Annotated in this window: 52 protein-coding genes (1 of these 52 only partly in view); 28 read left to right on the top strand and 24 right to left on the bottom strand. The window is 67.6% G+C overall.

Translation table 11 applies throughout. The annotated features are described in order from the left end of the window. Positions 1 to 309: 309 nt before the first annotated feature. On the bottom strand, positions 310 to 2,190 hold the full coding sequence (locus CRT60_RS19535) for a right-handed parallel beta-helix repeat-containing protein (protein ID WP_098738207.1): 1,881 nt from the start codon (positions 2,188 to 2,190) through the stop codon (positions 310 to 312). Between the two features lie 413 nt (positions 2,191 to 2,603). Between CRT60_RS19535 and CRT60_RS19530 the strand changes: the two genes are divergently transcribed. After that, positions 2,604 to 3,263 carry a cold-shock protein gene (locus tag CRT60_RS19530; protein WP_244592630.1) on the top strand — a complete coding sequence of 220 codons (660 nt, stop codon included), beginning with the start codon at positions 2,604 to 2,606 and terminating at the stop codon, positions 3,261 to 3,263. Positions 3,264 to 3,373: 110 nt separating this feature from the next. Here CRT60_RS19530 and CRT60_RS19525 read toward each other — a convergent pair whose 3' ends face one another. From CRT60_RS19525 to CRT60_RS19515, 3 genes are read right to left on the bottom strand one after another with little or no spacing between them, the layout of a single operon-like run. Continuing rightward, the gene (locus CRT60_RS19525; protein WP_098738206.1) at positions 3,374 to 5,086 is read right to left on the bottom strand and encodes a ShlB/FhaC/HecB family hemolysin secretion/activation protein; all 1,713 of its coding nucleotides are present in this window, start codon (positions 5,084 to 5,086) and stop codon (positions 3,374 to 3,376) included. A 41-nt stretch (positions 5,087 to 5,127) separates the two neighbouring features. Beyond that, the gene (locus CRT60_RS19520; RefSeq protein WP_098738205.1) at positions 5,128 to 7,266 is read right to left on the bottom strand and encodes an adenylate/guanylate cyclase domain-containing protein; all 2,139 of its coding nucleotides are present in this window, start codon (positions 7,264 to 7,266) and stop codon (positions 5,128 to 5,130) included. Positions 7,267 to 7,291: 25 nt separating this feature from the next. Next, a complete protein-coding gene (locus CRT60_RS19515; protein ID WP_244592629.1) occupies positions 7,292 to 8,011 on the bottom strand; it encodes a hypothetical protein in 720 nt (239 codons plus the stop codon). 301 nt (positions 8,012 to 8,312) lie between these two features. Here CRT60_RS19515 and phoU point away from each other — a divergent pair, with 301 nt between their 5' ends. The 3 genes from phoU to CRT60_RS19490 all read left to right on the top strand — a co-directional run bounded on the left by phoU (position 8,313) and on the right by CRT60_RS19490 (position 12,107). Then, a complete protein-coding gene (gene phoU, locus CRT60_RS19510; RefSeq protein WP_244592628.1) occupies positions 8,313 to 9,107 on the top strand; it encodes a phosphate signaling complex protein PhoU in 795 nt (264 codons plus the stop codon). A 393-nt stretch (positions 9,108 to 9,500) separates the two neighbouring features. After that, positions 9,501 to 10,667 carry an ATP phosphoribosyltransferase regulatory subunit gene (locus tag CRT60_RS19495; protein WP_098738203.1) on the top strand — a complete coding sequence of 389 codons (1,167 nt, stop codon included), beginning with the start codon at positions 9,501 to 9,503 and terminating at the stop codon, positions 10,665 to 10,667. A gap of 147 nt (positions 10,668 to 10,814) precedes the next feature. Beyond that, positions 10,815 to 12,107 (top strand): adenylosuccinate synthase, encoded by a 1,293-nt coding sequence (locus CRT60_RS19490; protein ID WP_098738202.1) that lies wholly within the window; start codon positions 10,815 to 10,817, stop codon positions 12,105 to 12,107. 100 nt (positions 12,108 to 12,207) lie between these two features. Here CRT60_RS19490 and CRT60_RS19485 read toward each other — a convergent pair whose 3' ends face one another. Both CRT60_RS19485 and CRT60_RS19480 read right to left on the bottom strand, forming a co-directional pair. Continuing rightward, on the bottom strand, positions 12,208 to 12,912 hold the full coding sequence (locus tag CRT60_RS19485) for an SDR family oxidoreductase (protein ID WP_098738742.1): 705 nt from the start codon (positions 12,910 to 12,912) through the stop codon (positions 12,208 to 12,210). A gap of 228 nt (positions 12,913 to 13,140) precedes the next feature. Next, complete coding sequence (locus tag CRT60_RS19480) at positions 13,141 to 13,593, bottom strand: RrF2 family transcriptional regulator (protein WP_098738201.1); 453 nt, start codon at positions 13,591 to 13,593, stop codon at positions 13,141 to 13,143. A gap of 261 nt (positions 13,594 to 13,854) precedes the next feature. Between CRT60_RS19480 and CRT60_RS19475 the strand changes: the two genes are divergently transcribed. Continuing rightward, the gene (locus CRT60_RS19475) at positions 13,855 to 14,487 is read left to right on the top strand and encodes an MBL fold metallo-hydrolase (protein ID WP_098738200.1); all 633 of its coding nucleotides are present in this window, start codon (positions 13,855 to 13,857) and stop codon (positions 14,485 to 14,487) included. A 33-nt stretch (positions 14,488 to 14,520) separates the two neighbouring features. Here CRT60_RS19475 and CRT60_RS19470 read toward each other — a convergent pair whose 3' ends face one another. Further along, positions 14,521 to 15,342 (bottom strand): ParB/RepB/Spo0J family partition protein, encoded by an 822-nt coding sequence (locus tag CRT60_RS19470; RefSeq protein ID WP_098738199.1) that lies wholly within the window; start codon positions 15,340 to 15,342, stop codon positions 14,521 to 14,523. A gap of 398 nt (positions 15,343 to 15,740) precedes the next feature. On the opposite strand from CRT60_RS19470, the gene CRT60_RS19465 reads away from it, so the two are divergent. Further along, positions 15,741 to 16,217, top strand: a complete 477-nt coding sequence (locus CRT60_RS19465; RefSeq protein ID WP_098738198.1) for a class I SAM-dependent methyltransferase — start codon at positions 15,741 to 15,743, stop codon at positions 16,215 to 16,217. A 12-nt stretch (positions 16,218 to 16,229) separates the two neighbouring features. Then, positions 16,230 to 17,561: a class I SAM-dependent methyltransferase gene (locus CRT60_RS19460; protein WP_244592627.1), complete on the top strand. Its 1,332-nt coding sequence runs from the start codon at positions 16,230 to 16,232 to the stop codon at positions 17,559 to 17,561. 40 nt (positions 17,562 to 17,601) lie between these two features. Here the strand turns inward: CRT60_RS19460 and CRT60_RS19455 are convergent, their stop codons facing one another. Both CRT60_RS19455 and CRT60_RS19450 read right to left on the bottom strand, forming a co-directional pair. After that, the gene (locus tag CRT60_RS19455; RefSeq protein WP_098738196.1) at positions 17,602 to 19,761 is read right to left on the bottom strand and encodes a malate synthase G; all 2,160 of its coding nucleotides are present in this window, start codon (positions 19,759 to 19,761) and stop codon (positions 17,602 to 17,604) included. 159 nt (positions 19,762 to 19,920) lie between these two features. After that, a complete protein-coding gene (locus CRT60_RS19450) occupies positions 19,921 to 21,180 on the bottom strand; it encodes a hypothetical protein (protein WP_098738195.1) in 1,260 nt (419 codons plus the stop codon). A 207-nt stretch (positions 21,181 to 21,387) separates the two neighbouring features. Here CRT60_RS19450 and CRT60_RS19445 point away from each other — a divergent pair, with 207 nt between their 5' ends. From CRT60_RS19445 to CRT60_RS19395, 11 genes are all read left to right on the top strand, one after another. Continuing rightward, the gene (locus CRT60_RS19445) at positions 21,388 to 22,458 is read left to right on the top strand and encodes a hypothetical protein (RefSeq protein ID WP_098738194.1); all 1,071 of its coding nucleotides are present in this window, start codon (positions 21,388 to 21,390) and stop codon (positions 22,456 to 22,458) included. Next, complete coding sequence (locus CRT60_RS19440) at positions 22,455 to 22,880, top strand: phage holin family protein (protein WP_098738193.1); 426 nt, start codon at positions 22,455 to 22,457, stop codon at positions 22,878 to 22,880. The genes CRT60_RS19445 and CRT60_RS19440 overlap by 4 nt, the downstream gene beginning before the upstream one ends. Positions 22,881 to 22,891: 11 nt before the next feature. Beyond that, a complete protein-coding gene (locus CRT60_RS19435) occupies positions 22,892 to 23,950 on the top strand; it encodes a hypothetical protein (protein ID WP_098738192.1) in 1,059 nt (352 codons plus the stop codon). Between the two features lie 313 nt (positions 23,951 to 24,263). Continuing rightward, positions 24,264 to 24,734 carry an SUF system Fe-S cluster assembly regulator gene (locus tag CRT60_RS19430; RefSeq protein WP_098738191.1) on the top strand — a complete coding sequence of 157 codons (471 nt, stop codon included), beginning with the start codon at positions 24,264 to 24,266 and terminating at the stop codon, positions 24,732 to 24,734. Positions 24,735 to 24,779: 45 nt separating this feature from the next. Then, positions 24,780 to 26,264 carry a Fe-S cluster assembly protein SufB gene (gene sufB, locus CRT60_RS19425; protein ID WP_098738190.1) on the top strand — a complete coding sequence of 495 codons (1,485 nt, stop codon included), beginning with the start codon at positions 24,780 to 24,782 and terminating at the stop codon, positions 26,262 to 26,264. Positions 26,265 to 26,334: 70 nt separating this feature from the next. Beyond that, positions 26,335 to 27,087: a Fe-S cluster assembly ATPase SufC gene (gene sufC, locus CRT60_RS19420; protein ID WP_098738189.1), complete on the top strand. Its 753-nt coding sequence runs from the start codon at positions 26,335 to 26,337 to the stop codon at positions 27,085 to 27,087. Further along, positions 27,087 to 28,454: a Fe-S cluster assembly protein SufD gene (gene sufD, locus CRT60_RS19415; RefSeq protein ID WP_244592626.1), complete on the top strand. Its 1,368-nt coding sequence runs from the start codon at positions 27,087 to 27,089 to the stop codon at positions 28,452 to 28,454. The genes sufC and sufD overlap by 1 nt, the downstream gene beginning before the upstream one ends. Positions 28,455 to 28,456: 2 nt before the next feature. Further along, the gene (locus CRT60_RS19410) at positions 28,457 to 29,719 is read left to right on the top strand and encodes an aminotransferase class V-fold PLP-dependent enzyme (protein ID WP_098738188.1); all 1,263 of its coding nucleotides are present in this window, start codon (positions 28,457 to 28,459) and stop codon (positions 29,717 to 29,719) included. Continuing rightward, positions 29,716 to 30,183: a Fe-S cluster assembly sulfur transfer protein SufU gene (sufU, locus tag CRT60_RS19405; RefSeq protein WP_098738187.1), complete on the top strand. Its 468-nt coding sequence runs from the start codon at positions 29,716 to 29,718 to the stop codon at positions 30,181 to 30,183. The genes CRT60_RS19410 and sufU overlap by 4 nt, the downstream gene beginning before the upstream one ends. Before the next feature lie 15 nt (positions 30,184 to 30,198). Further along, on the top strand, positions 30,199 to 30,660 hold the full coding sequence (locus CRT60_RS19400; RefSeq protein WP_098738186.1) for an iron-sulfur cluster assembly protein: 462 nt from the start codon (positions 30,199 to 30,201) through the stop codon (positions 30,658 to 30,660). 22 nt (positions 30,661 to 30,682) lie between these two features. Continuing rightward, positions 30,683 to 31,027 carry a HesB/IscA family protein gene (locus tag CRT60_RS19395; RefSeq protein WP_098738185.1) on the top strand — a complete coding sequence of 115 codons (345 nt, stop codon included), beginning with the start codon at positions 30,683 to 30,685 and terminating at the stop codon, positions 31,025 to 31,027. 212 nt (positions 31,028 to 31,239) lie between these two features. On the opposite strand, the gene CRT60_RS19390 is transcribed toward CRT60_RS19395, so the two are convergent. Continuing rightward, positions 31,240 to 32,133, bottom strand: a complete 894-nt coding sequence (locus tag CRT60_RS19390; RefSeq protein WP_098738184.1) for a pirin family protein — start codon at positions 32,131 to 32,133, stop codon at positions 31,240 to 31,242. Positions 32,134 to 32,182: 49 nt separating this feature from the next. Then, positions 32,183 to 32,509 carry a heme-degrading protein HmuQ gene (gene hmuQ / locus CRT60_RS19385; RefSeq protein ID WP_098738183.1) on the bottom strand — a complete coding sequence of 109 codons (327 nt, stop codon included), beginning with the start codon at positions 32,507 to 32,509 and terminating at the stop codon, positions 32,183 to 32,185. A gap of 457 nt (positions 32,510 to 32,966) precedes the next feature. Here hmuQ and CRT60_RS19380 point away from each other — a divergent pair, with 457 nt between their 5' ends. Next, positions 32,967 to 35,990 carry an MASE3 domain-containing protein gene (locus CRT60_RS19380; protein WP_098738182.1) on the top strand — a complete coding sequence of 1,008 codons (3,024 nt, stop codon included), beginning with the start codon at positions 32,967 to 32,969 and terminating at the stop codon, positions 35,988 to 35,990. Positions 35,991 to 36,014: 24 nt separating this feature from the next. Here the strand turns inward: CRT60_RS19380 and CRT60_RS19375 are convergent, their stop codons facing one another. The 3 genes from CRT60_RS19375 to rraA form a co-directional block, all read right to left on the bottom strand. Beyond that, positions 36,015 to 37,124 (bottom strand): branched-chain amino acid ABC transporter substrate-binding protein, encoded by a 1,110-nt coding sequence (locus CRT60_RS19375; RefSeq protein ID WP_098738740.1) that lies wholly within the window; start codon positions 37,122 to 37,124, stop codon positions 36,015 to 36,017. A 236-nt stretch (positions 37,125 to 37,360) separates the two neighbouring features. Continuing rightward, complete coding sequence (gene acnB / locus CRT60_RS19370) at positions 37,361 to 39,952, bottom strand: bifunctional aconitate hydratase 2/2-methylisocitrate dehydratase (protein WP_098738181.1); 2,592 nt, start codon at positions 39,950 to 39,952, stop codon at positions 37,361 to 37,363. A gap of 202 nt (positions 39,953 to 40,154) precedes the next feature. After that, the gene (gene rraA, locus CRT60_RS19365) at positions 40,155 to 40,685 is read right to left on the bottom strand and encodes a ribonuclease E activity regulator RraA (protein ID WP_098738180.1); all 531 of its coding nucleotides are present in this window, start codon (positions 40,683 to 40,685) and stop codon (positions 40,155 to 40,157) included. 208 nt (positions 40,686 to 40,893) lie between these two features. Between rraA and CRT60_RS19360 the strand changes: the two genes are divergently transcribed. The 4 genes from CRT60_RS19360 (at position 40,894) to CRT60_RS19345 (ending at position 44,994) form a co-directional block, all read left to right on the top strand. Then, positions 40,894 to 41,271 carry a hypothetical protein gene (locus CRT60_RS19360; RefSeq protein WP_098738179.1) on the top strand — a complete coding sequence of 126 codons (378 nt, stop codon included), beginning with the start codon at positions 40,894 to 40,896 and terminating at the stop codon, positions 41,269 to 41,271. A gap of 473 nt (positions 41,272 to 41,744) precedes the next feature. Next, positions 41,745 to 42,686 carry an EamA family transporter gene (locus tag CRT60_RS19355; protein ID WP_098738178.1) on the top strand — a complete coding sequence of 314 codons (942 nt, stop codon included), beginning with the start codon at positions 41,745 to 41,747 and terminating at the stop codon, positions 42,684 to 42,686. After that, on the top strand, positions 42,679 to 43,905 hold the full coding sequence (locus CRT60_RS19350) for a radical SAM protein (RefSeq protein ID WP_098738177.1): 1,227 nt from the start codon (positions 42,679 to 42,681) through the stop codon (positions 43,903 to 43,905). The genes CRT60_RS19355 and CRT60_RS19350 overlap by 8 nt, the downstream gene beginning before the upstream one ends. Before the next feature lie 117 nt (positions 43,906 to 44,022). After that, on the top strand, positions 44,023 to 44,994 hold the full coding sequence (locus CRT60_RS19345; protein WP_098738176.1) for an agmatinase family protein: 972 nt from the start codon (positions 44,023 to 44,025) through the stop codon (positions 44,992 to 44,994). Here the strand turns inward: CRT60_RS19345 and CRT60_RS19340 are convergent. Beyond that, the gene (locus tag CRT60_RS19340) at positions 44,991 to 45,851 is read right to left on the bottom strand and encodes a MurR/RpiR family transcriptional regulator (RefSeq protein WP_098738175.1); all 861 of its coding nucleotides are present in this window, start codon (positions 45,849 to 45,851) and stop codon (positions 44,991 to 44,993) included. The genes CRT60_RS19345 and CRT60_RS19340 overlap by 4 nt on opposite strands. Positions 45,852 to 46,247: 396 nt before the next feature. Between CRT60_RS19340 and pflB the strand changes: the two genes are divergently transcribed. The 3 genes from pflB to CRT60_RS19325 all read left to right on the top strand — a co-directional run bounded on the left by pflB (position 46,248) and on the right by CRT60_RS19325 (position 52,077). Next, a complete protein-coding gene (gene pflB, locus CRT60_RS19335) occupies positions 46,248 to 48,533 on the top strand; it encodes a formate C-acetyltransferase (RefSeq protein ID WP_098738174.1) in 2,286 nt (761 codons plus the stop codon). A gap of 126 nt (positions 48,534 to 48,659) precedes the next feature. Next, positions 48,660 to 49,433 carry a pyruvate formate-lyase-activating protein gene (pflA, locus tag CRT60_RS19330; protein WP_244592625.1) on the top strand — a complete coding sequence of 258 codons (774 nt, stop codon included), beginning with the start codon at positions 48,660 to 48,662 and terminating at the stop codon, positions 49,431 to 49,433. A 115-nt stretch (positions 49,434 to 49,548) separates the two neighbouring features. After that, the gene (locus CRT60_RS19325) at positions 49,549 to 52,077 is read left to right on the top strand and encodes an esterase-like activity of phytase family protein (RefSeq protein ID WP_098738172.1); all 2,529 of its coding nucleotides are present in this window, start codon (positions 49,549 to 49,551) and stop codon (positions 52,075 to 52,077) included. Positions 52,078 to 52,139: 62 nt separating this feature from the next. Here CRT60_RS19325 and CRT60_RS19320 read toward each other — a convergent pair whose 3' ends face one another. From CRT60_RS19320 to nifJ, 6 genes are all read right to left on the bottom strand, one after another. Next, complete coding sequence (locus CRT60_RS19320) at positions 52,140 to 53,666, bottom strand: FAD-binding oxidoreductase (protein ID WP_244592624.1); 1,527 nt, start codon at positions 53,664 to 53,666, stop codon at positions 52,140 to 52,142. An 83-nt stretch (positions 53,667 to 53,749) separates the two neighbouring features. Further along, the gene (locus CRT60_RS19315; protein ID WP_244592623.1) at positions 53,750 to 54,868 is read right to left on the bottom strand and encodes a serine hydrolase domain-containing protein; all 1,119 of its coding nucleotides are present in this window, start codon (positions 54,866 to 54,868) and stop codon (positions 53,750 to 53,752) included. 103 nt (positions 54,869 to 54,971) lie between these two features. Next, complete coding sequence (locus CRT60_RS19310; protein WP_098738170.1) at positions 54,972 to 56,051, bottom strand: LacI family DNA-binding transcriptional regulator; 1,080 nt, start codon at positions 56,049 to 56,051, stop codon at positions 54,972 to 54,974. Between the two features lie 33 nt (positions 56,052 to 56,084). Beyond that, complete coding sequence (locus CRT60_RS19305) at positions 56,085 to 56,411, bottom strand: hypothetical protein (protein WP_098738738.1); 327 nt, start codon at positions 56,409 to 56,411, stop codon at positions 56,085 to 56,087. Positions 56,412 to 56,477: 66 nt separating this feature from the next. Next, complete coding sequence (locus CRT60_RS19300; protein WP_098738169.1) at positions 56,478 to 57,983, bottom strand: tagaturonate reductase; 1,506 nt, start codon at positions 57,981 to 57,983, stop codon at positions 56,478 to 56,480. A gap of 183 nt (positions 57,984 to 58,166) precedes the next feature. Then, positions 58,167 to 61,766, bottom strand: coding sequence for a pyruvate:ferredoxin (flavodoxin) oxidoreductase (gene nifJ / locus CRT60_RS19295; RefSeq protein ID WP_425290412.1), 3,600 nt, complete (start codon positions 61,764 to 61,766; stop codon positions 58,167 to 58,169). Positions 61,767 to 62,553: 787 nt separating this feature from the next. Between nifJ and CRT60_RS19290 the strand changes: the two genes are divergently transcribed. Then, on the top strand, positions 62,554 to 63,837 hold the full coding sequence (locus tag CRT60_RS19290) for an MFS transporter (protein ID WP_098738167.1): 1,284 nt from the start codon (positions 62,554 to 62,556) through the stop codon (positions 63,835 to 63,837). A 290-nt stretch (positions 63,838 to 64,127) separates the two neighbouring features. On the opposite strand, the gene CRT60_RS36225 is transcribed toward CRT60_RS19290, so the two are convergent. Next, positions 64,128 to 64,298 (bottom strand): hypothetical protein, encoded by a 171-nt coding sequence (locus CRT60_RS36225; RefSeq protein ID WP_161958093.1) that lies wholly within the window; start codon positions 64,296 to 64,298, stop codon positions 64,128 to 64,130. A 236-nt stretch (positions 64,299 to 64,534) separates the two neighbouring features. Continuing rightward, positions 64,535 to 65,233, bottom strand: a complete 699-nt coding sequence (locus tag CRT60_RS19285; RefSeq protein WP_098738166.1) for an HAD family hydrolase — start codon at positions 65,231 to 65,233, stop codon at positions 64,535 to 64,537. A 240-nt stretch (positions 65,234 to 65,473) separates the two neighbouring features. Between CRT60_RS19285 and CRT60_RS19280 the strand changes: the two genes are divergently transcribed. Continuing rightward, positions 65,474 to 65,968: a MarR family transcriptional regulator gene (locus CRT60_RS19280; RefSeq protein WP_098738165.1), complete on the top strand. Its 495-nt coding sequence runs from the start codon at positions 65,474 to 65,476 to the stop codon at positions 65,966 to 65,968. A 50-nt stretch (positions 65,969 to 66,018) separates the two neighbouring features. Here the strand turns inward: CRT60_RS19280 and CRT60_RS37130 are convergent, their stop codons facing one another. Continuing rightward, positions 66,019 to 81,080 carry the 3' portion of a beta strand repeat-containing protein gene (locus CRT60_RS37130; protein WP_244592622.1) on the bottom strand. Its footprint extends 4,297 nt past the window's final position, so 15,062 of the gene's 19,359 nt are visible here — the last part of the coding sequence; its start codon lies off the right edge, out of view; the stop codon is at positions 66,019 to 66,021.

Below are 81,080 nucleotides of genomic sequence, written 5' to 3'. Positions count from 1 at the left end.
GCCGCCGCCTGCGCATCCCTTCTCACAACACGGTATTAACTTGTCAATGAACCCGCCCGATGCAGAAACCGTTGCTTCGCCGAACCCCTGGGGTTCGACTGTCAAGCGCCGGTTTGTCGGGCTTCCCTTCCGCGTGTCGATCGCTGCCGTTTCGGCGGCGCCGGCGTCGTTCGCGTCGGGAGGCGTCTTATATGCGGGCCCGCCCCGACCGCGCAAGAACTTTCTGCATCCCCATGACGATTTTTTTGACCGGAGGCCCGAGAGGGGCACCGCATGGCGCGGCGCCCCCTGCCCGTCAGCCCCCGCCCGTCAATAGGCGGCGTGGTCCCAGAACTGGGCCATGCTGCCGTCGGCGTGGTAGCCGTCGGTTCCCATCGACGACCAGCTGAGGTCGTGAATGCCGTGGGCCAGGACAGGCGCCTTGTCCTTCAGCGAGTAGTCAGCATGGGCGCTGTCGCGGAACCCCGGATTGAAGACCGCGTCGTTCGGACCGAAGGCGCGGCCGTTGGCAGCGACGTTGCCGTCCATGGTCAGCCGGCCCGGGCTGAGCAGCTTCCAATACTGATCGATCGGCATATCGCCGGCCGCGAGGTTATGGATCACCATGTTGTCATGGGGGCGCGCCTCGTCGCCGGCCTTGGGCACCCATTCCAGGCGGATGAAGGCATCCTGCGGACGGCTGGCAATGCCGAAATTATTCTCCAGCAAATTGTTGTCGCCGCCATGGACATAGATGCCGGCCCAGGCGAAGCCCTTCACGAAGTTGTCGCGCACGATGACGCCGCTGGTCAGATCGTCGAGCGAGATGCCCCAGCCCTTGTGATCGGTCAACCAGTTGCCCTTTCCGTCGGTGGCGAGACCGCCGGTGTTGATCACCTCGTTGCCGCGGATGACCGACCCCATGTCCTTGGCCGAGCGGCCGAGCATCTCGATGCCGCCGCCATCAGCGGTCTCCTGCCCGACATGGTGGATTTTGTTGAACTGGACGGTGTTGTTGCGGTTCAGCTGGCCGTCGTCCCATTCCTTGAACGACACGCCGTAACGCGGGGCATCGGTGATGTCGTTGTTGCTGACCATGCTGTTGCTGCTGCCGACGGCGCCGATGCCGGCCCCGCCCTTGGTGATCTGGCCGATATGCTCGATGGTGTTGGCGTAGATGCGGTTGCCGTCGGCGGCATGGATCATCGAAACGCCGGTGTCGCCGAGCTGCTCCATATGGTTGCCGGCGATGCGGCTGTTGTCGGTGCCGTCGAGCGAGACCGCGGTTCCGACATTGACGAAATGATTGCCGCCGACCGAGTTGCCATGCCCGCCCTGCATCGACAGCGCCGCGCCCTCATAGCGGGTGTCGGAGAAGGTCAGTCCTTCGATGCTGACGTTGCTGGCGTTGCTTGACTTGATCAGCGTGCCGAGCCGGGCGACGACGACGCCGTCCGACTGGAAGCTGGCGGCATGCTCCGGCTTCACCACCAGCTTGCCGTCGCCGGCGCGCCAGCCGAATTCACCGGCGTCGCGGATCAGCGAGGCGTCGTTCATCACCCGATAGGTGCCGCCGGTGCGCAGCGCGTAGGAGGCCGCGTCGTCGAGCGTCACCGTGTGGTGATACTGGTCGATCGACTTCACGGCTGAGATGTCGTCCCTCAGCCGTTCCGTATCGAATGTCTGGACGACCAGACCGTCATGGGGCTTCAGGCCCGACGGGATGTCGCCGTTCGAAAAGTTGAAGCTGGTCTTGCTGGCGCCGGTCGAGTTGGCCTTCAGCACATGCCAGCCGCTGGTGGCCGCCTCGGCGGGATCGAAGTCGCCGGTCTGCGCCGCATGCTGGCGGACGCCGCCGATGCTGACATCCAGGCCGTTGGCCGAGGAGAGCTTGGCGGAATAAAGGCCCTTGCCTTCATAGGTGAAGCCGGTCACACGCTCCCCGCCGCTGAGAACCGGCGTCTCGTTCCCGTAGGCAAGGAAGCTGTGGCCGTCGTCATGGGAGTCGAGTGTCAGAGTCTTGTCCAGGCGATAGGTGCCGCCACGAACATAGGTGGTGTCGACATCGCCCGCCCGCATCGCGTCCCGCGCCTTCTCGAGGCTGGCGAAGGGACCGTCGGTGCCGGCGGCGTTGGGAGCGGCGAGCCGCCCGGACCAGCTGTCATTGCCCTTGGTGGACACGAAAAAAGCGGTCTGGTCGGTGGTCGTCATAAGTCATTCCTCCGTTCTGATGGAGACATGAGTCGAATTTTTTAGTTAAAATTTTATTTACGGCCTTAGTACCTCTGATGGACAGGGGGGGGCTCTGCAAGAACGGTATTATGCGATGCGCCGAACATCCACGAATTAGTGGCAATGTGATCCGGCATTAATTGTGAAACCGAACCTTCTTTACGGACGATCTCCCGTCATCGGGATTCGCGCATTACGCGCATCGACCGACCTGCAAGTGATGCCGACAGTCGCCGCCGCGTTACAGGGCATCACTGGACTGGTCATTTTCTGGAATTTTATGATAAGCTGACGACTGCCGGGGTTTTGTTCTTGGTCATACAGCGGTGCCGCGCCCAGTTCAGCGTCAGGGCCGCCCCTCCCCCGGCTACAGGACGTGAAAGGGACCTGTCTTGAGCGAAGAGTTGAAGAACGTCACCGCGACGAACGTCACCGCGACGGTAAAGTGGTTCAAGCCGGAAAAGGGTTTTGGGTTCGTCCGCCTTGCCGATGGCTCCGGCGAGGCTTTCTTGCACGCTTCGGTCCTGGCCGCCGCCTCCCTGCCCAACCCGGTCGAGGGCACGACGGTCGTCTGCGATCTGGCCCAGGGCGCCAAGGGGCCCCAGGTCGTCGCCATTCACTCCGCCACGCCGCCGGAAACCCCGCCCGCCCCGCGGGCCCGCAACCAGCGCCCGCCGCGCGGCTCCGCCTCGGCATCCCAGTCGATGGGCCAGCCGATGGGGCAGCCGGCCGGTCAGGCCGCCGGACAGGGCCCGCAACCTGAGGATGGCGGCGAGGGCTTCGCCCGTCCGCCGAAGCCGCCGCGCGAACGGCGCGAGCGCCAGTCCGAGCCGGCCGGGCCAGCCACGATGGCCTATGGCACGGTGCGCTGGTACAATCTGGACAGCCAGTCCGGCCTGATCGAGCCGTGGGAAGATGGCGCCACCGTCTATTTCGACCGCGCCACCCTGCGCCAGTCCGGCCTGGACATCGTCGCCGACGGCGAGGATGTGCGCTATCTGGCCGTCGGGTCGGACGATGCGCCGGTCGCCCAGCGGGTCGAGCTGATCTGACGCTACCGCCTTCGCAGGCGCTTGCCGCCGCCGGTTGGCCCTGACAGGCCGGCCGCGCGGCGGTCGCATTGCATCGGGTTGGGACCCGACCGCTTCACAAGCGCGTCGCCTCAGAATCTGGTCGAGAGCGTGAAGAAAGCCCGCGGGGCGCGGTCCTGCGTGCTGAACGGCGTGGTGATGAAGGGCTTGGCCAGTTCCACGCTGGCATCGATGCGCTGGAAAACGCCGAAGCGCAGGCCGACGCCGGTCGAGGCGAGGGACCGGCGGCCATGGCGCGTGCCGCCTTCGTAATTGTACACCGCCCCATAATCGCCGAAGCCATAGGCGACCGCGTAATCCAGCCCGTCCTCCTGGACCGGAAGGATGTATTGCAGCTCCGCCCGGCCGGCGAAGCCGCTGTCGCCGGTGATTTCCGAGGGGTCGAAGGCGCGGCCATACTGCTTGCCGCCCAGGCCGTACTCCTCGGACGACAGCAGCTGGTCCGGGCTGTATTGCGCTTCGCCGGAAAGGGCGAGGATCAGCTGGTCGGTCAGGGGCTGGTTGCGCTGGGCCGACAGCAGCAGCTTGCGGAAATCGCTGCGCCCGCCGCTGCGGGTCAGGTTGGCGCTGCCGGATTCCGTGGCGTTCAGGATGTCCAGCCCCTTGGACAGCTCCGCCGTCAACAGGTTAGACCCGCCCCAGCCGTCGGCGAAATCGTAAGCGACGTTGGCGGCGACGATGCGCAGCCGATCCTGCGACAGCTTATCGCCCAGCACGTCGGTGCGGCTGTCGCGGATGGTGACGCTGAGGCCGGCGCGCAGGGTCTCCGCCCGGCTGCGGATGAAGGGATGCGACACCGCCACCCGGCCGGAGGTGGTCAGGCTGTAAAGGTCGAGCGGCCGCACGCTGTCGCCGGGCTGCGACCAGGAGCGGCGGACGCCGTACTCCACCGTCGTGCCCTCGGCATCCACCGGCACCAGCTGCCCGACGTCGAAGAAGCGCAGCTCGCGGATCTGCGGAGTGACGATGCCTTGCGCGGTGGTCCGCTCGAACAGGCCGAGCTGATCCTCGACGGTGGCGACGCCGGTCATCTGCATCGGGCCGATGGAGCGGGTGCCGCGGTTGTCCAGCGACAGGAAGCCGTTGAAGGGCGTGCGCTCCAGCGCCAGGGTCAGGCGCGAGGCGCCGGGGGTGTCGGGCGATGCCTCCAGCACCGTCTTCACCGCGACGCCGGGCAGGTCGTCGGCCAGCAGGACGTAGCGCTCCATGTCGGCCATGCGCAGCGGGCGGGAGGCCTTGATCTTCTCCCCCATGCGCCGCAGCAGGCCGAGCCGGTCCTTTGCCTCGCCCTGGACGACCACCTCGTCGACATAGCCCTCCACCACCTGCAGGCGGACGACGCCGTCGCGGATGCGCTGGGCCGGCACCACCGCCTGGGACAGCACATAGCCGTCGTTGCGGTAGCGCGCGGTGATGGCGTCGCGGATGGCGTAAAGGTCGGCCAGCGTCACCGGCTTGCCCAGCTTGTCGCGCCACAGGGCGGACAGGCTGTCGCCGTCATAGACGCTGTTGCCGTCGATGCGGATCTCGGTCAGCGTCAGGGTGATGCGTTCGGCATCGCGTGGCGGCGGCGCCTTCTCCGGCGCCGGCATCTCGATTTCCGGTGAGGATTGCGGCACGGCAGGGCGTTCGAAGCGCTGCTCCAGCCGGTTGGGGTCGAGCGAGGGCGGCAGCACCGGCAGAACCGCCTGGGCCAGCGCCGGCAACGGAGCGGCTGCGCCGGCCAGCAACAACGCGGACAGGCGGACGAAGCGCCGGAGGCCGGGAGGCGCGGAAATGAGCATGGCGGAGGGTGCGGTTCGGGACACGGCTCGTCGTCGCAAAGCTATTTGTCGGTAAGGGCGGTCACACCGGCCCAGTCCGGACCCGCCGGCTGCCCGATGCGCTTCTCTGCCTTGTGCAGCATCGCCAGCGCGGCGCCGTCGGCAGCCACCAGCGCCCGGAACCCGGCGGCGGCGGCCTCGAACCGGCCGGCACGCCAGTGGTCCAGCGCAGCGGCGTAGGCGGCACGCTGGGCGCGGTCCTCGGGATCGGCACGGCGGGCCTCGGACAGCGGTTCGAACACCGTGACCGGCTCGCTGCGGCCGACGACCTGCACGATGTCGAGGGCGCGGAAGGCGTCCGGGTCGCCATGGTGGCGCACGGTCTCGCCGCTGACCATCAGCACGGAGTTGTAGTATTTGTTGGCGCCTTCCAGCCGGGAGGCCAGATTCACCGTGTCGCCCATCACCGTGTAGTTGAAGCGGCGCGGCGAGCCGATGTTGCCGATCAGCGCCGGGCCGGTGGCGATGCCGATGCGGTTGGAGCCCCGCCCGCTGGCCGTCGCCAGCAGGGTCGGGTCGTCCGCCATCGCCTGACGCATCGCCAGCGCGGCCGACACCGCGGCGCGGGCATGGTTGTCGATGGCATAGGGGGCGCCGAACACCGCCAGCACGGCGTCGCCGATGTATTTGTCGACGAAGCCGCCATGCGCCTCGATGATGTCGGTCATCACCGTGAAATAGCGGTTCAGCACGGCGACCAGCGCTTCCGGCTCCATCCCTTCCGACATCCTGGTGAAGCCGGCGATGTCGCAGAACAGGATGGACAGGTCGCGCTCCTCCCCGCCCAGGCTGGGCGACTGGCCCGACGCGATCATGTCGTCGATCAGCGATCCCGGCAGGTAGAGCTTGAAGGCGTTGCGGATGTGCCGCTGGTCGCGGTCGAGCACGGCGAAGCGGAAGCCGAGCGCCAGCGGGAAGACCAGCAAGGCCGCCAGCGCCGCCTGGAGGTAGGGCAGCACCAGCCCGCCCTGGAACGCCTGCACCGCCACCCCGCTCCACCCCGCCAGCAGCAGGAGCAGCACGGCCGCGGCCACCGCCGGCCGGGTCGCCAGCGTCACCACGGCGGCCAGTCCGGCCAGCAGCAGGACCAGGGACGCGGCGGCGGGCCGGCCGGTTTCCTCCAGCGCATCGTGCGCGATCAGGTTGGAGATGGCGGCGGCGTGGATATAGACGCCGGGAATGCTGTCGCGGGTGCGGCCGGCGACATACAGCTCGCTCATCACCGGCAGGGCGCAGCGTTCGGGAAGGTTCATCCCCTCCGGCTTGGTGACCCAGCGGTTGGAGGAGAGCTTGCGGTCCTCCACATCCAGCACGGTGCCGACCATCACCGCCTTGCCCTTGAAGTGGCTGGCGAAGAAGTCGGTCTTGCCGGCTTCGGCGCAGGCATGGAGATCGGCCAGCGAATAGGTTGGGATCGCCCCGGCGGCAGTGGCATGGTTGACCAGCAGCCGGTTGCCCTCCCCGCCCGGCACCCGGTAGCCGGCCAGCGTGGCGGAGCCGTCGGCCCCCCGCTCCAGCGGTGCCTTCAGCGCGCGGGAGGCGACCTCGACCGCCATGCCGGGCTCGGCCTTCGGCTGGCCGTCGGGTCCGGCGACGGACAGCGTCAGCGGAACCCGGCGCAGCACGCCGTCGGCATCCTCGACCAGATTGACCGAGCGGACATTGTTCACCCCGGCGGCGATCGTATAGCCGCGGTAGGGCATCAGCGGGTCGCTCTGATGCTGCACCTTGGCCAGCACCAGCCGCCCCTCCTTGCCGCCGCGGCGGAGCGTCAGCAGGTAATCGCGCTCGAAGCCCGGGATCAGCGTCTCGACGGACGTCGGGTGGACAAGGTCGAGGCCGATGGCCGCCGCTCCGCCATCCAGCATGGCGCCGAGGACGGTGCCCAGCCGCGGCCCCCACAGCGCCTGCGGCGTGCCGGCGAAGGGCGGGCGGCGGTAGGTCTCCTCGTCGATGCCGACAACCACCACCGGCGAGGGGTCGGGGGCCGGCCGCGGGCCATGCACCTGCTCCCGCAGCCAATAGAGGCTGTCGATCGACGGCCCCTGCAGCATGGACGAGCCCGCCAGCACCAGAAGCGATGCGACCGCCGGCGCCACCGCGCCGAGCAGGACCAGCCGGACGCGCCGGGGCAGCCTCATCGCACTCAACGGCCGCGCCCGCCGCTCAGAACCGGATCAGCCGGCCGAGCGCCGGACCGCCGCCGGCCGCGGCCTTCTCGTCGATCTTCACGACGAAGGACTTCTGCCCGGCGGCGATCTTGTAGAGCCCGCCCGGCTCCAGCCCGGCGCCGCTCTTGGCGGTGTCCAGCGTGGTGCCGGGAACATTGACCGTGCTCAGCGCGATGCCCTGCACGTCCAGCCGGTCGATGGTGACCGGGCCGGGGGCCGACAGGATCAGCACCGGGTGGGTCTTGAACAGGGTCAGGTCCGGCTTGGGCAGCGGCGCCTTCATGCCCGGCAGGGCGATGGGGGCGCTGCGGAAGACGGTCACCCCCGCCTTGCCCGCCTCGTTGGAGGCCAGCAGCAGCTTGCCGCCGTCGCAGGGCAGCGTGTGGCGGTCGAGGCTGCCGCCCTGCACCGCCGATTCGCGGGCGCCGACCGTCACCGAACCGCCGGTGATCGTCTCGTTGACGCAGGATTCCAGATAGCTCAGCGTCAGCGTCTGCCCGGTCTTCAACGTGACGGTGCGGCCGGCCGCCAGGTAATCCATCGGCTGCACGCCGTCGACTCCGTCGGACACATCCTCAACCAATGCGGTGGGTGCGGCCGGGGCCAGGGCCGGATCCGCGGCGAGCGCCAGCGGCGATGCAGCCAGCAGAAGCAGGGTTCCGGCAACGGCGGAGCGGACAGGCATCTGGAACGCGACGGACATGGCGACGGACATGGAAAAACGGCCTCCCGGTCAGTGCAGGGGGCTGTACCCCCTACGGACGGCATCACTATAGCCAACGTTCCCTTTAACGAAGTTACCGGGGTACTTCAAATCCAATACGCCGCCGTGGCCCCCGGTCACAGCGATGCCGCCGGTAAATTCCCGTCATCCCGGCGACATCCTATTGTCAACAAAGTGAAATACTCCCGCCACAACGCCGTCATGACCACCGGCTAATATACACCTCCCGCGCGTGGCGGCCTTCCGGGTCCCGCCGGATGGGACGGACATCATTGGAGCGTCGCGACCGAACATGGGTACCGAACACATCGTCCGCTCCTTCGCGCAGGAATTGCAGCGTCTGTCCAACCTCGTCACCCAGATGGGCGGCGTGGCGGAAGCCCAGGTGGAGGCCGCGGTGAAGGCGGTGACCCGCCGCGACGTCGGGCTGGCCTCCCAGGTGATGCAGGCCGACGCGCGGCTCGACGCCTACGAGCGCGACATCGACGCGGAGGCGGTGCGGCTGCTGGCGCTGCGCCAGCCGATGGCCCAGGACCTGCGCGAGATCGTTTCGGCCCTGAAGGTCTCGGCCGATCTGGAGCGCATCGGCGATTATGCCGCCAATGTCGCCAAGCGCTCGCTGGCGCTGGCCCAGGTGCCGGTGGTGCGGCCGGCCGCCGGCATCCCGCGCATGGGCCGGCTGGTCGAGGCGATCCTGAAGGAGGTGCTCGACGCCTATATCGAGCGCGACGTCGACAAGGCCATCGCCGCCTGGGAGCGCGACGAGGAGCTGGACGACCTCTACACCAGCCTGTTCCGCGAGGTCCTCACCTACATGATGGAGGATCCGCGCAACATCACGCCCTGCACGCATCTGCTGTTCATGGCGAAGAATCTGGAGCGCATCGGCGACCACGCCACCAACATCGCCGAGATCATCCATTTCCTGGTGGTCGGCAGCCCCCTGACGGTGCTGCGCCCGAAGAACGACGGCAGCAGCTTCGCCGTCGTCACGCCGATGGCGCCGGGCCGCGGCTTTCCGGAAGACGGCTTTGCCCTGCCATCCGAGGACGAGGGCGAGGACTCAGGCCCCGCCGACGCCGGCTGATTCCCGGCAGCTATGATCGCCCTCTCCCGCCCCGGGAGAGGGAGGGGACCCACGAAGTGGGGAGGGGGAGGGGTGGTCCAAAACTCCCGAACCGCATGGCTCCTTGCACTACCCCTCACCCTTCCCACCGCTTCGCGGCGGGCCCCTTCCCTCTCCCGAGGCGGGAGAGGGAGCGACACTCACCGCCCGCCCGCCTGCGCACTTGCCCGGACCGTCGCCGGCAGCGACACTTTGTCCGGCCGCAGCCGCGGATTCGCACGCGCAGGGGAGATACCGCCACGGTGCGGGTCTTTTCCGTTTGCATGCGGCGCGGGGGTCGGGTATTAGCCCGCCCCGTGTGCCCGACATCAGCCGCGGCATCCCTTTCCCTGCCTGCAACGAGACACGCTGGTCATGCCCGCCGACGCACTGAGCTCCGCCCTGCTTCCCGCCGGACTGCACGACGTGCTGCCGTCCGAAGCGGCGCATGAGGCGGCCGCCGTCGAACGCCTGCTGGCGGAATTCGCCGCGCAGGGCTATCGGCGCGTCGATCCGCCGCTGGTCGAGTTCGAAGAGAACCTGCTGTCCGGCCCCGGTGCCGCGATGTCCAAGCAGACCTTCCGGCTGATGGACCCGCATTCGCAGCGGATGATGGCGGTCCGCGCCGACATCACGCCGCAGATCGCCCGCATCGCCACCACCCGCCTGAAGAACGAGGCCCGGCCGCTGCGCCTGTGCTACGCCGGGCAGGTGCTGCGGGTGAAGGGGTCGCAGCTGCGCCCCGAACGCCAGTTCACCCAGGTCGGCGTCGAGCTGATCGGCGCGCTGGAGGCCGAGGCCGATGCCGAGGTGGTCCTGCTGGCCGTCCAGGCGCTGACCGCCATCGGCGTGCCGCACCTGTCGGTCGATCTCTGCGTGCCGACCATGGTGTCGCGCATCTGCGCCGGCCTCGGGCTGGGCGAGGACGAGATCCGGCAGCTGCGCGCAGCACTCGACCGCAAGGACTCGGCCGCCGTGGCAGCCGTCGGCGGCCCCGCCGCCTCGCTGCTGGAAACGCTGATGAGCGCGTCCGGCCCCGCCGACCGCGCCATGGAAGCGCTGGCCGCCCTGCCGCTGCCGGAGGGCGCCGAGAAGGACCGCCGCCGGCTGACCGACACACTGGCCCTGCTGCGCGCGGCGATGCCGGACCTGACGGTGACCATCGATCTGGTGGAGCATCGCGGCTTCGAATACCAGACCGGCCTCAGCTTCACCCTGTTCTCCCGCGCCGCGGGCGAACTGGGCCAGGGCGGGCGCTACCGCGCCGGCGCGCAGGGCGAAGCCAAGGGAGATGGGCGCGGGGAGCCGGCGACCGGCTTCACGCTGTACATGGATACGCTGCTGCGTGCGGTTCCGGCGGCCAAGGCTCCGGGACGGGTTTATCTGCCGCATGGCAGCGGCTGGGAAACGGCGCGCAGGCTGCGCGCCGACGGATGGGTGACAGTCGCCGGGCTTGCCCCGGTGGCCGATGCGGCCGCGGAAGCCAGACGGCTCCACTGCGGCCATTGGCTGGCCGGCGGGGACGTCAAGCCGGTCGGGTGACCCTGGGTTCAAACGACTTGCGTTCAAAGAAATTGGGTTCAAGCGAGTTGGGTTCAGGGTGAACGGGCCCCCACGCCGCGCGGATGGTACCCTGCGGTGGATCGGGAGGCTGAGCGGTTCCTTTTTGAAGTTTTGCGGAGACGAGAGATGGCCAACGTTGCGGTGGTCGGCGCCCAGTGGGGCGACGAGGGCAAGGGCAAGATCGTCGACTGGCTGTCCAGCCGGGCCGATGTGGTGGTGCGCTTCCAGGGCGGTCACAACGCCGGCCACACGCTGGTGATCAACGGCGTCGAATACAAGCTGAGCCTGCTGCCGTCCGGCGTGGTGCGCCAGAGCAAGCTGTCGGTCATCGGCAACGGCGTCGTCTTCGACCCCTGGGCCTTCATCCGCGAAGTGAACGCGATCAAGGAAAAGGGCGTCACCGTCAACCCGGAAAACCTGATCGTCGCCGAGAACGTGCCGCTGATCCTGCCGGTGCACAGCGCGCTCGACAAGGCGCGCGAAGAGGCCAAGGGCGCCGGCAAGATCGGCACCACCGGCCGCGGCATCGGCCCGGCCTATGAGGACAAGGTCGCCCGCCGCGCCATCCGCCTGTGCGACCTGACCGACGACGCCGTGCTGGTGGAGAAGGTCGACGCCCTGCTCGCCCATCACAACGCGCTGTTCCGCGCGCTGGGCGCGCCGGAGATGACCCCGGCCGACATCCTGGAGCCGCTGCGCGAGATCGCCCCGCAGGTCCTGCCCTACGCCGCCGTCGTGTGGAAGCAGCTGGACGAGCTGCGCCGCGCCGGCAAGCGCATCCTGTTCGAGGGCGCCCAGGGCACGATGCTGGACATCGACCACGGCACCTACCCGTACGTCACCTCCTCCAACACGGTGGCCGGCAACGCCGCCGCCGGCAGCGGCATGGGCCCGCGCGCCGTCGGCTATGTGCTGGGCATCTGCAAGGCCTACACCACCCGCGTCGGCTCCGGTCCCTTCCCGACCGAGCTGCTGGACGAGATCGGCGAGCTGATCGGCCAGAAGGGCAAGGAGTTCGGCGTGGTCACCGGGCGCAAGCGCCGCTGCGGCTGGTTCGACGCCGTCATGGTCCGCCAGGCGATCAAGACCGGCGGCATCGACGGCATCGCCCTGACCAAGCTCGACGTGCTGGACGGCTTCGACGAGATCAAGGTCTGCGTCGGCTACCGCCTGGACGGCCAGGAACTCGACTATTACCCGTCGAACGCCGGCTCCCAGGCCCGCGTCGAGCCGATCTACGAGACCTTCGAAGGCTGGAAGGACACCACCCGCGGCGCCCGTTCGTGGGCGGAACTGCCGGCCCAGGCGGTCAAGTATGTCCGCCACATCGAGGAGCTGATCCAGGCCCCGGTCGCCCTGCTGTCGACCAGCCCGGAACGCGACGACACCATCCTGATGACGGACCCCTTCGCCGACTGATCCGGCGGGAGGTTTTCCTGAAGAAAAAGGGCCGGCATTTCGCCGGCCCTTTTTCGTTTCTGCAGCCTCAGGTCGGGCCGCCCCCATCACACCGCCCCAATCACACCGACCGCGTCAGCCCGCCATCGACCCGGATGTTCTGGCCGGTGATGTAGCCGGCGCCCGGCGAGGCCAGGAAGGCCACCGTGGCGGCGATCTCCTCGCTGCTGCCGTAGCGCTGCATCGGCACACTCTGGCGCCGCTCCTCGGTCGCGGGCAGGCTGTCGATCCAGCCGGGCAGGACGTTGTTCATCCGCACATTCTCCGCCGCATACTGCTCGGCGAAGAGCTTGGTGTAGGCGGCCAGACCGGCCCGCGCGACGGCGGAGGTCGGGAACATGGCGCTCGGCTCGAACGCCCAGGCGGTGGAGATGTTGACGATGGAGCCGGCCTTCTGCCCGACCATGATCGGCGCCACCAGCCGGACCGCCCGGACGACGTTGAGGAAATAGACCTCGATGCCGCGGTGCCAGTCCTCGTCGCTGATCTCCAGCAGGGGGCCGCGCGGACCATGGCCGGCGCTGTTGACCAGCGCGTCGATGCGGCCCCAGCGCTCCATCGTCGCATCGACCAGTCGCTTCAGGTCGTCGTTCGACTGGTTCGACCCCGTCACCCCGATGCCGCCGAGTTCCGCGGCCAGGGCCTCGCCCTTGCCGGAGGAGGACAGGATCGCGACCTTGAACCCGTCGGCCGCCAGCCGGCGCGCCGAGGCCGCACCCATGCCGCTGCCGCCGGCGGCGATCACGGCAACCTTTTCGTCGGACATGCTCATTCCTCCCAATCCTGCAGTTGCCCAACCATAAGGGCGGCCGGTCGCCGCCTCAAATGCGATTTCAGCGGCGGCCTTGGAACTGCGGGGGGAGCTGCGGAGCGGTAGGGGCCGCGACGGCGGCCCCGCAGGCCCATGCCTGCGAAGGCAAGCGGCCGGAGGGCCGCGCCCGCCGATTGAGGGCGAGCGTAAAGCCTGATGTGTCAGGCTTTACGCTTGATACTATCAGATGTCGAAATTAGCGGCGATGGTGCCGGTGGACTGGCGATGGCGCAGGGCGTCGGCCAGCGTCTGGTTGTCCAGCACGGCGGCGGTGGCGTCGCGAACCTGGACCATCAGCCAGCGCACCGAACAGGTTTCGGTATCGATGCAGTCCTCGCACGGCCGGAAGGACGCCTTGCTGGCACAGGGGATCGGCGCCAGATGGCCGTCGATCAGCCGGATCACCTCGCCGAAGGTGATCTCCGCGGCCGGGCGGGCAAGCCGGTAGCCGCCGCTCTTGCCACGCTTGGCGAATAGGATGCCTTCCTTGCGCAACTCGACCAGGATCGCTTCCAGGAACTTGCGCGGGATGTTCTCGCGCTCCGCGATGTCGGCGATCAGGATCAGGTCGCCGTTGTCCTTCTCCGCCAGCATGATCAGGGCACGCAACGCGTATTTGGCTTTCTGCGACAGCATTCCGGCGGAATCCGTATTATGGCGGCGGCGGTAGGGTGGTCCGCCCCGATCTAAAGCGTCGGTGGTTAACATTTCGTACCGGTCCGCTATTCCACCCAAAGGCGCAACGTCCGGCCGGAACCAGCGGACCTTAGATCGGATCGCGGAAAATCGGAATCGAATTGACGCGTGAATGGTTTGCGGCAGCCGTCGCGGGCGCGTTAAGGTCGCCCTGCCGATAGGATCATTCCGCCATTTTCCCGCAGAACCGAAGGTCAGGCCATGCAGTACGCCATCGTTCCGGTCACCCCGTTCCAGCAGAACTGCACGGTGCTCTGGTGCCCCGAGACGATGAAGGGGGCCGCCATCGATCCCGGCGGCGACCTGGACCGCATCCTGGCCGCCGTGAAGGCGAAGGGCGTGACGCTGGAGAAGATCCTCGTCACCCATGGCCACATCGACCATGCCGGTGCCGTCGCCGATCTGGCCGACAAGCTGTCGCTGCCCATCGAGGGTCCGCACCGCGACGACCAGTTCTGGATCGACGGCATGCCGATGCAGAGCCAGATGTTCGGCTTCCCGCCCGTGCGCTCCTTCACCCCCGGCCGCTGGCTGGAGGAGGGCGACACGGTGACCGTCGGCAACCAGACGCTGGAGGTGCGCCACTGCCCCGGCCACACCCCCGGCCACGTCGTGTTCGTCCATGTGCCATCGAAGCTCGCCATCGTCGGCGACGTGCTGTTCCAGGGCTCCGTCGGCCGCACCGACTTCCCCAAGGGCAACCACGGCGACCTGATCGCCTCGATCCACGACAAGCTGTTCCCTTATGGCGACGACATCGCCTTCATCCCCGGCCACGGCCCGATGTCGAGCTTCGGCGAGGAGCGGCTCTACAATCCATTTTTGAATGATTGAGGGCCGTTCCTGAACGACTGAGGGTGGCCCCCCTCAATCCACCGCCGGATCGTCGCCCAGCAGCAGGTCGATGCGCCGGCGCAGGCTGATCAGTTCGCGGCGCTGCATGTCGTCGACATAGGCGCGGTGCTCGCGCGGATCGCCCAGCCGGGCGGTGGCGCGGCGCAGCGCGTCGAGGAAGCGGCCGACCGCCGACATGGTGCGCAGCGACGGTTCCTTGGCGGCGTCCTTGCGGCTGCGCGCCGCCTGCACCGTCCCGTCGCCGGCCTTCACCTGCTCCCACAGGGCGATCTGCTCGTCCAGATCCTTGATCCAGGCGATCTCGATCAGGGTGGAGCGCGACACGTCATGGTGGGCGGCGGCATATTCCTGCTTGATCGTCTCCGGCAGGCTGTTCAGCCGCAGGGTATGGCTGACGTTGCTCTGGCTCTTGCCGATGATGCGGCCCAGCTGTTCCTGGGTGTAGCCGAAGCGGTCGATCAGCCGGGCCAGCGCCTCCGCCAGTTCCAGCGCGTCGAGGTCGACGCGCTGGACATTCTCCACCAGCGTCAGCTCGTCCGGGTTGCCGGAGGTGACCAGCGCGTAGATGGTCGCCAGCCCCAGCATCTCGTGCGCCCGAAGCCGCCGTTCGCCGGCGACCAGACGGTGGCCGCCCACGACCTCCTGCACCAGCACCGGCTGCTTCAGCCCGTAATGCGCAATCGAGTCGGCCAGCCCCTGCATGTCCTGTGGGTCGAAATGCCGGCGCGGCATGCTCGGGTTGCGCATGATCCGGGCGACGTCGAGTTCCAACAGCCGGGGCGGCCTGCCCGTATCGTCGAACAGATCCGAGTGATCGGGTGCGAGCGTCGGCATGCCTGGTCTGGTCCCCTGGTCCCCAATCCTTCCGGCGTTCTTCCGGTTCCGCAACGGTGCCCGGCGGTTACCGCCCTGTCAACGGTGCAGTGGAAGAAAAGGAGAACATTGCCCCGCCGATGCTGCGTGCGCGAGAGTCCGATTGAAATACTCGATGACAAGGATCCGTCATGGCGGCGTCACCGTTTTGTTAAACGATCGTTCAAAATCCATTCGGCTGGCGCAATGAAACGTAACTCAGTAGAAAGGGGTTATACAGAGCCGAGGAATTGATCGGGCGTCTGTTGGGAGGTCGGTCGATGTCACTTGCTGAGCGCAAGCTTTTTGTCGAGCGCTGGATTCGCTCACCACTGAAGGTCGCGTCGGTAACTCCAAGCGGACCCGAACTGTGCCGGACGATGGCGAAGGCCGCCCAGTGCAGCCCCACGCGGCGGGTGGTGGAGTTGGGGCCGGGCACCGGTCCCGTCACCTCGGCCCTGCTCGCCCATGGCGTCACGCCCGACAATCTGCTGATGGTGGAACTCGATCCCGCCTTCGCCGACCATCTGTCGATGCTGCACCCCAGCGCCACGGTGGTGCGCGGCGACGCGACGCGGGTCCACCGCATCGTCCAGGCCCATGGCTGGGAGACCTGCGACGCGGTGGTTTCCGGCCTGCCGCTGATCGCCATGCCGCTGTCGGTGCAGGCGCGGATCGTGCGCGGCGCCTTTTCCGTGCTGGCGCCCGACGGCGTTTTCGTGCAATTCACCTACGGTCCCTTCGCCCCGGTCAATCCGGAACTGATCCGGCGGCTGCGGCTGAAGCCGCGGCGCCATGCCTGGATCGCCCGGAACCTGCCCCCGGCGTCGGTCTGGACCTTCCACAGGCTGCCCTGACGACGAGTCATTTTGACCGCTGATACCGTACTGGACGAGGCGCGCGCCCTGATCGACGCGCGCCGTTACCGCCCCGCCCTGCGCCTGCTTCGCGGCGCACCCGCGTCCTCCGGGATCTCCGGGATCGAGCGGCTCCATCTGCTGGGGCTGGCCCATCTCGGCCACCGCGGTCCTGCCGCCGCCGTCGCCTGCCTGCGCCGGGTGCTGGCCGACAGCCCCGGAGACGCCGACCGGCTGGCCATGCTCGCGAAGGCCCATCAGGCCGACAACGCCCCCTTCCCCGCCGTCGGCTGGCTGGAGCGCGCGCTGCGCATCGCCCCCGGACGCCCCGACCTGACCGCGGCGCTGGCCGGAGCCCTGCGCCGCGACGCCCGCTACAGCGATGCGATTGCCCTGACGCGCGAGGCGCTGGCAGCCGGCGACCTCTCCCCCGACATCCGCTTCGAGGCCGCCACAGCCGCCGCCTATCTCGGGCGCGACGGGGAGGCTTTGGCCCATTTCGACGCGCTGCTGGCCGACGATCCCGAGCATGCCGCGGCCTGGTTCGGCAGCCATGCCCAGGCGCTGCACGATCACGGGCCCGACGAAGCGCTGCGCCGCCTGCGCCGCGCCACCCGCTGCGGCGGTGCCGCCGGCAAATACTGGGGCTATCTCGCCGCCACCCTGCGGCTGCTCGGCCGCGATGCCGAGGCCGATGCGGTGGAGGAGGCGGAGGTCGGCGACAACCCGAAGCGCCGCCCGCTGCCCGACGGGGTCAAGGCGCTGCTGCCCAAGCTCTCCGCCGACTTCCGGCTGTTCGGCAACAGCGGCCGGCTGCTGCGCCACGCCGTCGCCTGCGCCGCCACGCCCGGTCTGGTTCTGGAGTTCGGCGTGCGGCGCGGCACCTCGCTCGACCACATCGCCGATGCGGCGGGCCAGGAGGTCCACGGCTTCGATTCGTTCGAGGGCCTGCCGGAGGGCTGGGTCAACTCTCCCCGCGGCGTTCTGACCACCGGCAGCCAGCTGCCGCCGGTGCGCGACAATGCCCGCCTGCATGTGGGGTGGTTCGAGGACAGCCTGCCGCCGTTCCTGTCGGCCCATACGGGGCCGGTGCGCTTCGTCAATGTCGACAGCGACATCTACGCCTCGGCCCGCACCGTGCTGACCGCGCTGGCCGACCGGGTGCGTCCGGGAACGATCGTCGTCTTCGACGAGTATATCGGCAACCGCAGCTGGCGCGACGACGAGTACCGGGCCTTCCAGGAGTTCGTCGCCGACAACGCGGTGCGCTACGAGTATTTCGCCGCCAGCCCCTACACCAAGCAGGTGGCGGTGCGGGTGCTGGACATCGGCCACTCGGGATAAGTGCTGCGGGGAGCGAGGCCCCCCGCAGCGAAGACCGACCTCAGCCGGCCGCCTTCACCTGACGGCGGCGCGCATGCAGGACCGGCTCGGTGTAGCCGTTCGGCTGGACGCGGCCCTTGAACACCAGATCGCAGGCGGCCTGGAAGGCGATGCTGCCGTCGAAGTTGCCGGCCATCGGCTTGTACAGCGGGTCGCCGGCATTCTGCTTGTCGACGACGGCGGCCATGCGCTTCATGACCTCCATCACCTGGGCCTCGGTGCAGATGCCGTGGTGCAGCCAGTTGGCGATGTGCTGGCTGGAGATGCGCAGGGTGGCGCGGTCTTCCATCAGCCCGACATCGTGGATGTCCGGCACCTTGGAGCAGCCGACGCCCTGGTCGATCCAGCGCACCACATAGCCGAGGATGCCCTGGGCGTTGTTCTCCAGCTCCTGCCGGACCTCGTCCTCAGACCAGTTGGGGCGGTCGGCGAGCGGGATGGTCAGGATGTCGGACAATGCTGCGGCCTGCCGCTTGGCCAGCTGGTCCTGCACCTCGGCCACATTCACCGCGTGATAGTGGGTGGCATGCAGGGTGGCGGCGGTCGGCGACGGCACCCAGGCGGTGTTGGCGCCGGCCTTCGGATGGCCGATCTTGGCGACCAGCATGTCGGCCATCAGGTCGGGCATCGCCCACATGCCCTTGCCGATCTGGGCGCGGCCCTTCAGACCGGCGCGCAGCCCGACATCGACATTGTTGTCCTCATAGGCCGAGATCCACTTGGTGGCCTTCATCGCCGCCTTGCGGACGACCGGGCCGGCCTCCATCGAGGTGTGGATCTCGTCGCCGGTGCGGTCCAGGAAGCCGGTGTTGATGAACACCACGCGGTCCTTGGCGGCGCGGATGCATTCCTTGAGGTTGACGCTGGTGCGGCGCTCCTCGTCCATGATGCCGACCTTGAGGGTGTTGCGGGCGATGCCCAGCAGATCCTCGACGCGGCCGAACAGCTCGTCGGCGAAGGCGACCTCCTCCGGCCCGTGCATCTTCGGCTTCACGATGTAGACCGAGCCGGCGCGGCTGTTGCGCAAGCCCCCCTCGGCCTTCAAGTCATGCAAAGCGATCAGCGAGGTGAAGACGCCGTCGAGGATGCCTTCCGGCGCCTCGCTGCCGTCGGACAGCTTGACCATGTCGATGGTCATCAGATGGCCGACGTTGCGGACCAGCAGCAGGCTGCGGCCATGCAGGGTGACGCTGCCGGCCGGCGTGGTGTAGACGCGGTCGGGGTTCAGCTTGCGGACGACCGTCTTGTCGCCCTTGGGGAAGCTGGCCTCCAGCGTGCCCTTCATCAGGCCCAGCCAGTTGCGGTAGGCGACGACCTTGTCCTCCGCATCCACGGCGGCGACCGAATCCTCGCAGTCCTGGATGGTCGACAGCGCCGCTTCCAGCACGACGTCGGCGACGCCGGCGGCATCGTCCTTGCCGATCACGCTGCTGCGGTCGATGCGGATCTCGATGTGGGTGCCGTTCTGGACCAGCAGCACCGCCGACGGCGCCGAGGCCTCGCCCTGCCAGCCGACGAAGGCGGCCTTGTCCTTCAGGCCGGTCTTGCCGCCGTCCTTCAGCGTCACCGCCAGCGCGTCGCCCTCGACCGCATAGCCGGCGGCATCGGCATGGCTGCCGTCGGCCAGCGGAACGCTGTCGTCGAGGAACTTGCGGGCCCAGGCGATCACCTGCGCGCCGCGGGCGGCGTCATAGCCGCCGGCCGCCGGGGTGCCGGGGATGGCGTCGGTGCCGTACAGCGCATCGTACAGGCTGCCCCAGCGCGCGTTGGCGGCGTTCAAGGCATAACGGGCGTTGGTGATCGGCACCACCAGCTGCGGGCCGGCGAGATAGGCGATCTCCGGATCGACGTTGCCGGTGCCGACGGCGAAGTCGCCGCCCTCCGGCACCAGATAGCCGATCTCGCGCAGGAAAGATTCGTATTCGGCCTGATCGAAGAGCTTGCCGCGGCGGGCGGTGTGCCAGCCGTCGATCTGCGCCTGCAGGCTGTCGCGCTTGTCCAGCAGAGCCTTGTTGCGCGGCGCCAGCTCGTGCAGGAGTTGGTCGAGGCCGGTCCAGAGACGGTCGGCGTCGACACCGGTCCCCGGCAGCGCCTCGTCATTGATGAAGTCGTACAGCGGGCGGGCGATTTCGAGGCCGCCACGGCGGATCCAGTTGCTCATCTCGTTGCGTGTCCCATTCTCTTGCGCTCGGTTCGCAGACTCCTCTCCGGGAGTCTTTGTCATCGGTTATCGCGTCTTCCGATTGACCCGGTCAACACAATGTCGCACCGCAGCGTATGGAGAAATGGTAGCAGGCGGCCGGCGCCGGACCGGCCGCGCTCACGCCAAGAGATTCAGCACCGCTGCCGGCTGGGCGGCCGAGGCGGCGGCGGTCGACAGGGCCGCGCCATCCGCACCACCCGCCTCCTCCGCAGCGCTGCCGCCGGGCGCTCCGGCGGCCCCGAGCGCCTGCCCAAGCTCCTTGCCGGACCCGAGTGCAGCGGCGCGCAGGGCGTTGACCTCCTTCTGGGCGGCTTCGACCATCTTGTCGTCGGCCTTGAAGCCTTCCCGCCGCTCGCGCCGCCGTTTTTCCGACTCGTCCAGCATATTGGCGGCCTTCGCCTCGCCGATGATGCGCTTGGAGGTGGCGAGCACCCCCTCCACCCGCTGGCCGAAGGTGTCGGCCTCGCGATAGCGCGACATCTTCATGGCGTTGTCGGCCATCAGCTGCTGGATCATCGCGCTTCGCCCACCGGTACCGGCCGTCGGAGCGGCGGGATGACCGGCGGCAGGCTGGCCAGGAGCGGACGGATCGGCGCCTGACGGATCGGGCCTTGACGGATCGGCGCCCGACGGGCCGGCGCCGGTCATCCCGCCATTGCCCAGGCCCGACAGCACATCCTCCACCATACGGGCGATGTCGGCGGGCAGCTTGCCGTCCTGCATCTCCGCCGCCCCCGCGGACTGCGCATCCGCATCCGCATCGGCGCCGGCATCGGCCGCCATCAGGTCGGCGGCGCTTTCCGCGGAACCGGCGGCCGCCGACGCCCCCTCCCCGGTCGAGATGCCGATGGTCAGCGTCACCTCGGTCTGTTGCAGGGTCAGGCTGGTGGTCGTGCGGGTGATCGTCGTCTCCGACGACAGCATCGTGCCGCCGCCGGTGGCGGCGCTGCTGTCACCCGGCAGCCCCAACTCCGCCGCGGCCTTGATCCCGGCCCCATATTCCTTGGCGGCGCGCCCGGCCTCGCGCGCCAGCAGCGCCGCCTCCCGCGCCAGGGTCGCCAGCTTCTGCGGATCGCCCTGGGCAAAGCGCATCGCCAGCTTCAACTGCTCGATCTTGCGTTCGACCTGCTCGAGCCGCGCGGCAGCCGCCTGCTTGGGACCGCCGACCCGCCTCGCCTCCTCCAGTGCCGCCTGGGCGCTGGCATGGTCGCTCTGCCATTTGGTCGCGGCCTGGGTCAGCGCCTGCGCACGCTCCGCCTTCTGGGCGAGCTGGCCGTGGGCATCCTTGGCCTGCAGCTCCTTCTCCCACGGCTTCTTCGCCTGCTGCAGGCGGAAGAGCCCGGCCTGACCGTCGGCCACCACGCTGAAAACGCTCATGCCGCCACCCCCCGGTCCGGCCGAACCAACTTGTTCGCGGCAAAGTTTAGCACAATCGGAGAAACTGTCCATTTCGCGCGGTGCGTGCGTGGAACCACGAAGGCTTGGCCGGTGTTTCACTTCCCGACACCCGTTTCCGCAACGGGCGGTTCGATACCGCAGGCGCGGAGCCACGGAATACCGGAATCCCCGAGGAGGAAAGACAAGATGCCGAACCGCGACATGACCGGCACCGGCGGACCGACCCCGACCGGCTCCACCACCGGAAGTTCAACCGCTGGAAGCTCGTCGACCGGAAATTTCGCTGCCGGCAGCTCCAACATCGGCGGCAGCGTCGATGAGATGAAGAAGACCGTCAACCGCGCGGCCGACGACGTGATGTCCACCGGGCGCGAGACGCTGGACAACGCCCAGGGCCGCATCCGCTCGCTGCTGGAACAGCAGACCGGCCGCGCCGCCGACCAGCTGGGCGGCGTCGCCAACGCCCTGCACAAGGCCGCCGAGCAGCTGAACGAGGAAAATGGCGGCGTCGTCGCCGATTACGCCGAGCAGGCGGCCAGCCGTGTCGAGCGTGTCGCCGACATGCTGCGCGACGCCTCCGTCGACGACATCGTCGGCGAGGTCGAGGGCTTCGCCCGCCGCCAGCCCGAGGTGTTCATCGGCGCCGCCTTCGCCGTCGGCTTCCTCGCTGCGCGCTTCCTTAAAAGCTCCAGCGACCGCCGCATGCACCGCGCGTCGACCTCGCTTCGCGGCAACGCACACCCGTCGCAGACCGTGCGCACCGCCCGCGGCTCCTCCTTCGACGCCGGCCGCGATACCGGCCGTGACCGAGACACGGGCCGCGGCGCCACCCCCAGCCGCGGCATGGCCGGCGGCATCGGCGAGTCCGTCAGCCGCAGCACCCCGTCCCACAGCGCCGATACCCCGGCGACGGGGGCTTCGGGCGTGAACACCGGCCACCTCGCCGGCCGCATGGACTCCGAACGCGGGTCGGAGCGTCTGGGAGAGCCGAAGCCGACCGCCGGCCGCATCGGCATGCCGCTGTCCACCGCCCCGGCCTCGGTCACCGGCCACGGCGCCTCGCCGTCGGCTGACACCGCTCTCGGCACCAGCACCATCGGCACGCCGGCCGGCGTCTCGGGTGCCGCCGGCGGCGGCGTGAACTCCGGCACCGCCGGCATCGGCAACATCCAGGGCGGCAGCGTCCAGGGCGGCAGCCAGGGCGGCCCTGCCGGGACCGCCTCCTCCACCTCCAAGCCGCAGGGTCAGCGTCCATGAGCGCCGCCGAGAACCGCTATGACGAGCCGCGGGATCCGCGGCAGGACCGGCCGCTCGCCGGCCTGTTCGCCGATCTCGCCCGCGAATCCGCCAACCTCGCCCGATCCGAGATCGCGTTGGCGAAGGCCGAGCTGACCGACAAGGCCTCCGAGGCGGCCGGTGGCGTGGCCTTCATCGCCGTCGGCGGACTGGTCGCCTTCGCCGGCGTCCTGGTCCTGCTTGCCTCCGCGGTTCTCGGCCTGTCCAACGTCCTGGCCCCGTGGCTGTCCGCGCTGATCGTCGGCGTGGTGGTTCTGGCGGTGGGCGGCATCCTGGCTTACGTCGGCAAGAACCGGCTGAGCCCCGCCAACCTCCGCCCCCGCCGCACCATGAACACGCTGGACGAGGACAAGCGCTGGGCGAAATCCCAGCTTGCCCGCTGAGGGGCCGGCCGATGACGGACGACGATCGCAACCCTGCAGCCGGCCGGACGGCCGGGCCGAAGGATCTCGACGCCCTGGAGGGCGACATCCGCGCCAGCCGCGCGCGCATCGGCGGCACCGTCGATGCGCTGCGCGACCGGACATCCCGTCTGCGCGACAGTCTGACGCGGTGGTCTCCCCAAACCCTGATGGAGAATTCCATGAAGCACACCTATTCGCCGTCGACGCCGGACACCCCGTCCCAGCGCGCCAACCTGCACCAGACCGACCGTTACGAAAGCGGCCAGACCGTCCATTACAATCGCCGGCAGTCCCAGTCCTCCGGTTCTGTGCTGGACAGCGTCACCAGCAACCCGATCCCGCTGGCGCTGGTCGGCATCGGTCTGGGCTGGCTGGCCCTGTCCAGCACCGGCTACGACCGCCGCATCGTCCGCTCCAGCACGGTCCGCAACGCCCGCCACCGCATGGGCGACGCCGTGGACTATGCCCGCGAGACGCTGAGCGACGCCGGTGAAAGCGTCCGTAACGCCGCCAGCTCGGCTTACGACAGCGCCTCGGGTGCAGTCAGTTCCGCCTACGACAGCGCGTCCGGCACCGTCAGCGGCATGGTGGGCGGTTCGGACAACGGCCATGTGTCCGACCCTGTGTCCGGCCGGGGCGACCTCCACAGCCAGCGCCAGTCGCAGGGCTATGTCAGCCGCGGCGTGTCGCGCCTGTCCTCGATGACGCCGTCGGCCGACCATCTGCGCCACCGCGCGCACGACATGTCGACCGGCTTCTGGGATCTGATCGAGGATCATCCCATCGTGGCCGGCGCCATGGGCGTGGCGCTGGGTGCGGCCATCGGCGCCGCCCTGCCCGGCACCCGCTATGAGAAGCAGTGGGTCGGCGATTATGCCGACGAGGCGACCGAGCGGGCCAAGGCCATCGCCATGGACGCGCTGGACCGCGGCACCCGCGCCGCCCAGGCGGCCGCCCAGACCGTGGTCGAGTCGGCCAAGGAAGACGTCCGCGACGTCGTCTCCGAAGCCACCAGCGCCGCCCGCGAAGAGGTGAAGAAGCCGGGCTGACCCCCGCTTCCATCGCCACAGGACAGACCCCGCGCCGCTCCCGGCGCGGGGTTTTCCGCATTGGGGCTCTCCTTTGCCACCCTGCGGCAAACCGCCGCATCCTGTCCCCTGAGCTGCGGCTTCGCTGTAGCGTTGGGACAATCGTGGCGCTATAACCGAGCGGCGTTGACGGGTATTGCCGGCACATCAGCCATGCAAACCCGCGAAAGCCGCGGAAATCCTGCACTTTTATCGACAAACGCCCCTTGCCCCCCGAAGCAATCAGGACTAAATTGGTCCTGTATTCGAAACCGGGGTGAAACGGGGTGCGGGCATGATCCGGCTGAGCAAGCTGACCGACTATGCCATCGTCGTGCTGAGCGAGATGGCGCGCCAGGTCGGCGCGGTCCATACCGTCGCCCATCTTGCCGACCGCACCGGCGTTCCCGCTCCCACCGTCGCCAAGCTGATGAAGGCGATGACGCCTGCCGGGCTCACCACCTCGCAACGGGGTGCTGCCGGCGGTTATGCGCTGAGCCGGCCGGCCGATGCAATCTCCATCGCGGAAATCATCACGGCGCTCGACGGTCCCATCGCGCTGACCGCCTGCGTCGATGGCGCCGACAGCCAGTGCGGGGTGGAGCAACTTTGCCCCATGCGCGGCGGTTGGGAAAAGGTGAACCGCGCCATCCGCGGTGCGCTGGAGGAGGTGTCGCTGGCCGACATGATGGTCCCGATCACCTTCCCGGCTCCCGCAGCCGCAACGAATTCCACTGCCGCCCAGCCGGCCCGCCCTGCGCACTGAACGGCGCGCACCGAACAGCATTCTTGAGAAGGACGAGGCAAAGCCATGGCCGCCCAACCGGAAACCGTCGAGCAGGTCCGCGCCGTCACCGAGCAGAAGTACAAGTACGGCTTCACGACCGACATCGAGGCCGACGTCGCGCCGAAGGGCCTGAACGAGGACATCGTCCGCTTCATCTCCGCCAAGAAGGAGGAGCCGGAGTGGCTGCTGGAGTGGCGCCTGAAGGCGTTCCGCGTCTGGCAGACGATGGAGGAGCCGCAGTGGGCCGCCGTCAGCTTCCCGCCCATCGACTATCAGGACGCGCATTACTATGCGGCGCCGAAGAAGAAGGCCGGGCCGAAGTCGCTGGACGAGGTCGACCCCGAACTGCTGAAGACCTACGAGAAGCTGGGCATCCCGCTGCGTGAGCAGGAGATCCTGGCGGGCGTCGAAGGGTCTGAGGGCAAGAGCCCGGCCATCGCCGTGGATGCCGTGTTCGACAGCGTGTCGGTCGCCACCACCTTCAAGGCGAAGCTGGAGGAGATGGGCATCATCTTCTGCGCGATCTCCGAAGCGGTGCAGAAGCATCCGGAGTTGGTGAAGAAGTATCTCGGCTCGGTGGTGCCTTACACCGACAACTATTATGCGACGTTGAACTGTGCGGTCTTCACCGACGGCAGCTTCGTCTACATCCCCAAGGGCGTGCGCTGCCCGATGGAGCTATCCACATATTTCCGCATCAACCAAGCCAACACCGGCCAGTTCGAGCGGACGCTGATCATCGCCGACGAGGGCGCCTACGTCAGCTATCTGGAAGGCTGCACGGCGCCCCAGCGCGACGAGAACCAGCTGCATGCCGCGGTGGTCGAGCTGGTGGCGATGGACGACGCGACGATCAAGTATTCGACCGTCCAGAACTGGTACCCCGGCAATGCCGAAGGCGTCGGCGGCATCTACAATTTCGTCACCAAGCGTGGCGCCTGCCGCGGCAAGAACTCCAAGATCTCGTGGACACAGGTCGAGACCGGCTCCGCGATCACCTGGAAGTACCCGAGCTGCATCCTGCAAGGCGACAATTCGGTGGGCGAGTTCTATTCGGTCGCGATCACCAACAACTTCCAGCAGGCCGACACCGGCACCAAGATGATCCACATCGGCAAGAACACCCGCAGCACAATCGTGTCGAAGGGTATTTCGGCCGGCAAGGCGCAGCAGACCTACCGCGGCCTCGTCAAGATCCTGCCGAAGGCGGAGGGCGCGCGCAACCACACCCAGTGTGACAGCCTGCTGATCGGCGACCAGTGCGGCGCCCACACGGTTCCCTACATCGAGAGCCGCAACCGCTCCGCCCGCATCGAGCATGAGGCGACGACGGCGAAGATCAGCGAGGACCAGCTGTTCTATTGCCGCCAGCGCGGCATCTCGGAAGAGGACGCGGTGTCGCTGATCGTCAACGGCTTCTGCAAGGAGGTCCTGAAGGAACTCCCGATGGAATTTGCCGTGGAGGCGCAGAAGCTGGTGGGCATCAGCCTGGAAGGCAGCGTGGGGTAAAGCCCCTCTGGCAGAACGTGAAGACCGGACGGCGTGCCGGCGGCCTGAAGAAGACAACGAGGCGAAGACGATGATCGAAATCAAGAACCTGCACGCCACCGTGGACGGCAAGGAAATCCTCAAGGGCGTCGACCTGACCATCCGCCCGGGCGAGGTCCATGCCATCATGGGGCCGAACGGCGCCGGCAAGAGCACCATGTCCTATGTCCTCGCCGGCCGCGACGGCTACGAGGTCACGGAAGGCTCGGTCACCTATTACGGCAAGGACCTGCTGGCGATGGAGCCGGAGGAGCGGGCCGCCGAGGGCGTCTTCCTGGCCTTCCAGTATCCGGTCGAAATCCCCGGCGTCGGCAACACCACCTTCCTCAAGACCGCGATCAACGCCATCCGCAAGCATCGCGGCGAGAAGGAACTCGACGCCATGCAGTTCCTCAAGCTGATCCGCGAGAAGACCAAGGCGCTCGGCATGAGCGACGAGATGCTGAAGCGCGCCGTCAATGTCGGCTTCTCCGGCGGCGAGAAGAAGCGCAACGAGACGCTTCAGATGGCGGTGCTGGAGCCGAAATTCGCCATCCTCGACGAGACCGACAGCGGTCTCGACATCGACGCGCTGAAGATCGTCGCCGAGGGCGTCAACGCGCTGCGCTCGCCGGAACGCTCGATGCTGGTGATCACCCACTACCAGCGCCTGCTCGACTACATCGTCCCCGACCATGTCCATGTGCTGGCCGCCGGCCGCATCGTGAAGTCGGGCGGCAAGGAACTAGCGCTGGAACTGGAGAAGAACGGCTACCGCGACTTCGGCGCGAGCGAGGCGGCGTGATGACGGCCAACCATTCCCCGCTCCACCCGATGACCTACTCGACGCGCGGCGCCGATCCGGAGACGGCGCCGGCCTTCCTGGCGCCGCTCGACGAGGTGGGCGCCGGCCTGCCCGGCAGCGGCCTTTCCTGGCTGACCGACCTGCGCGCCGCCGGACGTGAGCGCTTCGCCGCCGTCGGCCTGCCAACGATCAGGAACGAGAGCTGGCGCTACACCAACCTGCGCGACCTCGCCAAGGTCAGCTTCCAGCCGGCCGCCCCCGCGGCGGCCGTGATCGACTTTCTGCCGACCGTGCGGGCCGAAGGGCAGAACGGTCCGCGTCTGGTCTTCGTCGACGGCCGCTTCCGCGCCGACCTCTCGTCGGTCGAGGGCCTGCCGCCGGGCGTGGAACTGCTGAGCATCGCCGCTGCCCTGACCAGCCACACCGACCTGCTGGCCGACCATATCGGCCGCCTCGCCGCGGCGGATGACCGTCCGCTGGTGGCGCTGAACAGCGCCTATCTCGCCGACGGCCCCGTCCTGCATGTGCCGGCCGGCGTCCAGGTCGAACGCCCCATCGAGCTGGTCTTCGTTTCGGTCGGGTCGGAGGCGCAGGCGACCTCCTGCCACCCGCGCAGCCTGCTGATCGCCGAGGCAGGCTCCAAGGCGGTGGTGGTCGAACACCATGTCGGCCGCAGTGCCGGCACCACATTGGCGAACCACGTCACCGAGGTCTTCGTCGGCGAAGGCGCCACCCTGCACCATTACAAGTCGCAGCGCGACGGCGCATCCGCCATCCACCTGTCGCACATCGCGGCGACGGTGGCGACCGGCGGCTGCTACGACAACTTCATCCTGACGACCGGTGCCAAGTTGTCGCGCAACGAGGTGGTCAGCCGCCTCGACGGCACCGACGCCCGCACCCATGTCAGCGGCGGCTATCTGGCCCGCGGCACCCAGCATGCCGACACCACCACGCTGATCGTCCACGCCCAGCCGAACGGCACCAGCCGCGAGGTCTACAAGGGCGTGATCGATGACACCGCGCGCGCGGTGTTCCAGGGCAAGATCACCGTCTGCCCCGGCGCGCAGAAGACCGACGGCTACCAGTTGAACCGCGCCCTGCTGCTGTCGGACGGGGCCGAGATCGACAGCAAGCCGGAGCTGGAAATCCACGCCGACGACGTGAAGTGCAGCCATGGCTGCACCGCGGGCGAGCTGGACGACGACGCGCTGTTCTACCTGCGCGCCCGCGGCATCGACCGCGACGCCGCCCAGGGCCTGCTGATCGGCGCCTTCCTGTCGGAATCCCTTGAGGAAATCGCTGAAGAGTCGATCCGCGACGCCTTCCAGGGGATCGTGGCCGGCTGGCTGGAGGAGCAGAAGTAACCATGTCCGATGCCATCCTGAACCAAGCCTACGACGTGCAGCGGGTGCGGGAGGATTTCCCGATCCTCGCCCGCAGCGTCCACGCCAGGAAGGGAAAGCCCGGCAAGCCGCTGGTCTATCTGGACAGCGGGGCGTCCGCCCAGAAGCCGCGTCAGGTCATCCAGGCCATGACCCGCTTCCTGGAGGAGGATTATTCCAACATCCACCGCGGCGTCCATTTCCTGTCGCAGACCGCGACCGACCAGTTCGAGGCGGTGCGCACCAAGGTCGCGCGTTTTCTGAACGCGCCGAACGACCGCTGCATCGTCTTCACCCGCAGCTCGACCGAGGCGATCAACCTCGTGGCCTCCAGCTATGGCCGCACCGTCCTGACCGAAGGCGACGAGGTCATCCTGTCGATCATGGAGCATCACGCGAACATCGTTCCGTGGCAGCTGCTCCAGGCCGAGAAGAAGATCGTCATCAAGGTCGTGCCCTGCGACGAGGACGGCGTCCTCGACATGGACGCCTACCGCAGCCTGCTGTCCGACCGCACGAAGCTGGTGGCGATCACCCACTGCTCCAACGTGCTGGGCACCGTCACCCCGGCCAAGACCATCGCCAGGCTGGCGCATGAGCGCGGCGTGCCCGTCCTGTTCGACGGCAGCCAGGCGGTGGTGCACGGCACGGTCGACGTGCAGGACATCGACGCCGACTTCTACGTCTTCACCGCGCACAAGCTGTATGGCCCGACCGGTCTCGGCGTGCTCTACGGCAAGTACGACCTCCTGAAGAAGATGCCGCCCTACCAGGGCGGCGGCGACATGATCGAGAGCGTCAGCTTCGAAGGCACCACCTTCAAGGCGCCGCCGTCGCGCTTCGAGGCCGGCACCCCGCCGATCACCGAGGTGATCGGGCTGGGTGCGGCCATCGACTATGTCGAGGCTCTCGGCCGCGACGCCATCGCCGCGCACGAGCACGACCTGCTGCAATACGCCACCCAACAGCTGGCGCAGATCGGGGGCTTGCGCATCGTCGGCACCGCGCCCGGCAAGGGGCCGATCGTCTCCTTCGCTCTGGACGGCGTGCACCCGCACGATGTCGGCACCATCGTCGATCAGTATGGGGTCGCCGTGCGCGTCGGCCGCCATTGCGCCGAGCCTCTGGCCGAGCGGTTCGGCGTCGGACCGACCGTCCGCGCCTCCTTCGGCCTCTACAACACCCGGGAGGAAGCCGACGCCCTCGTCCAATCCCTCCAGGCGGTCAAGGAGTTCTTCGGAGCATGATGGACGATCTGCGCGAGCTGTATCAGGAAGTAATCCTGGACCATGGCAAGCATCCCCGCAATTTCCGCCATCCCGACGACGCCAACCGCGAGGCGAAGGGCGAGAACCCGATGTGCGGCGACCGCTTCATGGTCTATCTGACCCTGAAGGATGGGGTGGTCGACGACGTGGCCTTCCAGGGCCGCGGCTGCGCCATCTCCACCGCCAGCGCCTCGATGATGACGGAGCTGGTGCACGGTAAGACGGCGGCGGAAGCGGAAAAGCTGTTCCACGCCTTCCACGAGCTGTGCACCCAGGACGAGCCCGACATCCCCGAGGGTGTCGACGACGAGACGATGGAAAAGCTGATGGTGATGTCCGGCGTGCGCCAGTTCCCGGTGCGGGTGAAGTGCGCGACGCTGGCCTGGCACGCCATGAACGCGGCACTCCATGGCGAGGCTTCGGCCTCCAGCGACCAGTTTTGACGGAAGGGGATCGAAATGCCCGATGAAGCCCTGACCCAGCGCCCGATGGCTCCCAATCCGGCCGAAGCCGAGGCGCAGTTGAAGGCCGACGCGGCAGCCGATGCGACGACTGCGGCTCCGGACTCCAAGGACTTCGCCCCGATGCCCCAGCCGCCCGAGGGCTATGACCCGCGGGAGGAGATCATGGATCGCGTCGTGGCGGCCATCAAGACCTGCTACGACCCGGAAATCCCGGTCGACATCTGGGAACTGGGGCTGATCTACCGTGTGGACATGGATGGTCAGCGCAATGTCGAGATTGATATGACGCTGACCAGCCCCATGTGTCCGGTGGCCGGCGAACTGCCCGAACAGGTCCGTCAGGCCGTGCTGGGCGTCGAGGACGTCAACGAGGTCAAGATCGAGCTGGTGTGGGAGCCCCCGTGGCACCAGGGCATGATGTCCGAGGAAGCCCGCCTGCAACTGGATATGTTCTGAGCCGCATTAGGAGACCGTCACCATGGCCCGCCCCCTGCCCAAGGCGCTCACGATCACCGACGCCGCCGCGGAGCGCGTCAAGGCGCTGATGTCCAAGGCCACCGACGATATGGTCGGCCTGCGCATCGGCGTGAAGGCGCGCGGCTGCTCCGGCCTCAGCTACGACGTCCAGTATGCCAAGGAGAAGATGAAGTTCGACGAGGTGGTGGAGGACAAGGGCGTCACCATCCTGATCGACCCGGCCGCCGTCATGTTCCTGATCGGCAGCGAGATGGACTATGTCGACGACAAGTTCCAGACCGGCTTCGTCTTCAAGAACCCGAATGAAAAGGGCCGCTGCGGCTGCGGCGAGAGCTTCCACGTGTGATCCCAGATCGCCCTCTCCCGCCCCCTTTGTCCCCTCTACCCTTTCTGCATCCCCTCTCCCCCCCGGGGAGAGGGTTAGGGTGAGGGGGACGCGTAGCGAGTATTTTCAAGAGTCGCGCACTCTCGGCCTCACACAAAAGCCACCCCGTGCGCCCCCCTCACCCCGACCCTCTCCCCGGGGGCGGAGAGGGAGATTAAAGACTCCCCGCCCCATCACGACATCGGATTCGCCGGCGGCTTCGGCATCTCCGGCAGCGGGATGAACTCGCCGTTGTCGAGATCCGGCAGCTTCATCCGCCCGGCCCGCCAGTCCGCCTTGGCCTGCTCGATCCGCTCCTTGCGGGACGACACGAAATTCCAGTCGATGAAGCGCTGCCCCAGCGGCTCGCCGCCGACGGCCATGACGATGGACTGCGTGGCGGCGGTCAGCGCCGCAGGGTGGCCGGGGGCGAAGACGATCATCCGCCCCGCCTCGAACCGCTGCCCGTCCACCTCCACGCTTCCCGCCACCACATAGGCCGCGCGCTGCCATCCGTCCTCCGGCAGTGCGATGCGGGCGCCGGGGGCGAGATCCCAGTGGATGTAGAACAGCGGGGAGTGGGTCTTCACCCCCGCCCTGGCCCCGAACGCCTCGCCCGCCACCAGCCGGCCGCGCACGCCACCCTCCTCAAAGACCGGCAGGTCGCCGGTGCCGTAATGGGCGAAGGCCGGGTCGGTCTCCTCGTCCGCTTCCGGCAGGGCGACCCACGCCTGGATGCCGTGCATCGTCCCGCCTTCCATCCGGGCGCGCTCGAAACGCTCGGAGTGGGTGATGCCGCGACCGGCGGTCATCCAGTTCACCTCGCCCGGCCGGATCGGCTGTTCGGAGCCCACGCTGTCGCGGTGCATGATCTCGCCCTCGAAAAGGTAGGTCACGGTGGACAGGCCGATGTGCGGGTGGGGGCGCACGTCGACGTCACGGGGAAGGCCCGGCTGGAAATCGACCGGCCCCATATGGTCGAAGAAGACGAAGGGGCCGACCATCCGCCGCTGGACGAAGGGCAAAACCCGCCCCACTTCGAATCCGCCAAGGCTTTTGCGGCGCTGCTCGATCACCAAATCCAGCATGGGTCTTCCTCCCGACGGTTGATGTTCGTTTCGTTCAGGTTCGTTTGGTTCAGGCGTTCGGATCGCGCGGCACGGTCTGGATGACCTCGAACCCCTCGAACTCCGGCGGCCCGACATAAAGCGGCTTGCGGGCACCGGCATTGCCATGGGCGTTGCGGAAGGCTTCCGACCGCGTCCAGCCCTGGAAGGCGCCTTCGGACTCCCAGACCGTGTGGGAGGAATAGAGCCGGTGGTCGTCCCGGTCGGGCCCCCGCAGCATGTGGAACTCAACGAAGCCCGGCACCTTGTGCAGATGCACCTCGCGGTTCAACCAGACCTCCTCGAACTCCTGCTCGGCCCCATGGCGGACCTTGAAACGGTTCATCGCGATGAACATGCGGCATTCCTTTCCGGCGTGATCGACAGGCCCGACCCGGTCGAGGATAGAGGTTGGCGGCACCGCGGGGCAATCGACCTGACGCGCCGTCCCTTACGATCGTGCTGTCCCGGACCGGGGACGCCGAATCCGCTAATTCCTCAAGTAAATCAAATCCTTGATGTCTTTTTTCCCAAGTGCCCACATGGTTTTCGACCGATGGGATACACTGCGCACGCCTTCCTCGCTTCGGAGACGCCGCCATGCACGTTCCCCGCAAGGTCTTCGCGATCTCCACACGGCACGGACGCACTGAACAGTGGAACAGCCTCCGGAATCTGTTTCACGCTGTTCCAAACGTCCGATCCGGTAAGGGTTGTCCGTGTCTGGACCCCTAATGCCGTTAAGCCCTAATATACCCATAAGAGGTACAAGGTCTGCGGGCCGGGTGACCGACCGAGTGGCCGGGGGGAGCGAAATGACTGCAACAGTCCCAAAGCAGATGGGGACGGTGCAAGGCCGTGCCGGGACTCCCGGCGCCATCGGCACGCTCGTTACCCTCTCCGTTCCCTTCCTGCTCGTGCTTCAGGGCGCCCGTGTGCCGTGGTCGGTGGAGCTGGCCCATTACCTGCCGCTGCACACCTTCTTCGAAACCTTCTCCATCGCCGTCGCCACCCTGATCTTCGCCATCGGCTGGCACTCCCGGAACGACGACACCCCGCCAGCCCTGCTGGTGCTGTCCACCTGCTTCCTCGGCGTGGCGCTGCTCGATTTCGGGCATCTGCTGTCCTTCCCCGGCATGCCCGACTTCGTGACGCCGTCCGGCCCGGAAAAGACCATCGCCTTCTGGCTCGGCGCCCGGCTGGTGGCGGCGCTGGCCCTGCTGATGGCGGCCGTCCTTCCCTGGAAGGCCGGCACGGCGAACTCGGCGGCCCTGCGCTATCCGCTGGTCGGCGGGGTTCTGCTGTCGAGCGCCGCGCTCTTCTGGGCGGTCCTGTGGCACCCGGATCTGCTGCCGCACACCTATGTGGAGGGGAGTGGGCTAACGCCGCTGAAGATCGCGGCCGAATATCTGCTGGTACTTCTCTATGCCGCGGCGGCGCTGATGTTCTATCGCCGCCGGCGCGCGGCGCGCACGCTCGACGTCCACCGCATGGTGATCGCCGCCATCGCCATCGCGATCAGCGAACTGTGCTTCACGCTCTATCTCAGCGTCTACGACCTCGCCAACATGGCAGGCCATGTCTACAAGGTGATCGGCTACTGGTATCTCTACCGCGCCGTGTTCGTCACCGCGGTGCATCACCCCTATGACGCCCTGCACCAGTCGGAACGCGACCTCTGGCGGGAAAAGGAGCAGGCCCGCGTCACCTTGCTGTCCATCGGCGACGGGCTGATCGTCACCGACACCGCCGGCCGCGTCAGTCTGATGAACCCGGTGGCGGAGCGGCTGACCGGCTGGACCCTGGGCGAGGCCGCCGGCCGGCCGGTGACCGAGGTGTTCGACATCGAGAATGCGGAGACGGGGCGGCGGGTGCCGGTGCCGGTCGAGCAGGTGCTGAAGAACGGCGACATGGTCGGCCTCGCCAACCACACCGTTCTGGTGGCGTGCAACGGAACCCGCAGCCATATCGCCGACATGGCCTCGCCCATCCGCGACCGGGACGGCACGCTGCACGGCGTCGTCATGGTGTTCCAGGATGTGACCGAGACCTACGCCAGCCGCGAGGCGTTGAAGGACAGCCTGTCGCTGAACACCGGAATCCTCGAAAGCGCCGCCTGCGGCATCATCGCCACCACGCTGGACGGCATCGTCCGTGTCTTCAACCGCGAGGCGGAGCGCATCTTCGGCTACCCGGCGGCGGAGATGATCGGCAGCACCGACCTGCCGCGCCTCTATGACCCGGACGAACTGCGCGCCCATGCTGACGGGCTGTCCATCGAACTCGACCGTCCGGTCAAGGCGGATTTCGCGGCGCTGGTCGCCCACACCCGGTGCAGCGGCCGGCCCGAGCCCAGCGAATGGACCGGAGTGCGCAGGAACGGCGCCCGCATCTCGATTTCCACCGTCACCAGCGTTCTGCGCGACAGCGGCGGTGCGGTCCGCGGCTATCTGACCGTGGTGATGGACGTCACCGAGCGGAAGCAGGCGGAACGGCAGATCGAAAATCTCGCTTTCTACGACCCGCTGACCAACCTGCCGAACCGGCGCCTGCTGATGGAGCATCTCGACGTTCATCTGCGGGCGGCGCGGCTGGGCGCGCGCTGCGGTGCGCTGATGTTCCTCGATCTGGACGATTTCAAGGGTTTGAACGACGCCCGCGGCCACATGGTCGGCGACATGCTGCTGCGCGAACTGGCGGTGCGGCTCAACGCCACCCTGCGCAAGGGCGATCTGGTCTGCCGGCTGAGCGGGGACGAGTTCGTCATCCTGTTGCCGGACATCGGCACCACGCTGGAGGAGGCGACCGCCATCGCCTCAAAGGTGGCGGAAAAGCTCCGGCTGGCGGTGGCCCAACCCTTCCAACTCGACTGCTGCGAGCACAGCATCTTCGCCAGCATCGGCCTGACCGTCTTCCCCAAGACGCCGGACGAGTCGGTCGAGGATCTGCTGAAGCAGGCCGACACCGCCATGTATGCCGCCAAGGATGGCGGGCGGAACACCATCCGCGACTACGACCCCGCCATGCTGGTCGAGGCCCAGGCCCGCCTGCTGCTGCTCCAGGATTTGCGCAAGGCGGTCGATGCCGGGGAATTCACCCTGTTCCTGCAACCGCAGACCGGCGCCGACGGCACGCTGGTGGCAGCAGAGGCTCTGATCCGCTGGCAGCATCCGCAGCGCGGCTTCGTCGCCCCCGGCGCCTTCATCGCCGAGGCGGAGGAATCCGGCCTGATCCTGCCGATCGGCGACTGGGTCCTGATGGAGGCCTGCCATGTGCTTCGCCGGCTGGCCGATGCCGGCAGCGACTGCCACCTGTCGGTCAACATCAGTCCGCGCCAGTTCCGTCAGCCGAATTTCTGCGCCGGCGTCATCGCCGCTCTGCGCGCCACCCGGACCGACCCGCGCCGCCTGACGCTGGAGATCACCGAGGGCATCGCCGTCGGCGACTGCGCCGACACCGCCGCCAAGATGTCGGAGCTTGCCGCTCTCGGCATCTCCTTCTCGCTGGACGATTTCGGCACCGGCTTCTCGTCGCTGTCCTACCTGAAGCGGTTGCCGGTGCGGGAAATCAAGATCGACCGCTCCTTCGTCCAGGATGTCGACAGCAACAGCCACAATGCGGTGCTGGTGGAGACGATGCTGTCGATTGCCAGCCGCCTCGGCCTGAAGGTGGTGGCGGAAGGGGTGGAAACTGCGGCCGAACGGGACTTTCTTGAGGATCGCGGCTGCGCGGTTTTCCAGGGATATTACTTCGACCGTCCGATGCCGGTCGAAGACTTCATCACGAAATACATGAAGAATCCGGAAATTCTGAAAATGGAAGAGCCGGCCCACGCATGACGGTGGGCCGGCACTCCGCCCTGGTTACTTCTGGGAGACCATCTTGGGCTGGCCGTTGTTCCAGACATACATGACATAGTTCGGCTTGGTGATGTCGCCCTTCTTGTCGAACTCCACCGGGCCGACGACGGTGTCATAGCTGCCGGAATGCAGGGTCTTCGCCAGCTTGCCGCTGTCCGTGCTGCCGGCCTTCTGGAGCCCCTCGGCGATCACCTGGACCGCGGCATAGCTGTAGAAGGCGAAGTTGCCCGGTTCCGGCAGGCCAGCCTTCTTGAAGGAGGCGATCAGTTCCTGCGCCTTCGGATCGCTGGCGGCCGACGCGCTGTCGGTGTACAGCGTGCCCTCGCCGGCCGGGCCGGTGATCGACCAGTATTCCTGGTTGTTCAGGCCGTCGCCGGCGATGAACTGCGGCTTCATCCCCTGTTCCTGCGCCTGACGGACGATCAGGCCCAGTTCCGGATGGTAGCCGCCATAGTAAACGGCATCGATGTTCTTGTCCTTCAGGCTGGTGATCAGCGCCGAGAAGTCCTTCTCACCCGCCGTGACCGACCCGCGATAGGCCACCTTGCCGCCGGCCTTTTCCAGCGTCTCCACCACGACGTCGGCCAGCCCCTTGCCATAGGCCTGCTTGTCGTCCAGCACCGCAACGTTCTTGCCCTTGAAGGTCTGGGCCAGATAGGTGCCGGCAACCACGCCCTGCTGGTCGTCGCGGCCGCAGACGCGGAAGATGTTGGGATGGCCCTTGGCGGTCAGCAGCGGGTTGGTGGCGGTCGGGGTGACCATCACCACGCCTTCCTCCTGGTAGACGTCGGCCGCCGGGATGCTGGCACCGGAGCAGAGATGGCCGACCACCGCCGTCACCTTCTCGCGCACGAACTGGTTGGCGACGGCCACCGCCTGACGCGGGTCGCAGGCGTCGTCGCCCACCTTCAGCACCAGCTTCTGACCCAGCACGCCGCCCTTGGCGTTGATGTCCGCGACCGCCTGCTTGGCTCCGTACACCGACTGCTCGCCCAGCGCCGCGACCGGGCCGGTCGTCGCCGTGCCCAGGCCGATCACGATGTCGGCCTGCGCGGTGCCGAAGCCGGCCAGCAGTGCCGTCGCGCTGACGAAGGAAAGGACGGTGAGACGCATGATTGGTTCTCCCAGGATGGCCATTTTGTGCCGGACCATATCCGCCGGCCACGGCATGTTTCCTTTTCTGACCGATACGACAGGATTTTGAAAGCGCGATCATGGGTTTCGCAGCGCTCCGACGGAAACCGCGACCGTTCGCCGCCATAGCCTGAGCGCCATTTGGTGCCGACGAGAAAAACCCCCGCCGGATCGCTCCGGCGGGGGTTTCCTTTACCGACCGCTGCTTGCGGCCATCAGGCCGGAACGGCGACCTTGTCCGCGACTTCCTGGAAGGCCGGGATCTGGTCGAAGTTCATGTAGCGGTAGATGTCGGCGGCGGACTTGTTCACCACGCCGACCTGGGCGAGATACTCCTCGGTGGTCGGGATCTTGCCCAGCAGCGCCGCGACGGCGGCCAGTTCGGCCGACGACAGGTAGACGCGGGTGTCGATGCCCAGACGGTTCGGGAAGTTGCGGGTCGAGGTCGAGACGGCGGTCGAACCCTTGCGGACCTGCGCCTGGTTGCCCATGCACAGCGAGCAGCCCGGCATCTCCATGCGGGCGCCGGCCTTGCCGAGGGTGGCGTAGTAGCCTTCCTCGGTCAGCATCATCGCGTCCATCTTCGTCGGCGGGGCGATCCACAGGCGGGTCGGGATGTCCGAATTCCCGTTCAGGATCTTACCGGCGGCGCGGAAGTGGCCGATGTTGGTCATGCAGGAACCGATGAACACCTCGTCGATCTTGTCGCCGGCGACCTCGGACAGCGTCTTCACGTCGTCCGGATCGTTCGGGCAGGCCAGGATCGGCTCCTTGATGTCGGCCAGATCGATGTCGATCACCGCGGCATAGTCGGCATCGGCGTCCGGACGCAGCAACTGCGGATCGGCGATCCACGCCTCCATCGCCTTGATGCGGCGCTCCAGGGTGCGCGCATCGGCGTACCCGTTGGCGATCATCCACTTCATCAGCGTGATGTTGGAGGTCATGTACTCGATGATCGGCTCCTTGTTCAGGAGCACGGTGCAGCCCGCCGCCGAGCGTTCGGCCGAGGCATCGGTCAGCTCGAACGCCTGCTCGACCTTCAGGTCGGGCAGACCTTCGATCTCCAGCACGCGGCCGGAGAAGATGTTCTTCTTGCCCTTCTTCTCGACCGTCAGCAGGCCGGCCTTGATCGCGTAGAGCGGGATGGCGTTGACGAGGTCACGCAGGGTGACGCCCGGCTGCATCTCGCCCTTGAAGCGGACCAGGACCGATTCCGGCATGTCCAGCGGCATGACGCCGGTGGCGGCGGCGAAGGCGACCAGACCGGAGCCGGCCGGGAAGCTGATGCCGATCGGGAAGCGGGTGTGGCTGTCGCCGCCGGTGCCGACGGTGTCAGGCAGCAGCAGGCGGTTCAGCCAGGAGTGGATGACGCCGTCGCCCGGACGCAGGGCCACGCCGCCGCGGGTGGAGATGAAGTCCGGCAGCTCGTGGTGGGTCTTGACGTCCACCAGCTTCGGATAGGCGGCGGTGTGGCAGAAGGACTGCATCACCAGATCGGCCGAGAAGCCCAGGCAGGCCAGGTCCTTCAGCTCGTCGCGGGTCATCGGGCCGGTGGTGTCCTGCGACCCCACCGTCGTCATCTTCGGCTCGCAATAGGTGCCCGGACGGACACCCTTGCCTTCGGCCAAGCCACAGGCGCGGCCGACCATCTTCTGGGCCAGGGTGTAGCCCTTGCCGGTGTCGGCCGGCGAGGCCGGCTGGCGGAACAGCTCCGACGCCGGCAGGCCGAGAGCCTCGCGGGCGCGGGTGGTCAGGCCGCGGCCGATGATCAGCGGGATGCGGCCGCCGGCACGCACCTCGTCGAAGATCACCTCGGAGCGCACGGTGAATTCGGCGATGACCTCGCCGTTCTTCAGCGCCTTGCCCTCATAGGGGCGCAGTTCGATGACGTCGCCCATCTCCATCTTGTTGACGTCGAGTTCGATGGGCAGGGCGCCGGCGTCTTCCATGGTGTTGAAGAAGATCGGGGCGATCTTGGTGCCGAGGCAGACGCCGCCGAAGCGCTTGTTCGGGACGAAGGGAATGTCCTCGCCGGTGAACCACAGCACCGAGTTGGTGGCGGACTTGCGCGAGGAGCCGGTGCCGACCACGTCGCCGACATAGGCGATCAGGTTGCCCTTCTGCTTCAGCGCTTCCAGCTGCTTCGTCGGGCCGCGCTGGCCCGGCTCGTCGGCCTCGATGCCCGGACGCGGGTTCTTCAGCATGGCGAGCGCGTGCAGCGGGATGTCCGGACGGCTCCAGGCGTCGGGGGCCGGCGACAGGTCGTCGGTGTTGGTCTCGCCCGACACCTTGAAGACGGTCAGCGTCATCGACGCCGGGACTTCCGGACGCGAGGTGAACCACTCGGCATCGGCCCAGGACTGCAGCACCGACTTGGCGTTGGCATTGCCCTTGTCGGCCAGTTCCTTGACGTCGTGGAAGAAGTCGAAGACCAGCAGGGTCTTCTTCAGGCCTTCCGCGGCGGCGGTGCCGCACTCGGCGTCGGCCAGCAGGTCGATCAGCGGCTGGACGTTGAAGCCGCCGAGCATGGTGCCCAGCAGTTCGGTGGCCTTGACCTTGGAGATCAGCGGCGAGCTGTCGGCGCCCTTGGCGACGGCGGCCAGGAAGCCGGCCTTGACGCGGGCGGCATCGTCGACGCCGGCCGGAACACGGTGGGTGATGAGGTCGAGGAGGAAGGCCTCCTCGCCCGCCGGCGGGGCCTTCAGCAGGTCGATCAGTTCCGACGTCTGCTTCGCGGTCAGGGGCAGGGCCGGGATTCCGAGGGCGGCGCGTTCGGCCGCGTGCTGGCGGTAGGCTTCGAGCACGGCAGGGTTCCTCATAAATGAAAGGCCGGCCCTTGGATGGGAACCGTGAGACGGCCCGCTTGAACTCAGGTCGGGTTTATATGCCTGCTTAAATGAAAGTGCAAGGGGGCGCCCCGCTTACGTGAAGCGGACAGGACGAAGCTGCCATTCTTTTTGCACTGGTATTACCGGCGCTTGGTATGACCACTTCGTCTTCCCCGCTTTACTTCAGCGCGGCCGCCTGCTCCGGCGTCAGCAGCACGATGCCGTCCTCGTCGGCGAACAGGATGTCGCCGGGGCGCACCGCCGCGCCAGGCAGTTCCACGGCCACGTCGACCAGCCCCTGGTCGCGGCGGGTGGACGCCCGCGGAATCGACGCCAGCGCCTTGATGCCGAGCGGCAGGGTCGCCAGTTCGGCCACGTCGCGGACGCAGCCCCAGATCACCACGCCGGCCCAGCCGTTCTTCACCGCCGACGCGGCGATCATGTCGCCCATCAGGGCGCAGCGCAGGCTGCCGGCGCCGTCCACCACCAGAACGCGGCCGGCGCCGGGGGTGGCCAGCAGCTCCTTGACGCGGGAATTGTCCTCCAGGCACTTCACGGTGACGACCGCCCCGGCGAAGCGGGTGACGGCGCCGAAGTCGCGGAAGCCCGGCAGGACATAGCGGGCGTCGTCCTTGAAGCGGTCGAACAGGTCGCAGGTGGGTGTGAAGGTGGCGGAGGTCTGGTTGGTGGCGGTCTGGTCAATCGTCATGGGGCCTGGAACTCCGCAGCGTGAACGGTGCAGGGATTTTCTTGGGTCACCTCTTGCGCCAAAGGCAGGCGGCAGGCAAGAGCCGAGCGCCGCGATGGCGGCAGGTCGGCGAACGTGACGCAGGAGATTTGCCGAACGTGCAATCGACGTTCCGGCGACCGCCACCCATATTTTCAAAAAGACGAAGAAAACGGATGGTGTCTTCCCCATGAAAACGCCGAACCTCGCGGCTTTTGCCGCGGCCGGTGCGCTGACGATGCTGGTCTCCGCCTGCGCCTCGACCCTCTCGCCCCCGCCGGTGGCACAGCCCGATCCGGCACTGCTTTCCATCATCAACAGCAATGTGACCAACGACTGCAACCCGCAGACCGCCGCGGTGCTGACCGGCGTGGGCCTGCCTGCCAGCAATGTGCGCGGCGTTAATTACGGCATCTATCGCGACGAATACCGCGACAAGATCGTCCGCTGGGACGCCTGGGTGTATCTGAAGGACCAGCCGGGCTCGCTGGTTGTCACGCTCGACGAGGATTGCCGGCCGATCCAGATCTATGCCCGCGAAGGGGCGACGCTGCCGGGCAGGCGCTGAGACGCTGACCGAGATCATTTTCCGCGATGGAGCCGCTCCACTTGGCGGTGGGCGGCTCCACGGCGACGATGTCGCCCCTTTTTGAATCGTCCACGAATCTCTGACCTGTCTTAACTTTGGGGGGCAGGAAATCCACCGGCCCGGACATCTCCTTCAATCATTGCTTCGATCTCTAAGTTTTTATTTTGTTTTTCTTCATACTTACATATGTTTTACTTTAAATTCCCCAATTTCAACTTGACGCGCAAATCCGATGTGGGTAACGGTAATTACATATCCGGACTATGGTCATACCGACCGCTGCCGAACGTCCTCCGCACCGCCACGATCCGCTCGCCGGCCGGATTCCATGGAAAAGCCGCGAGCTTCCCATGACGACGGCTTGCACGTCCGTGCCGCTCTGCTGCTGGCCCGCCGGCGAAAGGCCGACCGGAAACGTCACCTCAGGAGAAAACATGACGGAGCAGAGGTCCATGCGTGCCGTGGGCATGGTCGCGATCTTCGTCGCGGCGATCCTGTTCGGTGCGGCGGGAGCGGCGGCGAAGGTGCTGTTCGTCGGCAACCTGTCCCCTCTCGACCTGACGGCGATCCGCAGTTTCGTGGCCTGTGCCGTTCTCGGGGCGATCATGGCCCTCGTTCCGGGTCGGTCCTTCCACATTCCCCCCCCTGCCCGGCCGATGGCGGTGGTGGCGGGCATCGTGTTCGTCGTGGTGAACGCGACTTTCTATCTGGCCATCGACATGATGAACGTCGCGGCGGCCATCACGCTGGAATACACCTCGCCCTTCTTCGTGCTGGTGCTCGGCGCGCTTTTCGGCAGCAGGCGCATCGGCGGCCGCGATTGCGGGATCGTCGCGCTCAGCCTCGTCGGCTGCTTCCTTCTGACGGGCGGCGGCGGCGAATGGGTAAGGCTCTCCGCCGGTCTGGCCGTCGGGCTCGCCTGCGGTCTCGCCTTTGCCATCTTCAATATCATCGGCAACGCCTGCAAGGCGCGGGGCATCGGCGCCACGGCGCTGACCTTCTGGAATTTCGCCATCTCTTCGGTCGTCTGGGCCGCCGCACTGCCTTTCCTCGGGCTGCACAGGCTGGAGCCGACGGCGGAGATGATCGCCTATATCGGCTTCATCGCGGTGGTCGCCACCATCCTCCCCTACTGGCTGCTGCTGTTCGGCCTGCGCCATGTCGATGCGCTGCCGGCGACGGTGGTCGGGTTGCTCGACCCGCTGGCCGCCGGCCTCATGGCTTACTTTCTCTTGGGAGAAACGCTGACTCCCGCCAACATGGCGGGCATCGCGCTCGTCTCCCTTTCCGTCATCCTCGTCACGCTTTCGGAACGGCAGAAGAGCAGCGCGCCGGCAGAACCGCCCCGCAGCCCCGCCGAAGGCGCCCCCCTGCTGGAGGCAAACAATGGTTGATACCCCGGCCACCCTTCCGCTCGATCATCTCCGTATCGAGCCCGATCTGGACCGGCGCTCCCTTCCCCACATCCGGGCGGCGGGAAGGCGGCTGGAGGATTTGTGGGCGAAAGGCACGGATCATTGCCCCAGCCTGATCGGCACCGCCGCGGCGGCCGGGCGGATGATCCATCTCGATCTGGACCTGACCGGGGACTGCGCCCTGAAGTGCTTTTATTGCGACCGCACGCCCGACCGTTACAACGGCGTTCCCAACCGGCAGGAACTGACCACGGCGGAGCGCAAGGACATCATCCGCCAAGCCAGAGCGCTCGGAGCCACGACGGTCGAGTTCCCCGGCGCCGGCGAGCCGATGCTGGATCCCGGATTCTGGGAAATCGTCTCGTTCATCCACGAACTTGGCATGACCAGCGTCGTGTTCACCAGCGGCTATCACCTGGACGAGGCGGCGGCCGACCGGCTGTACGATCTGGGGGCGACGATTTTCCTGAAATACAACAACATCGACACGGTCGTGCAGGACCGCATGGTCGGCCTCCGCGGCTATGGCGAGAAGGCGCACGAGGCCATGCGCATCCTGCTCGCCCGCGGGTTCAACCGGACCATTCCGACCCGCCTTGCGATCGACGTCGTCGTAACCCCGAAATACCACGATCTGAACGGAGTCGCCGACCTGTTCCGCTGGTGCAGGGACAACAATGTCCACAGCTATATCGTCACCCTCATCCCCGAAGGATTGGCCGACCACAAATCGATCCTGCTCGAACGAAACCGCGCCGACGAACTGATCGAACTGATGCGGGGCATCGACGAGGAGGAATACGGGATCGTCTACCAGCCCAGCAGGCCGATGGGCGGGGGCTACCGCTGCCGGCAGGTCAATTGCGGCCTGTTCGTCAATCTGTTCGGCGAGGTCTACGACTGCAACGGGCTTTCCCGCCTGATCGGCCATGTCCGCACGGATTTGCTTGAGGCGATCTGGAGTTCGGCCTATGCGCGCCATGTGCGGCAACCGGACCAGGACGGCTTCTGCCTCGTGCGCGAACGCCAATGGGAAGGGCGCGACCAGTCGGCCGTGGCCCGCAAGCTGGAGGATTATCAAAGCTGGCAGACAGCCAATGCACCGGACGACATCGTCGAGCGGGCGAAGGAGATGGTGGGAGTCGGCCGCATCGAACTCGCCCGGACCGGTGCGGTCGCGGTCGGGTCGGACGATTAGAGTGTGATCGGTTCAAGCGGAATCGCTTGAAGCGTGAATCACACGGAAAACCAAAAGGCTAGAGTCTGTCCGATGCTTCAATAAGCATCGGACAGACTCTAACGGCGGGAGGGCGATATGAGCACGCGCGTCGTCGAGGACTCCACCGTCCACTGGATTTCCGGCGCATGGAAGGAGCCGGAAGGAAACCGAGACCGTCACTGCGTCGAAGCCGACACCGGCATTCTGTTCTTGGAAATTCCGTTCGACCATGCGGTCAGCCATCGGCCGGGCACACGCTTCGGCCCGTCCGCCATCCTGGCGGCTCTGGACGGCTTCAGCCTCTACTGCACGGACAAGCGGACCGATCTCGGCCGGTTGCGGCTGCGCCGTTTCGGCGAAATCGAGGTCACCAACGACATCCACGCCACCTATCGCCACATCACGGAAACCGTCGCCGGCCTGGCTCCCGGCGAAACCCCGGTGTTCCTGGGCGGCGACCATTCCATCACCGACCCGATCCTGCGCGGCCTGCTGAGACGCCATCCGGACCGCATGCTTGGGCTGATCGTCTTCGACGCCCATTTCGATTCGCGCATTCCGGTGCCGGGGAAGGAGCATTCCGGTCATTGGATGCATACGGTGGCCGAGGTGTTCGACCATCGCCACAGCGTCCAGCTCGGCATCGACGCGCCGATCTACTCCGGTGCATACATGGAACTGGCGGAAGCGGCCGGGATCATGGTCCGCACCCCGTGGGACATCCGCCGCGCCGGGCTTGCCGCAACCGTCGCCGAGACCATCCGGCATGCGGTGGAGCCGACCGACGCGGTCCATGTCTCCATCGACATCGACTGCCTGTCCGCCGGCTTCGCTCCGGGCACCAGCGTTCCCAATCCCGCCGGATTGACGCTCTGGGACGTGGCCGATGCGGTGTTCGAGATCGCACGCAGCGCAGCCCACGCCAGCCTGGACATCGTCGAGGTCAGCCCGCCGCTGGACAGCAACGGCCTTACCGCCCAGTCCGCGGCCCATCTGGCGATGAATTTCCTGGCCGGCCGGGCGGCCCGCCTCCAGCCCGCCTTCAGCAAGGCTGATCCGGCTGCCTAACGCTCCGACACATGGGCATCCACGGCGCGGTCGTGACGCTTCAGACGTTCCTGAAGCGTGTCGCCCATGCGCAGGGCGACGGCGATGGACAGGATGTCGCCCAGCACCAGATGGGCGATGCGGACGGTCATCGGCGAGTGGATGTCGAAATCGTCGGCCACGTCGGCGACGAGGCTGACCGTCGCCATGTCGGCGAGCGGCGATCCGGAGCGGGTCAGTGCCACCACGTCGGCCCCGGCCTTCCGGGCGTTCTGCACGGCGTCGAGAATGTCGCGGGTGCGGCCTGTGCTGGACACCGCGACCACGGCATCGCCCTTCGCCAGCGTCAGGGCCGAGGCGAAATAGACGTGGGAGTCGGTGTAGGCGACGGTCGGCATGCCCAGCCGGAAGAATTTGCGCTGGATGTCCTCCGCCACCGTGCCGGAGTTGCCGGAGCCGTAGAACTCGATCCGGCGGGCCGCGGCCAGCACGTCGGCGGCGCGGTCCACCGCCTCGGCCGGCAGGTTGTTGCGCACCTGCATCAGCGTGGCGATGGTGCGGTCGAACAGCTTGCCGGCCAGCACCGATCCGGGCACACCGCCATCAGCGTCCAGCTCCCCGCCCACCGACAGGTCCTGGTGGAGGAACGGCATGCCGCCGGCGATGTCCTGCGCCAGCTTGATCTTGAACTCGCGGAAACCACGGCAGCCCAATGCCGCGCAAAAGCGCGCCACCGTCGGCTCGCTCACCCCGACCCGGTCGGCCAGTTCGGCCATGGACAGGTTGATCACGTCGCCCGGATGGGCCATCGCATAGTCGGCCAGCTTGCGTTCCGAAGGCCGGATCTGGTCGCGGACGGCGGCGATTCTCGCCAGCATGTGGGGGGCGCTCCCTTCTGATTGTGGGTCAGCCTAGCACATGTAGCAAAGCTACATATACAGCGCTGCGAACGACCGATTCCGTCGCGGGCGCGACCTGCACTTTCCGAGCGTTTCCAACCACTCCGACCTTGCCCTGCGACAAAATGCCGGGCCTGTTCGCCTTGTCCGGAAGCCCGCCCGGGAGTATGTAGTAAAACTACAGAACGGGCGCAACGCACGGCATCGGTCACCGCACCGGCCGCACCGCGCCCGGTCTGAAAATATGACGTGTATCAACGAATCCGGCGCCAATTGCGCCTATGCTTCCAATCGTCCCGCGCGGTTCGCGGGCACCACGAGACCGCCGACACGGCCATTGACCCGCGCCGACGGCTATATCTCTGAGGAGTCATCATGGACACCCTGCTGATGGACGGACTTGCCCAGGCCACGGAGCAGCAGTCCGCCGCCGACCCCTGGCGCGGCTTCGCCCCGGGCGTCTGGCGCCGCTCGGTCGACGTCCGCGATTTCATCCAGCGCAACCTGACCCCCTATGAAGGGGACGCGGGCTTCGTCGCCGGTCCCACCGCCCGCACCACCGCGCTGTTCGCCAAGGTCACCGACCTGCTGAAGCAGGAACGCGCCGCCAAGGGCGGCGTTCTGGACGCCGACACCGAAGTCTTCGCCTCGATCACCTCGCACGCCGCCGGCTATATCGACCGCGAGCTGGAAGTGATCGTCGGTTTGCAGACCGACAAGCCGCTGAAGCGCGCGATCATGCCGTTCGGCGGCTGGCGCATGGTCAAGACCGGCCTGGAAGCCTACGGCTACACCCCGTCGCCCAAGCTGGAGGAGGTGTTCCCCGGCCTGCGCAAGACGCACAACGACGGCGTGTTCGATGTCTACACGCCCGAGATGCTGCGCTGCCGCAAGTCCGGCGTCATCACCGGCCTGCCCGATGCCTATGGCCGCGGCCGCATCATCGGCGACTATCGCCGGCTGGCGCTGTACGGCGCCGATTTCCTGATCAAGGATAAGAAGGCCCAGCTGGCCTCGCTGGAAGTCAGCCGGATCGACGAGGACGTGCTGCGCCTGCGCGAGGAGATCTCCGAGCAGATCCGCGCGCTGAAGGAGCTGGTCCAGATGGCCGCCTCCTACGGCTTCGACGTCAAGCGTCCGGCCGCCACCGGCCGTGAGGCGGTGCAGTGGACCTATCTGGCCTATCTGGCGGCGGTCAAGGAAGCCAACGGCGCGGCGATGTCGCTGGGCCGCGTCTCCACCTTCCTCGACATCTACATCGACCGCGACCTGCGCGACGGCGTCATCACCGAGGCGGAAGCCCAGGAGATGATCGACCATTTCGTCATGAAGCTGCGCCTCGTCCGCTTCCTGCGCACGCCGGAATACGACCAGCTGTTCTCGGGCGACCCGACCTGGGTGACTGAATGCCTGGGCGGCATGGGGCTGGACGGCCGGACGCTGGTCAGCAAGACCAACTTCCGCATGCTGCAGACCCTGCACAACCTGGGCCCGGCGCCGGAACCGAACCTGACGGTCCTGTGGTCGGAGAAGCTGCCGGACGGCTTCAAGCGCTTCTGCGCCGACACCTCGATCAAGACCTGCTCGGTCCAGTACGAGAGCGACGACCTGATGCGCGGCTATTGGGGCGACGACTACGGCATCGCCTGCTGCGTCTCGGCCATGCGCATCGGCAAGCAGATGCAGTTCTTCGGCGCCCGCGCCAACCTGGCCAAGACGCTGATGTACGCCATCAACGGCGGCAAGGACGAGGTTTCGGGCGAACAGATCGGCCCGGCCTATGCGCCCATCACCGGCGACGTGCTGGGCTATGACGAGGTCATGGCCCGCTTCGAGCCGATGATGGAGTGGCTGGCCAAGGTCTACATGAACGCGCTGAACGCCATCCACTACATGCACGACAAGTACATGTACGAGCGGATGGAGATGGCGCTCCACGACCGCGACATCCTGCGCACCATGGCCTGCGGCATCGCCGGCCTGAGCGTGGTGGCGGACAGCCTGTCGGCGATCAAGCACGCCAAGGTGAAGGTCATCCGCGACGCCAACGGCCTCGCCACCGATTTCGAGATCGAGGGCGACTATCCGGCCTTCGGCAACAACGACGCGCGGGTCGACGACATCGCGGTGTGGGCGGTCGAGCGCTTCATGACGGCGCTGCGCAAGCAGAAGCCCTACCGGAACGCCATGCCGACGCAGTCGGTGCTGACGATCACCTCGAACGTGGTCTACGGCAAGAAGACCGGCAACACGCCGGACGGCCGCAAGGCCGGCCAGCCCTTCGCGCCGGGCGCCAACCCGATGCACGGGCGGGACAAGAAGGGCGCCATCGCGTCGATGGCCAGCGTGGCGAAGCTGCCCTACGCCCATGCGCAGGACGGCATCAGCTACACCTTCACCATCGTCCCCGGCGCTCTCGGCCGGACCGAAGACGAGCGGGTGAGCAATCTGGTCGGCATGCTGGACGGCTATGCCGCGCAGGGCGGTCACCACATCAACGTCAACGTCTTCGACCGCGAGACGCTGCTGCACGCCATGGACCATCCGGAGCTGTATCCGCAGCTGACCATCCGGGTGTCCGGCTATGCCGTGAACTTCATCAAGCTGACGCGCGAGCAGCAGCTCGACGTCATCAGCCGGACGTTCCACGACAAGCACTGAGGACCGTCCGGACAGTTCGTCCAACGGCCAGGAACTCCGATCCGTCATCCCCGCCTCACCGGCGGGGGTGGCGAAGCCGGAATGCGGTCCCATGTGGACGACAGATTTTCAAACGGACGTTCTGCGATGACAAACGCCTACCCCCCGATCCGCCCCCCGAACGGCCTGGGGCCGGTTTCCGGCTGGATCCATTCGGTCGAGACCGGCGGTACCGTGGATGGGCCCGGGATCCGCTATGTGCTGTTCATGTCGGGCTGTCCGCTGCGCTGCCTGTACTGCCACAACCCCGACACACAGCACATGCATGACGGGACGCGGACGACCTCGACCGAAGTCCTCGAAGATATCGCGCTCTACGCCACCTTCCTGCAACGTGCCCATGGCGGGCTGACGCTGAGCGGCGGCGAGCCGCTGGTGCAGCCGGAATTCACCGCCGCCATCCTGCGCGGGGCGAAGGCGCTGGGGCTGCACACCGCCCTCGACACCTCCGGCTTCCTCGGCAACCATGCCGACGACCATCTGCTGGAGGACGTCGACCTCGTCCTGCTCGACATCAAGGCCTTTTCCGAGAAGACCTACCGCCACTTGACCGGCGTTCCGTTGCGCCCGACGCTGGAGTTCGCCGAACGGCTGGCCGGGCTGAACAAGCGCATCTGGCTGCGCTATGTGCTGGTCCCCAACCTGACCGACGACGCGGCCGAGATCGACGGGCTGGCGGAGTTCGTCGCCGGGCTGGGCGTGGTCGACCGGGTCGACGTGCTGCCCTTCCACAAGATGGGCGAGCACAAATGGAAGGCGTTGGGACGCAAATACATGCTGACCGACACCGAACCGCCGTCGCGCGAGCTGGTGGAGCGGGTGCGCAAACAGTTCCAGGCGCAGGGGCTGCGGGCCGACTGAGCCCCCTGCCGAAAACGTCATCGACACGTCACGAAGGCGACACGACGGCGTCACGCGCCCTCGCCTAATACCCCCTTTGGAATTCGCTTGGGTTTCAATTGGGGGGTTCTTTTCAATGCGGACGATACACCGCGCGGGACGGTTGAGGACGGCGTTGCTGTCCGCCACCGGCCTCGCCTCTCTCATCCTGTCCACCTGCGGCGTTGCGATGGGGGTCGCCTCCGCCCAGACCGTGGACAGTGTGACCGTCGGCGGCTCCAGCTTCGTCAACCAGGGTCTGGTCGGCGTCGGCCGGATCGGTTCCGCCACCCGCGACAAGTATGGCGAGACCTTCGGCTCGATGTCGGGGCTGACCTTCGACGCCAAGTCCTGGCGGCGCAGCGGTGACAGCTACAGCGGCATCATGTATGCCCTGCCCGACCGCGGCTACAACGTCGTCGGCACCACCGACTACCGGCCGCGCTTCAACACGCTGGCTCTGTCGTTGACGCCCTATTACGGCAGCGCCGCACTGGCCGCCGGCAACGGGCAGCAGTCGCAGATCGGGCTGAGCCTGCTCGACACCACCCTGCTGACCGAAGCGAACGGCGCCGTCACCACCGGCCTCGACCCGCAGCCGCGCAGTGGCGTGCGCGCCGCCGCCGGCGGCCTTCCGGCCCTGCCGCAGGCCTACAACGGCAAGGTCAGCCTCGACACCGAGGGCATCGCCCGGCTCGCCGACGGCAGCTTCTTCATCAGCGACGAATACGGCCCCTACATCTATCACTTCTCCGCCACCGGCCGGATGATCTCCGCGGTGCAGCCGCCGGCAGCATTGCTGCCGGTGCGCAACGGCGGGCTGGATTTCGCCTCCAACAACCCGGCCACCGGCCAGCCGGCGCCGACCCCGGCCGACCCAACCACCGGCCGCCAGAACAACCAGGGGCTGGAAGGCCTGTCGCTGACGCCGGACAAGACCAAGCTGGCGACTTTGCTGCAAAGCGCCACCCGGCAGGACGGCGGCACCGGCGGCAACAGCGCCACCCGGCGCAACACCCGCCTGCTTATCTACGACGTGTCGTCCAACCCGGACAGCCCGGCGCTGATCGGCCATTACGTCGTGCCGCTGCCGACCTTCCGCTCGGGCAGCAGCACGCTGGTGGCGGCGCAGAGCGAGATGCTGGCGCTGAACGACAAGCAGTTCCTCGTCCTGTCGCGCGACAGCAACAACGGCCAGGGGCTGAGCGGCACCAACTCGCTCTACCGCAGCATCGACATCGTCGACGTGTCGAACGCCACCAATCTGGTCGGCACCGCCTATGAGGGCACCACCCCGGTCGCTCCCGGCGGCAATCTGGTGGCCTCGGTCACGCCGGTGTCCTACAGCCAGTTCCTGAGCATCAACAACAACGGCCAGTTGGCGAAGTTCGGGCTGCACAATGGCGGCGCGCAGGACGCCAACCTGCTGTCGGAGAAGTGGGAGGCGATGGGACTGCTGCCGGCGCTCGACGCCGCCAAGCCCGACGATTTCTTCCTGTTCGTCGGCAACGACAACGACTTCCTGACCCGCAACGGCTATCAGGTCGGCGCTGCCTATGACGCCGGGGCCAATGTCGACACGATGCTGCTGGTCTACCGGCTGACCTTGCCGACCTACGTCGATCCGCTCGCCATCGAATCGCTGCGCCAGACCGCCCTGCCGGTGGCACGCGGCCTCGGCAACGCGTCGGTGGCGATGGCCGATGCGGCGTCGCGCTCGGTGCGCAGCCATCTGAACGGCCTGCGCTTCCTCGGCACCTCCGGCGAAGGAGGCGGGCAGGCCGCAAGCGGCCCGGCGATCAGCGGCTGGGCCGGCGGACGGCTGGGCTACAACAACGCCGACGACACCGGCATGGCGCTGGGCGGCGACACCGATTCGCGCACCGGGCAGGTCGGTGCCGACATCCGCATCGCCGACAACCTCGTCGCCGGCTTCGCCGTGGGAGGCGCACGCAACAGCCTGTCCTTCGGCGACACCGGCAGCGCCAAGGTCCGCTCCGCCTCGATCAGCCCCTATGTCGCCGGCCAGTACGGCGGCTTCTTCGGCAGCCTGTCGGGCACCTATTCCTTCGACAACTACGACAAGATCGCCCGCAACACCGGCGCCTATGGCCTCACCGCCCGCGGCGAGACCAAGGGGCGCAGCTGGTCGGTCGGCGTCGACGGCGGTTATGAGCTGGGCGAAGGAGCGTGGTCGTTCGGGCCGGTCGCCGCGGCGCGCTACACCCGCGCCACCATCGACGGCTACACGGAGGCGGAAGCCATCCACCTGAACGGCATCCTGCCGAGCCAGACCCAGCGCGGCTGGAGCTGGGAGTTCGGCGGACAGGTCGCCCACCGCTTCGAGACGGAGAGCGCGTCGATCATCCCGCAAGCGCGCCTCAGCTACGAGTGGAACCGGGTGCGCGGGGCCGAGACGCTGGCCGCCACGCTCGCCAACCGCACCACGAGCAGCCTGGGCACGGTGACCCGGACCTTCGGCACGCCCGAGCGCGACGGGCTACGCGCCGGGGCCGGCGTCACGCTGCTGAGCGGGGCGGTGGCGTGGCAGGTCGGCTATGACGGCAAGTTCGGTCACGACAACCGTGACCACAGCGTCTTCACCTCGGTCGGCTACCGCTTCTGAGAAACCGGCGAGTCGGACGGGAGGCCATCCCGCCCGACTCGCCGCACCGGTCCCGTTGAAGATCAGGCCGGGCGGATCGCCTGGGCGAAGGTGAAGAGCATGGTCGGGTCGACCGCCTTCTTCACCTCGGCCAGCTTGGCGAGATTCTCGCCGTAATAGGCCCGCTGCCAGTCGGCGAGCGACGGGTCGGGAAAGTTCTGGAACGCTCCCTGGGCCCTGGTCCGGCGGTTCACGTCGTCATAGAAGCGCTGCTGCCACTCCAGCGCCTGCTCGATCAGCAGGACCGAATCCGTCGGCCGCCACCAGTTGGCCTCGACCGAGAACAGCCAGTCATAGCCGCGGTGGACATAGGCGGTCTCGGTCGGGCCGACGCGGTTGATGGCGCCGCCGACCTGGAAGAACTTGAAGGCGACCGGCATCGAGGTGGCGGGCATCCTGGCCGCCCAGTCGAACATCGCGGCGATGGCCTCGTCGCCGATGTCCACCGCCTTCATGTAGCTGGATTTTTCCTGGTAGTAATAGGGGAAGGTGGTTTCTGTCAGGAAATCCTGCCCAGTCCAGTAGGGCACATTCTCCTCAAGCTTGGACTGGCTCCAATCGATCGACTCCCAGGTGGATTTGAAGATTTCCTTCAGCGTCACTCTGGATTTGTGCAGCTGGCCGAGGATCGACAGCTTCAGCGGCACGTTGGCGCAGCGCTCCTGCCAACTCGGGACGGTGACGTTGATCTTGCTGCCGAACTCGTCGGGGGCCGCCGCCAGCTCGGTCAGCAGGAGCTTCAGGATTTTCGGCAGATCCTTGCCGGTCCAGACCAGATTGAACACCGTCACCGGCTCCGCCGGACGGGTTTCCAGGGTGAAGGAGGTGTTGATGCCGAAATTCCCGCCGGCACCGCCGCGGCAGGCCCAATAGAGGGCGGACTCACTGTCCGCATCGGCCTTGACGTGGCTGCCGTCGGCCTTGACCAGCTCCGTCGCCCGCAGCAGGTCGGACGCCATGCCGAACTTGCGCATGTTGAAGCCGATGCCGCCGCCCAGCAGGAATCCGGCGGCACCGACCGAATCGCAGCGCCCATGGGTGATGGTGCGGCCCAACCGTTCCATCTGCTTGTAGACATAGGAGTTCAACGTGCCGCCCAGCACCCGGACCAGCCCGTCGGAGCCCTTCACCGGCTCCGCCCCGGCCATCAGCGTCATGTCGATCAGCAGGCCGGGCGTGGTGGAGAAGCCGGCGTAATTGTGCCCGCCGGACCGCACGGCAAAGGGCATGGCCTGCTGCTTCACCCAGGCGATGCAGGCCTGGACATCCTCCGCCCGCGAACAGCGGGCGATGCCGGCCGGCAGGGTGGCGCCATAGCGCAGGTTGTTGGGCCGGCAGATGTCGGCGAAGAACGGATCCTCCGGCCGCAGCACCCCACCCTTCACCCCCTTCGCCAGATCGGACCAGGCCGACGGCGGCGGGCAGTAAGCCCCGCCGGTCTCGGCCGCCAGGGCGGAGCCCGGCATCAGCCGGACCGCGGCGGCGGCACCGGCGAACCGGCCTGCGCCGACAAGGAAATTGCGGCGGGAAGCGTGGAGTCCGAGCGCCATGAGCCTGTCCATCCTGCTTTATAAGTTGTGTTTTTCTATATTTACTATCCTATTGATAATAATGTCCGTCAACTGCACCCGGATCAGGGGCCGAAAACCTCCTCGGCCACCGCATCCAGCAGGGCATCCTCGCTCTGCTGGTTGCCGTTCGTCAGGAAGATCAGCGCGGTGCGGCGGCCGGGGTAATAGCGGACATCGGCCTCGAACCCGTCATAGCGCCCATCATGGCCGGCCCCGCGTCCCCAGCGGTCCTTCCACAGCGCCACGCCAAGCCCCTGCCCGTCCTCATTCTCCGATGGGGTCAGCATGCGACGGACCGTTGCCGCCCCCAGCAGCCGGTTGTCGCGGAACAGGGCGAAGACGAAGCGCTCCAGATCGCCGGCGGTGGTGACCAGCGGCCCGTCGCCGGTGGTCGCCGCCCAGGACCGCCGGCTGACGTCGCCCTCCTCGGTGTAGCCATGGGCGAGGCTGCGGTCGCGCGGATCGGCGCCGACGCTGGTCGAGCCCATCCCGGTCCGCTCCAGCACCCGGTTGCGCAGAACCTGCGCGAAGGGAACGCCGTCGCGCCGCGCTGCGATGTGGCCGAGCAGGACATAGTTGCTGTTGGAGTATTCGTAATGCCCGCCGACCGGACCGGTCGCCTTCTCCCCCGCAGCATAGGCGAGCAGGGTGCCGTCGCGCGGCAGCCGTTCCGGCCTGGCCGCCTCGTCTTCCTCATACTCATCGGTGATGTAATCGGGAATGCCCGAGCTGTGGTCGAGCAGATGGACCAGACGCGCCCGGTTGGCGTTGGCGATCCTGTCCAGCGGCAGGTCGGAAGCCAGCTCCCGCACCGGCTGGTCGAGCGAGAGCAGCCCCTCCTCCACCTGTTGCAGCACGGCGGCGGCGGTCGCCATCTTGCCGACGGAGGCGACATAGAAGCGGGTGTCCTCCATCACCGGCCGCCCGCCTTTGCGGTCGGCGATGCCAGACACCACCACCCGCCGCCCGTCCGGACCCGACACCAGCAGGATGCCCCCATCCAGTTCCTCATCGGCGAGGAAGCGGTCGAGCAGCCGTTGCAGCCGGTCGGGCTTGGCGGCGACGGCACCGGAGCCTGGGATTGCAAGCGCCAGCAGCAGCGCCAAGCCCGGCATCAGCCGGCGCAGCCCCCCGGCACGGTTCGGATAGCGGCTGGTATCGTCCCGTCCTTGCGTCCGCATGCACCCTGCCCCCGTCCATTGAGCGGCCCGGCGGGATTACGCCGAAAGCCATAACCGGAATCGAGGGTATGACTCGCAATCGGAAAACGGCAAGGCGCGGACGCTAGCGCTTTTCAACCGCCCCCTTTACCACCGGCCGGGTGCTGCCGCGGACCACCAGTTCGCAGTCGAGATTGTGGTGCTTCGACGTGACGCGGACGCCGTCGAGCGCCGCCAGGATCTGCGTGGCGCTGAGGCGGCCGATCTCGCGCTGGGGCGGGCGGACGGTGGTCAGCGGCGGCGGGCAGGAGCTGCTGAAGGGAAGGTCGCCGAATCCCACCACCGCCAGATCGTCCGGCACCTTCAGGTCGCGGCGGGTGACCTCGAACAGCACGCCCAGCGCCAGCGCGTCGTTGGAGCAGACCACGCCGTCGATGTCGGAATGCCGGGTCAGGATCTCGTCGATCAGCCAGCGCCCGACTTCCGTCGTCGCCGCATCGGGAACGGTGAAGTCGATGGGATCGTGCAGGCCGCGGCGCATCACCTCCGCCTCGTAGCCGTCGGTGCGGCTGCGGACGCGCAGATCCTGGTGGGCGGCGGCGCCGATGTAGGCAACCTTGCGGCTGCCCTGGTCGTAGAGGTGGCTGGTCTGCATGCGGCCAACCTCGAAATGCGAGAAGCCGACGCTGATGTTGACCGCCTCGCCGGGGTGGCCGGGCATGTCCCACATCTCCACCACCGGCACGCCGCAGGAGGCCAGCATGGCGCGGGTGCGTTCGGTGTGGTGGAAGCCGGTCACCACCATCGCCGCCGGCGACCAGGCGAGGAACGCGCGGATCAGGCTTTCCTCCTCCTCCGGGCTGAACTCGCTGACGCCGAGCAGGGTCTGGTAATGCGCCGCCTGGAACATGCCCTGGAGCGTGTTGTAGGTCTCGGCGAAGAAGGAGTTCAGGATGGACGGCAGGATGACGCCGACGGTACGGCTGCGCGCGGCGGCGAGGCTGCCGGCGACCAGGTTGGGCACATAGCCCATCTCGTCGATCACCCGCGCGATGCGTTCGGCGAGATGGCGGGACACCGCCTCCGGCCGGCGGAGATAGAGCGAGACGGTGCTGGCCGACACATCGGCGGCGGTGGCCACGTCGGTCATCGTCACCCGCTGGGTGCCGCGGCGTGTCCGCTTCCTGGTTTCGGTCGTCTGCATCGTCGGTCTTCCTCACGCATCAGGTGCGGCGCATCAGTGCCGCGTCGGCGGGTCGGCATGGGCCATGTCGCCATGGTCCGGGTCGGCGAGCGCCAGTTCGGACAGCGCCAGGATCGCGTCGTGAACGAGCTGATAGGCGGCCTCGATCCGGCAAAGCTCCGAATCGCAATCCTCCCCGCTGTCACGCGTCTCCTGACGCACCGCCCGGAACAGGCTCAACGCCTCACGACCGATGATCCTATGGCTTGCCCACAGACCGCAATCCTCTTGCAGTGCGAGCGGGATATGCAACAGGCGATGGCGCAGCACGGCCGCGTCAAGCTCCAGTTCGGCGATGCGCCGGCTGAGAAGGGGTGTCATCGATGTCATGCCTTCGGGGCGCGCCCCGATGGACGCGCCCCGCTTTCCCACAATAAAGCTGCCGGATCAGCCGGCGACCAGATCGGCCATGGCGGCCTTCATGCCCTTCGCCTCGATGGCGGCGAGGCTGTCGGCCACCCGCGCGGCGAGACCGGGGACGGCGGTCAGATCCTCCTTCCACAGGCGGACGTCGGACAGGGTGGCGGCAGCCAGCGCCTTCGGATCGCTGCCGTTGGCCGCCCAGGCGGCGCTCATGGCGGCGATTACCTCGGCATTGTCGCTGATCGGGTAGGATCCGGCCTCGCGCGTGCCGGCATAGGCGCCGCCGGACAGTTCGCCGCGGTAGAAGCGCAGCAGCGCCGCCAGCGAGAAGGACAGGCCGGCCGGGGCCGAGCCGTTGCGGACCACCGCATCCTTCAGGCTGGGCAGGACGCGCACCTGCCACTTCGACACCGAGTTCAGCGTGATCGAGATCAGTTCGTGCCGGATATAGGGGTTGCCGAAGCGCTCCATGATGGTGCGGGCGTAATCCTGCCGCTCGGCCTCCGGCAGCGGCACGTAGGGGACGATCTCCTCGAACATGACCGTGTTCAGGTAGGCCGACACGGTCGGGTCGTCCATCATCGACTTGACGGTGTCCAGCCCGGCGCAGTAGGCGGCCAGCGCGCTGGCGGTGTGGGCACCGTTCAGGATGCGGACCTTGCGGGTGCGGTAGGGTTGCAGGTCGTCGGTCCACACCACGTTCAGGCCGGCCTTGTGCAGCGGCAGCTCGTCCGCCAGATGGGCCGGCCCCTCGATCACCCAGACATGGAACGGCTCGGCGGCGACGGCCAGCCTGTCCTCATAGCCCCACTTGGCGCCGAGGGCCGCGGCCTCGTCCTTCGGATAGCCGGGGACGATGCGGTCGACCAGCGTGTTCAGGAAGTGGTTGTGCGTCTCGATCCAGTCGGCGAAGCCGGCCTCCAGGCCCCAGCGCCTGGCATGGGCGAGGACGATGCGCTTCAGGTTGGTGCCGTTGGCCTCGATCAGCTCGCAGGGCAGGAAGACCAGACCGCTGTCGGCGCTGCCGCCCAGCGCCGTGTAGCGGGCGTGCAGCAGGGCCGCGACCTTGGCCGGGAAGCTGTCCGGGCAGGCGCCGGGCGCATAGGCTTCTTCACGGTCGGCGATGCCGGCCTCGGTGGTGTTGGAGACGAAGAAGCGCAGCGCCGGCGACACGGCCAGCTCGACCATCCGCGCCCAGTCGGCATAGGGGTTCAGCGCCTCCGACACGCAGGAGACGACGCGGCGGGATTCGACCTCCTGCCCGTTCTCGATGCCGCGCAGCAGGACAGTGTAGAGGTTGTCCTGCGCCTTCAGCAGCGGCGCGATGCCCTGGTCCAGCGGCTGGGCGATGGCGACACCGGCTTTGGTCAGCCCCTGCCCGTTGGCGACATCGACCATCCAATCGACGAAGCCGCGCAGGAAATTGCCGTCGCCCACCTGGAGAATGGTCACGGGCAGGGTCGGAGCGCCGTCGGTGTGAGCGACGTCGAACGCGCCGCCGGCAAGCTGGTCACGGGTCAGGGAACGCATGACTGGGCATCCTTAAGGGGAGCTGAAAATCCGGGCCCGGCGCCAGAAGAGCAAGCACGGGCGATGGGTTCAATATACTAATATATTAATGGGCGGGGCAAGGGGAAAAGGGTGCGGCATTGTGGTGGGGGAGAGGACGACACTCGTCAGAAGTCCTCTCCCCCTGTGGAGAAGGAGTCCCGCCTACTCCTTGAATCCCGCCATATGCTCGAACAGGTGGCGCTTGCGGCGGATCTCCGCCTCGGCTTCGTCCAGCAGGGCGTGGAAGCGCTCGGGATTGGCGCGCTCCACCGCGCTGAAGCGGGACTCGCCGGCCATGAAGGCGGCGAGACCGGCCGACGGGGCGCCGCTGTCCAGTTGCAGGGCGGTCTTGCCCTCGGCCAGCCGCTGCGGGTCGCGGCGGTAGAGCGACCAGTGGCCGCTGTCCACCGCCAGCTTCTGATGCTCCAGCCCGTGCGACAGCTCGAAGCCGTGGGCAACGCAATGGCTGTAGGCCAGCACCAGCGACGGGCCGCGGTAGGCCTCGGCCTCCATCAGGGCGTTAAGCGTGTGGCTGTCGCGGGCGCCGAAGGCGGTGCGGGCGACATAGACATGGTCGTAGGCCATCGCCATCAGCCCCAGATCCTTCTTGGCCGCCGACCGGCCGGCGGTGGCGAACTTGGCCGAGGCGCCGATGGGCGTCGCCTTGGACTGCTGGCCGCCGGTGTTGGAATAGACCTCCGTGTCCATCACCAGGATGTTGATGTCGCGCCCCGACGCCAGCGCATGGTCGAGACCGCCATAGCCGATGTCGTAGGCCCAGCCGTCGCCGCCGACGATCCACACGCATTTGCGGACCAGATAGTCGGCCAGCTGCTCCAGCCGGCGGGCCAGCGGGTCCGTCAGCGGGGCGAGCTGCGTCCTCAGCGTGGCGACATGGGTGCGCTGGGCGGCGATGCCGGCGGCGTCGTTCTGTTCGGCCTCCAGCAGTTCGGTGACGAGGCCGGGCTCCAGTTGGGCCGACAGCAGCGCCAGCGCGTCGCGCGCCTGTTCGGCCATTCCGTCGATGGCGACGCGCAGGCCGAGACCGAACTCCGCATTGTCCTCGAACAGCGAGTTGGCCCAGGCCGGGCCGTGGCCGCTGGCGTCGGTGGTGTAGGGCGTGGTCGGCAGGTTGCCGCCATAGATCGACGAGCAGCCGGTGGCGTTCGCCATCACCATGCGGTCGCCGAACAGCTGGGTCAGCATCTTGATGTAGGGGGTTTCGCCGCAGCCGGCGCAGGCGCCGGAGAACTCGAACAGCGGCTCCAGAAGCTGGCTGTGCTTGACGGTGACGGGAACCGACTCGCGCGGGATGGCGGGCAGGTTGCGGAAGAAGTCGAAGGCCTCCTGCTGGCCGGCCAGCGCCTGGATCGGGCGCATCTCCAGCGCCTTGCGGCCGGAACCACTCTTGTCCTCCACCGGACAGGCGGCAACGCAGAGCGTGCAGCCGGTGCAGTCGGCAGGAGAGGCTTGCAGGCGGTAACGGCCGCCGGGGAACTCGCGGCCCTTGTAGGGGATGGTCTCGAAACCGTCCGGGGCGCCGGCCAGCGCCGACTCCGGCACCACGGTGGCGCGGATAGCGGCATGCGGGCAAACCAGCACGCATTTGTTGCATTCGATGCAGAGGTCGGCGTTCCAGCCCGGCGCCTCCGACGCGATGTTGCGGTGCTCATATTTCGAGGTGCCGGTCGGCCATGTGCCGTCGACCGGGAAGGCGGAGACCGGCAGCCGGTCGCCATGGCCGGCGATCATCATGCCCGTGACCCGCTTGACGAAGTCGGGAGCGGTCTCCGGCACAGGGGCCGGGCGGACATGGTCGGCGGTGACATGGTCGGGCACCGGGACGGGATGCAGGTGGGTCAGCGCCTGATCGACGGCGGCGATGTTGCGCGCCACCACCTCATCGCCGCGGCGGGAATAGGTCTTGGCAATCGCCGCCTTGATCTCGGCGATGGCGTCCTCGACCGGCATGACGTTCGACAGGGCGAAGAAGCAGGTCTGCATGATGGTGTTGACGCGGCGGCCGAGCCCGACCTCCCGCGCGACGGCGCCGGCATCGATGGCGTGCAGGGACAGCCTGCGCTCGATGCAGAGCCGCTGGACCTCGGCCGGCAAGGCGTCCCACACCTGTTGCGGCGTGCCGGGGGCGTTCAGCAGGAGGGTGGCGCCGGGGGCGGCCATCTCGGCCACCTCCACCCGCTCCATCAGCGGCAGATGGTGGCAGGCGACGAACTGGGCCAGCCCGATCAGGTAGGGCGCGCGGATCGGTTCCTTGGAAAAGCGCAGGTGCGACACGGTGGTCGAGCCGGACTTCCGGCTGTCATAGACGAAATAGGCCTGGGCGTGGCCGCCGCTGCGCGACTGGATGATCTTCAGCGAGTTCTTGTTGGCGCCCACCGTGCCGTCGGCGCCGAGGCCGAAGAAGACGGCACGCGACACGCCCGGTTCCTCCACGGCCCAGTCCGCATTCCAGGAAATCGAGTGGTGGGTGACGTCGTCGGTGATGCCGACGGTGAAGCGGCGCTTCGGACGGTCGCGGCCCAGCTCGTCGAACACCGCCTTCGCCATGGCGGGGGTGAATTCCTTGGACGACAGGCCGTAGCGGCCGGCAATCACCACCGGATCGATGGCAGCCGGATCGGCGGCGCGGGCTTCGGCCAGGGCGGCGACCACGTCGAGATAGAGCGGATCGGCGACAGCGCCGGGCTCCTTGGTACGGTCGAGCACGGCGATGCGCCGCACCGTCGCCGGCAGGGCGGACACGAAATCGGCGATGGCGAAGGGACGGAACAGGCGGACGGTCAGGCAGCCGACCCGCTCCCCCTGCTCCAGCAGCCGGTCGACCGTGCCGTTGCAGGTCTCGGCACCCGATCCCATGACCACCACCACCCGCTCCGCCTGCGGATGGCCGTGATAATCGAATAGGCGGTAGGCCCGGCCAGTGCGGGCGGCGAGCCGGTCCATCATCTCCTGCACGATGGCCGGGCAGGCGTCGTACCAGAGGTTGGCGGCCTCGCGCGCCTGGAAGAACACGTCGGGATTCTGCGCGGTGCCGCGCACGACCGGATGGTCCGGCGTCAGGCCGCGGCGGCGGTGGGCATCGACGCAACGGTCGTCGATCAGGGCGCGCAGGTCGTCGTCGGCAAGAGGCTCGATGCAGTTGAACTCGTGCGAGGTGCGGAAGCCGTCGAAGAAATGCAGGAAGGGCACGCGCGCCCGCAAGGTCGCCGCATGGGCGACGAGCGCCAGATCCTGCGCCTCCTGCACATTGGCCGAGGCCAGCATGGCGAAGCCGGTCTGGCGGCAGGCCATCACGTCGGAATGGTCGCCGAAGATCGACAGCGCGTGGGTCGCCAGCGTGCGCGCCGCGACATGCATGCAGAAGGGCGTCAGCTCTCCGGCGATCTTGTACATGTTGGGAATCATCAGCAGCAGGCCCTGCGACGCGGTGAAGGTCGTCGCCAGCGCGCCGGCCTGCAAGGCGCCATGGACCGCCCCGGCCGCACCGCCCTCCGACTGCATCTCCACCACCTGCGGCACGCTGCCCCACAGGTTGGGGCGGCGCGCCGCCGACCATTCGTCGGCGAATTCCCCCATCGGCGAGGACGGTGTGATCGGGTAGATCGCAATGACGTCGCTGGCGCGGTAGGCCACCGAGGCCGCCGCCTCGTTGCCATCCATGATGCGGGCCATCCTGGGGGCCATGGCCGGGGTGGAAGGGGCGAGCCTGATGGGGGCGGTGGAGGTCGGGCTTTGGGTCATGCCGGAAAAATCCTTTGTGCTGGCGACAGTCGTCTCCCGAGGGGGGCGTCTTCGATGACGGGGCCGGCGGGTCTTTCAAAAGCCGGCGCTGGGTGCGGCAGAAAACGGCGGTCGACCAAGGCGAATGGTCGGTCCGAAGCGGGTCGGACACATTGACGCCGGTCAGTCCGGAGCGGAATTTCCGGGCGCCGCTGCTCTGCGCTGCACAACTATCTGATATATTACTTTTGCAAGGAAGGGCCCAGATTGTCGCACTGCAGCAATGGACAAAGTCCGAGCATTTCCGCGGAGATGGCGGCGGCATGGCGGCCGTCCCCTCATGGCCGGCGGGACGGAAACGGCGCATAGGCCATTGATCCAGGTCATTTATCGCGAGCCGATGCTGTGGCTTCCTACGGGCGGATGAACCGGACAAACCGGGCCGCCTTTAAAATCCGAACAGCAAAACAGGCCTTTCAACCTTCAATGATATTGCATCGCAGCAAGTAACCGCTCTCGGGTAACGGGCGGGTTTATGCTGCGACTGCGAAGAAATCAGCGCTCCGCATCATTGGACTGCGACATTTTCGCAAGAGCCGAAGGCGGCACCGGAAAACCGCTTGCACCCAACACTGATATATTAATATAACTCCGTCAGCGATGCTCCCGCCCCTCTTGAAGCAGAGCGGAAGCGACCCATTCGCCCGGCACCGAACACCCGCCGGCCAGGCATCCCGCCCGAGGATCGCCGCCTGAAGGGCCTGTACGTGCTCACCGGCGCCTGCCGTGGCAGGCATGTGAGGAAAAGATGAACAAGATCCGTGGTTTGCGGTGGCAAATCCTTGCCCTGATGATGCTGGGCACTGTGGTCAACTACATCGACCGCAACACTCTGGGCATCCTGGCGCCGACGCTCAAGGAACAGCTCCACTTCACGACCGAGCAGTATTCCTTCATCGTCAGCGCCTTCCAGCTCTGCTACAGCCTGATGCAGCCGGTCGCCGGCTACATCACCGACCTTATCGGGCTGAAGCTGGGTTACGCGATGTTCGCCGGCGTCTGGGGCATCGCCGCCGCCATGCACGCACTGGCCGGCAGCTGGCAGTCGATGGCCTTCTTCCGCGGCCTGCTGGGCGTCAGCGAAGCGGCGGCCATGCCGTCGGGAGTCAAGACCTCCACCCTATGGTTCCCGGCCAAGGAACGCTCCATCGCCACCGGCTGGTTCAACACCGGCAGCTCCATCGGCGCGATGATCGCCCCGCCCTTCGTCATCTGGCTGTCGCTGACCTATGGCTGGCAGGAAGCCTTCCTCGTCACCGGTCTGCTGGGCGTCGGCATGTCGGCCCTGTGGTACATGCTGTATCGCAACCCGGAAAACCATCCGCGCCTGACCAAGGAAGAGCACGCCTACATCCTGGACGGCCAGGAGCAGGTCGAGCTGCCGAAGCCGTCGATGAAGCGCGTGCTCGGCAAGGGCAAGTTCTGGAGCATCGCCGCCGCCCGTTTCCTGACCGAGCCGGCCTGGCAGACCTTCAGCTTCTGGATCCCGCTGTACATGGTCTCCACCCGCGGCATGGACATCAAGCAGTTCGCCCTGTTCGCCTGGCTGCCGTTCCTGGCCGGTGACATCGGCTGTGTCCTCAGCGGTTACCTGTCGCCCTTCTTCGTGAAGCGCTTCAAGATGTCGCTGGTCAATTCCCGCATCGCCGGCGTCGGCGTGGGTGCGGTCTGCATGATCGGCCCGGCGCTGATCAGCTTCACCGTCAGCCCGATCGCCGCGATCTTCCTGTTCTCCCTCGGCGCCTTCGCCCACCAGATGCTGTCGAGCCTGCTCTATGCCCTGGTCACCGACACCTTCGAAAAGCAGGACGTCGCCACGGCGACCGGTTTCGGCGGCATGGCCGGCTACATGGGCGGCATGATCTTCTCGCTGATGATCGGCCAGCTCGCCACCACCATCGGGTACGAGCCGCTGTTCGCCTGCCTGACCGTGTTCGATCTGGCCGCCTTCGCCATCATCGCCCTGGTGCTGGGCCAGCGCGGTCCGAAGTCCGCCGCTGCCGTCCCGAACGCCACGGCCGGCGCCGACTGACGGTCCGCCCGTCCCTGAAACGCCCCTTCACTGTGATCGAGACGCCCCCCGGCTCACCGCTGGGGGGCGTTTCCGTTCCGGCGGTACTGGATAAAAAATACGAGCGTAAGAAGGAATGCCGCTTGCCAGACCGATGAGATATTAATATATTAGTCCTGTACCGCTGGATGCGCCGTGGGTTGACCCGGCACAACTTGTTGGACGTTCCTCTCGGACTTCAAAGCCGCTGGTTTTTCCGGCGGCTTTTTTTTGCCCATCCGATCAGAGAACGCCTGGTCTGGAGACGGTGGTCAGTTGAACAGGAAGGACTGGCTGTCGATGGCGGTCGCAGGAACCGGGCGTTCCGGGGTGGCGGCGACAGACGCCGCGGCGGCGACGGACAGCAGCGAAGCCAGCGCGAAGGCCGAGGCGACCAGGGCGCGGGCGACGGTGTGGCGGCCAGTGACGTGATGGGCGGGCATGCGGCTGCTCCTGATCCGGGGTTTCGATGATCGGGGCGTCGGGAAGCGGCGTCACCATCATCGGCAAACCCATGCTGCCACCGGCCCGCCATTGTGAAACGCACCGTTACCGCATGTCCTTCATGATCATGTTGCACTGCATCACAGCGCTGTGACTGTGCATGATCCGTAATACGGCGACAGCTCGCAGCGCTCCGACTGCACCGGCGGGCCGGATACTTTCCTGTAACGTCGTTTTACTGAGCCAGCCCGCGGCGCCCACCGACTTCATCCAGATGATCCAGCATATCGGCCGGGTCCTCATAGACGCGCAGCGCGCCGGAGCGTTCCAGCTCCTCCCGGCCATAGCCGCCGGACAGCAGACCGATCCCCAGCGCCCGCGCCCGCTTGGCGGCGATCATGTCCCAGATGCTGTCGCCGACCACGAAGGCGCTGGCGATGTCCACGCCGATGCGCGCGGCGGCGGCCAGGAACAGGTCGGGGTCGGGCTTGGCATATTCGACCTCGTCACGGGTGATGACCGCGGCCTTCAAGGGATCGACGCCCAGCTTCTCCAGCGCCGGCCGCGCCGTCTCCATCCGGCCGCTGGTGGCGATGGCCCAGGGGATGTTCAGCTCCGTCAGCGTGTCCAGCAGCTCGCGGGCACCCGGCAGCGGAACCACGCCGGGAGCCAGCCGCCTGTAAGCCTGCGCATGGCGGTGGCGCAGCCGGTCGAGAAGAGCCTGGTCGGCGCCGAGACCGGTTTCACGCAGCAGCATGTTGGTGAACAGCCCGCCGCTCATGCCGATCTTGCGGTGGATGCGCCAGACCGACAGGGCGATGCCCTCCTCGTCCAATGCCTCCTTCCAGGCCAGCACATGCTGGTAGACCGTGTCGGTCAGCGTGCCGTCGAGGTCGAACAGAAAGGCGTTGGTCACACGGGGGGTGCCGGTCATGTCCAGTATCCGCGGTTTGTGGTGGTTGGACCACAGATGGGGCGGGCCGGCTGCTTTCGCCAAGCCTTTGCCGCGGACGGCAATGGATTTCCCTCAACGATAATCCACGCGAATCATCGCGGCACTTTCACCACGCAGACGCGAAGACTGCCGCTTCCGCTGGCGCGTTGACTTCGCTACAGTCCACCGCCAAGCTTGCCGCCGGTTGGTTCGGTGCAGTGTCGGGAGGGAGAGAAGCGCGTGTCGGAAAGGCCGGAGGATGGCGACAACCCGTCGACCGACGAGGATCTGGTCACATTGCTGGACCAGGTCAGCCGGCTTGTCTATGGCATCAGCTTCACCGATGGGCTTTTCCCGGCCCAATGGGTGGCGTTGCGCTATTTCCACGATGCGCCGGAGCCGGCGCGCACCCTGACCGCGCTGGCGCGGTTCCAGAAAATCCATTTGGCACCGGTGTCGCGCACCGTTTCCACCCTGGTGGACAAGGGGCTGCTGACCCGACGCCCGCACCCCGGATTCAAGCGCGGCTGGCTGTTCGATCTGACCGACGACGGCAGGCTCCTGCTGGGGCGCGACCCTTTGCGCCAGTCGCTGAGCCCGCCCATCGCCGCCATGGCAGCCAACGAACGGGCGATGCTGGGGCGGCTGATGAAGCGGATCATAACCCACATGCAGACGGACAGCGGCGACGGCGAAGCCGGAGGGGAGAAGGCGAACGGCACGCCGGACGCCTGACCCGGCCTGCCGCTCCTCCCGCTCCGCCCCGCCATTTCCGCCCCACCCCATCAGAACGTCAGCCGTTCGATGTTCTGCAGCACCAGCTGGTGATGGTTCTGGTCCTCCAGCGTGACGGTCGTCTCCTGGGTGAAGGTCAGGCCATGACCTGACGGATCCACCGTGTAGGCATGCCCGTCCAGCTGCTGCATCCAGTTGGCGCCGGCATTGGCGACGAAGGCGCCGACCTCCACCACGTCGGTCCAGCCCACCCCGCCGTTGATGGTCAGGTCGCCGCCCCGCGGGGCGAAGATGAACAGGTCGTCGCCGGCCCCGCCGGACATGCTGGTGGTGGTGCTGCCGGCATGCAGGATGTCCGCACCCGCGCTACCGGTCATCGTCGCGCTGTTCGAGACCAGAACCTGCACCGCCAGCGGATCGCTGGACAGCCCCTGATCGTCGCTGACCGTCACCTCCAGCGTGCGGGCGCCGCTGCCATTGGGCGTCAGGGCCAGATGGTGGAGGATGTCGGTGTAGGTCGCGGTGGAGGCCGTGCCGGACAGCGACAGCTGGTGGTTGGCGTCGTCCCAGCTGACCTCGATCCCGGTGCCGGCGACCGTCTTGCGCCCGGTCGACGGATCGGTGGCGATGGTCAGGCTGTCGAGGTTCAGCGTGTCGCCGGTCTGCGACCCGGCGGCGATGCGGATCGACATGCCGGACATGACGCTGCTGTCCACATCGGTGATCGTCGCGTCGGAGATCACGGCCGGGTGGTCGGTCGCGTCGGCGGCGATCACGGTGGTGGGGTGGGCGGCGGCCAGCGTCGGCTTGTCGTTCACCGGATCGACCGTCACCGCCAGGGTCTGGTTGACCGACGCGGTGCTGGCCCCGTCCTGGGCGGTCGCGGTGACCGACAGGGTGACGGTGCCATTGGCGTCGGCCGGCGGGGTGTAGGTCAGGCCGGTCAGGTCCGCCGCGCTCAGGGTCCAACTGCCGTCGCTGTTGTGCGTGCCGTGGTTCAGGCTGGCGCCCGCCGGCATGCCGGCGATCCGCACCGTCACCGTTTCCGAACCATCGGTGTCGGTGGAGGCGGCGGTGATGGTCAGCGGGATCGCCGTGTCCTCCGGCCCATGGACGGCCGGGGTGGTCAGCGTCGGGGTGTCGGCGACCGGCGTCACCGTCACCGCGAGCGAGCGCGACAGGCTGGCCGGCGTGGCGGTGCCGTCGGTCGAGATAGCGGTGACCGACAGGGTGAAGCTGGTGCCGCTGTCGTGGGGCGGCGCGATCGACAGGCCGGCCAGCTGTGCCGGGGTCAGGGTGATCGCGCCGTTGACGATGGTCAACGCGTCGCCCGCCGTGTTCGACAGGTGGGCGCCGGTCGGGATGTTGGCGATGGTGACGCTCAGCGTCTCCGACGGGTCGGTCAGGGCCGGGGCGATCGACAGGGCGACCGTGCCGTCCTCCGCCACCGTCGCCGGATTGACCGCCAGGGTGGGGGTGTCGGAAACCGGCAGGACCGTGACCGCCAGCTGCGCCACGGTGGAGGCCGGAGCGGCGCTGCCGTCGGTCGAGGTCGCGGTGACGGTCAGGGTGAAATCGGCGTCGTCGTTCGGCGGCGGCTTGATCTTCAGCCCGGTCAGCTGCGCCGGCGTCAGGGTGATCGACCCGTTGCTGATCGTCAGGGTGTTGCCGGCGCTGTTGGTCAGCTTGGCCCCGGCCGGGATGCCGGCGATGGTGATGCTCAGCACCTCCGACGTGTCGGTCAGGGCCGGGGTGATGGACAGCGGGATCGCCGTATCCTCGTTGCCGCTCGCGGCCGACACGGTCAGGGTCGGTGCATCGGACACCGGGTTGACCGTCACCGTGAGCGTCGAGGACACCGACACCGCAGCGGCGCTGCCATCCTTGGCGGTGGCGGTCACCGTCAGGTTGAAGTCGGCATCGCTGTTCGACGGCGGCGTGATCGCCAGCCCGGCCAGCTTGTCCGGGGTCAGGGTGATCGAGCCGCTGCTGACCGTCAGCGTGTCGCCGGCGCTGTTGCTCAGGGTCGCACCGGTCGGGATGCCGCTGATGGTGACCGTCAGCGTCTCCGACCCGTCGGTGTCGGTCAGCGCCGGGGTGATGGTCAGCGGGATCGCCGTGTCCTCGTTGCCGGCCGCCGGCATGACGCTCAGGGTCGGCGTGTCGGACACCGGGTTCACCGTGACCAGCAGGGGCGCGCTGGTGCTGGCCGGTGCCGCAGTGCCGTCGGTGGCGGTCGCCATGACGGTCAGGGTGAAGTCGGCGTCGCTGTTCGACGGCGGCGTGATCTTCAGCCCGGCAAGCTGCGCCGGGGTCAGGGTGATCGAGCCGTTGCTGATGGTCAGGGTGTTGCCGGCGCTGTTGCTCAGGCTGGCGCCGGTCGGGATGCCGCTGATCGTGACCGTCAGCGTCTCCGACCCGTCGGTGTCGGTCAGCGCCGGATTGATCGTCAGCGCGATGGCGGTGTCCTCGTTGCCCGTCGCCGCCGACACGCTCAGGGTCGGGGTGTCGGACACCGGGTTGACCGTCACCGCAAGCATAGAGGACACCGACACCGCAGCGGCGCTGCCATCCTTGGCGGTGGCGGTCACCGTGAGGTTGAAGTCGGCATCGCTGTTCGACGGCGGCTTGATCGCCAGCCCGGCCAGCTTGTCCGGGGTCAGCGTGATCGAGCCGTTGCTGACCGTCAGCGTGTTGCCGGCACTGTTGCTCAGGGTCGCTCCGGTCGGGATGCCGCTGATGGTGACCGTCAGCGTCTCCGAGCCGTCCAGATCGGTCAGGGCGGGGGTGATGGTCAGCGCGATGGCAGTGTCTTCATTGCCAGTCGCGGGCGCGACGCTCAGGGTCGGCGTGTCGGTGACCGGATTCACCGTGACCAGGAGCGGCGCGCTGGTGCTGGCCGGAGCGGCGCTGCCATCGGTGGCAATGGCCGTGACGGTCAGGGTGAAGTCGGCGTCGCTGTTCGACGGTGGCGTGATCTTCAGCCCGGCAAGTTGGGCCGGCGTCAGCGTGATAGAGCCGTTGCTGATCGTCAGCGTGTTGCCGGCGCTGTTGCTCAGGCTGGCGCCGGTCGGGATGCCGCTGATCGCAATCGTCAGCGTTTCCGAGCCGTCGGTGTCGGTCAGTGCCGGATTGATCGTCAGCGCGATGGCCGTGTCCTCGTTGCCGGTCGCGGCGGACACGCTGAGCGTCGGGGTATCCGACACCGCGGCCAGGGTGATCGGCACGGTGACGGTCCTGGTCGCCGTGCTGCCGTTGGACTCGATGCTGACGGCGGTGACGGTCAGGGTGATCGCCGCATCGCTGTTGGCGGGCGGGGTCAACGTCAGGCCGGTGAGCTGGGCCGGCGTCAGGGTCCAGCTGCCGTCGGCGTTCTTCGTTCCGGCCGACAGCAGCGCACCCGTCGGCACGCCGGCAATCGTCAGCAGCCCCAGCCGCTCCGACCCGTCGGTGTCGTACAGCGCCACTGAGAGGTTCAGCGGCACGGCAATGTCTTCGGTGCCGGTCAGCGGCGCCCAGGTGACGATGGGCTGGTCGGCGACCGGATCGACGCTGACCCGGAACAGCTGGCTGGTGGTGGCGGTGGCGCCGGTGGAGGCTTCCGTCGTCGTCGCGGTCAGGGTCAGGTTGAAATCGGTGCCGGCGTTGGCCGGCGGCATCAGCTTCAACCCGGACAGCTGGGCGGCGGTCAGCGCGACCGAGCCGGCGGTGGGCGTCAGGGTCGTGCCGTTTGCATCGATCAGCACCGCACCGGCCGGCATGCCGGACAGCACGATGGCCATCGTCTCCGACCCATCGGTGTCGACCAGCGCCGCCGTCAGGTTCAGGGCGATGGCGGTGTCCTCGCTGCCCGAGGCGTTGGCGACGATGACGGTCGGCGCGTCGGCGACCGCAGTAACGGTCACATGGATGGTGGCGGTGGTGCTCGCCGTGTCCTTGTTGGAGCTTTCCAGGCTGGTGGCGGTCAGCGTCAGGTCCATGCCGCCCGAATAGTTGCGCGGCGGCGTGACGGTCAGGCCGGCCAGTTCCGCCGGCTTCAAGGTCCAAGACCCGTCGCCGTTGTTGGAGCCATGGTTCAGCACGGCGCCGGCCGGCAGGCCCGACAGGATGACCGCCATCGTCTCCGACCCGTCGGTATCGACGAGGCTGGCCGACAGGTTCAGGGCGATGGCGGTGTCCTCCGCCCCCGTCGTGTCATGGACCGTGACGGTCGGCGCGTCGGCGACCGCGGTGTAGCTGACCGAGAAGCTTTTGCTCGACCAGGCGGGGGCCGCCGTCCCGTCCTGGGAAGCCGCCTCCACCGTCAGCGTCACCGTGCCGGCATAGTTGGCCGGCGGCGTCAGCGTCAGGGCCGCGCGGTCGCTGGCCGACAGGCCGGTCAGGTCGTAGACGCCGTTGCCGAGCGACGTGCCGCCCGACAGGGTGAAGCCGGCCGGCACCGTCACCCGCAGGGCGGTGATCACCTCGCCGGTGCCGACCAGATCGGTGACCGCGGCGTCGATGGACAGGTTGGCGGCATGATCCTCCAGCGCCGTGGCGGCGCTGACGGAAATGGCCGGGGCGTCGCTGACCGGCGCCACCTCAATATTCAGCGTTTTGGTCGTGGTCGCGCGGTCGGCGTTGCTGATCTCGCGCGAGACCGCCGTCACCGTCAGCTGGAAGGTGCCGCTGGCATCGTGCGGCGGGGTGAATTTCAGCCCGGCCAGCTGGCCCGGCGTCAGCACCCAGCGCCCGGTGGTGGAGTCGAGGTACCCGGCCGACAGCGAGGCACCGGCCGGCACCCCTTCGATGATGACGCTGGCGAGCGTTTCCGACCCATCGGTGTCGGCCAGCGCGGCGGTGATGTCCAGCGCGATGGCGGTGTCCTCGTTGCCGGACGCCGTCTGCACGGTCAGCAGCGGGCTGTCGGCGACGGCGGTGACGGTCACGGCCTGGGTCAGCGTGGTGTGGGCGTTGCTGCTGCCCGACACCACGTCGATGGCGAGCGTGAAGTCGGCATCGCTGTTCGAGGGCGGGGTGAGTTTCAGCCCGTCCAGCTGCGCCCTGGTCAGCGTGATCGAGCCGCCGGTGACGGTCAGCGTGTCGCCGGCCGTGTTGGTCAGGCTGGCGCCGGTCGGGATTCCCGACAGGGTGACGGTGGAGACGTCCTGCCAGTTCGCCAGCCCATCCTTCAGGCCGAGCGCGATCGACGTATCCTCGGCAGTGGTCACGGCATGCGGCCGGTCGCTGCCGACGCTGGGGTCCAGCACCGGCGGCGGGGGAGGAGGCGGCGGAGGGGGCGGCGGAGGCGGAGGGGGCGGGCTGGTGCCGCCGCCGGTGTTGCCGCCCCCGGTGCCCGGATCGGTCGAGCCGCCGCCGGAAGAGGCCGTGGTGGTCCAGCTCAGCACGAAGCTGTCGGACACGCTGGTGTTGCGGTCGCCCTCGCTTTCGATGCTGTAGGGGTTGACCGTCAGCGTGACGCTGGCGGTGTCGACGCTGCCGGCCACCGTGTGGGTGATGCCGGTGGCGTTCGCATCCTTGACGGTCAGCTTCAGGCCGCCCTCGGCCAGCGCCGCGGTATAGTCCTCGGCGGTCAGCGTCCAGGTGCCGTTGCCGTTGTCGATGCCGCGCGACAGCACCGTGCCCTTCGGCACGCCGCCGATGGTGACCGCCAGCTTTTCCGACCCGTCGGTGTCGGCCAGGAAGGCGTTCAGGTTCAGCACGAAGCCGTCCGGCACGCCGGCCGTCGACTGGTCGTCGACATGGTAGGGCACCGCCGAACCGTCGGCGGCATGCGACACCGGGGCGTCGGCCACCGCGGTGATGGTGACGGTCGGGGTGTAGGTTTTGGTCAGGGTGTCGGTGCCGTCCATCGCCGTCACCTTGACGGTGATGGTGAAGTCGTCGGCGTTGTTGGCCGGCACGATCAGGCGCAGGTTGCCGAGCTTCGCCGGATCGACCGTCCAGCTGCCGTCCGCATTCGCAGTCAGCGCGCCAACATCGCTGCTGGTCAGCGCCACCCCGGCCGGCAGGCCGGAGATGACAATGGAGGAGATGTGCTCCGACCCGTCGCTGTCGCCGGTCAAGGCGGAGATGGTCAGCGGAATGCCGCCGACGGCATCCTCCAGCCCGCTGGCGCCGATCGAGACGACCGGCTCGTCCGCCTTGGGATCGATGGTGACCGTCAGGTCGCGGGTATCCTTCAGCGTCCCGCCCGAGGTCACGCCGTTCACGGTGACGATCGGCGCGCCGTTGCTGTCGGTGGTGATGACGTCCACCTTCAGCGTGATGGTGCCGGAGAAGTCCTTCCTGGTCGTCAGGGTCAGTTCGTTGCGGTACTCCGCATCGACCGACCAGCGGCCGTTGCCGAGATAGACCAGACCGCTGTCGTGGCCGGCCGCCAGCGACAGCCAGGAGCCCGACGGCAGGTTGCTGACGACCAGCGACAGGCGTTCCGACCCGTCATTGTCGGTCATCACCAGATCGCCGAGCTTCAGGTTGATCGCCGTGTCCTCGTCGCCGCGCGCGGTCAGCGTGCCGTTCGGCGTGACCACGTCGGCAACGCCCTGAACCTCGACATGGACGGACACCGCCGCCGCGTCGGCGAAGGCGCCGTTGGAGCCTTCCGTCGCCCGCGCGGTGAAGGTCAGGTTGAAGCCGGTGTTGGAGTTGGCCGGCGGGGTGACGGTCAGGCCGGACAGGTCGGCCTGGGTCAGCACCCATTTGCCCAGGGTGGCGTCGTAATGGCCGTGGTTCAGCGTGGCGCCCGCCGGCACGCCGCCGACGAGGATGCTGAGGCTTTCCGACCCGTCGCGGTCGGTCAATGCTGCGACCACCGACAGCGGGATGGCGGTGTCCTCGCGCCCCACCGCGTCGGAGGCCGACAGGACCGGCGTGTCGGCAACGGCGGTGACGGTCACCGACAACGACTGCGGCGCCGAGGTGGCGGTGGTCGCCCCTTCCACCGAGGTGGCGGTGATCTTCAGCGTCAGCGTGCCGGAATAGTTCGACGGCGGAGTGAAGGTCAGGCCGGTCAGCTGCGCCGGGGTCAGCGTCCAGCTGCCGTCGGCGTTGTGGATGCCGGCGGACAGTTTCGCCCCTTCCGGCAGGTCGGTGATGGTGATGTGGTCAAGCGTCTCGCCCGTCACGTCGGACAGGTGGGCGTCGATGGACAGCGGGATGGCGGTGTCCTCAAAGCCCGTCGCCGCCACGGGGATGACGATGGGGGCGTCGGCCACGCCGGTGACGGTCACCGTCAGGGTCGCCGGCGCGGAGTCGGCGGTCGAGCCGTTCTCGCGCTCCACCGAGGTCGCGACGACGCGGAGGGTGATGGTGCCGGAGAAGTCGTGCGGCGGGGTCAGGCGCAGGCTCGCCAGATCGGCCGCGTTGACCTTCCAGCTGGTGCTGCCGTCGCCCTGGGTGCTCAGGACCGTGCCGAGATTGAGGCTCGCCCCCGCCGGCACGCCGGAGACGGTGACGTAGCCGATGCTCTCCGACCCGTCGGTGTCGGTCAGCGCCGGGGTGATCTTCAGCGCGACCGAGGTATCTTCATCCGTCGCGGCGGCGGCGGCGGTCACGGTCGGCGCATCGGCCACCGCATCGACGGTGATGGTGCCGGTCGCCGACTTGCTGCCGCGCACCGTGCCGGCGCTGGTGCTGTCGATGGTCCCGACCGTCAGGGTGTAGGTGAGGTCGGCGTCGGAATTGCGGGTGGTGACGATCTTCAGGCCGGACACCGTCCAGGTTCCGGCGGATCCGCCGGCAACCAGCGCGCTGGTCGGGATCGTCCAGCTGTAGGTCCCGCTGCCGCTGCGCGTCAGCTCCGTGCCGTTCAGGTACAGCTTGGCGCCCGCCACATCCAGTTGCGCGGCCGACATGGTCAGCGTGACCGTTTCCACCGCCTCCGGGCTGGCGGCATCGACGTCGCTGAGCGTGATGGTGGGGGCGATGGCGATGCCGCCGGCCGCATCCTCGTTGCCGCGCGCATTCAGCGTGGTCAGCGTGATGGGGTCGGCAACCGGCGCCACCTTGATGGTCTGCGTGGCGGTGGAGCTGCCGCCATAGGCGTCGGTCACCGTGAAGGAGAAGGTCTCGGTCCCGCTGAAATCGCTGTCCGGCGTGTAGGTGAAGGTGCCGTCGGCGTTCACCACCAGCGTGCCGTGCGCCAGCCGCACCGGCTGGCCGTTGTCGCCCGGCCCCTTGAAGGTCAGGCTGTCGTCGGTGCGCCCGTTGAGGGTGTCCTGGTCGGTGGCGACGAGGCGGCTGGAGACTGCATTGTCCTCGGTGGTGGCCGTGGTGGCGGCGGCGGCGGTGGCGCTCGGGGTGTAGTTCAGCACCTCGCGCACATTGACCGGCTGGCCGTCGACGTAGATTTCGAGCTTCTCGAAATCCGCGACCTTGATGCCCAGCGCCGTCAGGGTGAGGGCGTTGGCGACATCGGTGTCCTTGGTCGCGGCGTTGGGATCGGCCGCCGCCGCCTCGATGCGGTCGCGCAGGGTGCGCAGGTCGGCCAGGATCGCCGGGTTGGACATCTGGGCGGAGGTCAGCATCACCCGGAAGGTGTCGATGCCCGCGTCTCCGTCCTGAAGTTCGGGAGCGGACGCGGTGCCGCCGTCGGTGCCGACGGTGAAGATCGACAGGTCGTCGCCGGCCCCGCCATGGATGGTGTCGGTCCCGGCCCCGCCGGTGATGGTGTCGTTGCCGCCGCCGCCGAGCAGGATGTTGGCGCCGCCGTCGCCGGTGATGACGTCGTCGAAGGCCGAACCGGTGACGTTCTCCAGATTGCGGAGCACGTCGGTGCCCTCGCCGGTGCCGACCCCGGTCGCCAGATTGGCGTTCACCGCGGTCGCCGAGCCGGCATAGGTGACGGTGTCGTTGCCGGCCCCGCCGTCGATGGTGTCGTTGCCGGGGCCGCCGGCCAGCAGGTCGTTGTCGTCGCCACCGTCCAGGCTGTCGTCGCCCAGCCCGCCGATCAGGGTGTCGTTGCCGGCCCCGCCGAGGATGGTGTCGTTGCCGTCGCCGCCGTCCAGGCTGTCGTTGCCCTTCGGCGTGTTGCCGAAGCTGACGGTCAGCGTCCGCGGGTCGCTGTCGGCGGTGCTGCCGTTCTCCAGCTCCGTCGAGGTCGAGACGACGGTGAGGGTGATCGGGTGTGTGGTGTCGCCTTCCTTTGCGGTCAGCTTCAGCCCGGACAGCTGGGCCTGGGTCAGGGTCCAGGTGCCGTCGGCGTTGAGGGTGCCGGCGCTGAGCGTCGCACCGGCCGGAACGCCGGAGATTGTCACCTTGGAAATGTATTCCGACCCGTCGCGGTCGGTCACGGCGGGGGTGATCGACAGGGCGACGGTGAAGGTGCCGGTGCCGTCGCCATAGATCACGTCGTCGCCGGCACCGCCCAGGATGGTGTCGTTGCCGGCACCGCCCGACAGGGTGTCGTTGCCGGCGGTGCCGGTCAGCGTGTCGTTCTGCCCGACCGCCAGATCGTAAGAGACGTTGGTGACGGTGACCGTCGGCTTGTCGGCCACCGCGATGACGGTGACGGCCAGGGTCGTCTGCACCGAGACGGGGGACAGGCCGCGGTCCGTCGCCGTCGCGGTGACGGTCAGGGTGAAATCGACGTCGCTGTCGGCCTTCGGAGTGATCTTCAGGTTGGCCAGCTGGGACTGGGTCAGGGTCCAGCTGGTGGTGCCGTTGCTTTCCGTGACGAAGGTGCCGGCGCTGAGCGTCGCCCCGGCGGGAACGCCGGTGATCCTGATGCTCAGGCTCTCCGACCCGTCCAGATCGGTCAGGGCCGACCGGATGTCCAGCGCGATGGCGGTGTCTTCGTTGCCGCTCGCGGCGGTGACGGCCAGCGTCGGGGTGTCGGTCACCGGGTTGACGGTGACCACCAGCGGCAGGGTCGTGGTCGCCTCCGCCGCACCGCGGTCCTTGGAAGCGGCGGTCACCGACAGGGTGAAGTCGTCGTCGCTGTTCAGCGGCGGCGTGATCTTCAGCCCGGCCAGCTGGTCGGGAGTGAGCGTGATCGAGCCGTTGGTGACCGTCAGCGTGCCGTTCAGCGTGTTGGCGAGCGTCGCACCGGCCGGAATGCCGCTGATGCGGATCGTCAACACCTCAGACCCGTCGGTGTCGGTCAGCGCCGGGGTGATCGTCAGCGGAATGGCGGTGTCTTCGTTGCCGGTGACGGCGGTGACGCTCAGCGTCGGCGCGTCGGAAACCGGGTTGACGGTGACCGGCAGGGTCTGGGTCACGCTGACCGCATCGGCGACGCCGTCCTTGGCGGTCGCGGTGACGGTGAGCGTGAAGTCGTCGTCGCTGTTCAGCGGCGGCGTGATCTTGAGCCCGGCAAGCTGATTGGGGTTCAGCGTGATCGAACCGTTGCTGACCGTCAGCGTGCCGTTCAGCGTGTTGGCGAGGATCGCACCGGCCGGAATGCCGCTGATGGTGATCGTCAGGGTTTCCGACCCATCGGTGTCGGTCAGCGCCGAACTGATCGTCAGCGCAATCGCGGTGTCTTCATTGCCCGTCGCCGCGGTGACGCTAAGCGTCGGCGTGTCGGTGACCGGATCGACCGTGACGTGCAGGGTCTGGCTCGCCGTCGCCACCGGCGCGCTGCCATCCTTGGCGATTGCGGTGACCGTCAGGTCGAAGTCCACGTCGCTGTTCGACGGCGGCGTGATCTTCAGGCCGGTCAGCTGGTCCTTGGTCAGGGTCCAGGTCGTCGTGCCGTTGCTTTCGGTGACCGAGCTGCCGGCGCTCAACGTCGCTCCGGCCGGAACGCCGGAAATCCGGATGCTCAGCGTCTCCGAGCCATCGGTGTCGGTCAGGGCCGGGTTGATCGTCAGCGCAATCGCCGTGTCTTCATCGCCACGGGCGGCGGACACCGACAGGGTCGGGGTGTCCGACACCGGGTTGACGGTGACGACCAGCGGCGCGCTGACACTGACCGGAGCGGCGACACCGTCCTTGGCGGTTGCCGTGACGGTCAGGGTGAAATCGTCGTCGCTGTTGGCCGGCGGCGTGATCTTCAGGCCGGCAAGCTGATTGGGGTTCAGCGTGATCGAACCGTTGCTGACCGTCAGCGTCCCGTTCAGCGTGTTGACGAGCGTCGCGCCCGCCGGAATGCCGCTGATGGTGATCGTCAGCGTTTCCGAGCCGTCCAGATCGGTCAGGGCCGGGCTGATCGACAGCGCAATCGCCGTGTCTTCATTGCCCGTCGCCGCCGACACGCTCAGCGTCGGGGTGTCGGTGACCGGATCGACGGTGACATGCAGGGTCTGGCTCGTCGTCGCCACCGGCGCGCTGCGATCCTGCGCAATCGCGGTGACGGTCAGGTCGAAATCCACGTCGCTGTTGTGCGGCGGCGTGATTTTCAGCCCGGTCAGCTGGTCCTTCGTCAGGGTCCAGGTCGTCGTGCCGTTACTTTCCGTGACCGAGGTGCCGGCACTCAGCGTCGCTCCGGCCGGAACGCCGGAAATCCGGATGCTCAGTGTCTCCGACCCGTCGGTATCGGTCAGCGCCGGGCTGATCGTCAGCGCAATCGCCGTGTCTTCGTCACCGCGCGCAGCCGAAACGCTCAGCGTGGGAGTGTCCGTCACCGGGTTGACGGTGACCGCCAGCGGTGCGCTGACGCTGACCGGAGTGGCGCTGCCATCCTTGGCGGTCGCGGTGACGGTCAGCGTGAAGTCGTCGTCGCTGTTCGACGGCGGCGTGATCTTGAGGCCGGCCAGTTGATCCGGCGTCAGCGTGATCGAGCCGTTGCCGACCGTCAGCGTGCCATTCAACGTGTTGGCAAGGGTCGCACCCGCCGGAATGCCGCTGATGGTGATCGTCAGCGTTTCCGACCCGTCCAGATCGGTCAGGGCCGGGGTGATCGACAGCGCAATCGCCGTGTCTTCGTTGCCGCTCGCCGCCGTGACGCTCAGCGTCGGGGTGTCGGTGACCGGATCGACGGTGACATGCAGGGTCTGGGTCACGCTGACCGCGTCGGCGGCGCCGTCCTTGGCGGTCGCGGTGACGGTCAGGGTGAAGTGGTCGTCGCTGTTCAGCGGCGGCGTGATCTTCAGGCCGGCAAGCTGATTGGGGTTCAGCGTGATCGAGCCATTGCTGACCGTCAGCGTGCCGTTCAGCGTGTTGGCGAGCGTCGCGCCCGCCGGAATGCCGCTGATGGTGATCGTCAGCGTCTCCGACCCGTCGGTGTCGGTCAGCGCCGGGCTGATGGTCAGCGGGATGGCGGTGTCTTCGTTGCCCGTCGCCGCGGTGACGCTCAGCGTCGGGGTGTCGGTCACCGGATTGACGGTGACCGCCAGCGGTGCACTGACGCTGACCGGAGCGGCGACGCCATCCTTGGCAGTCGCAGTCACGGTCAGGGTGAAGTCGTCGTCGCTGTTCAGCGGCGGCGTGATCTTCAACCCGGCCAGCTGGTCGGGGTTCAGCGTGATCGAGCCGTTGCTGACCGTCAGCATCCCGTTCAGCGTGTTGGCGAGCGTCGCACCGGTCGGAATGCCGCTGATGGTGATCGTCAGCGTCTCCGACCCGTCCAGATCGGTCAGCGCCGGGCTGATCGTGAGCGCAATCGCCGTGTCTTCATTGCCGCTCGCCGCCGTGACGCTCAGCGTCGGCGTATCGGTCACCGGGTCGACGGTGACATGCAGGGTCTGCGTCGTCGTCGCAACCGGCGCAGTGCCGTCCTTGGCGATGGCCGTGACCGTCAGGTCGAAGTCCACGTCGCTGTTGGCTGGCGGCGTGATCTTCAAGCCGACCAGCTGCTGAGGCGTCAGCGTCCAGGTGGTTGTGCCATTGCTTTCCGTGACCGAGGTACCGGCGCTCAGCGTCGCACCGGCGGGCACGCCAGCGACGGTGATCGTCAGCGTCTCCGAGCCATCGGTATCGGTTAGCGCCGGGCTGATCGTCAGCGGGATGGCGGTGTCTTCATCGCCGCGGGCGGCGGACACGGACAAAGTCGGGGTGTCGGTCACCGGGTTGACGGTCACCGCCAGGGTCTGCGTCACCGAAACCGGGTTGGCGACGCCATCCTTGGCCGTGGCGGTAACGGTCAAGGTGAAGTCGTCGTCGCTGTTATGCGGCGGCGTGATCTTAAGACCGGCAAGCTGGTCCGGCGTCAGCGTGATCGAGCCGTTGCTGATGCTCAGCGTGCCGTTCAGCGTGTTGGTGAGCGTCGAACCCGCCGGAATGCCAGCGATGGTGATCGTCAGCGTTTCCGAGCCGTCCAGATCGGTCAGTGCCGGGGTGATCGACAGCGCAATCGCCGTGTCTTCGTTGCCGCTCGCCGCAGCGACGCTCAGCGTCGGCGTGTCGGTGACCGGATCGACGGTGACATGCAGGGTCTGCGTCGTCGTCGCAACCGGCGCAGTGCCGTCCTTGGCGATTGCGCTGACCGTCAGGTCGAAATCCACGTCGCTGTTGGCCGGCGGCGTGATCTTCAACCCGGCCAGCTGCTGAGGTGTCAGCGTCCAGGTCGTCGTGCCGTTCTGCTGGGTGACCGAGGTGCCGGCGCTCAGCGTCGCTCCGGCCGGAACGCCGGCGATGGTGATCGTCAGCGTCTCCGAGCCATCGGTGTCGGTCAGCGCCGGGCTGATCGTCAGCGGGATGGCGGTGTCTTCATCGCCACGGGCGGCGGACACGGACAGAGTCGGGGTGTCAGTCACCGGGTTGACGGTCACCAGCAGCGGCGCACTGGTGCTGGCCGGCGCGGCGCTCCCGTCCTTGGCGGTCGCGGCGACGGTCAGGGTGAAGTCATCGTCGCTGTTCACCGGCGGCGTGATCTTCAGGCCGGCCAACTGGTCGGGGTTCAGCGTGATCGAGCCGTTGGTAACGGTCAGCGTGCCGTTCAGCGTGTTGGTGAGCGTCGCACCCGCCGGAATGCCGGCGATGGTGACGGTCAGCACCTCCGACCCGTCGGTGTCGGTCAAAGCCGGCGTGATCGACAGCGCAATCGCGGTGTCCTCGTTGCCCGTCGCCGCCGTGACGCTCAGCGAGGGAGTATCCGACACCGGGCTGAGGGTCACCGGCAGGGTCTGGCTGACCGAAACCGGCGCGGCGACGCCATCCTTGGCGGTCGCGGTGACGGTCAGAGTGAAGTCATCGTCGCTGTTCAGCGGCGGCGTGATCTTCAACCCGGCCAGTTGGTCCGGCGTCAGCGTGATCGAGCCGTTGCTGATGGTCAGCGTGTTGCCGGCCGTGTTGCTGAGGCTGGCACCGGTCGGAATGCCGCTGATCGTGATCGTCAGCGTCTCCGAGCCGTCCAGATCGGTCAGCGCCGGGCTGATCGACAGCGCAATCGCGGTGTCTTCGCTGCCGCTCGCCGCGGTGACGCTCAGCGTCGGCGTGTCGGTCACCGGATCGACGGTGACATGCAGGGTCTGCGTCGCCGTCGCGACCGGCGCGCTGCCATCCTTGGCGATGGCCGTGACCGTCAGGTCGAAATCCACGTCGCTGTTGGCCGGCGGCGTAATCTTCAAGCCGGCCAGCTGCTGAGGCGTCAGCGTCCAAGTCGTCGTGCCGTTCTGCTCGGTAACCGAGGTACCGGCGCTCAGCGTCGCACCGGCGGGCACGCCAGCGATGGTGATCGTCAACGTCTCCGATCCATCGGTGTCGGTCAGCGCCGGGCTGATCGTCAGCGGGATCGCGGTGTCTTCATCGCCACGGGCCGCGGATACGGACAGAGTCGGGGTGTCAGATACCGGATTGATGGTCACCGCCAGGGTCTGCGTCACCGAAACCGGGTTGGCGACACCATCCTTGGCCGTGGCAGTAACGGTCAGGGTGAAGTCATCGTCGCTGTTATGCGGCGGCGTGATCTTAAGACCGGCAAGCTGGTCCGGCGTCAGGGTGATCGAGCCGTTGCTGATGGTCAGCGTGTTGCCGGCCGTGTTGCTGAGGCTGGCACCGGTCGGAATCCCGCTGATGGTGATCGTCAGCGTTTCCGAGCCGTCCAGATCGGTCAGTGCCGGGGTGATCGACAGCGCAATCGCCGTGTCTTCGCTGCCGCTCGCGGCGGAGACGCTCAGCGTCGGGGTGTCGGTCACCGGATTGACGGTGACCGTCAGTGGTGCGCTGACGCTGACCGGAGCGGCGACGTCATCCTTGGCAGTCGCAGTCACGGTCAGGGTGAAGTCGTCGT

This window comes from Azospirillum palustre, assembly GCF_002573965.1.
In the GTDB taxonomy this organism is placed as follows: domain Bacteria; phylum Pseudomonadota; class Alphaproteobacteria; order Azospirillales; family Azospirillaceae; genus Azospirillum; species Azospirillum palustre.
Note: the sequence above shows the minus strand (reverse complement) of the source record. Positions and strands in the feature narration are given on the sequence as shown.

What these genes read in the sequence shown, in the direction of transcription:
- CRT60_RS19290 (WP_098738167.1), top strand. Translation starts at nt 62,554, where the DNA reads ATGAACAAGATCCGTGGTTTGCGGTGGCAAATCCTTGCCCTGATGATG.
- CRT60_RS19315 (WP_244592623.1), bottom strand. Translation starts at nt 54,868, where the DNA reads ATGCGGACGCAAGGACGGGACGATACCAGCCGCTATCCGAACCGTGCC.
- CRT60_RS19490 (WP_098738202.1), top strand. Translation starts at nt 10,815, where the DNA reads ATGGCCAACGTTGCGGTGGTCGGCGCCCAGTGGGGCGACGAGGGCAAG.
- CRT60_RS19375 (WP_098738740.1), bottom strand. Translation starts at nt 37,124, where the DNA reads ATGCGTCTCACCGTCCTTTCCTTCGTCAGCGCGACGGCACTGCTGGCC.
- CRT60_RS19395 (WP_098738185.1), top strand. Translation starts at nt 30,683, where the DNA reads ATGGCCCGCCCCCTGCCCAAGGCGCTCACGATCACCGACGCCGCCGCG.
- CRT60_RS19305 (WP_098738738.1), bottom strand. Translation starts at nt 56,411, where the DNA reads ATGACACCCCTTCTCAGCCGGCGCATCGCCGAACTGGAGCTTGACGCG.
- CRT60_RS19495 (WP_098738203.1), top strand. Translation starts at nt 9,501, where the DNA reads ATGCCCGCCGACGCACTGAGCTCCGCCCTGCTTCCCGCCGGACTGCAC.
- CRT60_RS19355 (WP_098738178.1), top strand. Translation starts at nt 41,745, where the DNA reads ATGCGTGCCGTGGGCATGGTCGCGATCTTCGTCGCGGCGATCCTGTTC.
- pflA (WP_244592625.1), top strand. Translation starts at nt 48,660, where the DNA reads ATGACAAACGCCTACCCCCCGATCCGCCCCCCGAACGGCCTGGGGCCG.
- CRT60_RS19350 (WP_098738177.1), top strand. Translation starts at nt 42,679, where the DNA reads ATGGTTGATACCCCGGCCACCCTTCCGCTCGATCATCTCCGTATCGAG.
- CRT60_RS19475 (WP_098738200.1), top strand. Translation starts at nt 13,855, where the DNA reads ATGCAGTACGCCATCGTTCCGGTCACCCCGTTCCAGCAGAACTGCACG.
- CRT60_RS19480 (WP_098738201.1), bottom strand. Translation starts at nt 13,593, where the DNA reads ATGCTGTCGCAGAAAGCCAAATACGCGTTGCGTGCCCTGATCATGCTG.
- sufB (WP_098738190.1), top strand. Translation starts at nt 24,780, where the DNA reads ATGGCCGCCCAACCGGAAACCGTCGAGCAGGTCCGCGCCGTCACCGAG.
- CRT60_RS19410 (WP_098738188.1), top strand. Translation starts at nt 28,457, where the DNA reads ATGTCCGATGCCATCCTGAACCAAGCCTACGACGTGCAGCGGGTGCGG.
- CRT60_RS36225 (WP_161958093.1), bottom strand. Translation starts at nt 64,298, where the DNA reads ATGCCCGCCCATCACGTCACTGGCCGCCACACCGTCGCCCGCGCCCTG.
- CRT60_RS19525 (WP_098738206.1), bottom strand. Translation starts at nt 5,086, where the DNA reads ATGCTCATTTCCGCGCCTCCCGGCCTCCGGCGCTTCGTCCGCCTGTCC.
- CRT60_RS19320 (WP_244592624.1), bottom strand. Translation starts at nt 53,666, where the DNA reads ATGGCGCTCGGACTCCACGCTTCCCGCCGCAATTTCCTTGTCGGCGCA.
- CRT60_RS19515 (WP_244592629.1), bottom strand. Translation starts at nt 8,011, where the DNA reads ATGTCCGTCGCCATGTCCGTCGCGTTCCAGATGCCTGTCCGCTCCGCC.
- CRT60_RS19485 (WP_098738742.1), bottom strand. Translation starts at nt 12,912, where the DNA reads ATGTCCGACGAAAAGGTTGCCGTGATCGCCGCCGGCGGCAGCGGCATG.
- CRT60_RS19360 (WP_098738179.1), top strand. Translation starts at nt 40,894, where the DNA reads ATGAAAACGCCGAACCTCGCGGCTTTTGCCGCGGCCGGTGCGCTGACG.
- CRT60_RS19455 (WP_098738196.1), bottom strand. Translation starts at nt 19,761, where the DNA reads ATGAGCAACTGGATCCGCCGTGGCGGCCTCGAAATCGCCCGCCCGCTG.
- sufU (WP_098738187.1), top strand. Translation starts at nt 29,716, where the DNA reads ATGATGGACGATCTGCGCGAGCTGTATCAGGAAGTAATCCTGGACCAT.
- CRT60_RS19325 (WP_098738172.1), top strand. Translation starts at nt 49,549, where the DNA reads ATGCGGACGATACACCGCGCGGGACGGTTGAGGACGGCGTTGCTGTCC.
- CRT60_RS19380 (WP_098738182.1), top strand. Translation starts at nt 32,967, where the DNA reads ATGACTGCAACAGTCCCAAAGCAGATGGGGACGGTGCAAGGCCGTGCC.
- CRT60_RS19520 (WP_098738205.1), bottom strand. Translation starts at nt 7,266, where the DNA reads ATGAGGCTGCCCCGGCGCGTCCGGCTGGTCCTGCTCGGCGCGGTGGCG.
- CRT60_RS19345 (WP_098738176.1), top strand. Translation starts at nt 44,023, where the DNA reads ATGAGCACGCGCGTCGTCGAGGACTCCACCGTCCACTGGATTTCCGGC.
- CRT60_RS19470 (WP_098738199.1), bottom strand. Translation starts at nt 15,342, where the DNA reads ATGCCGACGCTCGCACCCGATCACTCGGATCTGTTCGACGATACGGGC.
- CRT60_RS19340 (WP_098738175.1), bottom strand. Translation starts at nt 45,851, where the DNA reads ATGCTGGCGAGAATCGCCGCCGTCCGCGACCAGATCCGGCCTTCGGAA.
- CRT60_RS19310 (WP_098738170.1), bottom strand. Translation starts at nt 56,051, where the DNA reads ATGCAGACGACCGAAACCAGGAAGCGGACACGCCGCGGCACCCAGCGG.
- CRT60_RS19450 (WP_098738195.1), bottom strand. Translation starts at nt 21,180, where the DNA reads ATGAGCGTTTTCAGCGTGGTGGCCGACGGTCAGGCCGGGCTCTTCCGC.
- CRT60_RS19300 (WP_098738169.1), bottom strand. Translation starts at nt 57,983, where the DNA reads ATGCGTTCCCTGACCCGTGACCAGCTTGCCGGCGGCGCGTTCGACGTC.
- hmuQ (WP_098738183.1), bottom strand. Translation starts at nt 32,509, where the DNA reads ATGTTCATCGCGATGAACCGTTTCAAGGTCCGCCATGGGGCCGAGCAG.
- nifJ (WP_425290412.1), bottom strand. Translation starts at nt 61,766, where the DNA reads ATGACCCAAAGCCCGACCTCCACCGCCCCCATCAGGCTCGCCCCTTCC.
- CRT60_RS19430 (WP_098738191.1), top strand. Translation starts at nt 24,264, where the DNA reads ATGATCCGGCTGAGCAAGCTGACCGACTATGCCATCGTCGTGCTGAGC.
- CRT60_RS19535 (WP_098738207.1), bottom strand. Translation starts at nt 2,190, where the DNA reads ATGACGACCACCGACCAGACCGCTTTTTTCGTGTCCACCAAGGGCAAT.
- CRT60_RS19445 (WP_098738194.1), top strand. Translation starts at nt 21,388, where the DNA reads ATGCCGAACCGCGACATGACCGGCACCGGCGGACCGACCCCGACCGGC.
- phoU (WP_244592628.1), top strand. Translation starts at nt 8,313, where the DNA reads ATGGGTACCGAACACATCGTCCGCTCCTTCGCGCAGGAATTGCAGCGT.
- CRT60_RS19390 (WP_098738184.1), bottom strand. Translation starts at nt 32,133, where the DNA reads ATGCTGGATTTGGTGATCGAGCAGCGCCGCAAAAGCCTTGGCGGATTC.
- CRT60_RS19440 (WP_098738193.1), top strand. Translation starts at nt 22,455, where the DNA reads ATGAGCGCCGCCGAGAACCGCTATGACGAGCCGCGGGATCCGCGGCAG.
- sufD (WP_244592626.1), top strand. Translation starts at nt 27,087, where the DNA reads ATGACGGCCAACCATTCCCCGCTCCACCCGATGACCTACTCGACGCGC.
- CRT60_RS19285 (WP_098738166.1), bottom strand. Translation starts at nt 65,233, where the DNA reads ATGACCGGCACCCCCCGTGTGACCAACGCCTTTCTGTTCGACCTCGAC.
- CRT60_RS19435 (WP_098738192.1), top strand. Translation starts at nt 22,892, where the DNA reads ATGACGGACGACGATCGCAACCCTGCAGCCGGCCGGACGGCCGGGCCG.
- pflB (WP_098738174.1), top strand. Translation starts at nt 46,248, where the DNA reads ATGGACACCCTGCTGATGGACGGACTTGCCCAGGCCACGGAGCAGCAG.
- CRT60_RS19400 (WP_098738186.1), top strand. Translation starts at nt 30,199, where the DNA reads ATGCCCGATGAAGCCCTGACCCAGCGCCCGATGGCTCCCAATCCGGCC.
- CRT60_RS19465 (WP_098738198.1), top strand. Translation starts at nt 15,741, where the DNA reads ATGGCGAAGGCCGCCCAGTGCAGCCCCACGCGGCGGGTGGTGGAGTTG.
- rraA (WP_098738180.1), bottom strand. Translation starts at nt 40,685, where the DNA reads ATGACGATTGACCAGACCGCCACCAACCAGACCTCCGCCACCTTCACA.
- sufC (WP_098738189.1), top strand. Translation starts at nt 26,335, where the DNA reads ATGATCGAAATCAAGAACCTGCACGCCACCGTGGACGGCAAGGAAATC.